This window comes from Streptomyces sp. NPDC043878 (assembly GCF_056435735.1).
Genome location: NZ_JBWKDW010000023.1, coordinates 1 through 88,522, shown reverse-complemented (window position 1 = coordinate 88,522; position 88,522 = coordinate 1). Strand labels below are relative to the sequence as shown.

The window sequence follows — 88,522 nt, the reverse complement described above, 5'->3', positions numbered from 1 at the left end:
CATCCCACAGCACCCCCACCCCCCCCCCCCCCGCCCCCCACCCCCCCCCCCCCCCCCCCCCCCCCCCCCCCCCCGTCGCGCCGTCGTGGCGGCACGCCTCCGAACGCCGCCCCCTTCACGATTCGTACACTCGGGGGTCACCGCATGATCACATCCGGTATGCTCCAGGCGCTTCATTCGTACCACTGAGGGGGGATTTCTCATGCGTATGCGTCACACCCTGGCCGCGGTCGCCGCAGCGGGCACGCTGGCCGTCATAGCCGCCGGTCCCGCGCAGGCCACCGAGTACTCGTCCGCGCTGAAGCTCAAGGGCGTGCAGTACGACGCCCCGGGCAGCGACTCCAACAGGTGCAACGGCGGCAACACCAAGAACGAGTACCTGACCATCAAGAACTACTCCCGCACCAAGACCGTCAACCTCCTGGGCTATGTCGTCAAGGACGCCGCGGGCCACAGTTTCACCTTCGACGCCGGCCACAAGCTCGAGCCCGGTGACTATGTGAAGCTGCGCGGCGGCCGCGGTACCGACTCCGACGCCGGCAACGTCGTCTACCGCCAGAACTGCAACTTCATCTGGAACAACGACAGGGACACCATCTACCTGGTGAAGCCCACCGGTTCCCGGGCCGACGTCCACGCGTACACCAGGAGCGCCGACGACCGCGACGGCAACGGTTACATCAGCTTCCACGGCTGATTCCCGCCCCGCTCCGGTTCCGGCCGGCCGTGCCCCCCCCTCGCGCGACGACGCGGGAGGGGCAGCGCGCCGTCCGGCAGCCTGGGGCGTACGGTCGTCGCGCCTTGTGCAGTGCCTGCGCCCCCATCAACCACCGGGACGACTCGGGAAGCCCGCGCGCCGGCCACCGGGCCGACCTCGGCGCCCTGGACCGCGACCCGTTCGCCGCACAGGCCGAGTCCATCGCCGACACCCGCGTGCACCTCACGCACGTCGAAGGGGTCCGCGCCCACTCAGCGGCCAACGCCTGGGCCGACGAACCCGGTTGGCCACCCTGGCGGGGTCGCCCGCTTGCCCGTCGCGGTGGTGGTCGCCGGACCGGCCGGCGACGGAACGGCCTCGAACCGCTCCCGCCCTGCCGGCCGTCCGGCGCCCGCCTCAGCGCTCGCCGCTCGCGGAAGCCGGGTCCTGGGCGAGGCCGGCGTCCTCCGTGCGGGTCTCCGCGCGGCCGGAGTCACGTGCCGCGGCCACCATCACGGCGAGGCCGGACAGGACGATGCCGGCGCCGACGTACAGCGGAGCGGTATAGCCGAGACCGCTGCCGATGGCGAGGCCGCCGAGCCAGGCACCCACGGCGTTGCCGACGTTGGAGGCCGACACGTTGGCGCTCGCGGCCAGCGGCGCCCCGTGCGCGTGGTCGGTGACCCGGGTGATGAAGCCGGGAACACCGGCGAACCCGAACAGCCCCGTCAGGAAGACGAGGATCACCGACGCGACGGGGCTGGCCGCCAGCAGTCCGAACAGGGTGAGGGTGACGGCGAGACCGGCCAGCGACACGATCAGGGTGAGGTCGCGATCGCGGTCGGCGCCCCGGCCGCCGGCCAGGTTCCCGATCACCAGGCCGCTGCCGTACACCATGAGCAGCCAGGCGACATCGGTGCCGGAGAAGCCGGAGACCCGCGTGAAGGTGTACGCGAGGTAGGTGAACGCGCCGAACATCCCTCCGTAACCGAGCGCGGTGGCGGCGAGGGTCAGCCAGACCTGCCCGGAGCGGAACGCGCGCAGTTGGGCGCGCGGTCCGTCCGCCCGGGCACCTGCCGTACCGGAACTCCCGGGAGGATGGGCCCGGTTGTTTCCGCCTGCCCAGCCCGGTACCAGTACGGCGATGGCGACCGCGGCGAGGACACCGATGCCGGTGATCGCCCAGAAGGTGGCGCGCCAGCCCCACCGTTCGCCGATCAGGGCGCCGAACGGCACACCCAGCACGTTCGCGAGGGTGAGTCCGCCGAACATCACCGCCACCGCTCTCGACGCCCGTTCGGGGGTGACCATGCGTCGTGCGACCAGTGAGCCGATGCCGAAGAACGAGCCGTGGCACAGCGCCGCGACCACGCGTCCGAGCAGCATCACCGGATAGTCCGGCGCGAGGGCGGACAGGAGGTTGCCGACGACGAACAGGGCCACCAGTCCGACGAGGACCGCCTTGCGGGGCAGTCGGGCGGTGGCGGCGGTCACGAGGATCGCGCCGACCGCGACCGTCAGGGCGTACCCGGAGATCAGCCGGCCGGCCGCTGCCTCGGAGACCGCCAGGCTCCGCCCCACCTGCGGAAGCAGACCCGCGATCACGAACTCGGTGAGGCCGATCCCGAAGCTGCCGAGAGCGAGCGCGACAAGCCCGGCGGGCATCCGCCTTACGTGACCGGCCGGTTGGAGGTTCATCGCACCATTGTCGGGGGCGAGGGGGGAGTGCCCGAGCCCGGCCCGGCCGAGTCACCGGCCCGATCACCGCGAACGGACTCGCTTCCCCGTGGGGAGCAGCGAGGTCACCCGGGCTGCGTCCCCAGGTACACGGGCGAACCCGGCTGCGTCAGGTCAACAGCCCGGTGAGTGTGTCCGCGTTCACCATACGGGCGATGCGCCAGAGGCCGAGCCAGCTGTCGGGGAACACCGACTCGTCCACCAGGGCCGCGTGGACTCGCGCGTCCGGGTCGGCGCAGGCGTCCGCGCAGACCACGACCTCGTAACCGACGTCGTAGGCCCAGCGCGCGGTGGACAGCACCGTGCCGGAGGTGGCGACGCCGGACAGGACGATCCGGCGGATGCCGGCCGCCTGCAGGCGCTCGTGCAGATCGGTGGTGGCGAAGGCGCCCAGGGTGCGTTTGCCCAGCACCGGCTCGTCGTCGGCGGGGCCGAGCAGGGGGTGGAACCCCTCTCGCATGGCCTCGTGCGTGATGTGGAAGACGGGTGTGCCCGCCTTGCGGACGGCCGCCAGGGCGTACGCCGCCCGGTCGGCGACACCCGGGTCGTGGCTGTAGTTCTCGACGATGTGGGCGGCGTGGTCGAGCGCCAGGAAGGCGGTCGGGGTCGGGTCGGCTCCGTTGGTCAGGGTCATGGGAACTCGGCTTCCTTCATGAGGGGACCGGCGATGGTCGCGGGCGCGGCGCCTGGGGGACATCCGGGGTTCGGCCGCGAGACAGCCGGCGGCACGGAAACCCGGCCACCAGATGCGGAGAGAGCGCCCCGGTTAAGCTAGCATGAAACGGAGAGAGCGCCCCGTCTACTGTCCGGCTGGAGGAGAACGCATGGGAGACGTGCCGCGGCCGCTGCGAGCCGACGCCCGCCGCAACCGGGACCGACTGCTGGAGGTTGCGCGAACGGCGTTCGCCGCGGAGGGAGTTGCCGTGCCGCTCGATGAGATCGCGCGCCGGGCCGGCGTCGGACCGGGGACTCTGTACCGTCACTTCCCCACCAAGGAGTCACTGCTCGAAGCGGTCGTCCGTGAACGGCTCCGGCGCCTGGTCGAGCACGCCGAGACGTTGCGGCACAGCGAGGACCCGGCCGCGGCCCTGTTCACCGTGCTGGACCAGGTGGTCGGGGACGCGGCCGCGAAGGCCGATCTCGTCGACACCCTCGCGGGCGCCGGGGTCGAACCGCGGACGGCGCTGGCCACGGACGTCACCCGGCTCCACGAGGAGATCGGCCACCTCCTGGTCCGCGCCCAGGCCGACGGTGCCGTCCGCGGCGACATCACCGTCGCCGATCTCATGGCCGTGCTGGGCGGGGTGCTGTACGCCCTGCGCCACCTCGGTTCCGACGCCGCGCGGGAGCCCGTGCTGGCCGTGCTGTACGACGGGCTGCGGGCGACCGGCACCCGCCCGGCGGGCAGGTGACGCCGAGCGCCTGCCGGTGAGGCGAGCACCGGGCCGTCGTGGCATCGGCGCGGCAGCCGACGGGCGCCTGGTCGCCGTACCCCACCGAGAAGTCGGACCTCACCGGGTTGGCTCAGCGGATCGCCGTCAGGCCCGCGCGGGGTAGCGGCCGTCCACGCGGGTCGCCCTCAAGTCCGGTTGGTGTGACGGCCGTCGGGTACTGACCGCCGTCAAGTCCGCGCGCGGGGTAGGGCTGTCCCCACAGATCTCCGTCAAGTCCAGGCCGCGTACCGGCCGTCCACTCGGATCGCCTCGATCCCGCTGACGTACCGGGCCCCGCAGCGGTCCTGCGGCAGGACGAGTTGGGCGCCGGCGCGGTCGAGCGGGGTCTCGTCGAGGGTCACCGCGAGCAGCACGGGGGCGCGGCCGAAGTCCGGGTCGATCTCCGCCCAGGACAGCACCGCGTGGTGGCCGTCCGCTCCGCGTACGGCGATCAGGAAGCGCAGCCGGTCCTTGCGGCGGGCGGGGTCGAAGACGGGCCCCGCCGCCGTGAGGACCTCGTGCAGGAGCGGCCCGGTGAAGCGGTGGTGCTGGACACCGCTGGTGGCACACTCGAAGCTGACCTGGGCCCGGTGCTGCGGCCAGGCGAGCAGGTCGGGCACGGTCAGGCGGGCCGGACGCTCCAGTTCGCCGGTGAGGGCGAGCTCGGCCGCCGTTCCGGGCGCGGTGTCGGCAGCGGCAAGGGACTGACTCACGGGCTACCACCTCCCGCAGGACCGTACCCGGGTTCCCCCACCGTACAAACGCACATGCCATGCCAGTCGGACGATGATCCAGCTCATGCGAAGCAACAGATGACTTTGCCCTCGCATCTGCGGCATTATCATCGGCACATGCACAGCTACCGGACCGGAGACGCCCCGCCGCACCGGGTGTCGGCGCCGACACCGGCCGGTCCCCGGTCGACGGCGGGCGACCGACCGCCGGGCGCGGCTTACCGGGCCACCGGATCCTCCGCGGGCCGGACCGCGCCACCTCCGCCCGGCGGTTGCCGGGACGACGCCGACTGTCGTCGTCGAGAGACCGTAGACGTGTCCGTCAGGACCAGAGGGAGTTCACCCGTGATGACCCGTTCCGCTCGCCGGACCCGCCGGACCCTGCAGGTGACCGGCGTGGGCGCCGCCGCCCTGCTGGCCCTGAGCGCCTGTTCGTCCTCCGACTCGGACTCCTCCAAGGCATCGGACCCCTCCGCGTCGGCCTCCGCCTCCACCAGAATCTCGGGCGAGGTGACCGTGTTCGCCGCGGCCTCGCTGAAGGAGAGCTTCACGACGCTGGGCAAGGACTTCGAGAAGGCGCACCCGGGGACGAAGGTGACCTTCAGCTTCGGCGGCAGCGACGCCCTCGCCGCGAGCATCACCGGAGGCGCACCCGCCGACGTGTTCGCGGCGGCCAGCCCCAAGACGATGGCGATCGTGACGGACAAGGGGGACGCGCAGGGCACCCCCGCCACCTTCGTGCGCAACCAGCTGGAGATCGCCACCCTGCCGGGCAACCCCGACAAGATCGCCTCGCTGAAGGACCTCACCAAGCCGGGCCTGAAGGTCGTGCTGTGCGACAAGACGGTGCCGTGCGGCGCCGCCGCCCAGAAGGCCCTCGACGCGAGCAAGCTGAAGCTCACCCCCGTCTCCTACGAGCAGGACGTCAAGTCCGCCCTGAACAAGGTCGTCCTGAAGGAGGCCGACGCCGCGGTCGTCTACAAGACCGACGTGAAGGCCGCGGGTGACAAGGTGGTGGGCGTGGACTTCCCCGAATCGACCGACGCCGTCAACGACTACCCGATCACCCTCCTCAAGGACTCCCCGAACGCGGCCGCCGCCAAGGCGTTCATCGCGCTGGTGCGGTCCGCCGAGGGGCAGCAGGTCCTGACCGGGGCCGGGTTCCTCAAGCCGTGACCTCCCCGTCCGGCCCCACGTCCCGGGACAGGGCGGGCGCCGCGGACACCCTGACCGGTGGCCCGCGGCGCCGCCGCGTCCGGAGCGGCGCCCCGCTGCCCCTTCTGCTGCCCGCACTGGTCGGGCTGACGTTCCTGGCCCTCCCCCTCGTCGCCCTGCTGATCCGGGCCCCCTGGCGCAGCATGCCCGACCTGCTGACCAGCACCGAGGTCTGGCAGGCGCTCCAGCTGTCCCTCCTGTGCGCGACCGCGGCGACCGCCCTGAGTCTCCTGCTCGGGGTGCCGCTGGCATGGCTGCTGGCACGGGTCGAGTTCCCCGGGCGGGGCGTCGTGCGCGCCCTGGTGACGCTTCCGCTCGTGCTGCCACCGGTGGTCGGTGGTGTCGCCCTGCTGATGGCGCTGGGCCGCAACGGCGTCCTGGGACGGTGGCTGGACTCCTGGTTCGGGATCACCCTGCCGTTCACCACCGCCGGGGTCGTGGTCGCGGAGGCCTTCGTCGCGATGCCGTTCCTGGTGATCAGCGTCGAAGGCACCCTGCGGGCCGCCGACCCGCGCTACGAGGAGGCCGCGACGACACTGGGCGCCTCCCGCTTCACCGCGTTCCGCCGGGTCACCCTGCCGCTCATCGCCCCCGGCATCGCGGCCGGCGCGGTCCTGGCGTGGGCGCGGGCGCTCGGTGAGTTCGGCGCGACGATCACCTTCGCCGGCAACTTCCCCGGCCGTACCCAGACGATGCCCCTCGCCGTCTACCTCGCCCTCCAGAACGACCCGGAGGCGGCGATCGCCCTGAGCCTGGTCCTGCTCGCCGTGTCGATCGCGGTGCTCGCGGGACTGCGCGACCGGTGGATGACCGTCTCATGACCGGCACCGGCAAGACCCTGCGAGCCGGGCGGAACGCCGCCGGCACCCCCGGACCGGCCGGTGCGGGACTCGACGTCCACCTGTTCGTGGAGCGCGGCTCCTTCCGCCTCGACCTGGCGCTGACCGCGGCGCCCGGTGACGTCGTGGCCCTGCTCGGCCCCAACGGCGCCGGCAAGACGACCGCCCTGCGCGCGCTCGCCGGCCTCGTCCCGCTCACCGGCGGCCATCTCCGGCTGGACGGAACGGAGTTGGACCGCACGCCACCGGAGTCCCGCCCGGTCGGCGTCGTCTTCCAGGACTACCTGCTCTTCCCGCACCTGTCCGCGCTCGACAACGTGGCCTTCGGACCCCGCTGCCACGGGGTGGGCAAGGCGGAGGCCCGCGCCCAGGCCGCCGAGTGGCTGGACCGGATGGGCCTCGCCGACCAGGCCAGGGCCAAACCCCGGCGCCTCTCCGGAGGCCAGGCCCAGCGCGTCGCGCTCGCCCGGGCCCTGGCCACCCGTCCCCGGCTGCTGCTCCTCGACGAGCCCCTCGCCGCTCTCGACGCCCGCACGCGGCTCGACGTACGGGCCCAACTCCGCCACCACCTGGCGGACTTCGAGGCGGTCGCCGTACTCGTCACCCACGATCCGCTGGACGCCATGGTCCTGGCCGACCACCTCGTGGTCATCGAGGACGGCCGCATCGTCCAGGAGGGCACGCCGGCCGACATCGCCCGCCACCCGCGCACCGACTACATCGCCCATCTCGTCGGCCTCAACCTGTACCGGGGGCAGGCCCGGGGACACACGGTGCACATCGAGGACGGCCCCGGCATCACGACCACGGAGGACCTCACCGGCCCGGTCTTCGTGGCCTTCCCGCCCAGCGCGGTCACCCTGCACCGGGAGCGGCCCACGGGCTCCAGCGCCCGCAACCTGTGGCGCTGCGAGGTCGCCGGCCTGGACACCCACGGCGACCAGATCCGCGCCGCCCTGACCGGCGAACTGCCCCTGGCGGCCGACCTCACCACGGTGGCCGCCGCCGAACTCGACCTGCGCACCGGAGCGACGGTGTGGGCGACGGTCAAGGCCGCCCAGACCCACGCCTACCCCGCCTGACGGCTTCGCCACGGGCACGCTCCCCGGCCCACCCGGCCGGCGGGTGAGCGGCCGACCGGTGGGGTAAGCGGCCGGCGGGGTGAGCGGCCGGTGGGGCGTGCCACCGCTCGCCCTGCCCCGGCTACGCCGCCGCGGACGCCGCGTCCGGTTGAGCTGAGGCTTGAGGAAGGAGCCCGACCTGGCCATCAGGTCTGCGGGGACGCAGGAGCCCTTCTCGTCGTTGCCGGCGTCCCGGTTCGGGTGGTGCTCCGCGCGCGGATCGGGCCACCATGCCCACGCGGGTGGACCGCGGCGCCTGCGTCACGCGCGACCTCGCCACGGCCGCGCAGAGAGCGCACCCCGCGTCATCTCGGCCCCTCTCCAATGTACCGTCTGGTCCAGCAAACTTGAGTGACGACGTCCCCGGGCGCATATCCCCCGGGCGCCGCTTCAGGCGTCCCGAGCGGACTGGGGGCTGGGTCGGTTCGACACGTCGTCCCGTCACGGGAGAGATGCGATGCCACGACCACCGGGTCATGGGCCGGACTTCGAGGTCCGCCGCCGGAAGATCATCGACACGGCCGCCGAGTTGTTCGCCCGCCAGGGCTACGCGTCGACCTCGGTCAACGACCTGGGCCGTGCGGTGGGGCTCGCCAAGGGAGCGCTGTACTACTACATCGGCTCCAAGGAGAACCTGCTGATCGAGATCCAGGCGCGGGTCATGAGCCCGCTGCTGTCGCGGGCGCGCCAGATCGCCGAGGTCGACGCGGACCCGCTGCTACGGCTGCGGCTGCTGTCCGAGACGCTGCTGACGATCATCTTCCGCCGGCTCGACCACGTCTGGGTCTACGAGCACGACTACCGCAGTCTCACCGGCGACGAGTTGCAGACGCTGCTGAGCCAGCGTTCCGACTTCGAGCACCTGATCACCGGTCTGCTGATCGAGGCCGCCGACCAGGGCAGCTTCCGTCTGGTCGAACCGACCCTGGCCGGCCTGCAGTTCCTCAACCTGCACAACCACACGTACCAGTGGGTGAAGCCGGGTGGCCGGTGGGACCCCGCCTACCTGTCCCGCGAGTACTGCACGACACTGTTCCGCGGGTTCGGCGCCGTCGACGACGACCTGCGCGCCACCGAGGAGCGGGCCGCGGTGTTCAAGCGCGACCGGCCGGAGCTGCCCCTCGACCCCGAGGCCGCGTGGGAGCCTGCCGCCGTGGAGCAATGACCCGAACCCGTGGCGCTCCCTGGCGCACCGTGGGCATCTGGTCCTCCCTGAAATGCGGTCCTCCCTGATCCCGAGATCCCGAGGAGCAGGCGCCTCGGGCTGGCCGCGGTCGGACAGGCGGCCCGAGACACGCGGAGCCGGGGGTGGCGGATCGGCCGCCCCCGGCTCCACAGGTTCGCACGACGGCCGCCGGTTGCCGGCCTGCGGGAGCCTCCCGCTGGACAGATAGTCTGCGCGCAGATAATCTGTACGCAGAAAGTCAGTCGGAGAGCCGGGGAGACATCTGATGTGGACGTACGAGCACAGCACTGAGACCGACGCCGCGCCCGAGGCGATCTGGCGGCTGTGGGCCGATGTCGAGAACTGGGGCAAGTGGAACGCCGACATCGAGTCCATCGAGATCAGCGGACCGTTCACGGCGGGCACCGAGATCGTGATGAACCCGGCCGGACCGGAGCCGGTACGCCTGCGCGTCGCCGAGGCACGACCCGGCGAACTGTTCGTCGACGAGGCGCAGTTCGACGGCCTGGTGCTGCGCACGGTCCACCGGCTCGACGCGGGAGAGCGTCTGCGTACCCGGGTGACGTACCGCATGGAGATCACCGGTGCCGCGGCCGACGGACTCGGCCCCGACATCGGTCCCGCCGTGACCGCCGACTGGCCCGCCACCATGGCCGCCCTCGTCGAACGAGCGCTCGACTGATGTCCCTCGCTCCGGGCGAGAGCCCCGGCTTCCTGCTCTGGCACGCCACCCTGCGCTGGCAGCGCGTCGTCGCCGCCGCGCTCGCGCCGCTCGGCCTCACCCACGTCCAGTTCGTGCTGCTGGCCTGCACCTGGTGGCTCAACGGGCAGGGTGAGCACCCCAACCAGCTGGCCCTCGCCCGGCAGGCGGGCACCGATGTCAAGATGACCTCGCAAGTACTGCGCGCCCTGGAGAACAAGGGCTTGATCGAGCGCGAGGTCGACCCCTCCGACACCCGTGCGAAACGGCTGCGGGTCACCGACGCCGGCGCCGCACTCGCGCCACGCGCGGTCGCCGCCGCCGAGGAGGCCGACGCGCTCTTCTTCCAGCCGGTCGCCGTCGACGCCACGATCGACCTGCTCGGCCGCCTGGCCGGCCGCGAGGACTGAGCACACGGACACTCGACCAGGCCGCGGTGTACGCATCGACTGGGCCAAGACCACGCTGCACGACCGGCATCGACCGCAGTTGGGTACTCGACGCGAAAGGGCCGGCTCCCTGCCGGGAGCCGGCCCTTTCGCGCTGCGCGCCGCCGCGCACCTGCGGAAGTGTCACCCGGACGTCGAAGGACAGCCGGCTCTCAAGGCCGTCCACAGCCATGCGCGTGTGCTCGGGCGGGTCTGCCGGACCCGTCACATTCTCCGCCCGGCGTTCGTCAGAGGAGTGACGACAGCACAACGGATGCGAGAAGGGTGCAGACATGGAAGCTCAGCGGACCGCGGCACGGACCGCCACGGGCTCGCGCATGCCCAACCCGATGAAACTCGTCCCCGAACTCGGGGCGGTGTCCAGGGCGTTGTTCAAGGCGGTCGGCAACGGATCCGTGCCGCAGACCACCATCGACCTCGTGCAGCTGCGCGCCGGGCAGATCGTCGGCAACACCTACCTGACCGTCATGCACACCGGGAGCCTGCGCAGGGCCGGCCAACCCGAGGAGCGGATCTCGGCGGTCGCCTCCTGGCAGGACGCGCCCTGCTTCAACGACGCCGAGCACATCGCGCTGGCCCTGACGGAAGCGGTGCTCCAGCCGTCGGTGCACCACGAACGGGTCCCGGACGAGCTCTACGCCCGCGCGGCCCAGCACTACGACGACACGGCGCTGGCCACCCTGACGATCGCGATCGGCCAGGTCGGCTTCTTCGCGCCGCTCGCGCTCGTCGGCAAACCGCTGCCGGGCGTGAAGCCGTCCGAGCAGTGGACGTGACGACACGGCAACCGGCGCTGCGCGTCGGCATGTTCCGCTCGAACGGCCCGGCCCGGCTCGGCACGGGCCAGGCGTGGCCGAACGGGCCATGCGCGGCCGAACGGGCCATGCGCGGCCGTGATCAGTGGCGCGACGCCTGGAAGTCGTACACCGTGAAATCGGCGACCGGCAGGTAACCGATCCGCAGATAGAGGCCGTTGCTGGTGGCGTTGGACAGGTCCGCGAACAGCACGACCTCTCGCGCGCCCGCGGCCCGGGCCGCCCGGCTCACCTCGGCCGCCACGGCGCCGGCATAGCCGCGCCCACGGAGGTGGGCCGGGGTGTAGACGGGCCCCACCCGGACCTGGCCGGCGGTCTCGGGGGTCACCCCCGCCATGGCGACGGGGGTGCCGTCCGGCGTCTCCCAGAACGTGAAGTGTCTGCCGGCGAGGCGCGCTTCGGTCCAGAGGTCGTCGTCCACAGGCGGCACCTCTCCGACGGCGACGGCGAACTCGCGGTTCCAGAGCGCGAGTTGCTCGCGATCCCGGTCGCCCGCGATGCGGCTGCGGCCGGCCGGGGAGGGCTGCGGCGGGGTGAGTGTGCCGAGACGGTACAGGCGGAGCCGTTCGCGGAGGACCGGTGTCGCTCCGGTGTGCCGCCGCCAGGCCCCGGCGAACGCGGTGGCGGTGTCGTGCTCCGCGCTGACGCCGGGGAGTGGGTCGCCGAGGCCGGCCAGGCGGACGGCGAGGGTGTCGGCCTGCTCAGGGGTGAGGGAGGTGATGTTCAGGCGGTGGGGCGGGGTACGGAAGAAGGTGGCGTGGACCTCGCCCGCCTGTTCCAACCGTCCGAAGACCGGGGCCTCGGTGCTGTAGACGTCCGTTCCGCGGGTGCGCAGGGTCGCGGTCACCGTCAGCGGGACGGTGTGCAGGGCGGGCCGCGCGTGCAGGAATTCCCCGGCTCGGTCGAGGAAGGCGTCGGGGTCTTCGGTGAGGTGCCAGTCGTCCGGGCGCATGCCTCATGATTCCTCACGTCGCCGACAATGTCCCGGGATTTTCCTGCGGGGAGGCGGATGCGCAGGCGGACGGATGGTCCCGGCGGGTCGCCGCGCAGGCGTCTCCCCCGCACGAGCGCACGAGTGCGGCCGACGCCCGTGACCCCCGGGCAGCATGATCGTTACTCCGGGCGCCGAGGCCACCGTACGAGGCCGGTCATCGGTGTCTGGCCGGCCGCGTCCCGGTCCGAGGTGCGCGCGTCGTCGACGGAGAGGAACAGTACGAGTGAGCGGGTGGATCACAGTCGGTCTCGGAGCCGCTGCCGCACTCTGTCCCCTGCCGGGCCACATCGGGACCGCCGTGGTCATCGACACGACCCCCACCACGGCGCACCTGGTGGTGTGCGCGGCCGACACCTGGGTCGAGATCACCACCTTTGCCGGGCAGGCGGCACCGAAGACCCCGGCGCCGACTGCCGCACCCCCGTCGACTCCAGCCGAAGAACAGGCGCCGCGCGCCACCGTCCCCCCGGCGCCCCCCGGCGTCGCGGGCCGGCCCCACCCCGGTCCGCCGGCGGCTCCGCCCTCTCCCGCCGCCGTACGGCGTCCACCCGCGGCCGAGCCACCGGCGGCCGTCGACAACCTCCCCGATGCCCCGGAAGCCACCGACGCCGAGGCTCCGGCGCCGCGTCCCGCACCGCGTGCCGCCGCCTTCCGGTGGGTGCCCCGCTTCCATTACGGCGGTCGCCCGGCACGTCCCGCTCCGGCGGGCATGTCCACCATGACGACCACCGTCGTGATCACCACCCCGGCCGTCCTGGCCGCCGCCGCGCTGCGCCCGGGCTCCCGGCGCCGCGGCAACCGCTGACCCGCCCGCGGGTCACACCACCCGTCGCCCGTCCGTCCGTCCGTCCGCCCTGGAGTCCCGCTGTGCCGGAATGGCTGATCTACACCCTGGCCTGTGCACTGGTCTGCGCATTCGTCATCGCCGCCACCGTGATGCGCCACCGGCGCGTCGCCGACGACGAGGACACCTCTCAGACGCCCGACGTCCTGGAGTACATGGTGATGATGGTCGGTGTCGTCTACGCCATCGTCCTGGGCCTGGCCATCGCCGGCGTCTGGGAGGCACGCGGCGCCGCCGAGGACACCGTCCAGCGTGAGGCGCAGGCTCTGTACGAGATCGACCAGCGTCTCGATGTCTACCCCGCCGCCTTCCACACGCAGGTACGACAGGACATCGACGCCTACGCCCGGCATGCCGTCGCCACCGAGTGGCCGGCCATGGAGGAGGACCGGCGGATCGACGCCACCGGCGGCGGACTGCTGACCCGCATCCGCGGCGACATCGCCCACCGCACACCCGCCGACGAACTGCAGGCGCAGGCGTACCAGCCGCTCCTGGACCAGGTCGCCGCCGCGGACGACGCGCGTCACCAGCGCCTCGACAGCGCCGGCACGACCCTGCCCGGCGTGGTCTGGTTCGGCCTGATCGCCGGCGGCATGGTCACCCTCGGGCTGCTCTACGCCCTGCAGATCCGCCGCTCGGCCCGCGAGCTCGTGCTGGCCACGGCGTTCAGCGCCCTGGTGGTCTTCCTGCTCTTCCTGGTGTGGAGCTTCGACGCCCCGTTCGGCCACTCCGGGGCCGACTCGGCCCAGCCTCTGCGGGAGCTCTACGCGAGCGTCGCGTCCTGACGTCGGACCGGTCCCACCAGGTGCCGGGCCCGGTCGAGGAAGGGCGTGAAGATCTCCTCCACCCGGCCGTCGGGAGGCTCGTGCCACGCATGGTCCGCGCCCGGCACCGTGACCAGCTCGACCTGCGCTCCCGCGTCCTCCAGGCGCGCGGCAAGGTGCCTGCTGTGGGCGCGGTCGGCCATGGAGTCGTCCGTGCCGTGCGCCGGCAGGAAGGACGGGGAACCTGCGCGAACCAGCGCCAAGGGACGTGCTGTACAGGCGAGTTGGCCCGCCCGAGCCGGGGCGCCCGGAGGGCCGGCGGCCCCGCTCCCCGGCGCCGGTCGGTTCAGGCCGTGAGCCAGTCGCGGTAGCGCGTCGTCGCGATGCGGGAGCCGTCGGGTGTGGTCAGGACATCACCCTTGACGACGGCGAACATTCCCGCGGTGTCGTCGGTGACGACCTGACGCCCGTCCTTGCCCGCGGCGACGGTGACGCGCCCCAGCTCGTCGAGGGCGAAGACCTCGGGGCCCCCGATGTTCAGGATGCCGTTGAGCGGCGCGCCCGCGGCGACCTCGGCGACGACCCCCGCGACCTCGGCCGCGGCGATGGGCTGGATCGGGGTGCGCGGCAGCCGGACGGTGTCGCCGTCCGCGGTCCAGGCGAGGATCGCGTCGACGAACTCCATGAACTGCGTGGCCCGCACCACGGAGTACGGCAGGCCGCCGGCCTGGAGCACCTCTTCCTGGAGGAGCTTCGCCCGGTAGTAGTCCAGTTCGGGCACCCCGTCGACGCCGACGATGGACAGGACGGCCACATGCCCGACGCCCGCCGACCGGCTCGCCTTCAGCAGGTTGTCCGTCGACGTCCGGAAGAACTCCGGCGAGGCCGCGTCGAACGTGGGCGAGTTCGTCAGGTTGACGACCGCCTCCGCACCGGCGAGCGCGTCGTCGAGGCCCGCGCCGGTGATGAGGTCCACCCCCGTCGACAGGGACAGCGCCGTCGCCTCGTGTCCCTGCTGGTTCAGGCGGGCGACCACCTGGGATCCGATCAGGCCCGTGCCGCCGACAACCGCGATCTTCATGACCGTTCCTTCCGTCGCGCCCTCGCGCCGGGCCCGGGTGACGCTCTCGGATGGAGCGCACCGCCCTCGATCCCGGATACTTTCTATCCGGGATCATACTCGGATACAAAGTGTCCGAGTCAAGCGTCTGGGTAAGGTGAGCCACGTGAAGATGTCCGGCGGGGTCGAGTGGGCGCTGCACTGCTGTGTCGTACTGACCTCGGTGCGCGAGCCGGTACCGGCCGCCCGTCTGGCCCAACTGCACGAGGTCTCCCCCACCTACCTCGCCAAGCAGCTCCAGGCCCTCTCCCGCGCCGGACTGATCCACTCGGTGCAGGGCAAGTCGGGGGGCTACGCGCTCACCCGCTCCCCCGAACTGATCACGGTCCTGGACGTGGTGGACGCCGTGGACGGACCGGCCCCCGCCTTCGTGTGCACGGAGATACGCCAGCGCGGGCCCATGGCGACCCCGGCCGAGGCGTGCACCACTCCCTGCGCCATCTCGCGCGCCATGGCCTCCGCCGAGACCGCGCGCCGTGACGCACTCAGGGCGGTCTCGGTCGCCGACCTGGCCCGCAGCGTGGAGACCGACAACGGCACGGGCGCACTGGCCGGCATAGGCACCTGGCTGCGCACACCAACCGGCTGACGTACGACGGTGACCCTCCCCCCGGCTGTCCCGCCCCGCCGGCTGCACGCCGGAGGGCGGCGACACGACGACGGAGCCGTCGTCCACCGCTCGTGACCGGCACGTCAGACTGTGCGGATGAACGACTACCGCCCGGTGCACCGGAGCCCCGCCCCCGCGTCGTACGGACGCCTCCAGGTACGGGAAGCCGACCTCGGTCCCGCCGACTGGCTCACCGAACCAGCCTCCGGCAGCGCGGAGTTCGGCACGGTGGCCGCCATCGCCGCGCCGGGATTCGCCGCCTACGCCCGCATCCTGCATCCGGCCTCGCTGGACGAACGACCGGTGCGATGGGACACGGTGGCCGCCGCCCGGGGGCGCGGAACGGCGCCGCACACCCAGTGGCACGAGCTCATCGGGATGGAGCGCTTCTACCAGAACGCGTCCGACTACGGCATGCCCGGCGTCTGGGACGAGCATCCGGCGGAAGGTCCGACTCCGCCCGTCGTCGCCCGGCACCTCGTTCCGCTCCTCACCCGGCACACCCGGACCGCCGAGCAGTGCTGGTTCGGCCTGTGGCACGGTTACGGACGGTGGGACTTCGGCCGGTTCCCCACCTTCCCCACGCCCGGCCGGGACGAGGTCCTGCTCACCGGCCCGCTGTCCGACGTCCTGTCCCCCGTGGACGCCGACGAGTTCACCGAGCTTCCCGACCTGTGGTGGCCGCAGGACCGGGCCTGGTGCCTGGGCGGCGACGTGGACCTCGTCAGCACCTACGTGGGCGGCACGACCGCACTAGTCGACGACCTCCTGGCCGCCCCGGACCTCGAGGCGCACCCCGTCGCGCCCGGCGACCCGGTCAGCTGACACCCGGCGAACCGGGCGACCCGGCCGGCGCCCCGCGTCCGGCACATCCGCCGGGTCGTTCCGGTGACCGAGCCGTCGCTCTCCGGATGCGGCCTCCCGTCGGCGGGCGCACACTGACCGCGTGACCGGAACGCACACGAAACGTGACGAGAGTACGCTCGGTGACGGAGGCGCAGCCTCCCAGACGTTGGCGCTCGCGGCCATGATGTTCGCCGTGTCGATGACGTTCATCGACCAGACGATCGTGTCGATCGCCGCCCCCGACATCGTCTCCGAACTCGGGCTGACCACCTCGGGCATGCAGTGGGTGGTCAACGCCTACCTGCTGTCGCTGGCCGCGTTCTTCGCCCTCGGCGGTCGTGTCGCCGACCTGTGGGGACCGCGCCGGGTCGTCGTGGTCGGCACCCTGGTCTTCGTCGTCTCGTCGGCCCTGTGCGGCTGCGTGCCCAAGGGCGACTACGCGCTGACCTGGCTGATCGTCTTCCGCGCCACGCAGGGGCTGGGCGCCGCGCTGCTCTTCCCGGCGGCGCTCGCCGTGGTCGTGGCCGTGTTCCCCGTGGAGCGGCGGGGACGAGCCCTCGCCCTGTTCTTCGGCCTGACCGGCGCCCTCACCGCCCTGGGACCGGTGCTCGGCGGCTGGCTCACCTCGTGGACCTGGCGGGCGATCTTCTGGGTCAACGTGCCTGTCGCGATCATCGCGCTGATCCTCACCGCGCTCGCCCACATCTCCGACCGCCGGCGCGACGAGTCGCTCGACGTCGTCGGCGCGCTGCTGATCGCCGTCGGCATGGGCACGAGTGTGCTCGGTTTCCAGCAGGCGTCGGCCTGGGGCTGGGACAGCGTGGCGACCTGGGCCTGCATCGTCGGCGGACTCGTCGTCCTCTACGTCTTCTGCCGCTACGAGCTGCGCACCCGCCACCCGCTGATCAACCTGGCGGTCTTCCGCGACCGCGCGTTCACCGTGGACTCGCTGGTGCTCTTCTTCGCCATGCTGGCGTTCGTCCCGCTGTTCTTCTTCGCCTCGGTCTACGCCCAGGTCTCCCTGAGCGCCTCCCCCAACCAGGCCGGCCTCTACCTGCTGTACTTCTTCGTCGGGTTCGCCGTCGCGTCCCAGTGGGGCGGCCGCATCCTCGACAAGCAGGGCGCCCGCCCCGCGCTGAAGATCGGCTGCGTGGTCGGCGCCATCGGGTTCGCGCTCTGGGCCGGCAAGCTCACCGACCTGTCCATGCACGACCAGTGGCCCTACGCCGCACTGGCCGGCGCGGGCATCGGATTCATCCTCGCCCCGGCCTCCACCGACGCCGTGAACCGCTCGATCGACGCCTCCTACGGCGAGGTCACCGGCATCACGCAGACCGTGCGCAACTACGCGGCGAGCATCGGCCTGGCCGTCTTCGGCACGATGCTGACGCACACCATGACCGACAACGTCGAGAACACCCTCCACCAGCGCGGAGTGCCCGCGGAGACCGCGCACGCCGTTTCCCGCGACGTGGCGGAGGCGGTCACCGGCAACGCGGACGCCCGGACCCCCACGGGCAACGGCCCGGCAGCCACGGCGATGCGCGACTCCATGTCCGCGATCCGCATGGACTTCGCCGAGGCCAACCAGTGGGTCTTCTACGGCATGGCCGTGGCCCTGGGTGTCGCCTTCCTCTGCGCCCTGCGCCACCCCGGCGGCCGCGGCCCGGTCGGCGAGGGGAACCCGGCGCGAGCCGCCGAGCACGCGTGAGCGCGGGACCCGGCGGCCCTCACGGTTCTACGCCGGCTCGCCGGGAGTGCCCGTCCAGGGCCAGTACTCGAAGCCGTTGCCGCTGTACCAGTCGAGGCGGGTGCTGCCGCAGGAGCCGCTGTGGAAGTCCAGGAAATCCCAGTTGACCGCCTTGATGGACCTCTTGGGGAAGGTCACGGAGATCTCCGTGGTGACGGCGCCCCGGGCGGGGATCGTTCCCAGCGACAGGTTACCGGAGTTCCACAGCGGCAGTGAGCCGTTGGTCTTCTTGTTCCAGTGCAGGCTCATCGTGTGCCAGTGCGCCGTGCCGACGCGCCACCGCACGGTGGGGGCGGGCCCCCGCTTGTTCAGGAGGTTGCCGATGGCGAAGACGTAGGTGGCCTTGGTCAGTGCCACCCTCTCGGTGTCCCGCACGCGGATGCGGGCGTACAGCGGCACCCCGGGGCGGCGCGCGGTGGGCACCGCCGAACCAGCGGTGTCGGAGGCCGTGACCGCTCCGTCTCGGCAGTCGTAGGCGGCGGTTGACGCGCCCTGTGCGTGAGCGGTCGTGGTGGCGACGGTGCCGGGCAGCGCGCTGAGAACGCCCGCCGTGGCAGCGGCGAACACTCTTCGGCGCAGGGTGGTTCTCAAGAAGTCCCCCTCGTTGTTCTGATCATGTGCGCGGATCCTAGCGAGCCGGCCACCGCCCTGTGTCCCAGCGGTCGCACCTGGTCAAAGCTTTACGTGGCCGCCCCGGCCGGCCGCCGTCGAGCCCCACGCCTACCGCGCCGGGCGGCTTTCCCGGCGCTGCGGTGACCCCCGGTGTGCGGGTCGGTCCGGCCGGCCGGGGCCGGACCGGCCGCTGGTAAAATGGGCGCACGCTTCGACTTCGCCGGGGTCCGTACCAGGGGTACGGACCCCGGCGTGTTCCGGGCGCCGGATCAGGAAGGTTCCCCATGAACACGAAGCCCTCGGCCTCCGGGCACTCACCCACCGGCGAGTCCCGGCCGGCCACAGCGTCACAGGGTGAGCCGGCGACCCCGCAGCCGGCGCAGCCCGGCCTGCCGCCGGTCGAGTCGTTCGACGCGCTCGGGCTGCCGCCGGAGCTGACGCGGACGATGACCGGCCTCGGGGTCACACAACCCTTCCCCATCCAGGCCGCGACCCTGCCCAACGCGCTGGCCGGCCGTGACGTCCTCGGCCGTGCGCGGACCGGGTCCGGCAAGACGCTCGCCTTCGGGCTCGCGCTGCTCGTCCGGACGGCGGGCCGACGCGCGGAGCCGAAGCGGCCGCTCGCGCTGGTCCTGGTGCCGACCCGGGAACTCGCGCAGCAGGTGAGCGACGCGCTGACACCGTACGCGCGGACACTCGACGTACGACTGGCGACCGTGGTCGGCGGCCTGTCGATCAACCGGCAGACGGCGCTGCTGCGGGCCGGAGCCGAGGTGGTGATCGCGACGCCGGGGCGGCTGACCGACCTCGTGTCGCGCCGCGACTGTCACCTGAACCAGGTGCGGATCACGGTGCTGGACGAGGCGGACCAGATGTGCGACCTGGGTTTCCTGCCGCAGGTCTCCGAGCTCCTGGAGCAGGTACGCCCCGACGGGCAGCGGCTTCTGTTCTCGGCCACGCTCGACCACGACGTCGACCGGTTGGTGCGCCGTTACCTGCACGACCCGGTGCTCGCCTCCCTCGACCGGGTGGCCGGTTCGGTCACCACGATGGAACACCACGTGCTGAACATTCACCCCGCCGACAAGTACGCGACCGCGACCGAGATCGCCGCGCGGGACGGCCGGGTGCTGATGTTCCTCGACACGAAGGCCGGCGCCGACCAGTTCACCCGGCACCTGCGGGCCAGCGGCGTCCGGGCCTCCGCCCTGCACAGCGGGAAGTCGCAGCCCCAACGCACGCACACGCTCGCCCAGTTCAAGGACGGCGCGATCACCGTGCTGGTGGCCACCAACGTGGCGGCGCGGGGCATCCACATCGACGCGCTCGACCTCGTCGTGAACGTCGACCCGCCGGCCGACGCCAAGGAGTACCTGCACCGCGCCGGGCGTACGGCGCGTGCCGGCGAGTCCGGGAGGGTCGTCACGCTGGTCACCCCGAACCAACGGCGTGACGTGAACCGGATGATGTTGGAGGCGGGGGTGAGGCCGACGGTCACCCAGGTCCGCTCCGGCGAGGAGAAACTGACCACGATCACCGGGGCGAAGCGACCGCCGGCCGGCGCGAAACCGACCGGCAACGCCCCGTTCCGGGGCATGGGCACCCGTCCGGGCCGTCCCGCGAAGGAGTCCCGCAAGGCCGCCGACGCCCGCAAGGCGGCGGAGGCCCGCGCGGCCGCCCGGGTACGCAAGAGCCGCTGACCGACCGGACACCACCGGGACCGGCGAGCCGCCTCGTTCACGCCGCCGCGGCCTTCCGTACGGCTGCGAGGTGGGGCGGCGGCGCGTGCCGGCGTCCTTGCGCGGCGCGGACGGCGAGGGGTGCGGGCAGGCCCGTGAGCGCGGCGCTCCCGGCGCGCCCGGTCCGCTGTCGCCGAGGCGTCTCCGGGTCCTTACAGTGGGCTCGACACCGAGGAGGCGTGGACATGGACCAAGATCAGATCCTGGCCAGGATCACCGCGATGGTCGAAGCCGAGCGCAGGCTCCGCGGCGCGCTCGCGGCCGGGGAGATCGACAGCGCCACCGAGCACGAGCGGCTCGGTGAACTGGAGCGCGAACTCGACCAGTGCTGGGACCTGTTGCGCCAGCGGCGCGCCAAGTCGGAGTTCGGCGAGGACCCGGGCGAGGCCCGCGTCCGCCCCCAGTCAGAGGTCGAGGGCTACCAGAGCTGATCGCGGTCCGGCCGGCGGCCTACTTCGTGTCGGCGGGCGCGGTGCGGGTCGGCCCGCCCAGGACCCAGAAGAGGACGCCGAGGAGGACGAAGCAGGCGAGCGGGACGGTCTCCGTCCACAGGTACTTCCAGCGCTCGTCGTGCGTCCAGCCGTCCGGCCGGTAGCCGGAGGCGAACCAGTGGTCACCGAGTCCGGGGGCGATCAGCTGCACGCTGGCGAACAGCACCAGCAGGGTGAGCACCACGCTGATCGTGCGAGGGAAGGGCGCCCGGTAGGGGCGGGGCGTCTCCGGGGCCTTGCGGCGCAGTACCGCGAGGGCCGGGAAGATCCCCAGGTAGCTGATGAGGGTCGTGGAGATCGCGAGGCCGAGGACCGCGCCGAAGAGCTTGGCGGCGCCGCCGTCGGTCAGTTCGTGGGCCAGGACCAGGACGAGGGTGGACACCAGTCCGCTGAGGATGTTGACGCGCACCGGCGTGCCGAACCGGCTGGAGATGACGCCGAGGAAGCGGGGCGCCGCGCCGTCGTAGCCGGAGACGGCGAGGGCGCGGTCGGAGCCCATGACCCAGGTGACACCCGAGGACAGCACCGTGAGGATGAACATGATCGCGGCGAGGTCCCCGAGCAGGCTGCCGGCGCCGCTGAGGGTGGCGGTGCCGTCGGCGGCGACGTGGCCGCCGTAGACCGTGAAGACCTGCCGGATCGCGTCGATGAAGCCACCGAGGCCGGTGATGGCGTCGACCGGCAGGACGAGCAGGATGCCGAGGATCGGCAGCGCGTACAGGAGTACGGCGAGGCCCGCGCTGCGGAAGATGGCGAAGGGGACGTCCTTCTGGGCGTCGGTCATCTCGTCGCCGGCGGTGTTGGGCAGCTCGAATCCGACGTAGTTGAACATCAGGACCGGCACCAGGCCGACGAAGCCCGCGTAGGTCGGGGAGAAGTCGCCGAACCCGAATCCGTGTAGGCCGTGCCGGACGCCGTAGACGACGACGGTGACGGTGAACAGGCCGAGGAGCAGGAAGCGGCTCCAGGCGCCGATGGTGGGGATCCACTTGCCGACGTCGAAGGAGAGGATCGCGGCGAGCACGCCCACCCAGACGAACACGAGGGTGAAGGCGTAGAAGGCGGGGGTGCTCAGATCCTTGCCGTCGTTGAAGAAGGTGGTGTACGCCGTGACGGCGGCGACGGAGAGCGTGCCGCCCAGCCACACGGGGTTGGTGATCCAGTACAGGAAGTTGTTCACGGCGCCCGCGAGCCGCCCGAACGCCCGGCTGGTCCAGATGTAGGGACCGCCCTCGTCGGGGAAGGCGGCCCCGAGTTCGGCGGTCAGCAGCGCGGAGGGGACGAAGAACACGACGGCCAGCACGATGAGCCAGGTGAACGCCTCGGCACCGGACGAGGCCACGGTCCCGATGGTGTCCACGCCGACGATGGTGCACAGGAGGAAGAAGAGGATGTCGAAGCGGCCGAAGTGCTTGCGCAGTTTCCGCCGCTCCGCCCGGGCCGCCGCCGGCGTGTCGACCGACGTGGATTCTATGGGGCCAGCGGTCACCGGAAGCTCCAGGGTGTTCGTGCTACGGAAGGATCCGGCCAATGATCCGATGCTGCCGGGACAACCCACAAGCACACATGGACAACTCTTGACCATCCTTTCTCCGCCTGACGGCAACCGGTTCCCCGGATCAGGCTGACGGGGCCCGTGATGTCGGTGCTGACGGCGCGGCCGGTTCGTACACTGCGCGCATGCCGAGGCGGGACGAGGTGCCGGTGAGCGAGGTCGAGGACGGACGACGCCCCGCGGGTCTGTTCGTCGGTCTGTGCACGCTGGATGTCATCCAGCTCGTGGACCACGTGCCGGCTTCCGACGAGAAGGTGACCGCGCACGATCAGGTCGTCGCGGCGGGCGGGCCGGCGGCGAACGCGGCCGCGGCTTTCAGCCACCTCGGGGAGCGGCCAGACTGCTCACCGCGATCGGCGCCCATCCGCTGGGAGTCGAGGTCACGGCCGACCTGAACCGGCTGGGCGTGGTGGTGTCGGATCTCGCCGCCGGCTCGGTCGCGCCCCCCGTCGTGTCGTCCGTCCTGGTGACCGCCGCGAGCGGGGACCGGGCCGTCGCCTCGACCAACGCGTCGGGACACCGCGTCGCCCCGCCCGGCGATCTCGACGCGCTGGTGGCGGCCTGCGACATCGCCGAGTTCGACGGCCACCACATGGAACTCGCCGTGGCCGCCGCGCGCGCCGCCCGCGCGGCGGGCCGCCCGACCGTCCTCGACGCGGGCAGCTGGAAGGACGGCACGCAGCGCCTGCTGCCGTCGATCGACGTGGCCGTCTGCTCGGCCGACTTCCGACCGCCCGGCGCGCGCACGCCGGCGGACACTCTGCGGTTCCTTCGGGAGCACGGGGTGCCGTGGGCGGCGGTCACCCGGGGCGGGCGGCCCCTCGTGTGGGCGGGCCCCGACGGCAGTGGCACCGTGGACGTGCCGTCCGTCCGGGTGGCGGACACCCTGGGCGCGGGGGACGTCCTGCACGGCGCACTGGCCCATCACCTCGCGGTTCAGGGCCGGTTGACCTCGGCGGGCTTCGTGGAGGCCCTGCGCGCGGCGGCCCTGGTGGCCTCGCGCTCCTGCCAGTCGTTCGGCACCCGGGCCTGGATGCTCGGGGACTGACACCGTGCCGAGGGCACCATGCTGCGGGGACGCGCCACTGCCGCGGGAACCCCGGCGGGGAGACACCCCGCGCCGCCGTGAGGCGCGCCGCGACGAAAGCCAATGGGCAATACACAGGATCTCTCCCCGCGCATTGAGCCACCCACCCACACCCTCAGGGTGACGCGGGATGGCTCCGATGAATCACCGAGTCCGCCTGGGGACGACCGTGACGTTGCCCCCGCGCTCGACCCGACCAGACGTGCCGGTCCTCGCCACCGGATCCGCCCTCGGTGGCGCGCTGCTGGCCTCGGGTCTGACCACGCCGACGGCGGCCGACCAGCCCGGGGCCACCGCAGCGCCCACCGGCCCCCGGCCTACTTGGTGAGCGGGGCCAGCTTCGGGTCGTTGGCGTACGCCTCGACCGCGTTCTCCTTGGTCACGATGACCGGCGGCAGGAGGTAGGCCGGGACCACCTTGTTCCCGTTGTTGTACGACTTGCTGTCGTTGATCTGCGGCTTGTCGCCCTTCTGGATGGACTTGACCATGTTGACGGTCTCCGCGACGAGTTTGCGGGTGTCCTTGTTGATGGTCGAGTACTGCTCACCCGCCATGATCGACTTCACCGACTCGACCTCGGAGTCCTGTCCGGTGACGACCGGTACCGGCTTGCCGGCGCCCTTGACCGAGGTGATGACCGCGCGGGCGAGGGTGTCGTTCGGGGACAGCACACCGTCGAGCTTCTTGCCGCCGTTGTACGTCGAGGTCAGCAGCGAGTCCATCCGCTGCTGGGCGATCTCCGCCTTCCACCCCTGGATCGCGGTCTGCTTGATGTTCCTCTGGCCCGATCCGACAACGATGTCACCCTTGTCGATGAGCGGCTTGAGGACGTCCATCGCGCCGTCGAAGAACACCTTCGAGTTGTTGTCGTCCGGGGAGCCGGAGAACATCTCGATCGTCCACGGACCCTTCGGCTTCTTCGCCTTCATGCCGTCGAGCAGGGCCTGCCCCTGCAACTGGCCGACCTTGAAGTTGTCGAAGGCGATGTAGTAGTCGACGTCCGGCGTGTTGGTGATGAGCCGGTCGTAGGCGATGACGGTCGCACCGGCCTGCTTGGCCTGCGCCACCTGGGTCGACAGCTGCGAGGCGTCGGTCGCGCCGATGACGATGACCTTCGCGCCCTTGGTGACCATGGAGGAGATCTGCGCCTGCTGGTCCGCCACGGTCGTCGACGCGCCCGCGTACTGCACGTCGGCCTTGAAGCCGGCCTTCTTCAGGCCGGCGGTGAACAGGTCGCCGGCGAGCACCCAGTTCTCCGAGGTCTTCGCGGGCAGCGCGACGCCCACGAGGGAGTCCTGCGCGAAGCCCTTGGCGTCGCCGCTGTCCGTGGAGCCCTCGCGGTCGTTGGAGCATGCCGTGCCCAGGGTGAGCAGTGCGACGGCGCCGGCCGCGGCGATACCTCTGGTGATGCTTGTGCGCATGGTGGGATGAGCCCTTCTTGCGTTGGTACCGGGTGAGTTGGGCGCCGTGGGATGCGGCGCTGTCGGTGACGGGCCTGCGTTCAGCGTGCGACCGGGGCCTTGTCGGAATCGGAGGCCGGGTTCGGCGGAGGGAGCGGCGTGCTGGCCTCGTCCCGCTGGAACGGGCGCATCAACGCTCCGATGATCGAGAACCGCCCCTGCTTCTTGCTGTAGACGTCGAAGGCGACGGCGAGGAGGAGGACCAGGCCCTTGATGATCTGGACCATGTCCGAGCCGACGCCCTCCAGTTGCAGTCCGTTGTTCAGCAGCGCCATGACGAGACCGCCGACGATGGAGCCGCTGATGGTGCCGAGGCCGCCGGAGACGGCCGCGCCGCCGATGAAGACGGCCGCGATGGCATCGAGCTCCCAGCTCAGACCGTCCTGGGGACCGGAGGCCGCGGACCGGGCCACGAAGATCATCCCGGCCAGCGCGGCGAGGACGGACATGTTCATCATGACGAAGAAGTTGACCTGCTTGAGCTTCACGCCGGACAGTTGGGCGGCACGCGCGTTGCCGCCGACGGCGTAGATGTGCCGCCCGCCGATGGTGTTGCGGGTGTAGTACGAGTAGGCGAGCACCAGGGCGATCAGGATGATGCCGGAGATCGGCAGACTCGTACCGACGCGGCCGCCGGCGAAGCGCAGCGTGGTGAAGACGATGACGGTCAGCATGACGGCGAGCCGTATGCCGGCCACCCACAGCGGCGCGGCGTCGGCGTTCATCTCCCGGCGGGTCTGCCGGGCCTGCCACTCCCGCCACACCACGCCCAGGCAGGCGGCTAGACCCAGCAGCAGTGTCAGGTTGTTGTATCCGGTGTCCGGTCCCACCTCGGGCAGGAATCCGGCGCCGATGTCACGGAAGCCGGTGGGGACGGGCACCGTGTCGGCGTTGCCGATGTACTGGTTGCCGCCACGGAACAGCAGCATGCCGGCCAGGGTGACGATGAAGGCGGGCACTCCCACGTAGGCGACCCAGAAGCCCTGCCAGGCGCCGATCGCCGCGCCGACGAGCAGCCCGAGCAGGATGCCCAGGGGCCACGGGAGCGAGTGCTCCTGCATCGCCTTGGCGACCACGATGCCGGTGAACGCCGCGACGGAGCCGACCGACAGGTCGATGTGCCCGGCGACGATCACCATCAGCATGCCGATGGCCAGGATGAGGATGTAGGAGTACTGGCTGACCACGGCGATGAGGTTGCCGGAGGTCAGGGTGAGACCTCCGGTCCAGACCTGGAACAGCAGCACGATCGCCACGAGCGTGGAGATCATGCCGAACTGGCGGGCGTTGGAGGTCGTACCTCCGAAGAGGTTCTTCTGCAGCTCTGAGATGCGGCTCATGGGGTCGGTGTCTTCTTGAGAGAGGTCATCTGCTTCATCAAAAGTTCCGGGTTCGCGTCACGGCGCGTCACCTCACCGGTGATGGCACCTTCGAAAACGGTGTAGATGCGGTCGCACAGTCCGATGAGTTCGGGCAGTTCGGAGGAGATCACGACGACTCCCTTGCCCTGGCCGACCAGCCGCTGGATGATCCCGTAGATCTCGTACTTGGCGCCCACGTCGATGCCGCGGGTCGGCTCGTCGAGGATCAGCAGGTCGGGGTCGGTGAACATCCACTTGGCGAGGACGACCTTCTGCTGGTTGCCGCCGGAGAGCTTCACGACGCCCTCGTCCACACTGGGCGTCTTGATCCGGAGGCTCTGGCGGTACTCCTCGGCGATCCGGTGCTCGCTGACCGGGTCGACGACGCTGCGCCGGGCGATCTTCTTCAGCTTGGCGGCCACCATCGAGGTCTTGATGTCGTCCAGCAGGTTGAGGCCGATGGACTTGCGGTCCTCGCTGACGTAGGCGAGGCCGTGCCCGATGGCGTCGGCCACCGACTTCAGCTGGATCTCCCTGCCGTCCTTGAAGACCTTGCCGAACAGGTAGGTGCCGTAGGAGCGGCCGAACAGGCTCATCGCGAGTTCGGTGCGCCCGGCGCCCATGAGTCCGGCGAAGCCCACGATCTCCCCGCGCCGGACGGTGAAGGTGGAGCCCTTGCACACGAGCCGTTCGTCGGAAGTGGGGTGCCGCACCGTCCAGTCACGGACCTCGAAGAACACCTCGCCCACGTCCGGTGTGTGGTCGGGGAAGCGGCTGTTGAGTTCGCGGCCGACCATGCCGCGCACGATGCGGTCCTCGTTGACGCCGTCTGCCTTCACGTCGAGGCTCTCGATCGTACGGCCGTCACGCAGGATGGTGATGGTGTCGGCGACCGCCTCGATCTCGTTGAGCTTGTGGGAGATGATGATCGAGGTGATGCCCCGTTCCCGGAAGCCGCGCAGCAGGTCGAGCAGGTGCCGGGAGTCGGCCTCGTTGAGGGCCGCGGTCGGCTCGTCGAGGATGAGCAGTCTGACGTCCTTGGCGAACGCCTTGGCTATCTCCACCAGTTGCTGCTTGCCCACGCCGATGTCCTTGATCAGCGTGTCCGGGTCCTCCCGGAGCCCGACCTGTTCCATCAGTTCGAGCGCCCGGCGCTGGGCCCGTTTCCAGTCGATCGCGCCACGCCTGCGCGGCTCGTTGCCGAGAAAGATGTTCTCGGTGATCGACATCTCGGGCACCAGGGCCAGCTCCTGGTGGATGATGACGATGCCGGCCTGCTCGCTGGCCCGGATGTCGTGGAACCGGACCTCCTCACCCCGGTAGACGATGCCGCCGGCGTAACTCCCGTGCGGGTGCACGCCGCTCAGGACCTTCATGAGGGTGGACTTGCCGGCGCCGTTCTCGCCGCAGATCGCGTGGATCTCCCCCTCCCTCACCACGAGGTTGACATCGGCGAGCGCCCGCACGCCGGGGAAGGTCTTGGTGATCGAACGCATCTCCAGCAGGGTCGGTGCCTGGGTCATGAGCGGAGCCCCACACCGGTGACACCGCGACGGCCACACGGGCCCGCGTGTTCCGGAATGCGACATTTCAAGGACATCAACTTGCCTCCGATGGCACTGCTCTGTGCCTGTGTACGGCCTGCTACGTCTGCGCGACCGGACTTTAAATCCATTTGTTTTACTAAGTCAACGCCCCGCGGAGGTATCGTCTTCGAGCTGGAACAGAGAGGACCACAAGTGCGGCAAGCAGGAACAAACCTCCCCAAGGTCGGCCGATACAACCGAGCGGTGGTCCTCGACCAGATCCAACTCGCCGACGGCATCAGCCGAGTTGAGATCGCCCAGCTGACCGGGCTCACCCCGCAGACGGTCTCCGGCATCGTGCGCCGGCTGCTGGACGAGGGAATCGTGCGCGAGGACGGCGCCAGCCGGGTCGCCAGCGGCGGCAAGCCGCGCACCACTCTGCGTATCAACGCGGACGCGGGCAGTGCGGTGGGGCTCGTGTTCGACCCCGTCGAGCTCACCTGCGCCGTCGTCGACCTGCTGGGGCGGCCCGTGGTCGTCAAGCGGCGGCCCACCCCGCCCGGCATCAACCCCTCCCACGTCGTGGCGGCCATGGCGGAACTGGTCGCCGACGTGCTCGGCGAGGCGAAGGTCTCCCGCGACGACGTACTGGGCCTCGGCCTCGCCACTCCCGGCCCGATCGACCAGAAGCTCGGCATGATCGTCGCTCCCCCGCAGCTCGCCCACTGGACCCGGGTGCCACTGCAAAGCATGCTGAGCGACGCCACCGGTCTGCCCGTCACGCTGGACAACGACGCCACCGCCGCCGCGGTCGGTGAGCGCTGGTCCGGTGTGGGCCGCGGGGTCGCGAACTTCGCCTACTTCTTCTTCGGCACCGGCATCGGCGGCGGCCTGGTCCTCAACCACCAGATGTACAGAGGCGGTTCGTTCAACGCGGGCGAGTTCGGCCACTCCTCCGTCCTGCCCGACGGACCGGAGTGCTACTGCGGCAACCGGGGCTGCCTGGAACGGCTGGTCAACCCCTCCGCGATCGTCGCCGAGGTGCACCGCCGGCTCAGCGACCCGCCGGGCGCCGAGAGCAGTGTGCTGTCGCAAGCGTTCCGCAAGGACCCGGCGTCCGTCGACCATGCCGCGATCCAGCTCGCCGCGGGGGCCGGCGACCCCGTCGCGACCGCCGTCGTCGACGAGGCCGCCGCTCATGTGGCCTCGGTCGCCGTCAGCATCGCCAACTTCATCGACGTGGACCTCATCATTCTCGGCGGCCACGGCATCCAGCACGTGGAGTCGCGGTACGTCGACGTCGTGGCCGCCGCGCTGGCCGCCCGACCCCTGGCCCGCCGCATCCGAGTCGTCAAGGTGGAGGCGTCCCCGCTCGGCACGGACGCCGCCGTCGTGGGCAGTGCGGCGCTGGTGCTGCACGCGACGTACTCGCCGCAGCTGTCGGCGCTGCTGTCGGACTGACCGGGCGGCCTACCGCGCCGGGCACGCGCACACCGCGAGCCGCGTCGGCCGGGTTCAGCGGCGCCGGGCGCCACCGTTGGAGGCGGCACGCATGCGGAGGTGGCTCCGCGAACCCGCCGCTCCTCTCAAGCGGCCGTGGCGCGCAGAGACGACGGCACCGCCCACCACTGGTCCGGGCGGTCCACGACGGCGGCGTCCGGTCCGGTCTCGGCCCACCGGGCGAGACGGAGCAGGTACGCCGCGATGCCCGCCGCACCCTGCATCCACGCCGTGCCCGGGGGCAGCAGCGGCGGGTCCTCGCGGTGTTCGAGGAACCGCCAGCGGGCGCCCTCCCCGTCCGTGACGGCCCGCTCGACCAGCGCGTCGCCCATCCGGCCCGCCGCCCGCTGATAGGTCTCCCCCGCCGCCGTACCCCCGAAGTACTGCGCCGCGTCGAGCAGTACGTCGCCCACGCCCGCCGTGCCGCAGCAGCGGCCGTCGTTGTCCCAGAAGCCGGGGCGCAGGCGTTGCGGAACCCCCGAGGTGAGGATCGAGGTCAGACAGCGGTGCCGCAGCTCGTCCACCGCGTGACCCGCCACCTCCTCCACGCCGGCGTACGCCAGGGCCGCGAACAGATGCGAGGTGCCGGCGGGACCGTGGCACCAGTTGTAGGTCACCGGTTCCACCTCGCGCGTCGACGGAGGAATGGTGTGCGGGACGATGAAGCCGTCGTCTTCCAGTGAGCCCACCGACACCACGTGCCGGGCTCCTGACACCGCCGCCTCGACGAAGTCCTCGCGGTGCAGCTTCGCGCCCGCCAGCGCCAGCGCCGCGGCCACTCCCGCGGTTCCGTGTGAATAGTTCGGCGCCCGCCACCGGATGCTCGCCCCGATACCCCAGTCGAGGCCGGCTTCCGTCCGCTCCGCCGCTCGCAGCAGGGCCTCACCGCCGGTCGTCGCGATCCCCTCCGCGAACTCGCCTCCGGCCCAGGCCGCCGTCATGACCACACCGGCGGTGCCCCCGATGACGTCGTTGAGCGGTGCGTCGGAGCCCGGTTCGAAGTCGAGGGTGGTGGTCCAGCCCCCGGGTCGCGCCAGCTCCGCCAGCCGCCGCAGCGCGACCGACTCCTTGCCGGGGGCGAGCAGCTTCAGCGCCATGGCGTCGCCTGCCAGACCGTCGTAGAGGGACGGTTCGGTCCGGCGGCCCGCCTGGTCCGACAGCCGGCCGACGATGCCCGTCGCGAGACTCCGCTCCCTCGCGTTCAGCTGCCGGTACCGCCCGATCTCCGCGAGCACCGGGGCGAGGCCGGCGATCCCCGCGTACAGCGAATCGCGGTCCTTCGCCGGGGCCGCCTCCGTGCCGTCGGCGAGAACCCTATCCGGCAGCCACGGGCCGTCGTCCTCGCCCACCTCGTTCAGCACCCAGGCCCAGGCGGCCTCGCCGGTCGCCCGATACTTCCCACTCGTCAGCACCCGGTCACGGTACAGGGGTGCCCGGTCCGGGGCGCGGGAACATCAAGGGCCCGCGGTGGCGCAGGGCGCCACTGTGGCTACTGCCGGCGCGCCCAGCGGGTTCTCACAGCAGCGGCGGTCGACTGGCGGAGGTGTACTCGTCCGCGACGATGACGACGCTGTCGCAGCCCGGGCACTCCGCTCCGCCGCAGAGATGGAGGATTCCGTCCGCCCAGCCCGTCCGCACCGTCGCGAACGGCGGTGTCACACATCAGCCGGCCGACGCCGGACAGCCTGTCGACAGGCGCGGGCCGCAGAGGGCGTCTGTTCACGTCTCCCCGGTGCCAGTCCCGGATCGCTGAGCAGCGCCCGTGGTCACCGACGGCGATCGTCACCTCCACCCCGGTTCCGAGAAGACAGTCGTGCGTCCGCGCCCAGTTCACCACGAGGACATTGAAGCGTCCTTCGGTGGTCCGAGGCGACCGTCTCCCGGCGCTGTCCGCCGTGTCGTCCCGCCTCGGTGGCACTCAACTGTCAAGCGCCGGAGCGTTTGTGGCTCGGGCGCCGGTTCCTGTGGTTCCGTTCCGGCTAGCCGACGTTGAAGTCGAGATCCGTGACGTACCAGGCGTCGTCGATCCGGGTGGAATGCACCTTGACGTCGAGCTGTTGGGCCGTCACGCCGGTGGAGTGCGAAAGGAGGATCTTGTCGAGGGTCTGGCCGTCGACAGTGATCCTGTCGGCGGGGACCACCGTTTCGTCGCCTGTCGCCGGGACGTCGGCGACGTCGACCTTCGGGTCGTCCGTGGGCGGCTTGGGCATGAACGACGTACGGAACTGGCCGACGCTCTTCTTCATCTGCCGGACCTCGGGCGCATCGCCGGCACAGGTCGACTCGGTGCCGGCCCGAGCGGGCGACGAGCCCGTGGCCGCCTCCCCCATCAGCAAGCAGGCTTCCTCCGGCTGATTCCTGATCACTGCGGTCACCCACGCGGCGACCGCCCCCTCGGCCGTGGACTGGTCGGCCGCCGTGGCCTGCGACGAGACCGAGGTGCCCTCCGGCTTGCCTTCTGCCTTGCTTCCCGCCTCTGCCGCGGACGAGTTGGCGGCGGCGGGCGTCCTGTCCGCGCCGGAGCTCTCGCTGTCCGAACACCCCGCCAGTCCCATCACCGCCATCGCCACAGCGCCGCCGGCCATCCAGCCCCTGCTCGTCTTCCTGTGACCCACTGACACCGCTCGGGTGGTCCTTCCCTGGACATCCATCGCCGTGCGACACCTCGACGCGCGCCCCTTCGAAGGGCGTCGGGGTACCGCCTCGACGTTGGAGACGCGGCCGACAGCGGAATGGTTCACTCCTGCATCAGCAGCCCCACTCGTATCAGGCTGTCCGTCTCCTGGCGGGGCGTCAGGTGACCTGGGCCGCGATGGTCCGCGCGCAGTCCATGGACGCCGTACGGGTGGTGTCCACCTCCAGGTCGTACACCACGCCGCGGTGGACCGTCTCCGCCTGCGAGACCGCCATTCCCACGGCCCGGTCCCCGCGGCTCTTCTCGCGGCCCGCGGCGACCTCGCTGTCACACCTGACGCCCACCCACAGCACGGCGAGTCCACCGAGAGCCTGGCGCCAGCGCTGCTGGGAAGCCGCGCCACCGAGGAAGACGTCATCGACGACGACCCGGGCGCCCGCTCGGGCCATCGCGGCGATCCCCGCCATCCAAGCCGTCTCCAGCTCCCGGAACACCGATCCGATGTTCACCACGCCGTCCGAGGCGATGTCGATGCCCTCGCTCGCCGTCTCCAGGGACGCGGGCATCGCCTCGATCAGCGAGTCGATCCCGTAGGCGAGCCACGGCTCCTGCAGCACCGCCTGCAGACTCCGGCTGATCCCGGTCTTGCCCGAACTGGACCCACCGTTCAGCACGATCACCTGAGTTGTCACCTGGGCAGGGTAGGGGGTACCCGTCATGGCGCCCCAGTGATTTCCGGCGGGCCCGCCGTGCCGGGCGTCGCCCACCCGGCGGAGCCTGTCGGACACGGCCCAACGCGGGCGCGGCTCGTACCAGCCTGCGCGACACGGCACCTTTCGTGTCATCGGCTCCATGGACTTCACACCCGGCGGCTTCCAGCGCGTCGGCCTGCGGCCCGACTCCGTCGCGGGTGAGACCGGACTGGCCGTCGTCTACGAGTCGGGCCTCCAGATGTTCGCGGGCAGCCCCGAGTCGTACGACGCCCGGCCGCTCGCCCGTGACTTCTTCGACCAGGTCCCCGCCGCGTGGGACGAGACCCGACTGGCCGGCCGGCCCGGCCGGGAAGCCGTCCTCGCCCACCGCGGCGGCGACCGCTGGTTCCTGGGCGGGGTATACGCCGGCGCGGTCCGCACGGCGGCGTTGCCCCTGTCCCTCGGCCGCGGAAAGTGGCTGGTCCAGACGATCCGGGACGGCGCCGACGGGCTCGTCCAGGACCGTCAGGTGCTGCGCGGCGGTGACACGCTCAGAGTCGACGTCATGGACAACGGCGGGTTCGCCGGGATCGCCTGCCCGTGGCACCAGGGCGTCACCACCTGTTACAAGAACTGAGCGCCCTCACGCGCCTCGCCGGCACATGGCCCAGACCTCGTCCAGAAGGGAGGGGTAGTCCTCGCCGTACGTGGACACCGCCGCGAACACCGCGTCCAGCGCCGCCTGGAGCGGGTCGCTCTCCGCGGCGCCGGTCAGCGCGGGCAGCGCCATGTGCGGCTGCGACATCCGCAGGGAGGGGTCCGGCGCGCCCAGGGCGACCCGAAGGGTGTACCTGGGCGCGCCGGCGGGCTGCGATGCCGCCGGTGCGGGCGGGCTCGGCGGTTGCGCGGCGGCGGCCGCCGGACCCACGATCCCGAGCGCGCGGCCGGGCTTGGCCATCGTTTCCTGTTCCTGTCCGCCCGGGGCCGCGGGCTGACGGACGGCGGGCCGCTCCGGTGGGACGGCGCGACCGACGGTCCGGTCCGGGAGACCCGGGTCGGACGCGAGGGTCTGCCACAGCCGGGTCCGGTCGTCGAAGGGCGGCGGCAGCGGACGGCCGTCGGCTAGGGCGCCGAGCCCGGCGGCGATCCAGGCGAGTGCGGTGAGACCGGCCGTCTCGCAGGCACGCCGGGCCGCCAGCAGAGCCACCTGGCGCTGTGTGTCGGGGCCGGCGGCGTCGAGGGCGTGGACCAGGTCCGGGTCGAAGCCGAGCAGACCACGGACGTTGCCGCGGACTTCGCGCAGCGCCCGGCTGGGCAGCTGACCGCCCCACTCCGCCCGCTCGTGGGCGAGCAGCCGTTCCCTATCGGTCTGTTCCTCCGCCAGGCGGGCCAGGCGCTCGGCTTCGGCACGTTCGGCGGGTGTGGGAGCGGGTGGCTGCCGGCGGGCGAAGTCGTGCCAGTAGGCGGCGATCGCCGCGGTCTGGCGGAGGACACCGTCCGGGGCGGGCGGGGCGGGCCAGAACTGCAGCAGATAGCGGTCCAGTTCGGGTTCGTCGTCCAGCCGGGTGTCCTGCCCGTGGGCCCGGTCCATGCCCTGCGCGCAGTAGCGCACCCGGTAGTCGATCTCCTCCAGGCCCAGGTCCCAGCGGGCTTCGCCGGCCCATTGCGTCAGCGTGGTGTGCGCCGAGACAGGGCGGAAGGACACCTCCACGACGTCCTCCCACTCCGCGTCCAACGGCGGTGGCATGTCGTGGACTTCGACGGTGAATCCGACGCTGCCCGTGTGCAGTCCGGTGGACAGCCACAGGGCGCCGGGGATCGCCGCCCCGCACAGTCCGGCGGTCTGCCCCGCGAAGGAGTCCGTGAGGTCGGGGCCGGACGTGTCCGGATCGCTCTCGACGTGGATCTGGCCGTAGTGCACGTGCACTTCACCCTCGACCGGTCTGCGCACGATCATGCTCCCCGTCCCGTCAGCCGTTCCGGCGGCGTCATGGTGGGCGGGATCCGCCGTCTGCCCCGCGGCCGGGTGCAATTCACCGTCAGGCAGGTCGTGGCGGGCTTGTCGGCCGAGTCGAGGAGAACTCGGCCGGGACACCCCTCGGGGCTCATGCGCAGTCGCGTCCAGGATCGGGCCATGCCCGGGAGCCTAGGACGAGCCACTGACAGTGCGGACGGTCCTCGATCGCGCGGCATGTCTTCCACGGGGGTGTCTGGCGACAAGGCGTCCGTCGGCGGCGGGTGTTGGGCGCCAGAGCCGGTCGCGGCCTCGGACGCGAACGCGTCTCCGCCCGGTCGAACCGGCACACCCCCGCCCATGAGGGCTACAGGAGTTGTCCGCGTGCTCCGGACGGCCGCTGCCACCGGCTGAAGCACGCGGACCGAGGGCTACTGGCGAGCTGGTGACGACGCGGCGTCCAGGTCGTCGTGGCGTGCCTGTATGCGTGCGACGACTCGTCGCTGTCCCACGGCGCTCACCCCGTGACCGGTAGGGCCTCCGTCTCCTTCTCCGGTGCGGGTTCCTCGGCCGTGCGGCCGCGCAGGGCGACCAGCACCAGCAGGGCCGAGAACAGGGCGGCGCAACCGCACACCACGAAACCGATCGAGTAGCCGTGGCCGAGCGCGTCCAGTGCGAGGGAACGGGCGGCGCCGGGGGGCGAGTCGACCGGTACCGAGTTCAGGGCCAGCGGGCCGCCCTCCGCGAGCACCTCGTGTGCCGCGCCCTTCGACTCCGCGCCCAGCGAGGACGTCGCGAGGGAGGCGGTCACCTGGGACGCGGCCTGGCTCAGCGCGACCGCGCCGATGACCGCGGGACCGAGCGTGAACCCGAAGTCGCGCAGCAGGTTGGTGGACGCGCTGGCCATGCCCGCGAAGTGCACCGGCACCGCGTTGACGGCGGTCGCGGTGATCGACGACACCGTGAACGCGAAGCCCACGCCGACCAGTCCGAGCGGCACGATCAGCGAGGTCAGCGCCTGGTCGTCGACGGCGAGCGTGGCGGCGAGGAAGTCGCCCGCCGCGATCAGCCCGAGCCCGGTGGTGAGGAGCACGCGCGCGTGCAGTCGGTGCAGCAGGCGCGAGGTCAGCGGGGTGAGGAACGGGGTGATTCCGCTGAGCAGCAGGAACGCGAACGCGGTGCGCAGAGGACTCTGGTGCTGGATCGGGCCGAGCCGGATGCTGGCCGCGTACGCCGTTCCGAGGAAACTGAACATGCCGACGACGGCGACGATCGAGGCGATCGCGAAGGACCTGTTGCGGAACAGGTCCAGCCGCAGCAGGGGCGAGCGGGCCCGGCTCTCGGCCGCGACGAACAGCCCCACGAACACGGCCGCGATCACGAACGCCACGACCACGGAGGCCGACCCCCAACCGTCCGTCGGCCCCTGGATGACGGCGTACAACAGCGCGAACAGGCCGACGCCGATGGTGATCTGACCGCCGATGTCGAGGGAACGCCCCTCCGGCGCGCGGGAGTCGGTGGCGAGCAGCAGACTCACCAGCGCGCTGGCGGCGGCGAGGACGGCGACCACGACGAATGCGGAACGCCACGAGCCGTAGGTCCCCGTGATGCCGCCGAGCAGCGGGGCGAGGAAACCGCCCGCCGACAGGCTGGAGGCCCACACGGCGATGGCGCGGGCCCGCGGGGCGCCGGAGGGGGTACCGGCCGCGATCATGGCGAGGGAGGTCGGGAACAGCGCGGCGGCGCCGAGGCCGGCCAGTGCCTGTCCCACCCACAGCTGGTGGACGCCGGAGCTGCCGGCGGCGACGATCTCGCCCGCGCACAGCAGTCCCGCGCCGCCGACGAGGAGCCGCTTGCGGCCGAAGAGGTCGCCGAGCACGCCGAAGGACAGCTCCAGGACGGCGACCGGCAGGAGGAAGGCGTCCGAGATCCAGGTCAGTTGGGAGCCGACGGGGTGAAGGTGTTCCTGGAACAGCCCGTTGAGGGTGGCCGGCATGGCGAGGCCGATCTGTGCGAGACAGACGGCGAGGCAGCCCGCTATGAGCGTGCCGAGTGGGAGACGGGCGATCGGCGCGTGCGCGTCCGGTGAGTGAGCCGGGGTGGTTTCGGACATGAGCGGTCCCAACGTCGCGGGGAGTGGGGTGAGTTCGAACAGCCGGGTGGAGGCGGACGGATGGCGGTGGACGGGGTGAGCCGGGGGAGGCAGACGGCTGGTTCAGCGCGGGGTGCCGTACGGCTACCGGCCGCGCCCGACCGTCAGTTCGGCGGGTCGGTAGGGGATGTACGCCGACCCGTCGAGGCCGAGCGCGAGGGCTGCCTTCTGCAGGGCCGCGGGTGTGGCGGCGGCGTCCCAGTGGCCGGTGACGACGCGGTGTTCGACGGCGTGTACGGCGGCGACGGTCTCGGCGGTGGTGAAGGCGCAGTGCCCCTGCCGCTCGACGTACGCCTGGCGCAGCAGCGGCCCGTCGCCGGACACGCGCACCCGGTCGGCGAACCGGTTCTCCTGTTCGACCGGCACGAGGTTGTCGGCGACGGTGTGCACGTCCAGCAGGGGTACGGCGAGGCCCTGACCGGCGGAGGAGGTGCGCGCGGCCGTACGGACCGCGGCGGGGTCCGCCGTGATCGCGGCGCCGGCGGTGAGCGTGCGCAGCTCGGCACGCAGGTCCAGCCCGGCCGCCCGGTACAGCGCGCGGACCTGCGGGGCGTGCACGGAGCCGCTGAGGAGTGCGCCGTAGTCGACACCCCGGTTCCATGAGGTGTTGCCGCCGGCGGACTGCTCGACCGCGTACCGGCCGCCCTCGACGAACGACAGGATGCCCTGCGCGAACCACGCGTACTGCTGTTCCTCCTGGCCCTGCCAGTCGTCCGGAGCGGGCCGGTCCTGGCCGGGGGCCCAGGCGGGCAGGTTGAGGAAGGCGGCGGCCAGCGCGACCCGGGCGCGGCCGGCCGGGGTCGCCTGGGCCGCGGCGACGGCGGCGGTCAGGCGTTGCGCGGTGGTGGCCGCGTCGGCGGCGGAACCGAAGCGCACCAGGCCGATGTCCTGTCCCGGCAGGAGCAGGCGGGCGAGGGTGTACTCGGCGTCGAGCTGGTAGTTGTCGAGGTCGGTGGCGCCGGCGACCAGACCGCACAGACCGAGGGCGCCGTCGATGCGCCCGGCGCCGTCGCGGGCCAGCTGGGCGTTGACGAGTCCGCCCATGGACTGGCCGACGGCGAGCGTGCGGGTCGGCTCGCCGATCTTCGCGGTGACGGCGGCGAGGGTGGCGAGCTGGTCGCGTTCGGCGCTGTTCAGGGCCCACATGGAGCCGTTCGGATCGTAGGAGGAGCCGGCCAGGGCGTAGCCCTCGGCGAGGAGCGCGGTGCGGGCGCCGGCCGACGGGGCGTTCTGGGCGACGGTCGGGCCGAAGCCATGGCTGAACAGCAGGAGCGTGCCGTTCCAGTCCGCCGGGACGTCGGCGATCCAGGTGCCGCCGTCGGCGAGGGTGCCGGTCAGCCGCTGGGCGGCGGGCGCGGCGGAGTCGGCGTGCCCGGCCGCGGGTGTGGTCAGCGCGAGGACGACGGCCGCGGCGAGGGTGGCGAGGGCGCGGGACCGGCGGCGCGTGGGGCGGGCCGGGGTCGTGCGGCGGAGGCGGGTGGGCATGGGTCGGGCTCCAGTCTGGGGGGTGGGGAGCGCTGCTGGACCTGGATGCTCAGTGCACTGAACGTCAGGGAATGTAAGGCTGTTTTCTCACCGCCGTCAATGGAGTGCACAACATCAGCTGGTGGCGATGCCCGCCGGTGAGCACGCGAAGATGGGCGGCCGGTCCACAGGGCGGCCGGGCGGCCGGACTACAGGGCGGCCGGAGCCGTCTCGATCACGCGTCGCGCCACATCCCTCGCCGGCGCGTCCAGGCGAGCATGGAGTGCGCGGAACGTCTCCTCCGCCACGCCGGCGGGCCAGTCGCCCGGGAGATGCTGGACCGGCAGGCGCGGATCGCTGCGGATGACGCGGAGCCATTCGGTCGCCAGCCGCAGCCGCAGCGCCAGCGGGTCCTCCCCCCCGGTGTTCCCGCTGTTGTCCACACCGGGCTCACCGCCGGTCTTCCGGTCGGTGACCACACCGGACTCTCCGCCGGTCTTCCCGTCGGTGACCACGCCGGGCTCACCGCCCGTGCGGCCGCCCGCTGCCAGTGGTCGCCAGCGGGCGTCGAACTCCCGGTAGCGTTCGGCCAGTTCGGCGAGGTCCCAGGTGTCGTGGATCATCTCCGCGATGTCCATCCCGGTGTCCGCCCGCGCACGGAACACCTTGACGTGCGCGGCCAGCCCCAGTTCGGCGACGATCCCGGAGACGTCGACGTCACCCGGGGCCACCCACAGGCCGCTGAACAGGGGGCCGAATCCGGCCCAGGTCAGTTGGGAGCGCAGGTCGTGCCGCTGCCGCTGCCAGGATTCGGGCAGGGAGAAGCCGAGCAGGGACCAGGTGCCGTCCCAGTCGCGATTGACCGCGCCGGTCTTCCACATGCGCCGTTCGCCGTCCCGCAGGATCGCCTCGGAGCGCTCGGTGAGCCCGAAGTACATACGCCGGCCCTCCCGTTGGCGCCGCAACAGGCCGCGGTTGACCATGCGGGTGAGCGTCGAGCGGGTCGCCTGCTCACCGACCCCCGCACGCGAGAAGACCTCGATGACACTGCCCGAGTAGACGCAGACACCCCGGCCCAGCACCTGGTCTCCGAGGAAGGTGAGCATCAACGACTGCGGGCGCGGGGCGGTGTCAGTGGGCACGGGCTTACGGTACGACGCGGAAGCCCGCGGCGGGACGGCCGCCCGGGTCGCTCACGCCCACCCGGCGGGGGCTGCGGCGACGGCACGGAAGGGTCTCTCCGGCCTCCGAATGGTGCGGGACGGACTGACGCGGACCGTGAACCCCTTGATCAGACTCATCCGGCGCCGCGTTTCGGCGGCGTGACCTTCCCGGCCGGATCCCGGACCAGGGACATCAGTCACGGCGAGATGATCCGCGCGGGCTACGACCAGACACTGACCATCCCGGCACGCGGTCTCCCCTCCGGTACCTGTACCAGCGCCTCGGCCCCGGCGCGAGCGGTGACTCCGACAGTCCGCCCTGGCGTCTCGGCCTGCTCACCCAGACCGGCTCGACCTGCTGACCGCCGGGCCCGCCCCGGGCCGGGGCAGGCCCGGCTCACGCCTGCGGGCGGGTTCCGTCGATCGCGACGCGCCGTCCGTGACGGGCGTGGGGGTAGTAGTCCCAGACCGCGTGGTGCTGGACGCAGCGGTTGTCCCAGAACACCAGCGTCTCCGGCTGCCAGCGGACCCGGCAGTGCAGCAGCGGGGTGCGGGCGATGTGCTCGTACAGCATGGTGAGCAGCGCCGCGCTCTCGGACGCGGACAGCTGCGGGATGTGCGAGGTGTAGGGGCCGTTGACGAAGAGGAGTTCACGACCGGTTTCGGGGTGGCGGGCCACGACCGGGTGTTCGCTGCGCGGCACGTCGTACTCGGCCGGCGGCAGCTGGCCCTGCGCCAGCCAGGGACGGGCTCCGTCGTGGACGGCGGTCAGCCCCCGCAGGAACGTCTTGAGCGCGGGCGAGAGCATGTCGAAGGCGAGGTGCATGTTGGCGAACAGGGTGTCGCCACCGCTGCCGACCTCCGGGACACGGGTGAGGTGCAGCATCGAGCCCAGCGAGGGCTCGGCGTCTGCGGTGCCGTCTGCGTGCCAGCCGTTGCCGGCGACCTCACGGGAGTTCTTGTCGGCGCTGATCTCCAGGATGTACGGGTCGGCGTCCTCGGCGGGCAGCGCCACCGGGTGCAGCGGCCCGAAGAGACCGGCGAACCGCTTGTGGTCGTCGGGGGTGAGGTGCTGGTCGCGGAAGACGAGCACGTGATGGGTGAGGAACGCCTGCTTGATCTCCTTCTCCTGCTGGGGGGACAGCTCCCGCGACAGGTCGAGCCCGGCGATCTCGGCGCCGAGCAGCGGGGTCAGGGGGTCGACGGTGAAGCTGTCGTAGGTCTCGGCGGGGCGGGTGGTGATGCGCTCGACGGCGTCCAGTGCGAACTGCTCCATCATGTTCTCCTGTTCGGGGGAGGTGATCGTTCGGGGGCGCGATCGTTCGGGGGGACGATCGTTCAGGGGGCGGCGAGGGTGCGGCCGCCGCCCGTGAGCACGGGGGTACGGAGGTGCGGGGGTACGGCACCTCGGTCACGGCAGGGAGGTCACGGCCCCGGTCACAGGCCGCGGGCCGGCAGGTCGGCGGGCCGCGACGGCGGGCGGACGGTACGGGACGCGATGTCATCGGGCCGATGGTGGGAGCCGTTCGCCGCGGTGGACGGCGGCGCCCCCGCGTTGATCAGCTCGGCGATGCGCTCGGCGTGTCGGCCGGTGACGATCTCGTAGTGCGTGGCGTCGACGTGGTGGACGGTCGAGGCGTCGGGCAGGAGTGCGCGCCACTCCCCCGCCGCGTGCCGCTGCGGGGGCGGCGCCGGCAGGTCGGTCACCGGCCGGTCGGCCAGCCACACGGTGGTGGACGTCCGGAGCAGCCGGGGCGGGGTGTGCGCGGCCATCGCGGCCAGGTTCGTCCGGCAGCAGCGGGCGAGGCGCTCGGCGTAGACCTCTGCCGGGTCGGCGAACTCGGTGAGTGCGGCGTCCTCACGGGAATCGCGGGCGGCGGAGAGTGGCGTGACCCCGCCCCGCCGCTCGGCGCCGTCGGCGTCGCCGGAGCTGAGGGTGTCGTTGCCGCGCAGTTCGTGGGCGAAGACCGTCCGGATGTCGTGGTCGTCGTAGCTGTTCAGGAGTCCGCCGGCGCCGGGAGCGGGCGGGTCGAGGAGGTACAGCGCCTCGGCGGCCCGGCCGGCCGCTTCCGCCTCGGCGGCCATGGACAGCGCGATCCAGGCGCCGAACGACCAGCCGGCGAACCGGAACCGCGTGCCGGGTCCGGGGAAGCGGGCTCGCACGGCGGCGAGGTACCGGGCGGCCCGGTCTCCGACCGACCGGGCCGGCAGTCCGGGGTCGCGCAGGGCGGGGTCGGGGATCAGGCAGACCGTGGTCCGGGGGTCGAGCGCCGACACCAGCGGCCGGTACGCCTGGATGTCGCCACCGACCGGATGGACGAGGCACAGCACGTCGTGGCCCCCGCCCGGCTGCCACACCTCGACACTCACCGTGCCGCCGCCACCGTGCCCGCCGTCCGCCTGGGGGCGTACGGAGTGAGCGAGGTGGGCGAGAATCTCGTTGAGGCTCACGCGGTGGCCGAGGCGGGAGAGGTCGATGTCGACGCCGTGGCGGCGCTTCACCTCCGACAGGAGGTCCAGCAGGGTGAGGGAGTCGGCGCCGAGGTCGTACAGGGAGGCGTCCGGGTCGAGGGTGTCGACGCCCAGCAACCGCCGTACGATGTCCGTCACTTCCTCAGGATTCTCCCTCCCGTCGCCGGCGGCGGCCTCGCCCGACGCGGCTACGACCGCGGAACCGGCCGCTGGGGAAGCGGATGCGGCCGGTGAGGCAGGCTCGTAGAAGAAGCGGGCCTCTTCGGGCAGGGTGGTGGACACCAGCAGGTGCGGGAGCTGGAGTTCGACGGCGTCCGCGAACACCTCCAGGGCTTCGGCGGTCGAGAGTCCCACCCGCAGGTGCGCCTGGTGGCGGGGGTCGGCACGAAGGGAGTCGCGGGCCATTCCGGTGTCGCGCCACACGTCCCAGCCGATCCCCAGTCGTACCGTGCCCGAGGGGTCGTCGGGCCCGTGCTGGGCGAACGCGTCCAGGACGCCGGCCGCGGCCGCGTAGTCGAACTGGCCGACCCCGCCGAACAGGGACGACAGCGACGAGCAGTAGGCGGCATAGCGGGGACGGTGTTCGGCGATCAGCCGCTCGGTCAGGAGGGCGGCGCGCAGTTTGGCCTGCGTGGCGTGGAGCAGCAGCTCGCCGTCCCGGCGGGCGAGCAGTCCCCCGGCCGCGGTGCCCACGGCGTGGACCACACCGTCCAGCCGCCCGAGGTGCGGTGCCAGCCGGTCCCGTACGGCGTCGAGGGCGTCCTCGGCCAGGTCGGCCTGGACGACGGTGATGCGGGCGGACCAGCGCTCCAGGGCTGACGGCAGTGCCGGACGGCGGGCGAGCAGGACGACACGGCCGTCGGTGCGCTCCAGGAGCCAGGCCGCCAGGGAGGTCCCGATGCCTCCGGTGCCGCCGAGGACCAGGTGGGTGCCGGTCGCGCCGGTGAGCGTGGGGGGAGCCTGCGGGTGCGGGCGGGGCACCGGACGGACGGCGGGGCGCCACCAGTAGCCCTGACGCAGGGCGAGGCGCGGCCGCCGTTCGGCGCCCTCACTCATGTCGTCGAGGACGTGGGGCAACAGGTGTGCCCAGTCGGCCGGTTCAGGGGTGGGCAGGTCGAGCCAGCGCGTGTCGAGGGCGAGTTCCTGGCGGGGTACCTCCACCGCGCCGGCGAGCAGGCCCAGTTCAGGTCGGCGTACCCGCCCGGTCACCGGTTGGGCGCCGTGGGAGAGCCACCACACGCGCGGCCTGCGCTCCTCCGGGAGGTCGGCCAGTGCCCCGCACAGTGCGGCCGGGGTGTCCAGGCACGCCCGGCGGGCCTGTTCGAGGGACGGTTCGCCGACCCTGCCGGTGACGGCGAGAGGCAGGGCGTGCAGCCACTCCCACCCGTCCTCGACGCCGTCCTGCACGGCTTGCAGGAGCCGCGTCAGCGAGGCGGGATCGGCGGGGTCGACCTCGTAGCGGTCCGGCGCGAGCCGGGCGTAGGCGGGGCCCGCGGTGACGTGCACGACACGGGCGTACCGCTGGGCGAGCCGACTCCACCTGGCCGGTGGGACGGCGGCGTCGGAGACGACGACCACCAGGCGCGTGGACCGGGCTCCGGTGGCGGGGACGGCCCGGCGGGTGCGCGCCCACTCCGTCTGGTGCAGCCACCGTTCGACGGGCGCCCTGGACGGCGGGGTCTCCCGCCGGGCGGGGGCGATCGCGTCCCCGGGTCCGGTCGTGGCGGCCCTGCCGCTCGCGACCGGGGCGCGGGGGAAGTCGTGGTCGGTGAGGTCGAAGGCGGGCGGGGGGAAGTCCCAGGGAGCCGGTGCGGGGGCCGGGGACGGGTCCACGGTGTCTCCCGCCTCCCAGGGACGCGCCGGCTCCTGCCCGGAGAGCGGGCCCTGTGCGTGCCGGCCGGGGCCCGGCGGGGGCACCGGGGTGCCGCTCAGCCTTCGCAGCCAGGCCACCGCGCTGTCGGCGTCGGGGCAGAGCGCCGCCGCCCGGTGGCGCAGCGCGGGCCGGCCCGCCCGGAGGTGGCGCAGGACCTGGGCGTACGTCTCCGGTCGGGCCGCGAGATGGTCGGCGACGCGCCCGGCGTCCGCGCGCAGGGCGGTCTCGCTGGCGCTCGACAGGACCAGCCAGGGTTGGTCCACGGTGACCGGCGCGGGGTCGGTGCCCCCGGGGTGTTCCAGGACGAGGTGGGCGTTGGTACCGCCGATTCCGAAGCTGCTGACCGCGGCGACGCGGGGCCGGTCGGCGGGCCACGGCTGTGCGGTGACCGGGATGTGGAAGGGGCTCAGGTCGTCGCCGATCTCCGGGTTGACGCGGCGGAAGTCGACGTTCGGCGGGATCACCCCGTGGTGGACCGCCAGCGTGGCGCGAACGAGCCCGACGACGCCCGCCGCGGCGCCCAGGTGTCCGATCTGGCTCTTGACGGAGGACAGGGCGCAGGAAGCGGAGCCGGTCCGGCCGAACGCCTGGCGCAGGGCGCCGACTTCGACGGGGTCGCCGAGGCGGGTGCCGGTGCCGTGCGCCTCGACGTAGGCGATGTCGGCGGCGTCGCGGCCGCTGCGCCGCAGGGCGGTGCGGATGACCTCCCGCTGTCCGGCGACGGAGGGTGCGCTGTAACCGAGCTTGTCGGCGCCGTCGTTGTTCAGGGCCGAGCCGGTGATGACCGCGTAGACGGTGTCGCCGTCGAGCCGGGCCCGCCGCAGGGACTTGAGGACGACGACGCCGACTCCGCTCGCGCCGACCGTGCCGGCCGCGTCGTCGCTGAAGGGCCTGCAGTGGCCGTCCGGGGAGAAGATGTGCTGCGGGCGGTACGCGTATCCGTCGGTGAGTTGCGTGTCGACGAGGACTCCCCCGGCGAGCATGACGTCGGCGTCGCCCTGCCGCAGCAGTCCGGCCGCGACATGCACACCCACCAGGGAGCTGGAGCAGGCCGCCTGCACGGTGAACGCCGGTCCGGTCAGGCCCAGATGGTAGGCGGTCCTGGTGGCGAGGAAGTCCTTCTCGTGATGCAGCGCCATCCGGAAACCGTCAGGCAGGTCGGCGGGATCGGCCTCGCGCAGCATCGACCGGTAGTAGGTGTTCTCGCCGCAGCCGGCGATCAGGCCGACGCGGTGGGCGGCCGGGTCGGCGATGCCCGCGTGGGCCAGCGCCTCGACACAGCTCATCAGCAGGTGCCGCTGCTGGGGGTCCATCAGCCGCGCCTCCTGGCGGCTGATGCCGAAGCGGTCCGGGTCGAAGGCGAGCAGGCCGTCCATCTGGCTGCGGGCCCCGACGAGTCCGTCCGCAGCGGGAAAGTGCTCGATGCCCCGTGCGCCCGTTTCCACCAGGTGCCAGAAGGCGGCCAGGTCGCGGGCTCCGGGCACCCGTACGGCCATGCCGACGACGGCGACGGCGTCATCCGGCGTGTCCTCCCGCTCGCCGGGGTCCCCGGTGTCGGCGGGCGCCGGGTCCGGTCCGTCGAGGAAGCGGGTGAGCCGGCGGACGGTGACGTGCTCGAACAGGTCGGCCACCGTGAAGGCGAGACCGAGTTCGGCGCGGCAGCGCAGGTGGAAACGCATCAGGTCGAGGCTGCTCGCCCCGGCGTCGAAGAAGCGCTGGTCGGGCGCCACGGGGTGGCCGGTGACCGTCTCGAACAGGTCGCACAGACGGGCCTCCCGCTCCGATGCGGCGCGGGATGACGCCGCGGCCGTGGCCCGCAGTTCGCGCCCGCTCGGGGCGGCGCGGCGGTCGAGCTTGCCGCTGGGGGTGCGCGGCAGGGCGTCCGCCCGGCGGTAGCCGCGGATCCGTACGTGCGGCGGCAGCAGTTCGGCGAGGTGCCGGTCGAGTTCCCCGGGGTCCGGGTCGTCGCCGCGGATCTGCAGGACGGCCACCAGTCCGTCGCCGTCCTGCACCACCACGGCGGCCATGATCCGCGGGTGCCGCAGCAGGGCTGCCTCTACCTGCCCCAACTCCAAACGGTGTCCGCTGAGTTTGATCTGCCCGTCACCACGGCCGTCGTAGTGGAGCAGGCCGTCGGCGTCGAAGTGGGCGTGGTCGCCGCTGCGGTAGAAGGTGCCGAGGCCGGGCAGGTCGGTGAACCGCTCGCGGTTGAGGTCCGGTTGGCCGGGATAGCAGGGGGCGGCCATGGGACCGCCGATGAGGAGGTCTCCGGTGGCACCCGGCGGGAGGGGGGCACCGCCGGCGTCGACCACCCGCAGCACGGCGTTGGCGACCGGCCGGCCGATGGCGGGACGCACCGGCCACAGCGCGGGATCGCCCTCCAGGCACAGGCTGCTGACGACGTGGGTCTCGGTCGGCCCGTAGTGGTTGAACAGCCGGGCCGCCGGCAGGCCGGAGAACCAGCGGCGGACGGCGTCCGTGCAGACCAGCTGCTCCCCCGCGGTGATCACCTCGCGCAGCCGGGAGGGGAACACCCCGAGGTGGACGCCGTGTTCGGCGAGCAGTTGCAGGGCGACGTACGGCAAAAAGAGCCGTTCGGCGCCGGTGGACTCCAGCTGGTGCAGCAGTGCGGGCAGGTCCTGACGCCACTCGGGACGCACCAGGTGCAGATGGCCGCCCGTGCACAGCGTCGTGAAGATCTCCTGGAAGGACACGTCGAAGGAGAGCATCGAGAACTGCTGGGTGGTCGCGGCGCCGCCCAGTCCGCCTGCCTCGCTCTGCCAGTGCACCAGGTTGCACAGGGTGCGGTCGGGGACGTCGACACCCTTGGGTGTGCCCGTGGAGCCGGAGGTGAACAGCGTGTACAGCGGGCGCAGACCGTCGTGCCGGGCCGGTGCCGGCTGTGGGGCGGGGGGTGGCGCCTCGGACAGGTCGACCGTGTGCCGGGGCAGTGCGGGCGGGGCGATCGCGTCGACGTCGTGGTCCCCGCCCGGTGCCACCAGGACGCAGAGGGGGTCGACCTGGCGCAGGATCCGGCGCAGGAGGTCCGCCGGGTAGGCGGGGTCGAGGGGGACGACGGTGATGTTCAGGCGGGCGGCCGCGAGCAGCGCCACGATGTGCTCGGGTGAGGGGGTCAGATACAGGGCGACGCGGGCCGGCGTCGCGGGGTCGGCCGGCAGCGGGTGCCGGGTCCGCAGTCGCTCGGCCAAGCCAGCTGCCTGCGCGTCGAGTTGGGCATAGGAGAAGGTGCGGTCTCCCCCGGTGACGGCGGGAGCGTCCGGCGTACGGCGGACCTGGCGGTCGAAGCCTTCGGCGACCGTCGTGAACGCGGCCGTCAGCTCGGGTCCGCGTCCGTGGTCCGGCAGGCCGTCCCGGTACGGGCCGACAAGGTCCGCCAGGGTCCCTGTGCCCGCCCCGTCGGTGAGCAGGTCCACACCGCGCCGGAACAACTCGGCCGCCGCCGTGACGCGTTCGGCGTCGATCCGGTCCTCGGCGTACTCCCACAGGCAGTCGGATCCGCCGTCACCGTCGACGACGGACAGGGTGAGCGCGCACTTGGCCTCCGCCGGTTCAGGCCACAGCGGGCGGACCCGGCAGCCGGGCAGCGTCAGCAGGTCGAACTCGGTGTTCTCCAGGACGAACATCGCGTCGAAGGGCGGGCCGTCCACGCCGAAGGGGTGATCGGCCAGCACGTCGGACAGGGCCACGTCCTGGAGGGTGAGGATTTCGCCGACCGCCGCGCTCTGGCGCAGCAGTTGGGCGCGCAGCCCCTCCTCCGGGACCAGGTCCGCCGGCAGCAGCACCGTGTTGGCGAACATACCGACGCTGTCCTCGATCTCCGCCACGGGGCGGCCGGCGACCGGCGCGGCGATGAGCGGGCGGGTCGCACCGGTCACTCCGTACAGGCTCCAGGAGAACACCGCGAGCAGCAGCTGGAAGCGGGTGAGCCCCAGCTCGGCGCCCAGACGGTCCAGACGCAGGCGCTGGGCCGCGTCGAGCACGGTGACGCGCAGCCGCCCCCGGCCACGTTCCGCCCCGGTCGGCGAGGGGAACAGCCTGTCAGGTGTGTCGAGTTGTGCGTAGTGGCGTCGGAGTGCGGCGCGCTGGTCACGGTAGGCCGGACTGCTGTGCCACTGCTGCTGCCACAGGGCGTAGTCGGCCGGGGAGACGGCCGGATCCGTTGGGATGGCGGCGGGATCGGTCGGAGTGACGGCGGGATCGGTCGGAGTGGCGGCGGGATCGGTCGGGGTAGATGCCGAAGCAATTGCGGTGATGACCACACCCGTTGGGGTTGCGGTCGCACCCGTTGGGGTCGCAGTCGCATGCGTTTGGGTCGCAGTCGCATGCGTTTGGGTCACACCCGTTGGGGTCGCGGTCGCACCGGCGTCGTCCCTCGCGAACCCGGCGTCGTCGGCCGTCCGGGCGTAGGTGGTGGACAGCTCGCGGAGGAGGACGTTCAGCGACCAGCCGTCGACGGCGATGTGGTGCAGGTGCAGCAGGAGGACCCGACCGGGGCCGGCGTCGAGCAGCCCCGCCCGCAGCATGCGTCCCCCGGCGAGGTCGAAGGCCGGGGCGAAGAAGCGGGCGGCGGCCCCCCGCCAGTCCTCCCCGTCGCGGACGTCGGCCGGCTCCCAGGGGTCGTAGGGCTCCGCGATCGTCTGGAGCAGCCCGTCGGCGGTGGCGTGGAGGCCGGTGCGCAGCGCCGGATGCCGTCGCACGAGCCGGTCGAGTGCCGCGCGCAACGCGTCCCCGTCCACGGCGCCGTCCAGCCGGAACGCGAGCGGCACGTCGTAGGCGCGGCTGTGCGGGTCGCGTCGGTGCAGCAGCCACAGGCGCTGCTGCTCGGAGGTGGCCGGAGCGCTGCGCCGTCCGGTAGGGGCGGGCGGCGGCGGCGGATACAGCGGCTCGACCCGGCCGGTGGCGGCCGTGACGGCGTCGGCGAGGGTGGCGAAGTCGGCGCTCAGGACCAGGGACTGGGGAACGTCGGCCTGGAAGGTGCGGCGGATCTCGAAGCGCAGGCGCAGCGCCTTGAGGGAGTCGCCGCCGTTGGGTATCCATCGGTCGTCGGGCCGCAGGTCGCGGACGTCGAGGATGCCTTCGGCGAGCCGCAGCAACCGCCGCTGGGAATCGCTCACTTCGGCGCTCCCACCGGTCGGGGTGCGGCGCCACGGCTGCGTGGGCGAGTTCAGCAGGGCGGACTCGTCGACCTTGCCGTTGGCGTTGCGGGGCAGCGCGTCCAGGAGGTGGGTGCGGTGCGGCCGCATGTACGGCGGGAGGGTCGCGGTGAGGTGCCGGTCGTACTCCTCCAGGGTCAGGGCCGAGCCCAGGACCAGGTAGGCGAGGAGTTCGTGGGCGCCGTCGGCGTCGCGGCGGGTGCAGACGTGGGCCTGTCGTACGGCGGGGTGGGCGGCCAGCTGGCGTTCCGCCTCCCCGGGTTCGATCCGGAATCCGCGCACCTTGACCTGCCGGTCGACGCGGCCGACGAAGGTGAGGAGACCGTCCGGGTCACTGCGGACGAGGTCACCGGTGCGGTACCAGCGCTCGCGGCCCCCGTCGTGCCAGGGCAGCCGGACGAAACGGCGCTCCGTCTCCTCGGGCAGGTTGCGGTACCCGGCCGCGAGTCCCGCGCCGCACAGGTGGAGTTCGGCGACCTCGCCCGCCTCGGCTGCCCGGGAGCCCTCGGCGACCAGCAGGGCACCGGTGCCGGGCAGCGGTCGGCCCAGGGGCACGACGTCGGCGTCGAAGTCGCGCGGCACCGGGTGGCACAGCGCGAACGTCGTGGACTCGGTCGGGCCGTAGGCGTTGACGAGCCGGGTCGCGCTCCGGGGATTGTCGCGGTACCAGCCGCGTATGCGGGCGGCGTTGAGCTGCTCGCCGCCCACGAGGACCTGGCCGACGGAGTCGAAGCAGTCGGGCGCCTTGTCCACGACGGCGTTGAAGAGCGCGGCCGTGACGAACAGAGTGTCGATGCGGGCACGGTGCAGGGTGTCGGCCAGCAGACGCGGGTCCTGGGTCTGCTCGTCGCTGAGCACGACACAGGTGCCGCCGGTCAGCAACGGCACCCAGGTCTCGTAACTCAGGGCGTCGAAAGCGGGGTTGGACAGGCTCGCGCAGCGCGCGCCCGCCTCCGGGCGGAGCGGCCCCGGACTCGCAAGGCGCAGGATGCCGGCGTCCCCGACCTCGACCCCCTTGGGCATGCCGGTGGTACCGGAGGTGTAGAAGAGGAAGGCGGCGGGTGCGTCGACGAGCGAGCCCGGCTCGTCGGCCGGGTCGTCCGGCGCTGAGTGCGGGCTGCTGGCCGGGTCGTCCGGCGCCGGGTGCGGGCTGCCGGCCGGGGCGGAGAGCAGGTCCGCCGCGCTCACCCGGGTGACCGCGGCGGTGTCGGGGCTGCCGGCCGGGTCGTCGTGGACGAGGGCCACGGCGGCGGAGTCGTCGAGGATGTGGCGGCGGCGTCCGGCCGGGCTCTGCGCGTCCAGCGGCACCACGGTCGCCCCGGCGCGGCGGATGCCGAGCATGACGCACACGAGCTGCCACGACCGCGGCAGGCGGACCGCGACGGCCTGGCCTGCGAGCACTCCGCGCGCCCGCAGACCGTGGGCGACGACCTCGCTCAGGCGGTCCAGTTCGGCGTAGTCCAGGACGTGTTCGCCGTCCACGACGGCGGGCGCGGCCGGGCTGCGGAGCGCCTGGGCGAGCACGGCGTCGGCCAGTGTGCGGGGCCGGGCAGGACCGGCGGTGTTCCCTGTCATCGCGCCCGCCCTCCCACGACGGTCGAAGCCGCGGTAAGCACGGCGAGTTCACTCTCGATCTGCCGGGCCACGCGCGGCACCCCCGCGCTCTCCAGCACCTCCCAGTGGTCGCAGTCCAGTGGCTCGACCCGGAAGTGGCCCCGGGCGCGGCGCCGCCAGAAGTCGCGCACCTCGGGCAGGAGGGACGGATCGGCGTCGCCGCCGACGGCCTGGACCAGGGTCAGCCGGGCCGAGGAGGGCGCCGGAAGGTGCTCGCGGGCGGTCATCCGGTTGTGGTTGTAGATCCGGTGGTACTGGTCGATCTGCTCGTCGTCGATGCCCGGGTACATGCCGTTGAACTTCACGAGCTTGTCCCTGAACTCGGCCAGGTCCACCGGGGCGACGGCCGCCCGGGCGGCCGGGTCGTCGGTGGCCTGGGTGTCGAGGAGGACGACACTGACGTCCTCGCGGCCCGCCCACGCCAGGCGGCGGCCCATCTCGTGCGCGACGAGCCCGCCGTACGACAGACCGGTCAGGACGAGCGGACCGGCACCGAGCGGTTCGACGAGCCGGAGATAGTGCTCCGCCATCGCCTCGACGGTGGGCAGGAAGTCCTCGCCGGGGTTCACGCCCGGCGACTGGACGCCGTACAGTCCGACGCTCTCCGGCAGCGCCTTGGCCAGGGCGAGGTAGCAGAACGCCGTACCGCCCGCCGGGTGGACGCACACCACGTGCCCGGCGCCTTCGCCCTGCCGGAACGCGATCAGCTGGCTCGGTGGGGGTCCCGACCTGCCCTGCCGGATCAGGCCGCCGAGGTCCTCGATGGTCGGGTGCAGCATGATGTCGCGGACCGGGAGCGTGGCCCCCAGGGCTTCGCGTACGGCGTGGGCCATCTTGATGGCCGACAGGCTGGTGCCGCCGACGTCGAAGAAGCTGTCGCGGACGCCGATGTCGGCGTGCAGCAGGATCGACCGCCATATCCCGTACAGCGTCAGCTCGATGTGGTCGCGGGGGCTGGCGGTGTTCACCTGGGTGGGCGCCGTCTCGTCCGCGTGGCGCAGCAGGGCTTCCCGGTCGAGTTTCCCGCTCCGGCTCAGCGGCAGGGAGGGCAGGTCCACGACGAGCGCCGGGATCATGTAGTCCGGCAGGCGCTCGGCCAGCACGGCGCGCCACTCGCGCGGGGAACGGCCGGGGGTGTCGCCTCGGCCCACGCCTGCCACCAGGCGCAGCCCGCCCGGAGCGTCCCGGTCGGCCAGGACGGCGGCCTCGCGGACTCCGGGGACGTCCAGCAGGGCGGCCTCGATCTCGGCCGGTTCGATGCGGAAACCCCGCAGTTTCACCTGGTCGTCGGCCCGTCCCAGGTAGACGGCGTTTCCGTCGGGCAGACGCCGGGCCAGGTCCCCGGTGCGGTAAAGGCGCTCGCCGGGGACGAAGGGGTCGGGCAGGAAGCGTTCGTCGGTGAGGTCGGGACGGTGGAGGTAGCCCGCGGCGAGGCTCGCCCCGCCGAGGTAGACCTCGCCGGCGACGCCGACGGGTACGGGCTGCATCCGCTCGTCCAGCAGGTACATGCGGGTGCCCGCGAGCGGCCGTCCGATGGGGCAGGGCCGGTCCAGCGGCTGCGGGTCGTAGTAGGCGGTGCTGTAGAGGGTCGCCTCCGTCGGGCCGTATCCGAAGCAGACCCGCAGCCCGGGAAGGTACTGCCCCATCCGGTACAGGGCGCTCTCCGGCAGGGACTCCACACCGGTCAGCAGGTGACGCAAAGCGAGGCCCACCAGCCGTTTCTCCGGGTCCTCGTCGATCCAGCGGACGTAGGCCGGGGGCAGGAACGCCTGGACGACGCGGTGTTCCCGCATCCAGCGCATCAGTGCCTCCGGGTCCGTACGCAACTCGTCCGGAACCAGGTGCAGTTCGGCGCCGGTCGTCAGTGGCAGGAGCAGCTCGTGCACGGAGGCGTCGAACCCGATGCTGGACCACGCGGACGTGGCCTCCCCCGGGGTCCGGCCCATGCAGGTCAGCCAGTTGTCGAACAGGTTGATGACACTGCCGTGGGTGACGGCGACCCCCTTGGGCCGTCCGGTCGAGCCGGAGGTGTAGATCACGTAGGCCAGATCACCGCGCTCCGGGTCCACTTGGGGCGCTGTGTCGGTGCCGGCCTCGGCTTCGACCTCAGTGAGGGGAAGCCATACGGCGGGGTGGTCGTCGGCGTCGGGGTCGGGACGGTCCGGTCGGTCGGTCTGGCCAGCGGGGTCGGGGGCGGCGGCGCTCCGGGGGCGGTCGGCACGATCAGCGGGATCGGGGACGGCGGCGCTCCGGGGGCGGTCGGGACGGCCGGTCAGGACGAGGGCGGGGAGGGCGTCCGCCACCATGGCGTCGAGTCGACGTCGGGGCTGGGCGGGGTCGAGTGGCAGGTAGGCCGCGCCCGACTTGAGTACGCCGAGCACACCCACGACGAGGTCCGTCACCCGCCCGGCGTGCAGTCCCACCACCTCTCCGCGGCCCACCCCGCGGGCGCGCAGGGCCTGGGCCAGCCGGTTGGCACGCCGGTCCAGGGCGGCGTAGTCCAACCGCTCGTCCCCGCACACCAACGCGGTCTGGGTGGCGCGGAGTCGGACCTGCTCGTCGAAGCGTGCGAGAAGTCCGGGCGTACGGGCGGAAGCGGAGGGGCCGTGTCCTTCAGAGGCGCCCGCCTCGGGCGGCGGGGTGGCGTCTCCCCCGGTTCCTGCCGTGGCGTCTCCCTCGGCCAGTAACCGCAGGCGCTCCTCGGCGTCCACGAGTTCCAGCGCGCCGATCTCCGTGTCGGGCCGCTCGGCCATGTCAGCCAGCAGATGGCGCAGATGCCGTACGAAGCGTCGCGCGGTGTCCTCGTCGAAGAGGGCGCGCGCGTAGTCGAGGTGGCCGACGACCTGCCCGTCCGACTCGGTCAGCACCAGCGCCAGGTCGAACTTCGCCGGAGCGTAGGGGATGTCGAGGGGTTCGACGTCGATGCCCGGCATGTCGGTGAGGTTCCGCCGCTCGGGCTGCCAGGCGCACATCGTCTGGAACAGCGGGGTGTGGGCCACGCTGCGCGGCGGGTTGACCAGTTCCACGACGCGTTCGAAGGGCAGGTCCTGGTGGTCCAGGGCGGCGCGGAGCACCGCGCGCACCCGCTCCAGGGCCGTGGCCGCCGTAGGGGTGCCGGACAGATCGACGCGCAACGGCAGTGAGTTGACGAAGAACCCGATGGTCCCGGCCGCGTCGCGGTGCCGGCGGTTCGCCGTGGGGGTGCCCACGACCAGGTCGGTGCTTCCGCTCAGCCGTGACATCAGTACGGTCCAGCCGGTCAGCACGGCGACGAACAGGGTGCCGCCGTGGCGGCGGGCGAGAGCGCGCAGCGCGGCGGTGAGCTCGGCGTCGAGGGTGAACTCGACCCGCGCGCCGCGCAGATCCTGTTCGGCGGGGCGCGGACGGTCCGCGGGGAGCACGGACAGCGGCGGTGCGTCGTGCAGCTGCTCCTGCCAGTACGCGGCCTGCTCGGCGAGTTCGCCGCCGAGGACACGCTCGCGCTGGGCTCGGGCGTGCTCGGCGTAGTCCAGGGCGAGCGGCGGCAGCGGGTCGACGCCGTCGCTCAGCAACGCGGTGTAGAGGCGACCGAGTTCACGCATCAGCACGTTCATGGACTGGCCGTCGAAGATCGTGTGGTGCATCGTCATCAGCAGCACATGGTGATCGTCGGCGAGTGTGACGAGCCGGCCTCGGCAGAGGGGACCCCGCGCGAGATCGAACGCGTCCGCCGCTTCCGCCAGACGCAGGGCGTCGAGCCGGATGGTCGCGTCGGGCAGTCCGCTCAAGTCTTCGGTGCGCAGGGGGAATCCGCTGCCCGGTGGGTCGACGTGCTGGAAGACCTCGCCGTCGACGGCGAGGAGGCGGGTGCGCAGAGCCCCGTGGCGGGCGACCAGGGTGTCGAGTGCCCGGCCGAGCAGCTCGCTGTCGAGCGGGCCGCGCAGGGTGAAGGCCAGCGGTTCGTTGTACGCCTCGTTCGCACCCGGCAACTGGGAGAGGAACCAGAGCCGTTGTTGGGCGAAGGACGCCGGCACGAGCCCGGGGCCGTCGGCGTGGGCTCCGGCGTCGGGGTGGCCGGGTGCCGCCGAGGGCTGGTGAGCTGACGGACCATGCGGATCGTGGGGCGTGTCTTGCACCGACAAAGCTGGCTCTTCCCGTCTGCAGGGGTACTGGTTGCGAGAGTCACGGACGCTGTGGGGTCGGCACGCGCGGAGCCGGGTCGCGAAGGCGGACCGCGTGGGCCGGCCCGCACGGGAGGTCGGCGGGAAACCCCGGTCGGAGGTTCCTGCGCGGAGCGGTGTCAGGAGGCGCGGTCGGGCGGGCAGTCGGGTGCGCGGTGGAGAACGGGACCGGTGGCCGGACGGTGCGCCGGCCGTGGAGAGGGCAGCGCGCGGGAACCGGTACGTCTCACACGTCCCCGTGAGGACGTGACAACGTTGCCGCCGCGTAACGGACCTCTGCCGAGGCCACCGCCATCCGCCATACCCGGTACCAGCTTTCCTGTTCACGGCACCACACGGGCGTGGTCGCACCATTCGGCTCCGTCGCCGATTTCGGCCACCTGAACGCACCGAGATAATTGATCAGGGAACGGAAGCCTGTCAATGGGCTCCATTTCGGTAACCTCCAGATTCCCGAAGCGTCACTTTTGGGATCGAGTTACCGATTGGGTGGTACTGCACCAAATAAGGACGGAGGATCGGTGGGGCCACAGACGGTGCCCACCAGCAGAACAGCCGCCACGAGGTTCACTTGGGCGAACACACCGGTGGAGATATTGGACGCACCATGACCGGAGTTTCAACGGAACCGGAAGCTCACGCGATGCAGTGGCAAATATCCAAGGATACTCCCGACAACCACTCCCCCACTGACAGCGATCACCCCCGAAACGCCACAGTTTGACTCGCGAGAAACACGGGCAGACATAGCGGTTGACCCAATCCGGGGCACCCTGGCACCGAACAGCGCCAGAGAAATGCAAAACAGCCGACGGAATGAAAGTTTAAATTCCTGCCCTCCTCTCGCGTGAATCAAAATTTTCCCTGTCCCGACGCCGGTCGAGCGGCCTCGGAACGTCGGCTGTGGGCGTCCTGCTCATGGGCCGTCGAGGACCGACGGGACGGACGGGACGGACGGATCCAAGTTACGTCGGCCGGTAGGCACAGATCCGACCACGTCGGCCGGTGACGCAGCACGCCCGAGGTGCGTGAGCGTGGACGGCTCGTCCCCCTGTCGGCCGAACTCTGCGACGCGGGCGGGCAGGCTCGCGTCCTCGGGGCGCCTCGCGACGGCCACCGCTTCACGCGACGCCCGCAGCGGCGACCTGGGCCGTCAGTGGGTGGGCTCGGACGAGGAGACCGCCGCCCGGGCCGCCCGCTCGACCAGCGCGACGCCGTCCTGCATGGAGGTGCTGCCGTCGGAGAGCACGGCGACGAGGTAGTGGTGTCCGCCGGCCGTGATCCGGCCGACACTGTTGATGTCCCACAGCCCGGTCGTGCTGCGCTGGAGCCAGCCGTTCTTCAGGGCCGAGCCGGATTCGGAGGCCGCCGAGACACCCCAGGTCTGGTCGGCGGCTATGTGGTTCATCAGCGTCCGGACGTAGTCCCGCGACGTCGCGCTCAGTCCGGTCGGTGTGGGCCGGCCGGTGTCGAACACCGCGCGCAGCAGGCGGATCTGGTCGGTCACGGTGGTCTTGGTGAGCCCCCACTTGGCGCCGGTCCCTCCCGTGGTCGAGGTCAGTCCGAGCCGCTTGTTCGTGGCCTGCAGTCCGGGCGCCATGCCGATGCGCCGCCACAGCGCGTTCGCCGCCGCGTTGTCGCTGTGCTGGATCATCGCCTCGGCCTCGGCCCGCTCCCGCCCGGAGAGCGGGCGCCCGGCGTCCTGCGCCTGGAGCAGGGTCGCGGCGAGGATGTCGACCTTGATGATGCTGGCGGTGTCGTACGGGACGTCGTCGCCGTAGACCCGCGGCGTGCCGCCCGGGGTGTCCAGGTCGAGCACCGCGGCCGTCACCCGTGCCTTGCCCTGCGGCTGGGCCCACGGGACGCCGGCCGGGGCCGTGCTGGTGCGCGACGATCCGGTGGCCGCGACGGCGGGGGCGGCGGCGCCGATCCCCAGGAGCGTGGCCACCGAGCCGGCGAGCAGTGCCGAGCGGACCCCGGTGCGCCTGCCACCCGGAACACGGGTCCGGTGGCTCCGCGGGGACGGCTGGGACGGCTGGGACGGCTGGGACGACAGGCGGTACGGCATGAGGGGCCTCGGGGGTTCGTGTACGACGGTCGGCGGGTCCGCGGCTGCGGCCCGCACGCGGTGGCGCACGGCCGGCGCACCCCGCGACAGAGCGCGCGACGAAGCGGACTCTGCGAACGGACGAAGCGGACTCTGCGAACGTAGACAAGGAGAACGCTCCACGACGTGACCAATGCCACGAAAGGCCGTGCTCAGCGGTGTTTGTGAGGATCGCCACGGCCCCGGCCGGGGGCCCGTCCGATGACCTTGATCTCGGGTGGAGTCCCGCGCGTTGATACCTTTGCCCAGGTCAAGCATGGCGCGCAGGTCACGCCTGACTCCGCGGCCGGGACGCCGGCCCGGGACGGTGACGGAGCGGCGGAGGGGCCCCGGCGGGCCCGGGACATGGGACGGGTGGGGCGGTGTCGGTCGCTGAGCTGGTCGAGGAGGTCAAGCCGCGGCTGCGCGGTTGGCTGCACGCGGCGATGGCGCCCCTGGTGTGTGTCGCCGGCGTCGTCCTGACCGCGCTGGCTCCGGCGGGCAGGGCGAGAGTCGCCGCCGTGGTGTACACGGCGTGCGGTCTGCTGCTCTTCGCGACCAGCGGCCTCTTCCACCGCGGTAGCTGGTCGCCCCGCGTGTACGAGGTGCTGCGGCGCGCGGACCATTCGAACGTGTACCTGCTGATCGCAGGCACCTACACGCCGATCGTCGTGCTGGGCCTGACGGGAACGGCCCGCACCCTCCTGCTGTGGGAGATCTGGATCGGCGCCGGCGTGGGCATCCTGTTCCGCTGCCTGTGGCCGTACGCGCCGCGAGCCCTCTACACGGCGCTGTACATCGTGCTGGGCTGGTCCCTCGTCCCCGCGTTCGGTCCGCTGATCCAGCACGCGGGGGTGACGGTGTTCGTGCTGACCCTGTCCGGCGGCGTCCTCTACACGGCCGGCGGAGTCGTCTACGGACTGCGCCGGCCGAACCCCTCACCGGCCTGGTTCGGCTTCCACGAGGTCTTCCACGCGCTCACCGTCGCCGCGTGGGTCTGCCAGTACGTGGCGATCAGCCTGCTCACCTACCGGCCGAGGTAGCCGCCGGGCAGCCGGTTCACGACAGCGGCTTACGACAGCGGCTTACGACAGCGGCTCACGACAGCGGCTCGCGGCCGGCCACGTCGCCGCCCGGATCGTCGGCGAGCATCACCGAGGCGGTCGTACGTTTGCCGACCGGTTCGCGGTGCACCTCGAAGCTCTGGCACACCGCCATCACGATCTCCAGGCCGTGCTGGCCCACCCGGCCGGGGTCGGCTGCGCGGGCCACGGGCAGCACCGGGGCACTGTCCCAGACCGTGATCAGGACGCTGCCCCCGGCCAGCTCCAGGTCGAGGAGACTGGGCCCCGGCGCGTACTTGCACGCGTTCGTCACCAGCTCACTGACCACGAGCCGTACGACGCCCAGTGCCCGGTCCGACACCGGCAGCCCCTGTTCGGCCTGGACACGTGTCAGGAACGCGGCGGCGAGATCACGGGCCCGGGCGACGTCGGGCGGTCTGCCCTCGTACGCCTCCGACGCGCGCATCAGCTGCTCTTCCAGCTGATCCGCTCTCCGGACAGCCTCGTCCATGGACACCGCCCTCTTCCTGAGCGTCTGCTGCTGGGCCACACCGACCCGCCAACCGAGGTGACAGCAGAGATCACCGACAACGACCACGGTAACGGGCGAGTGATCCCTCCACTGCCCCGAGGGGGCGGATGACAAGCCTGAGGTGACCGGACGGCTCGGCGATCCCGGCAGCTCCGGGGTAGGGGCGGGTTCGTGGTCCGGTCCCGGCAGCTCCGGGGACGGGCAGATCCATGACCCGATCCCGGCGAATCCGGGGTACGGGCAGATCCATGGTCAGGCCCCGGTCGGGCCGGTGGCCTGGAGGGTTGGCGCCGGGCGGGTCGGCGTGCGGAGGGCGGAGCAGCCGCCGTCCACGCCCGCCGAGGAGGCGTGACCGTCTCGACAGGAGGGCCGGGGGCGGCGCCCGTTCCTCCATACGGCGCCCCCGCGGGCGCTATGGTCCCACCATGCCCCTCGCCGCTGTCATCTTCGACTTCTTCGGGACGCTCACGCCCAGCACACCGGCAAGCGTCTGGGACGACCACGCGGCTCGGAGCGCGGCCCCCCTCGGGATTCCCGCCGGGACATGGCGTACGGCCCTGGACGCGTCGTTTCTCGTACGTCGCCGGGGCACGCATCACGGCTCTCACGGCATGGTCGTACCTCCGTGGTGTGAGGGCCCGCGTGCATCGGCCCGGCTCGCGGGTGACCGCCCACCGTCGAGCCTCACCCGCGAAGGCGGGCGCGAACAACGGAGGAATCACGTCAGATTGAGTCCTCCGTCGAGCATGATGACCTCGCCGGTCAGGTAGCCGCTGGCGATCACCGACGCCACCAGGTCGGCCACGTCGGCGGGCTGGGCCGGACGGCGCATGGGTGCGCGGTCGCGCCACAGCTCGTGCGCCTGCGCCCAGTCCTTCGTCATCGGTGTGTCGACCAGCCCGGGCGCCACCGCGTTGACCCGGACCTCCGGTCCCAGCGCGGCGGCGAGCAGCCGGGTCACGTGATTCAGCGCCGCTTTGCTCGCCGCGTACGGCACCGAGGATCCCTTGGGACGTACCCCGGCGTGGCTGGTGACGTTCACGATGCTGCCGCCCGCCGGGGCACGGCGCAGCGCCGGCAGCGCCGCCGTGCACAGCACCCACGGCGCGATCAGGTTGACCTCCAGGAGCTGGCGCCAGTCCGCGGGGGTCGCGGCGGCCAGGTCGTCGTGCGGGATCGGCCGGCTGATGCCCGCGTTGTTCACCAGCACGTCGAGCCGTCCGTACCGGTCGAGCGACGCCTCGACCAGACCCCGGGTCTCCTCCTCCACCGCGAGATCCGCCCGCAGGTAGGCGCCGCCGAGTTCGGCCGCCAGTGCCTGCCCGGCCTCCGTGCTGCGCCGCGAGTGCACCACCACCCGCATCCCGTCCGCCGCCAGCCGCCGCGCGACGGCTTCTCCGATGCCCGAAGTGGAGCCGCTGACCAGGGCGACGGGCCGATCCGCCTGTTCCGTCCTCATGCCCGCGGATCCTGCCACGCCTTCCGGGCGGGGGGTCGGCCCGGGGCGGGCGAGGGCCGTGAGCGAGACTTGGACGAATGACAGTGATCACGACCGAACGTCTCCGGCTGCGCCCGCTCACCGCTTCCGACGCGGACACGGACTGGTGGGTGCGCCTGCACGCCGACGACGACGTCAACCAGTTCGTCGGCGCCTACACCCGCGAGCGGGCCGTGGGGCGCCTGCGTGACATCGCACAGCAGTGGGACCAGCGCGGTCACGGCCTGTGTGCCGTCGAACTGAAGGCCACGGGAGAGGCGATCGGCCGGTGCGGACTGCACTGGTGGGAGCAGTTCGGCGAGACGGAGATCGGCTGGACGTTCGCCCGCGCCCACTGGGGCCGGAGGTACGCCACGGAGGCGGCCCGCGCTGTCCTCGCGTGGGGCTTCGGCACCCTGGAACTCCCGTTGATCACCGCCATGATCAATCCGGGCAACAGCGCCTCGATCGCTGTCGCCGGCCGTCTCGGGTTCACCCCCCTCCGCGAGGACGAGGTCCTCGGCCTCCCCTGCACGGTCTACGGCCTGACCCGGGACGACCACGCCTCCGCCTGAACGCCCGCGCCCCGGGCGCCCCCGGCATCCCGACGGCCGGTGTGTCGTGCCGTCGGGATACCGGAGGCGCCCGGGGTCCGCGACGGCTCCCCGACGAAGACGGCCGGGGCCCGGCGGTGTGCCGGGCCCCGGCCGTGGAGCCGGGCCGCCGCTCATGGCCGGGCTCCGTCCCGGTGGCCGTTGTCACGAGGCAGCCGGGCCGGCGTCCTGCGTGCCGGACAAATCGGCGAGGAACTCGTGGCAGCGGGCCGCTCGTTCGGAATCCTGATCCATGACGGTACGGAAGAACTCGGCGATTTCCTTCTTGTTCGCGTTCTCCGCGTCCCGTACGTACTGGCCGTAGTCATGCCCGGCCTTCAGGGAGTGGTACTGGACGGAGACGAGGTCGTACACGACGTCGCTGAATCCGGTTTCACCTGTTGCCATGGGATGGTCCTCCTGAGAGACGAGGAGCAGGGACGACGATCGGGTCTCACCTTCCCGGCGGCTGAAGCTGCCCCGGACGGCCCGGTGTCCGTCACCGCCGGGCGCGGCGCGTCAGCGGCTCCCAGCCGGGTGTGAGGCCGTACCGCTTCAGCCTCGCCCGGAGCCGTAGCGCATCGACTCGGACCGGTCGGCGTGCGGTACCCTCGCCATCGCGCCGGCGGCCAGGGCCATCAGCAGCGCGATCGCGCCGACGATGATGTTGTTGACGATCGTCCGGGTCGTGCTGACGTCACCTGCCACCACCCAGGGCGCGACGATGGTCCACGCTCCCAGGGCCGCGGCGGCCCAGGCCATGCTGTGGGTGCGTTCGTAGGCGCGGCCGAAGCCGCCACTCATCAGCAGGGCGTAGGCGATACCGACGATCAGGTTGTTGACCGTGAGCGTCGACAGGTTGTTGAAGCCGGCGATCCACGGTGAGGCCGCCAGGTAGAGGCCGGTCAGGAAGGCCATGGCCTCGATGGCCTGGGCCCGGGGCGTGGTCGCCGCGCGTTCGGCCGACTCGTGCCGCATGGCGAGGATGTCGGGATGGGTTTCCATCGACGAACGGGGAGAAGTCGTCACTTCGATCACCTCGGGATCGCTGAGCGGTTTCACTGAACGTTCTCGCTGAACGTTCCAGCTGAAGGCGCGAGTACCCAGACAGGACCGCCGAATCATCCCCTTACCCGAGCTTTACGGACATTTCCGGCGGCGCGGGTCCGGGAAGATCAGGAGGGGGTCCTCCGTCGAGTCCTCCGCGCCGGACGAGCTGGCCGGCGATCACGTCGCGCCGGATCTCGTTGGTACCCTCGCCGACGATCATCAGCGCCCGTCCCGGAAGCGGCGCTCCACGTCGAACTCGGTGGAGTAGCCGTGACCCCCTTGGACGCGGACGCGGCACCGTGCGAGGGGCGGTCGGGGCCGGGACCGACACGCGGCCGAATCGGCGCCGGGGAGCGCGCAGTTGACCGGTCGGCCACCTCACACAAGGCCACGCACCCACCCAAGCACCGGCCGGATATGGACAAACCTCCAGGTAAGAGCGGTGTTGCCGGGGCGTAAACGCACACGTGGTGGTTCGGCGGTGGGGGGCGGCGGCTCGTGTGGGGGTGACCGGCTTTCGGACATCGATCACCGCAGTGGTGACAACCCGGCGTGCCGCCTGGAACGATCACCGCGTACCCGAGCCGCACTCTCATGCCAACCCGTCGCCCGCGGCCCCAACAGGGGCTGTGGGCAACCCTGTTCGCGTCGGTCGCCCGCGTGGCGTCCGGCGAGAGGAGATGCACTCGTGTTGAACCCTCCCCAGCGGGGCCGAGCGTCCCGCCCGCGTCCGCACCCCACCACCCGTCACAGACGCTCGGCACTGACCGCGGCCGCCGTCGTCGCCGCGCTCCTGGCCCTGCCCGCCCCGGCGCACGCCGCCCCCGCTCCGACCGGTGCCCCGGTCGCCGGGGACACCCCCGCCCCTCACCGCATCGAGGCCGTCCCGCGATCCGGCGCGCGGACCGTCCCGCTGACCGGGCCGCAGCGGCGGCGACTGCTCTCGCGGGCCGCCGAAGACAGCGCGGGAACCGCGCACGATCTCGGGCTCGGCAACCGGGAGAAGCTGGTGGCGACCGACGTCGTCAAGGACGCCGACGGCACGCTGCACACCCGCTACAGCCGCACCTACGCCGGGCTTCCCGTGATCGGCGGTGATCTCGTCGTGCGGGAGCGGGCCGGTGAGCGCACCGTCGCGGGATCCTCCCCCGCGACGCTGTCCATGACCACCACCAAGGCCACCCTTTCGGCGGCGGAGGCCGGGAAGTCGGCGCTCGCCGCCGCCAGGCAGCACAGCTCACCCGAGGAGGCGCGCGCCGTCACCTCCTCGCGCCGGGTCGTCTGGGCCGCCGACGGAGCCGCACGACCGGCCTGGGACAACGTTGTCACCGGCACCGGCGAGGACGGCACACCCAGCCGGCGGCACGTCGTCACGGACGCCGACACCGGCGCGCGACTGGCCTCCTACGACGACATACAGGCCGGGGAGGGGCACAGCCAGTACAGCGGGACGGTGCCTCTCACCTCCGTACGCGCCGGCGCGCTCTACGAGTTGACGGACCCTCAGCGTGGCGGCCACCGCACCTACGACGTCAGCGGCGGCATACGGACCCTGCTCACCGACCCCGACGACACCTGGGGCGACGGCACACCGGCCGACCGGCAGACGGCGGCCGTCGACGCGGCCTACGGCGCGCAGCGGACCTGGGACTTCTACCACGACCGCTTCGGCCGCGACGGGATAGCCGACGACGGGGTCGGCGCGACGTCCCGCGTGCACTACGGCAGCGGATACGCCAACGCGTTCTGGGACGATCTCTGCTTCTGCATGACCTACGGCGACGGTCTCGACGGCAGACGACCGCTGACCGAACTCGACATCGCCGCCCACGAGATGACGCACGGTGTCACCTCCGCCACCGCGGGCCTCATCTACACGGGAGAGTCCGGTGGTCTGAACGAGGCCACCAGCGACATCATGGGCACCGCCGTGGAGTTCTTCGCCGACAACCCCACGGACACGCCCGACTACCGGATCGGTGAGCTCGCCGACGTCCGCGGCACCGGAAAGCCTCTGCGCTACCTGGACCAGCCGTCCAAGGACGCCTCGGCGAAGGGCACTTCGCAGGACTACTGGACGACCGGCACGAAGAAGCTCGACCCGCACTTCAGTTCCGGCGCCGCCAACCACTTCTTCTACCTGCTCGCCGAGGGCAGCGGCAGCAGGACCATCAACGGCGTCGGCTACGACAGCCCCACCTACGACGGCCTGCCCGTAGCCGGACTGGGCCTGCACAACGCCACCAACCTCTGGTACCGGGCCCTGACCCGCTACATGACCAGCACCACCGACTACGCCGGCGCGCGGACCGCCACCCTCCAGGCCGCGGCCGATCTGTTCGGCACCACCAGCGACGCCTACGAAGCGGTCGGCGACGCCTGGGCCGCCGTCAACGTCGGCCCCCGCTACGTGAGTCACATCGCGGCCGACGCACCCTCCGCGCGGGCGGCGGCCGTCGGCCAGCCCGTCGACCGGCGTATCACCGCCACCTCGACGCGGCCCGGCGCGCTGGCGTACTCCGCGAGCGGCCTGCCCGAGGGGCTCGCCATCGACGCGGTGAGCGGCCGTATCTCGGGCACCCCGACGCGGGCCGGTGATTCCGCCGTCACCGTGCGCGTCACCAACTCCGCGGCCGAGACCCGCAGTCTGCCCTTCACCTGGAGCGTACTGGCGTCCGGCGGCGACCACTTCGTCAATCCCGACCGCTACGACATCCCCAACTGGCGCACCATCGAGTCCCCCCTGACCGTCAGCGGCCGCTCCGGCAACGCGCCCGCCGACCTGAAGGTGAGCGTCGACCTCGTCCACGACTTCATCGGCGGGCAGGTCATCGAACTCGTCGCCGAGGACGGAACCACTCTGCTGGTCAAGGACTTCGTCTGGGACACCGGTGGCGAACTGCACACCACGTTCACCGTCGACGCCTCGGCGCTGCCGGCCGACGGCACCTGGAAACTGCGCGTCACCGACAACACGCCCGGCATCTTCACCGTCGACCCCGGCTATCTCGACCGCTGGAGCCTGACCTTCTGATCCGAGCCGCCACGCAGGTTCGCTCGACTCAGCGCCTCCTGCCGGCGCGCCGTACGTCGGCCGGTGCCGTCACGCGGCACGGCCCGGCCGCCACCCCGTGGGATGGCGGGCCGGGCCGTGCCGTACCACCGGCTGAACGGTGGCGGGCGGGTTCGTGTCAGCCGCCGCTCTTGCGCCGGAACGTCCGCTGGCCGGTCGCCGGGCCGTGCGCGCCACGGATCTTCGACGCGTCGCTGTTCGCGCCGAGGGCCGCGGCGTCAGCCTGCTGACCGCGCTTGCGCGCGAGGCTCTCGCGGAACTTGCGCTTCAGGTCGTACTGACCGTCCTCGTCGGGGGCCAGCCCCGTGTCAGGGGCCTCCGCGGACTCGGCACTGTCCTCGGGCAGGTCCGCGGGACTGTCCTGCGGGGCGGACTCGGCAGCCATGGTGATCTCCTGAGGTCGGGCACTGGGAACCACAGCTTGTCATGCCGGGCGCCGCGCCGGGGATACGCCCTCGGGCGCACGACGCGCGACCCTCGCCGTCACCCCGCCCTCACCCCTGCCATTTCCCTCACTTCCGCCGTGCCGGAGGGGGGATTCCCGCCGTGCCGGGGGTGGCTCGCGGTGCTGAAGGTGGCGCCGGCTGTGCCGGAGGTGGCGCTCGCCGGAGGTGAGGCCTTCCGTACCTCAACCGCCTCGGTACCCCTCGGCGCGTTGACCGCCCCGACGGCCGGGCCACCCTCCCGCCGGCGGTGGCGAGTGGCCGATGTCCGGCGTCCGGCGTCCGGCGTCCGGCGTCCGGCGGGCATGCGCACGCTCTTGCGAGGTGATCACCCGTTGGTGAGTTCGTCCGACCCGGCGGCCGGTGCGCCGTGATGCTCGCAGGGACGGTGCGTGACCGGTGCCGCCGTAGCGACGGGTGGAATGGAGAGGTATGACGCGGGACACGGGGCGCGCGGAGGGCATCGACGAGCGGGCTGTACTGGTGGTGGCGGGACTCGCCGATCTGGCGGTGAGCACCCTCGGGTCGGCCGTGGGAACCCTGCGGGGCCTGCTGCGCCGTACGGACGCCGCCGACCTGGCCGCGGAGGCGGAGCGGGACCTGCGGGCACGCGGACGGCTGGTGCTCGACCGGTACGCGACCGTGCCGCCCGCCCACCTGGAGGTCCTCGCCCAGCACGTCCTGTCACGGCAGGCCCGCGACGGTGCCTGACCACTACGAGCCGGCCGCCTTCAAGGCCCGCATCGACGGCGTACTGAGCCGGTTCGTGGCACACGAGACAGACCAGTTGATCGCGATCGATCCGGAACTGGCGCCGGTCGCGGCGCAGTTGGAGGCGGCGGTCACCGACGGCAAGCGGTTGCGGGCGGCGTTCTGCTACTGGGGCTGGCGTGCCGCCGGTCAGCCGGACAGTGACGCCCTGCTGCGGGCGGCGGCCTCCATGGAACTGGTGCACGCCGCCGCCGTGGTGCACGACGACCTCATCGACGACAGCCCCCTCCGGCACGGCCGCGCCACCGCGCACGTCGCCCTGCGCCCGGCGGTACGCGGGCGTCCGGCCGCCACGGCCGCCGCCAGGTCACTGGCCATGCTGGTGGGGGACCTGCTGATGGCGCTCGCCGGGCAGCTGTTCGCGTCCAGCGGCCTGCCCGCCGCCTTTCTCGCCCGGGCGCGGTCCCTGTGGTCGGCGCTCGCCCGCGAGCTGATCGCCGGTGAATGCCTGGAGATCCTGCGCACCGGCGCGCCGCCGGACACCTCCGCCTCCCTGCAGGTGATCCGGTACAAGACCGCCAAGTACACCGTCGAGCAGCCCCTGTTGATCGGCGGTGTGCTGGCCGGCGCGGGCGAACGGATGCGGTCGGGACTGTCGGCGTACGGGCTCCCGCTGGGCGAGGCCTTCCAGCTCCGCGACGACCTGCTCGGTCTGTTCGGTGATCCCTCCCGCACCGGCAAGGGCGGCCTGGACGATCTGCGCACCCAGCGGCCCACCGCCCTGCTGGCCGAGACCTGGCGCCTGGCCCGTGAACCCGAACGGGAACGGCTGCGCCTCCTGCTCGGCCGGCGCGACCTGGACACCGAGGGCCTGGAGACGGTGCGCGACATGATGCGCCGCCTCAAGGCGCCCGACCGGATCGAGCAGATGATCACACTCCGGGTCGAGGAGGCCACCCAGGTCCTGCACAGCCTCCATCTGCCCCGGCACGCCACGGACGCCCTCACCGTCCTCGCGCGCTCCGCGACGGACCGGCATTACTGAAGCCGGCCGACAGCGGCGGTAGCCCCCGAGTCGACGCCCCCTGTTCTCGCAGACCCCAGCGCCCGCCCCCGCCATGAGCCAAGGAAGCCGTGATGACCTCGACCTACACCGAGACCGCCATGAACGCTCTGCGGCAGTCCGGCGACGAACTCGCCGACACGGTCGTGCACACCCTCTTCGAGCGCGGCGAGGTGGGGAAGTTCAACACGCTCATGCGTTACGTCTCCACCGCGGGCGCTCCCCTGCCGGACGGCCTGCCCGACGTCGCCCGCGCGTACCTCGCCGAGACCGCCGCGCCGCCGGCCTGGGTGGACTGGGCGGAGATGGAGAAGGCCCGGCTCTTCTTCATCGACAACAACGTGCACATCTCGACGGCGCTGTCCTTCGCGTCGATGCCCGCCTGCTATCTCGTCCCGCACGTGGCGAAGCTGCTGTCGGCGACGCACGCGCTGGCCTACCCCTCCAGGCGGATGGCCGAGACCGGGCAGTTCACCGTGTACCTCATGCAGCCCGACGCGTTCGAGGCCGGCAGCCGGTTCGTTCCCGCCGTGCAGAAGGTACGGCTGCTGCACGCCGCCGTCCGCCACCACCTGAAGCGGGAGAACCGCTGGGACGTCGAGACACTCGGCACGCCGATCTCCCAGGAGGACATGATCGGCGGGCAGATGTTCTTCTCCCTGCTGGTCCTGGACTCCCTGCACCGGCTCGGCGTCCACATGAGCGAGGAAGGAGCCGAGGCGTACTTCTACGCCTGGCGGGTGGTCGGAGCCATGCTCGGCGTCGACGTGGAGCGGATGCCCGCGGACCTCGGCCAGGCCCGCCGGTTTCTCGACCTCTACATGATCCGGCACATGGGGCCGTCCCCGGAGGGCGCCCACCTCACCCGCCAGCTCATCGACCTGTACGAGGAAGTCGTCCCCGGCACCTTCTTCGACCCGGTGGTCTCCGCGCTGATCCGCTACCTGATCGGCGACACCTGCGCCGACTGGCTCCAGGTCCCGCGCACCGCCTGGGACACCGTCACCAAGGCCGCTCCCACCCTCCTGGGCATCCTGGAGACGCTGGAGGACCGCTCGCCGCTCGGCGCCTGGGCCCTGGACCACCTCGGCCACCTCACCACGGTCCTGGAACTCTCCGCGCTGACCCGGGGCCGCGTCATGCACTACGCGATCCCCGAGCATCTGAAGCCGGACTACGGCATCTCCTCGACGCCGCCGCCGGCCCGCCGCTGGAGCCCGCCCGCTCCCCAGGTCGGCTGAGCGCGGGCGGCCGCCGGCGTCGGGTCTCCGTGACGCGCGGGCGGGCGATGACGAAGCCGCACGTCAGGTCTCCGTGACGCGCGGGCGGGCGATGTGGCACGCCGAGCGGCCGACCGTGCACGAGCGCCTTCCGGGTGGTCCGCGAGCCGTCACGGCGGAGGCAAACACGAAGGCCGGGAGAGCCGGTGGCTGAGCACCACCCCGCCTCCGGCGGCGAAGAGCACGCGGCCCGCCGGGTCCCGCGCGGGCCCGATCTCCGTGAGGGCCCCGCGTACCGCTCCCGTGGTCGCCGTATCCGCCGCCGCTTCCGTCTCCGGCGTCCCGCACGCGCCGGTCAGCCAGGGAAGCGGCCGGTGGAACGCAGTTGCCAGCGCCGCTCCGCATAGGCGAGGTCGTCGCGCCACAGCCGCCCCGCCGCCGCCTTCATCAGGGGGCGCAGCAGCGGGGCCGCCGCGCGGGCCACGACGAAGCCCCGGCGGTCGGAGCTCGCCACGACCGCCTCGACCACCGCGGTGCGGGGCCTGCCCCGGTCGTCCGGGCCGAGTGGGGTGGCATGCGTCTCCACGACCGAGCCCTGCCCCTCCCCGTCCGTGATGTGCATGACGACGGTGCGCGGCTCGGGAGCGGTGAACACCGCCCGGACCGGCACCACGAGCCGTCCGGCGAGCTTGAACGACACGTCCACGGCGAACCGGTCGCCGTCCGCCTCGGACGTACCCGCCGACGCGGAACCGCCTGCCGCCGTCGAGGGGGCGGAGCCCTTGACGTCCGGCGCCGACACCACCGTCAGGTCGACGAACGAGTAGGGGTGGAACCACGCGCCGTGCCAGGGGTCCAGACGGTTGGCGACGACGTCCTCCGGCTCGCAGGTGCCGACCGTGGTGTAGACCGCCGAGACGGCGCCGGGCAGCGCGGGCCGGACCGGGACGACCGGTTCCGCGGTCGGCGCCTCCCCGCCGGCCACGTCGAGCCGCACCCACAGCAGTACGCCGTCGTCGTGCGCCGGCAGTGGCTCCCAGGCCGCGAACGGCGCGCCGTTCAGGGCGAGTCCGTGCCAGTGGCACACGAGCGTGCCGCAGCGCACGGGACTGTCCCGCAGCGGCGCACCGAGGTGCGGGCAGACGCCGGGGCCGGCGACGAGCCGCCCGTCGGCGTCGCGCCACATCACGATCTCCTGACCGGCGACCGTCCGCGCCAGCGGCCGGTCCGCGCGCAGGTCACGCGTGGCACCGACGACGTACCAGTTGCCCGAGGGCCGGGTCTGGGCCCGTTTGAGGGCCTCCGCGATCAGGGCGGGCTTCGCGTCCCGCCAGGTGGGCCGCTGGTTCTCCCACGCTACGGGACGGCTGCGCAGCGAGAGCGGATAGCGCCGTCGGCGGGGCGGACGTTCGGATCTCATGCGGCCTCCTCCGGTACCGGCCGGCACGACGCGCCGGGCGCCGGCGCTGCCGTCTCACCCGTGCGAGGGGCGATGACGCGTCCCTGGCCGGGGCGTGCGCGGAGCCGGGCCGCCAGGACGCGGGCCAGTCCGTCCAGTGCGACGGCGGCGCGCCTGCGCAGGGGGACGGCCGCGCGGCGGTGGACCACCGCGTACCCGTCCTGGGCGACGGCATCCAGGATTCCGCCGTACAGCACGAAGGCGGTGCGGATGCACGGGCGCGACACCGGGTCGAGCATCGCGAGCCCCGGCGCCGCCTCCCGGTAGACCTGCCGGGTGAGATCCTCCATGGCGCGCAGCGCCTGGGTGATGCGGGGGTCGCGGCGGCCGGTGGACCGGCTCCAGTACAGGAGTTCCCGGTGGACACCGTGCGCCCGCAGCAGGTCGGCGGGCAGGTAGACGCGTCCGCGGTCGAGGTCCTCCCCCACGTCCCGCAGGAAGTTGGTCAGCTGGAAGGCCACGCCCAGGGCGGCCGCGTGCGGTGCGGCCTCCTCGCGCGGGGTGACCGTCCCGAGGACCGGCAGCATCTGCAGTCCGATGACGGCGGCGGAGCCGTGCATGTAGGTGCGCAGGTCGTCGTAGGTCGGGTAGTCGGTGACGTCCAGGTCGCTGCGCATGGACGCCATGAAGTCGGTGAAGTGCCGGTGGTCGATGTCGTAGCGTCGGGCGGTGTCGGCGAGCGCGAGGACCACCGGCTCACTGCTGTGCCCGGTGCGCAGACCGTCCTCCAGACTGCGCCTGAGTTCGGTCAGTGCCGTTCTGCGGTGGTCGGGAGTGGTGGCCGCGTCGAGGGAGTCGACGATGTCGTCGGCCCAGCGGGCGAAGCCGTAGAGGGCGTGCACGGCCGGCCGGCGCTCGACGGGCAGCAGCCGGGTGGCGAGGAAGTACGTCTTGCCGTGCCGGGCGTTGAGTTCGCGGCAGCGCGTGTACGCCTCCCGCAGCCGCGGGTGGGTGATGGCCGCCGCGTCGAGTTCACGGTCGCTCATGAGGCGGTCCCTTCCGGCGCGGCGCTACGCGAGCGGGTGCGGGTGCGGGTGCGGCCAGGCCTGCGCGTCGTGCCTCCGGTGACGCGGGCGGCGGCCAGCTTGCCGGACAGCAGCACCGGCGGCACACCGACGCCCGGGGTGGTGCCGCACCCTGCGAGTACGGCGTTGACCGTGCCGGCGACCAGGTTGCGGGGGCGGAAGGGGCCGGTCTGGGCGAAGGTGTGGGCCGCGGAGAACGGCGTGCCCGCGGCGTGCCCCTGGGCCTGCCAGTCGGCGGGGGTGACCAGGCACTCCTCCTCGATGGCCGATCCGATGCCGTCCAGTCCGCGGCGTTCGAGTTCCCTCAGCAGGCTGTCGCGGTAGCGCGGCGCCAGGTCGGCCCACTCCGCGGCACCGGGCCCGATGTCGGTGTTGGGACACGGCGCGAGGACGTAGTGCAGGTGATGGCCGGGGGGCGCGAGGCCCGGGTCGGTGGCCGTGGGGCGGGTGATGAGCAGCGAGGGGTCGCTCATGAGACGTCCGGTGCGGGTGAGCTCGTCGAAGGTGCTCCGCCAGGCCGCGCCGAAGGAGATGGTGTGATGGGCGAGTTCCGGCCAGGTGCGGTCGGTGCCGGCGTGCAGGATCACGGCGGACGGCGAGTGCCTGATCCGCAGGGGGCGGCGGGGCGTCCGGCCGAGCAGCCGGTAGGTGACGGGCAGGTCGGGGGTGAGGACGACGGCGTCGCAGGGGATGCGCCCGTCGGCGGTGACGACGGCGGTGACCCGCTCCCCGGAGCGTTCGAGACGGGTGACCTCCTGCCCGAACCGCAGGTCGGCGCCCGCTGCGGAGGCGGCCTCCGCCATGGCGCGGGGCAGTGCGTGCATCCCGCCGCGCGGGAAGTGGACGCCCGCAACGGTGTCCATGTACGCGATGACGGCGTACGCCGCGAGGGCGCGGGCCGGCGGGACGCCCGCATACAGGGCCTGGAAGGAGAAGACGCGGCGGAGGCGTTCGTCGTGGATGAAGCGGCCGATGCCCGGGTCCAGCCGGCCGAAGCCGCCGAGGGCGGCCAGCCGCGCCAGGTCGGGTGTGAGCAGCTGCAGGGGCGAGTCGAAGTTCGTGTCGATGAACCGGTGCAGCTGGGCCTGGTAGAGCTGCTCCAGCCAGCGGCGCAGCCGCCGGTAGCCGGCCGCGTCCCGGGCTCCGGCGAACCGGGCGACCTCCGCCTCCATCGCCTCGGCGTCGGTGTGCACGTCGAGGGAGCTGCCGTCGGCGAAGCGGGCCCGGTAGGCGGGGTGCAGCGGGATCAGGTCGACACGGTCGTGCAGGCTGTCGCCGACCGCGGCGAACGCCTCGTCGGCGATGTCCGGCATGGTCAGCACGGTCGGGCCGGTGTCGATGCGATAGCCGCCGCGCTGGAGCAGGCCGGCCCGGCCGCCCGCGGTCTCGTCGCGTTCGACGACCGTCACCCGGCGTCCGGCGCCGAGCAGGTGCAGGGTGGCGGCGAGGCCCGCGAGACCGGCGCCGACCACCACGACGTGGTCGGTGCGGCCGGGAAGCGTACGGCTCATCGGGGGGCTCCTTCGGCTGTGGCGGCGAGGAGCAGCGACGCGGGCGTGCCTTCCTCGGTCCCCGCCGGGACCGGGGGGCCGTCGGCTTCGGGTGACGCCCCACCCGCCGCCCGCAGCAGCTGCGCCAGACGCAGCCGGCCGCGGCCCGGGAGAGCGGCACCGTCGAGGTGGCGCATTCCCTGAGCGACCAGCCGGCCGATCTTCTCCTCGACCAGGTCCCGCGCTCCGGTGCCGACGAGGACCTCCCGCACCTCGTCCAGCTCCCCGTCGGACAGGTCGGCGCGGCCCAGCGAGTCACGCAGTACGCCGGCGGCCCGGCGGTCGCGCGCCGACTCGGCACGGGCCTGCGCCACGGCCGCCAGGTAGGTCGGCTTGCCCGCCCTGATGTCACTGCCCGCCGGCTTGCCGGTGCGCGCCGGGTCGCCGAACACGTCGAGCAGGTCGTCGCGCAGCTGGAAGGCCATGCCGACGCAGCGGCCGGCCGAGCACAGTGCCCGGGTCGTGTCGGCGTCGGCCTCGGCGAGGGCGGCACCGAGCGCCAGCGGCCGCTCCACCGAGTACAGCGCGCTCTTCAGACAGGCGGCACGGATCGCGCGGGCCACCGACCGGGAGGAGGTGGCCTGGCCGTGCAGGTCCAGGTACTGGCCGGCCACCATCTCCGTCCGCATGGCGCTCCACAGGTCACGCACCCGGGAGCGGACACCCGGCGCCAGGACGGTGTCCGCGACGATGTCGTCGGCCCAGGCGAGCGCGAGGTCGCCGGCCAGGATGGCGACGGCCTCACCGAACCGGGCGCCCTGCGCGGGCGGGACGCGGTCGGCGTACTGGGCGGCGACGTCGGCGTGCAGGGCGGGACCGCCGCGGCGGCGCGCCGAACGGTCCATCACGTCGTCGTGGACCAGCGCGCAGGTCTGGATGACTTCGAGGGCGGAGCCGATACTCAGGGCGGCCTCCGCCTCGGCCGTACCGCCTCCGCAGGCGCGCAGCGCCCACCAGGTGAACTGCGACCGGGTGCGTTTACCGCCGTCCAGAGTGAAGCGCGCGACGCGCGTGGCCACGTCATGGCCGAAGGACGGGTCCAGAGCGGTGGCGCTCCTGACGCGCTCCTCCATCAGTCGTTCGAGGACGCGGCCCACGGCTGCGGGGACGTCCTGGTCGATGACGTGCGGGCCGGACGTCTCCGGTGAGTCCGGGTGCGGCTCGGCGCCCTGTTCCGGACCGGGGGCGCAGGGCCGGCCCACCTGGCCGGTGTCGGCGGGACGTCGGCTTCCGGGCCCCGCGAAGGCCGGAGGGCACGCACGGTGCGCCGCACTGGGCGGCCCGGCCGCACGGGGGTCCTTCGCCTTGCTGGGCCGCATCCCGGTTCCTCTCGTCGTGACAGCTGACATCCGAATAGGCATTCCGCGCGGCGGGCGCACACGGATGCGCGAGTGACGAAACAGAGGGCGAGTCCTCCCGCCGCCGTCCGCGTCACCGCCACGCCACCGGCGGCGGCGCGGCTTCGGGACATCTGTGCCACGCCCGCCGCGCCTCGGAACGGCATCTCTGTCAGGACACCCCGCACGCCTCAGCGGCCCACGCGGCGCGTGGGGCACGACGACAGGTGCCCCGATCCCCTGCCGTGGGCGGGGTTCTGACGGTTCGCCGGGCCTCGGCTCCCGCGGGTGTCGAGTCGGCGTGGCCTGCATCCGCAGGGGTCCGCGGGACGGAATGCTTGCGGCAGGGCGAGCCGGTGGAGCGTGCGGCAAGCAGGTGCGGGACGGATGTGTGGGCGGCAGACGTGTGGGGCGGCAGATGTGTGCGGGACGGACGTGTCGGGCAGACATGTGCGTCGCACGCACGTGGGTGGCCCACATAGCGGTGCGGGTCCGGGTCGCGTGCACGCCGAGACGTGGACGACGGACATGTGGGTGCACGCCATGTGGGTGCACCACGTGAGCGTGCCCGGCGGGTGCGGACACACCGTGTGCCTGCACGACATGTGCCGACACGACACGGGGACGCACACGCATCCGCGGGAGCGCCGCGTACGCGCACCCCACAGGCTCGCCGCAACAGGCGCGCCGGACACAGGACGTATGAGGAGGCAGGGGTCGTGCTGGAGGCGGACGTCGCCATCGTGGGCGCGGGAGCCGCGGGGTTGTCCCTCGCGCACCGGCTGGCCCGGCACGCGCCCGCGGCCCGCCCGGTCTCCGTGGTACTGGTGAACGCGCCCCCCGGCGCGCTGCGGCCCCCACGGCGCACATGGTGCTTCTGGGAACCCGGCGCCGGCCCCTACGACGCGGCGCTCACCGCGTCCTGGCAGCGGCTGCGGGTGCACGCGCCCGGCGGGCAGCCGATCGAGCGCGGTATCGCGCCGTTGCGCTACAAGATGCTCCGCTCGGACGATTTCGAGAACCTGGTCGCCCGTGACCTGGCGTCCAGCCCGCTCGTGCGCGGCGTGGAGGCGGCGGTCGAGACGGTGGAGGACGTGACCGGCGGCGTCCGACTGCGCGCCCGCACCGCGGACGGGCGAGCGGTGGACATCGGCGCGCGCTGGGTGTTCGACTCCCGCCCGCTGGGCAGCCTGCCCGCCGCCCGCACGACACTGTTGCAGCACTTCCACGGCTGGTTCGTCCGCTGCCGCCGCCCGGCTTTCGACCCGGACGTGGTGGGCCTCATGGACTTCCGCACCCCGCAGCCGGCGCACGGTCTGTCGTTCGGCTACGTCCTGCCCGTGAGCCGGCGGGAGGCCCTGGTGGAGTACACCGAGTTCTCCCCCGCGGTGCTGGCCCCGCACGAGTACCGGGCGGCGCTGCGACACTACACGCAGGACATCCTGCGCCTGTCCGACACGGAGATCGTGTCGACGGAGACCGGCGTGATCCCGATGACCGACGCGCCGTTCGCCCGGCAGACCGGCGCGTCGGTCTTCCGGATCGGTACGGCGGGCGGCGCGACCCGTCCCGCCACCGGCTACACGTTCGCCGCGGTGCAGCGTCAGACACGTGCCGTCGCCGAGGCGCTCGGCGCCGGTCGGCACCCGCTGCCCCCACCGGCCCATTCGGCGCGTTCCCGGGCCATGGACGCCGTGTTGCTGCGCGCCCTGGACAGCGGACGGGTCGACGGCGCCACCTTCTTCACCCGGCTGTTCACGCACGTCCCGAGCGCGCGGCTGCTGCGCTTCCTCGACGGCCGTACCCGCCTGCTCGAAGACCTGGGCATCGGGCTGCGTACGCCCGTTCTACCGATGCTCCGCTCGGCCGCCGAACTGCCGTTCCTCCCCCGCCGGCCCTTCCCCGGGCCCTGACCGCACGGCGCCGGCCGCCGCACCCCGCACCCTCCGACCCGCTCCCCCGCACCCCGCACCCCATCCCCGCACCCCGCTCCACTTCGACGAGGAGACCGCATGACCCTGCTGCGCGACGAGGCACTGGCCACCGCGTTCGACCGGGCCGCCCGCAGCTACGACACCCTGGTGGCGGCCAACCCGGGCTACCACTCCCACCTGCGCCGCTCCGCCCGCCGGCTGGGCCTGCCGCGGCACGGCGACGGGCTGCGGGTGCTCGACCTGGGCTGCGGCACGGGCGCGTCGACCGCCGCCCTCTCCACCGTGCTGCCCGGCGCCGGGATCACCGCGGTCGACGCGTCCGCCGGCATGCTGGAGCGGGCCGCCGCCAAACGCTGGCCGGACCACGTGACCTTCGTGCACGCGCCGGCGGAGGGCTTGGCCGAGGCAGGGGTGGACGGCCCCTTCGACGCGGTGTTCGCCGCGTACCTCTTCCGCAACACGGCCGAGCCGGACGCCGTGCTGAAGACCGTGCACGACCTGTTGGCGCCCCAGGGCAGGCTGGCCGTCCACGAGTACGCCCTCAGCGGGCGGACCCGGCACCGAAGGGTGTGGACGGCGGTGTGCGGCGGGATCGTCCTGCCCGTGGCCTCCGCGCTGGGGGACGGGGAGCTGTACCGCCATCTGTGGCGCAGCGTCGTCGAGTTCGACACGGCGGACGTCTTCGCCGACCGGTTGCGACGGTCCGGATTCGACCGCGTGCGGGTCCTGCCGCTGCCCGGCTGGCAGACCGGCATCACCCACACGTTCGTGGCGGCTCGCTCCGACGGCCTGGCGGGGGCCGGCCGATGAGCGCCGCCCGCCGAACCCCGGCCCCCCGGCGCGGCAGGGACCGGCACGCCCGGGTGTTGCCCGCGGCCGCCGGTGCCCCGCGCGTCGAGGCGGCGCGGTCCGCGACGACCGCCGTGGTGGGCGGCGGGATCGCCGGGCTCGCCGCCGCGACGGCCCTGGCCGAGCGGGGTGTCCGCGTCACCCTCTACGAACGGGAGTCCACCCTCGGCGGGCGCCTGGCGGGCTGGCCGACCGAGCTCGGCGACGGCACCGAGGTGACGATGAGCCGTGGCTTCCACGCCTTCTTCCGCCAGTACTACAACCTGCGCGGCCTGCTCCGCCGTACCGACCCGGGCCTCGACCGTCTCACCCGGCTGCCCGACTACCCGCTGCGTCACAGCAGCGGCCTCCAGGACAGTTTCCGGCGTGTCCCGCGCACACCGCCGTGGAGCGCTCTCGGCTTCGTCGCGCTGAGCCCCACCTTCGGCCTGCGGGACCTGGCGGCGATGGACCCGCTCGCGGCGCTGCCCCTGCTCGACGTCCGGGTTCCGCAGGTGTACGAGCGGCTGGACGACGTGAGTGCCCACGACTTCCTGCGTGCCATCCGCTTCCCCGCGGCCGCCCGGCACCTGGCGTTCGACGTGTTCTCCCGCAGTTTCTTCGCCGATCCCCGTGAACTGTCGGCGGCGGAGATGGCGTTGATGTTCCACATCTACTTCCTGGGGTCGTCCGAAGGGCTGCTCTTCGACGTCCCCGACGAGCCCTTCCCCACCGCCCTGTGGGAACCCCTCTCCGCCTACCTGCGGGGACACGGCGTCGAGGTCCGCACGTCGACGGCCGTCGAGGGCGTCACACCCGTGCCCGGGGGCGGCTTCGCCGTCGCCGCCGACGGCGGGGAGCAGCGCTACGACACCGTGGTCCTCGCCCTGGACACGGGCGGCCTGCGCTCGGTGGTCGCCCACTCGCCGCGGCTGGCGGACAGCCGATGGCGCGAGCGGGTGGAGCGGTTGCGCAGCGCCCCGCCGTTCCTCGTCTCCCGCCTGTGGCTGGACAGGTCGGTGGCCGCCGAGCGCCCCGGCTTCCTGGGCACCAGCGGATACGGGTCGCTGGACAACGTCAGCGTCCTGGAACGCTGGGAGAAGGAGGCGGCGCGCTGGGCGGGCCGCACCGGCGGGTCGGTGGTGGAACTGCACGCCTACGCCGTGCCGGAGAGTGCCGACCGGGACGTCGAACAGAGGCGTCTCGTCGAGCAGTTGCACGAGGTGTACCCGGAGACACGCACGGCGAGGGTCGTCGACGTACGGCACGAGTGGCGCGCGGACTGTCCGATGTTCCCGGTGGGCGGATACGCCGACCGGCCGGCGGTACGCACTCCCGACCCCGGCCTGGTCGTCGCCGGGGACCTGGTGCGCACCGGTCTTCCGGTGGCCCTGATGGAGCGGGCCGCGACGAGCGGCTTCCTGGCCGCCAACGCCCTGCTGGAGCGCTGGGGCGTGCGCGGCCAGACCCTGTGGACGGTCCCCGACCGCGGACGCGGAGCCGCCCTCAGGGCACTGGCCAGGTGGGCGCGCGACTGACCGCCCGGACCGCCACGGGGCGTGAGGGCGCGGCGGGGTGCCGTCCGTCCCGCGACGGGCGGCACCTCGCCTTGGCACCGCTCCACCTCAGGGCAGCGGGGTGCCGCCTGTCGCGTTGAAGATCTCCGCGGTGACGTAGCTCGCCTCCGGGGAGGCCAGGAACACGTAGGCCGGGGCCAGTTCGGCGGGCTGCGCCGGCCGGCCCCAGGCCGTCTGCTTGCCGAACTCCGAGGTGTCGGGCATCGTCGCGGGGATCAGCGGCGTCCACACCGGGCCCGGCGCGACCGCGTTCACGCGGACACCGCGCTCCGCGACCATCTGTGCCAGCCCCTGGGTGAAGGTGACGATCGCGCCCTTGGTCATCGCGTAGTCCAGCAGGTGCGGGCTGGGCTTGTATGCCTGCACCGACGTGGAGTTGATCACGCTGCCGCCCTCCGGGATGTGCGGGAGCGCGAACTTCGTGAGCCAGAACATCCCGTACAGGTTGGTGCGCAGGACCCGGTCGAACTGCTCGGTGGAGATGGCCTCGATGCCGTCGGGCTGCGACATCTGGTACGCGGCGTTGTTGACCAGGACGTCGATGCGGCCGAACTCCGCGACCGCCCGATCGATCAGGCCGCGGCAGTTGGCCTCCTCGCGGATGTCGCAGGAGACGGCGACCGCCTTGCGGCCCGCGTCCTCGACCAGCCGGCACGTCTCGCGCGCGTCGTCCTGTTCCTCTCCGAGGTGGGTGAACAGCACGTCGGCGCCCTCACGGGCGAAGGCGAGGGCGACGGCCCGGCCGATGCCGGAGTCCCCGCCCGTGATGACCGTCTTACGGCCCTCCAGCCGGCCGGAGCCCCGGTAGGACTCCTCGCCGTGGTCCGGCGGCGGGTCCATGGGCCCGGTCCAGCCGGGGTGGGGCTGGTCCTGCGACGCGAAGTCCGGGCTTGGCTGCCGTGCAGCCGGGTTCTGTGCGGATTCGGTCTCGTCCGCCACAACGGCCTCCTGTTTCTCGGTCGGTCGGACGGGCACCGGGTTCCCGGATCGGGCCGACCGAAAAGCCCCCCTTCCGGCGGAAACGCCGGGACACCGTTCGAGACGGCGGTGTCGCACCCGCACGGCCCGGGCCGGCCCCGTCGGCGCGACCACACCGACACGGCGCCGGTCCGGGCGCCAGGTGGCCACCAGGGCTGCGGCGAGGAGGAGTTCGGCGATGTCACCGCCGTAGTACATGATCTGCGCGCCGCCGCGGACCTCGTCGACGGGTGCGTGGATGTCGACTCACGCCGGCCCGTCCTCGGTGTCGGCCGTGCGCCGGGTTCCCCGGGGCGAACGGCGGAAACGGCGCCGGGTCAGCCGGCCGCGCGATCCTCGCCGGGTCTGCTCACCACCGTGAGCAGGTCGTCGCGTCCGGAGACGGCGTCCAGGGCGAGCGTCCGGTAGCCGGCCTGTTCGAAGAGCACGGTGATGCGGTCCCTGTCCTCGCTGAGGACCGTGCCGTCGCCCCACTGCTCGTGCCGCACCTCGCTCCCCACGGGATAGGCGTCCGCCGCCGGGTGGGCGGGCCGCTCCTCGTGCTCTCTGGCGGCGCGTGCCTCGTCGCAGGTGTCGCAGTTGCCGCACGGCTCCTCGTAGTCCTCGCCGAAGTAGCCGAGCAGGAACCGCCGTCGGCAGCCGGTCGTCTCGGCGTAGGCCCGGGCCATCTCGACCCGGGTCCGGTCGGTACGGCGATGCGCCTGCGCGGCCTCCTCGGCCTGCTCGGCCGCCTGGCCGGCGGACACTCCGGGGGCGGGCCGCACCTCTCCCCGCTCCCCCGTGGCGACGGCACCGGCCTCCTCCAGCAGGTTCACCGCCGCGGTGACCCGGTTCCTGGACAGTCCCGTGTCCTGGCGCAGCAGGTCCAGGTCGGCGGGGTCCCCGGCGTGGTCGTGGACGGCGCCGGCCACGTTCGCCAGGGCGTCGCGGCCCGGGGAGCGGGCGGCGAAGAAGGTCTGCATGCCGGTGTCCTCGGACCGGTGGTGCAGGGCGGCCAGGGCCGGGCTGCCGTCCCTTCCGGAGCGGCCGACCTCCTGGTAGTAGGCGTCCAGGGAACCCGGCAGCGACGCGTGCAGGACGAACCGTACGTCCTCCTTGTCGATGCCCATGCCGAACGCCGAGGTGGCCACCACGACGTCGGTCTCCCCGGACAGGAAAGCGTCGTGGACACGGCTGCGTTCGGAGGCGCGCAGTCCCGCGTGGTAGGCCTCCGCGGCCAGTCCCAGGGCGGCCAGTTCACCCGCGTAGTACTCGCTGTCCTTGCGGGTCGCGGCGTAGACGATGCCCGGCTTGGGCTCGCTCGCGGCCCGCTCGATGACGGCCCTGCGCCGGTCGTCGTCGTCCAGGAAGCGGCGGACCTCCAGCCTGATGTTGGGCCGGTCGAAGCCGGTGACCATCAGGCGGGCCCGGCGCATGCCGAGCCGCTCGGTGATCTCCTTGCGGACGGGGGCGGCGGCGGTGGCGGTCAGCGCCAGCACCGGTGGTCCGCCCAGACGGCGTACGGCCTGTTCGAGGCGCAGGTAGTCGGGGCGGAAGTCGTGGCCCCAGGAGGACACGCACTGCGCCTCGTCCACCACGAACAGCGCGGGCCGCATCGCGGCCAGCCGCTCCACCACCTCGTCCTTGGCCAGCTGCTCCGGCGACAGGTACAGCAGCCGGGCCTCCCCCCGGCGCACCGCGTCCCAGGCCTCCTCCGTACCCGCCGCGCCGAGGTCGGAGTTGACGGCTACCGCGCCTGGGCCGTCGGCACCGTCCGGGAGGCCGGCTATCTGGTCCCGCTGGAGGGCCAGCAGCGGTGACACGACCACGACCGGCCCCGGCAGCATCAGGGCGGGAACCTGGTAGACGGCGGACTTGCCGGACCCGGTCGGCATCACGACGAGGGCGTCCTCACCCTCCAACACCCATTGCATTGCTGTGAGTTGTTCGGGCAGGAGGGCGTCCCAGCCGAACACGTCGGCCGCGATGTCCCGCAGGCGCGTGGCCCGTTCCCGCGCGCTCCGCGGCTCCTCCGGTCCCGGTCCGGGTCCCATGGCAGGCTCCCTCTGTTCGCTGGTCGGTGCGGACGCCTGGGAGCGCGCCCGCGGAGGCCGATGGGTACCCAGAGTTCCGGGCCCGTATCAGCCGGCCGCCCGGCCGGTGTCGCCCCTCCTCGCCCACTGGCCGCCGGGCGAGGAAGACGAACTCCCGGCCGGGGCGGTCCGGGGCGTCGCGCACGTCGTCCACCAGGTACCCCTGTGCCGACAGGTCGGCCTCGATCTCCCGCCGCTCACGGAAACGCAGCGTCGAATCGGAGGTCAGCACCTCCCCGTCCGACGCGAAGACGTAGGTCCACCGGAACGTCACCAGCGGCGTCCTCGCGTCGATCACCTCGACCCAGCTCTCGACCGCGCCGACGCCCGGGATCTCGCGCACGCGGTACGACGTCTCACGGTTCCACTCCTCCCAGGCCCTGCGCGCCGGGTCGCGGGACTCGAAGACCAGCAGCCCTCCCGGCCGCAGCGCCCGGTAGGCGCCCCGGAGAGTGTCGCGCCACGCCTGCGGCCCGATGATCTCCTGGGCGACGTTCGCCGTCATGGTGACCAGGTCGGCCCGCAGCGGCCCAAGGCCGGTCGCGTCGCCGTGGATCCAGCGGACCCGTTCGCTGCCCGGCTTGCCGCGCGCCACGTCCAGGGACGCCCCGGCGGGATCGACCGCGACGACGTCGAGGCCCCGCTCGGCCAGGAGCAGCGCGAACACCCCGGTCCCGCAGCCGATGTCGAGGACCCGCCGTGCTCCGCACCCCTCCGCGATCCGGACGTACGCGTCGAGATCAACGCGGTCGGGGTCGAGCGGGTCGTGGATCGCGGCGAGCCGTGGATGCGTGAAGCCCTCGTCAGCCATGCCGCCGACCGTACGCGGAGCCGACCTCGCGCCTCCACCGGTTCGGCTGCCCGCCCGTCGAAGGGACCACGGTCACAGTTCCCGGGTGGGCCAGTCCAGCGGGCGCCGATGACCGCGGTCTGGAGCAGGTAGCGGCGGGCCGGGTCGGGCCGATCGGCGCCGGCGAGTCTGTGGAGGCGTTCCAGGCGGTGGGTCAGGGCGCGCACGCTGAGGGGCGGTATCCCTTTCGTCGGCTGCCGCTCGGGAGAGCGGGACGGTCCATGCCCCGCTCGTGTTCACGTGGTGCTCGGGCGGGCGGCCACGACCGTGCCCGCGACCCGGGCCAGGTCACCGTCGGGTCGTTTCCCACGACCGTGGCCCGGGATGCGGGTGTGTGCGGAAAGGCTGCCCAGCCCGTCCGTGCGCCACCCGGCATCGACAGGTCCGTCACCCCGCAGTTCGTACGGCCGGACAGTGCCGGATCCGGGAATGGCGCCCGGGCCGCACGCCCTGCCGGCGGGCGGGACCGGCGCGGGACGGACCGGCGCGCGACGGTCCGTCGCGCGAGCGCGGGCCGGGCTCGTCAGCCGGCTGCCGGCCGGGCGTGCTGGAGGAGGTGGTCGGCGAGCATCTCCAGGACGGCCTTGCTGTGCTCGCTGTTGCGGTCGACGAGCCAGGTCATGTTGAGCCCGTCGATGAGCGACTGCACGTACCGCGCGAGCACCGGCACGGGTTCGGTCCACTCGATTCCGGCGTTGTCGGCGGCCAGTTCGAGCAGGGAGGCGAAGGCGGCGAGGAAGATCTCGTACTGCCGCTCGGCGACGCTCTCCAGACCCGGGGTGCGCAGCGCGTACTGGGTGAGCTCGTAACTCATCTGGTGTTCGCCGGGGTTGGCCTCGAAGCCCTTCCAGAAGGCGTGCAGGCTGTCGAGGACACTGTCGCGGATGTCCTTGTGCGGTGCGAACAACCCGCGGACCTCGGCGACGTAGCGCTCGGTGAGGGTCTCGGTGACGAGTTCGAGCATCTGCGCACGGGAGGTGAAGCAGTAGTGGAAGGCCCCCAGGGTCATGCCGGCCTCGCTGACGATCGCCCGGGTGGTGGCCTTGGCCACGCCGTCCCGTGCCATGACCCGGATCGCCGCTTCGAGGAGCTCGGCCCTCCGGTCGCTCGCCGCCATGCGGGGCACGCGTACTCCTCTCGCTTCACCTGCGGGTTCTTCGGCGCCCGCAAGGATAGCCAACCACGCGGCCGCCGACCGGAGCGCGACCGGCCGGAGCCGGTGACGGTCATGCGGAGAAGGCCGGCAGAGCAGGGTGGATATCGCTCGCGCCAGAAGTAAGTCAAGCGACCTGGACACTTGACTTACTTCCGGGCGGTGGGCGACCGTAGCCAGGACCGACACCTGGCACGAGCACCGCAGGAGGCACGTGTGCGCCCGAAGGCCACTGTTGTTCCGGACGGGACGGACGGATCGGACGAGGGGGAAGCTCCCGCGTCACCGCGCCGGCCCGCGTCACCGCGCCCGCCCGCGCCGACGGGCCGGCCCGCGCCGACGCGGCGAGCGGGCCTCCCTCGTTCCTCCCGGCTGGAGGGCGGACGATGACCGCCCGGACCACTTCCACCGCTGACGTCACCGCTGTCGCTGCCACCCCGGACCGGTTCGACCGGCTCCGGGCCGCGACCGCCGCGCTCGAACCCCCCTTCGGTGTCATCGACCTGGACGCCTTCGACGCCAACGCCGCCGACCTGGAGCGTCGCGCCGCCGGCAAGCCGATCCGGCTGGCGAGCAAGTCGCTGCGCTCGCGCGCTGCCATCCGACGGGTCCTCCAACGCCCCGGATTCCAGGGCATCCTCGGCTTCACGCTCCCCGAAGCACTGTGGCTGGCCGAGGAGTTCGACGACATCGTCGTCGGCTATCCCACCGCCGACCGCACCGCGCTGCGCGCCCTGGCCGCTGACGAACGTCTCGCCTCCCGCGTCACGCTGATGGTGGACTGCGTCGAACACCTCGACCTGATCGACGCCGCGACCGGACCGCGTGCGACCCGCATCCGTGTCTGCCTCGAACTGGACGCCGCCCTGCGCCTGGCCGGCGGCCGCCTCCACCTCGGTCCGCGCAGATCCCCGGTCCACACGCCCGCTGAGGCGGCCGCCTTCGCCCGCGAGGTCGCGGCGCGCCCCGGCTTCGAACTCGCCGGGATCATGGGCTACGAGGGTCAGATCGCGGGCCTCGGCGACAACCAGCCCGGTTCCCGGCTCAAGCGGGCCGTCCTGCGGGCGATGCAGCACTCCTCCGCCGGGGAACTCGGCGAACGGCGGGCTGCCGCGGTCGCCGCCGTCCGGGCCGTGACCCCCCTGAGGTTCGTCAACGGCGGCGGCACCGGCAGCCTGGAGACGACCACACGGGAGGACGCCGTCACCGAACTCGCCGCGGGCTCCGGCCTGTACGGCCCCGGCCTGTTCGACTTCTACCGGGCCTTCCGGCCCGCACCGGCGGCGTTCTTCGTGCTGCCCGTCGTCCGCCGCCCCTCCGCCCGCATCGCCACTCTCCTGGGCGGCGGTTGGGTGGCCTCAGGGCCTCCCGGCAGGGACCGCATGCCCACGCCGGCCTGGCCGCCCGGGCTGCGTGTCACCGCGACCGAGTCCTTCGGCGAGGTCCAGACCCCCCTGGTGGGCGGCCCCGCGCCCACCCTGCGTATCGGCGACCGGGTCTGGCTGCGGCACGCGAAGGCCGGCGAACTGTGCGAACGAGTAGGCGAGTTGCACCTGGTCAGCGGCGGCGAGGTGATCGAGACGGCGCCCACGTATCGCGGCGAGGGCCGCCACTTCCTGTGAGCCTGTCTCCCCTGGCCGCGCACCTCGCGGCAGACCGGATTCTCAGACCGGATCCGTAGGGAGCGACGCCGATATCCGGTCGAGCCGGCGGCCTATGCCGGTGAGCCAGGCGTCCAGGTCGACGAGCACCGGCTGTGCCACCCCCGGCTCCGGCATCGTGCCCGCCCCCGGTCCACCGCCCGGTGCCGACAGCAGCGCCGCGGCCGATGGCGGTGCGGGTGCCCGTGGCCGGAAGGGGGTGCCCGGACCGTCCGCGTGACCTTCCCCGGCCGATGCGGGAGGGCCGGGCACGGTGAGGTCGAAGCGCAGGAGGCGATGGGTGCCGAGGAGTGTCTGGTGGGCGACGACGAGGACCGCGTGCCAGTCGGCGGGCGCGTCCGGCCGGTCCGCGGACGGTTCGTTGCGGTACTGCGCGTACGCGGCCTCGGCCAGCCGCAGCCGGTGCAGCAGCGGCAGTGTCGGCAGGCTCGCGCATGCGGACGAGGGGTCCGTCAGCAGGTCGGTGGTGGGCGGGATGAGGGCTCCGCACGCCCGCAGCAGGTCCGCCATCGTGCGGCGGACCTCCCGCCGGCCCCCGGCCGGCCAGGCCAGCAGTCCGCACAGCAGACCGATGACGCTGCCGGTGACGACGTCCAGCAGCCGTACTTCGGACAGGCGCCAGTTCACGGGCGTGACCTGGGCGAACACGAGGGCGACCAGGAAGGTGAACAGGGCCTGGGCGCAGGTGATGCCCCAGCGCGGACCCAGGACGAACGTCACGAGCATCGCCGGTACGAGCAGGGCCGCGTAGACGTCCGTGTGCCGGCCCACGGTGAGCAGCAGGACGCCGGCCGCCGCGGCGCCGACCAGGTTTCCGCTCACCGCCTGCCGGATCGCGCTCCAGGTCGCGCCCACGGTGGTGCGTCCCAGGGTGAGTACCGCGAGCAGCACCCAGAAGCCGTGCGCGAGATCGAGTGTTCCGGCCACGAGCCGGGCCGCCGCGAGGCCCAGCGCCACCCGCACGGCGTTCTGGAACCACACCGAGCGACGGGTGAGGTTGGCGCTCGCACGGCGTGCCCAGAGCCGGCCGGCCGGCAGATCCGCGTACCAGAAGACGTCGCCCGCCGCCGGGGGCGCCGTCCGTCCGCGTTCCGCGATGCCCAGGGCGGTGACGGCGACCCAGGTGGCCGCCGCGACCTCCAGCACCATGGCCTGTCTCCGCAGCACGCCGACGTCCGGCCGTCGAGGTGCCGCGGCCTGCCGTACGCGCTCCGCCTGCGTCTGTCTGATCGCCACCTCCAGCGCGACCACCGACGGGGTGCTCGCGCCGGTCCGCAGGGCCGCCCCGGCCGATGCGCACACCTGCGCGACCCGGGCGAGCAGGGCGGCGCAGGAAGCGTCCGCGACCGGGGTCGCTCCGCGGCGCGCCGCCAGTTCGGTGAAGCCCTCCAACAGCCGGCGGCTCGCGGCACCGGCCTGGCTCAGCGCCCGGTCCGTACGTCCCGGGCCGGTGGGGCGGTAGCCAGGCGGCACGTACGAGAACCGCAGGCGTTCGCCCCGCTCACGGAGGTCGTCGGCGGGAACGTGCCCGTCGGCGGCCGCCGACGCGGCGGTGTCCAGAGCGTCGGCCAGCCGCCGGCGGTAGGTCGGCGCGGGCACACCGGGAAAGAGGAGGAAGTTGCAGGCGGCCAGCGCGAGGACGCCCACCGTCGCCCCCGCGAGCCGGACCGACAGCGTCTGCGGGGCGTACGGCGGGAAGCACGCCAGGATGTAGAACAGCTGGAGCCCCGGTGCCGCCCCCGCGCTGCGGGGACCGCCGACGGGGGCGAAGCCGAGCACGAACCCGACGACCGCCATGCCGGCCACCGCCGCCCAGGTGCTCGCCGCGAGCGCGGTGCCGAGGGCGACCAGCAGCGCGCCGAAGGGCAGCGCGCACAGCATCACGCGCGCCCGCTGCCGGCCGGCTCCGGCGACGGAGGACAGGGGCCCGAGCGCGATCGGGGCGAACAGCGCGTACAGCGCCGCCACCGGTTCGCCGAAGCCGTAGAGGAAAAGGTAGAAGCCCGTGGCGGCGGCGACCGTGGTCTGCACCGCCGGACGCAGGAACCTCGTCCAAGCCACCTCGCGGACCATCTCCGCCTCCGGCCGCATCACTGTCACTGCCGTGTCGCGGCATCCCCACCGACGGTGAACCGGCGTCCTCGTGCCCTGCCTGCCCTCGACCATTGTCGGACCGGGGCGAAGGAAGTGCATGTCACAGGGGCGAACCCGGGATGCGCGGGGGCTTGCCGCGCATCCCGCGGTCTGGTTGGGTAACGCGCGCCGGACGCGAGGGGCGCGCAGGCGGGAGGGGGCAGGCGGCGTGCATTCCACGGTGCGGCAGGACGTACGGGAGCCGTTGCCCGACGGGCTCGGCACAGCGATACGGGCGACCGCCGGTGAGATAGCCGCGCTGGTTCGGGGCGTGTCCGACACCGCGGTCGCGGTACCGGGCTCGGAGTGGACGGTCGGCGAGGCCGCCGCCCATCTGGCCCTGGCCAACGAGCTGATGGCCGACCTCGCGCGGGGCCTGGAACGCCCCTACGGGGACGGCACGCCGCAGAGTCTGGCCGCGGCCAACGCGCAGTCCCTCGCCGTGTTCGGGGAGCGCGGGGCCGAACCCCTGGCGGCGAAGATCACGGAGCAGGCCGACGTGTTTCTCGACGCGGTGGACCGGCACGCGGCGAGCGACCCGGCCACAGCCTGGCGGCCACTCGTCACACCGCTGGGCGGCATGGACCGGGCCGTCCTCGCGTCCTACCTGCTCACCCACATGCTGGGCCACGGCTACGACCTCGCCCGCGCCGTGAAGCGCCCCCACATGATCGACCCCGACCGCGTCGGGCTGTGCATGCCGTTCATGCTGTCGGTGATGCCGTTCGTCACCGACCCGGCCGCCACCACCGGCCTGACGGCCCGCTACACCATCCGCCTCCGGGGCGGCGGCACGGCCTTCGGCGTCACCCTCACCGACGGCGCGGTCGAGGTGACTCCGGCGCCGCCCGACCGGTCGGACTGCACCATCCTGATCGACCCCGTCGCCTTCCTCCTCATAGCGCTGGGCCGCCGCGACCCGTGGCGGGCCATCGCCCAGGGCCAGGTGCTCGCCTGGGGGCGCAAACCGTGGCTCGCGCCCCGCTTCCCGACCCTGTTCGCCGCCCCGTGACCCTCACCGGAGGCAGGCCGCAGGCCAACGGCTTTCGGTAAACATCACGACCGGCTCAGCGCCGCCACCATTCGTCGAACGGGGTCACCGGCACGGTCCGCTTGTGCCGGGTCGCGAGATAACCCGACTCCACCTTCGCCGCCAGGTCGGACGTGACGTCGGCGCCTTCCAGGTAATCGTCGATCTGCGTGTACGTCAGGCCGAGGGCCTCTTCGTCGGGCAGTGCGGGCCGGTCGTCCTCCAGGTCGGCCGTCGGCACCTTCTCCCAGACGCTCGGAGGGGCGCCCAACTCCTGGAGCAGGGCTGCCCCCTGACGCTTCGTCAGTCCGGTGAGCGGGGTGAGGTCCACTCCACCGTCACCGTACTTGGTGAAGAAGCCGGTGACCGCCTCGGCCGCGTGGTCGGTTCCCACGACGAGCAGGCCCAGCTGTCCGGCGATCGCGTACTGGATCACCATGCGTTCGCGGGCCTTGATGTTGCCGCGCACGAAGTCCCGCAGTCCGGGTCCTTCGCCCAGCAGGTCGCCCAGGCCGCCTGCCGCCTCGGCGGCGACGGCGTCCGCGCCCGGCTTGACGTTCACCGCGACGGACCGGTCGGGCCGGATGAAGCCGAGCGCGATCTGCGCGTCCTCCTCGTCGGCCTGCACACCGTAGGGCAGCCGGACCGCGACGAAGGTCGCGTCATGGCCCTCGGCCCGCAACTCCTCGGCGGCGAGCTGGCACAGCCTGCCGGTCAGCGTGCTGTCCTGGCCGCCGCTGATCCCGAGGACGTAGCCCTTGGCCGGAGTCGACCGCAGGTAGTCCTTGAGGAAGTCGACCCGGTGCCGGATCTCGACCTTGGGCACGATGGTCGGCTTGACGCCGAGTTCGGCAAGAATCTGCTCGCGTAGCTTCGCCATGCACGTACTGTACTGGGCCGCGCCGGACCAGCCGGAAGACGGTTCGGGCAGCGCTCGCGCGCCCCAGAGCCAGGGCACTTCTTCGGTGAAGGGTCTCCGGACACGGCCGGGGGGGGGGGGGGGGGGGGGGGGGGGGGGGGGGGGGGGGGGGGGGGGGGGGGGGGGGGGGGGGGGGGGGGGGGGGGGGGGGGGGGGGGGG

At 72.7% G+C, this 88,522-nt stretch carries 64 protein-coding genes and 6 pseudogenes; 31 read left to right on the top strand and 39 right to left on the bottom strand.

Translation table 11 applies throughout. The features are described 5' to 3' along the window. Nucleotides 1-202: 202 nt before the first annotated feature. Nucleotides 203-697, top strand: coding sequence for a lamin tail domain-containing protein (locus tag AC07AZ_RS28330; RefSeq protein WP_478852580.1), 495 nt, complete (start codon nt 203-205; stop codon nt 695-697). 417 nt (nt 698-1,114) lie between these two features. Here AC07AZ_RS28330 and AC07AZ_RS28325 read toward each other — a convergent pair whose 3' ends face one another. Together AC07AZ_RS28325 and AC07AZ_RS28320 are read right to left on the bottom strand one after the other, a co-directional pair. After that, a complete protein-coding gene (locus AC07AZ_RS28325; RefSeq protein ID WP_478852705.1) occupies nt 1,115-2,362 on the bottom strand; it encodes an MFS transporter in 1,248 nt (415 codons plus the stop codon). 181 nt (nt 2,363-2,543) lie between these two features. Beyond that, nucleotides 2,544-3,068, bottom strand: a complete 525-nt coding sequence (locus AC07AZ_RS28320; RefSeq protein ID WP_478852578.1) for a cysteine hydrolase family protein — start codon at nt 3,066-3,068, stop codon at nt 2,544-2,546. Between the two features lie 190 nt (nt 3,069-3,258). Here AC07AZ_RS28320 and AC07AZ_RS28315 point away from each other — a divergent pair, with 190 nt between their 5' ends. Beyond that, a complete protein-coding gene (locus AC07AZ_RS28315) occupies nt 3,259-3,846 on the top strand; it encodes a TetR/AcrR family transcriptional regulator (protein ID WP_478852576.1) in 588 nt (195 codons plus the stop codon). Nucleotides 3,847-4,097: 251 nt separating this feature from the next. Here the strand turns inward: AC07AZ_RS28315 and AC07AZ_RS28310 are convergent, their stop codons facing one another. Continuing rightward, on the bottom strand, nt 4,098-4,580 hold the full coding sequence (locus AC07AZ_RS28310; protein ID WP_478852574.1) for a molybdopterin-dependent oxidoreductase: 483 nt from the start codon (nt 4,578-4,580) through the stop codon (nt 4,098-4,100). Nucleotides 4,581-4,949: 369 nt separating this feature from the next. Between AC07AZ_RS28310 and modA the strand changes: the two genes are divergently transcribed. The 7 genes from modA (at nt 4,950) to AC07AZ_RS28275 (ending at nt 10,887) form a co-directional block, all read left to right on the top strand. Then, complete coding sequence (modA, locus tag AC07AZ_RS28305) at nt 4,950-5,777, top strand: molybdate ABC transporter substrate-binding protein (RefSeq protein ID WP_478852572.1); 828 nt, start codon at nt 4,950-4,952, stop codon at nt 5,775-5,777. Continuing rightward, complete coding sequence (gene modB / locus AC07AZ_RS28300; protein ID WP_478852570.1) at nt 5,774-6,637, top strand: molybdate ABC transporter permease subunit; 864 nt, start codon at nt 5,774-5,776, stop codon at nt 6,635-6,637. Before modA ends, modB begins: the two co-directional genes overlap by 4 nt. Beyond that, nucleotides 6,634-7,737 (top strand): ABC transporter ATP-binding protein, encoded by a 1,104-nt coding sequence (locus AC07AZ_RS28295; protein ID WP_478852568.1) that lies wholly within the window; start codon nt 6,634-6,636, stop codon nt 7,735-7,737. The genes modB and AC07AZ_RS28295 overlap by 4 nt, the downstream gene beginning before the upstream one ends. A gap of 496 nt (nt 7,738-8,233) precedes the next feature. Next, nucleotides 8,234-8,941, top strand: a complete 708-nt coding sequence (locus AC07AZ_RS28290) for a TetR/AcrR family transcriptional regulator (RefSeq protein WP_478852566.1) — start codon at nt 8,234-8,236, stop codon at nt 8,939-8,941. Between the two features lie 286 nt (nt 8,942-9,227). After that, nucleotides 9,228-9,644, top strand: coding sequence for an SRPBCC family protein (locus AC07AZ_RS28285; protein WP_478852564.1), 417 nt, complete (start codon nt 9,228-9,230; stop codon nt 9,642-9,644). Continuing rightward, nucleotides 9,644-10,072 carry a MarR family winged helix-turn-helix transcriptional regulator gene (locus AC07AZ_RS28280; RefSeq protein WP_478852562.1) on the top strand — a complete coding sequence of 143 codons (429 nt, stop codon included), beginning with the start codon at nt 9,644-9,646 and terminating at the stop codon, nt 10,070-10,072. Before AC07AZ_RS28285 ends, AC07AZ_RS28280 begins: the two co-directional genes overlap by 1 nt. A 311-nt stretch (nt 10,073-10,383) precedes the next feature. After that, on the top strand, nt 10,384-10,887 hold the full coding sequence (locus AC07AZ_RS28275) for a carboxymuconolactone decarboxylase family protein (protein WP_478852560.1): 504 nt from the start codon (nt 10,384-10,386) through the stop codon (nt 10,885-10,887). Nucleotides 10,888-11,008: 121 nt separating this feature from the next. Here AC07AZ_RS28275 and AC07AZ_RS28270 read toward each other — a convergent pair whose 3' ends face one another. Continuing rightward, nucleotides 11,009-11,878 (bottom strand): GNAT family N-acetyltransferase, encoded by an 870-nt coding sequence (locus AC07AZ_RS28270; protein ID WP_478852558.1) that lies wholly within the window; start codon nt 11,876-11,878, stop codon nt 11,009-11,011. A 340-nt stretch (nt 11,879-12,218) separates the two neighbouring features. Here AC07AZ_RS28270 and AC07AZ_RS28265 point away from each other — a divergent pair, with 340 nt between their 5' ends. Further along, on the top strand, nt 12,219-12,725 hold the full coding sequence (locus AC07AZ_RS28265) for a hypothetical protein (protein WP_478852556.1): 507 nt from the start codon (nt 12,219-12,221) through the stop codon (nt 12,723-12,725). 62 nt (nt 12,726-12,787) lie between these two features. Next, a complete protein-coding gene (locus AC07AZ_RS28260; RefSeq protein ID WP_478852554.1) occupies nt 12,788-13,552 on the top strand; it encodes a bestrophin-like domain in 765 nt (254 codons plus the stop codon). Here the strand turns inward: AC07AZ_RS28260 and AC07AZ_RS28255 are convergent. Further along, the gene (locus AC07AZ_RS28255; protein WP_478852552.1) at nt 13,531-13,794 is read right to left on the bottom strand and encodes an alpha/beta hydrolase family protein; all 264 of its coding nucleotides are present in this window, start codon (nt 13,792-13,794) and stop codon (nt 13,531-13,533) included. The genes AC07AZ_RS28260 and AC07AZ_RS28255 overlap by 22 nt on opposite strands. Before the next feature lie 83 nt (nt 13,795-13,877). Continuing rightward, complete coding sequence (locus AC07AZ_RS28250) at nt 13,878-14,612, bottom strand: SDR family oxidoreductase (protein ID WP_478852550.1); 735 nt, start codon at nt 14,610-14,612, stop codon at nt 13,878-13,880. Between the two features lie 151 nt (nt 14,613-14,763). Between AC07AZ_RS28250 and AC07AZ_RS28245 the strand changes: the two genes are divergently transcribed. The 3 genes from AC07AZ_RS28245 to AC07AZ_RS28235 all read left to right on the top strand — a co-directional run bounded on the left by AC07AZ_RS28245 (nt 14,764) and on the right by AC07AZ_RS28235 (nt 17,818). Further along, nucleotides 14,764-15,240 (top strand): RrF2 family transcriptional regulator, encoded by a 477-nt coding sequence (locus AC07AZ_RS28245; protein ID WP_478852703.1) that lies wholly within the window; start codon nt 14,764-14,766, stop codon nt 15,238-15,240. A gap of 117 nt (nt 15,241-15,357) precedes the next feature. Further along, the gene (locus tag AC07AZ_RS28240; protein ID WP_478852548.1) at nt 15,358-16,086 is read left to right on the top strand and encodes a hypothetical protein; all 729 of its coding nucleotides are present in this window, start codon (nt 15,358-15,360) and stop codon (nt 16,084-16,086) included. 202 nt (nt 16,087-16,288) lie between these two features. Next, the gene (locus AC07AZ_RS28235; protein WP_478852701.1) at nt 16,289-17,818 is read left to right on the top strand and encodes an MFS transporter; all 1,530 of its coding nucleotides are present in this window, start codon (nt 16,289-16,291) and stop codon (nt 17,816-17,818) included. Nucleotides 17,819-17,845: 27 nt separating this feature from the next. Here the strand turns inward: AC07AZ_RS28235 and AC07AZ_RS28230 are convergent, their stop codons facing one another. After that, on the bottom strand, nt 17,846-18,448 hold the full coding sequence (locus tag AC07AZ_RS28230; RefSeq protein WP_478852546.1) for a hypothetical protein: 603 nt from the start codon (nt 18,446-18,448) through the stop codon (nt 17,846-17,848). Nucleotides 18,449-18,753: 305 nt separating this feature from the next. Here AC07AZ_RS28230 and AC07AZ_RS28225 point away from each other — a divergent pair, with 305 nt between their 5' ends. Then, nucleotides 18,754-20,169, top strand: a complete 1,416-nt coding sequence (locus AC07AZ_RS28225) for a DEAD/DEAH box helicase (RefSeq protein WP_478852544.1) — start codon at nt 18,754-18,756, stop codon at nt 20,167-20,169. A 224-nt stretch (nt 20,170-20,393) separates the two neighbouring features. After that, on the top strand, nt 20,394-20,639 hold the full coding sequence (locus tag AC07AZ_RS28220; protein WP_478852542.1) for a DUF2630 family protein: 246 nt from the start codon (nt 20,394-20,396) through the stop codon (nt 20,637-20,639). A gap of 19 nt (nt 20,640-20,658) precedes the next feature. Here the strand turns inward: AC07AZ_RS28220 and AC07AZ_RS28215 are convergent, their stop codons facing one another. After that, the gene (locus AC07AZ_RS28215; protein WP_478852540.1) at nt 20,659-22,188 is read right to left on the bottom strand and encodes an APC family permease; all 1,530 of its coding nucleotides are present in this window, start codon (nt 22,186-22,188) and stop codon (nt 20,659-20,661) included. A 191-nt stretch (nt 22,189-22,379) separates the two neighbouring features. Here AC07AZ_RS28215 and AC07AZ_RS28210 point away from each other — a divergent pair. Further along, nucleotides 22,380-23,302 (top strand): annotated as a pseudogene (locus tag AC07AZ_RS28210) (PfkB family carbohydrate kinase). Between the two features lie 356 nt (nt 23,303-23,658). On the opposite strand, the gene AC07AZ_RS28205 reads toward AC07AZ_RS28210, so the two are convergent. The 3 genes from AC07AZ_RS28205 to mmsA form a co-directional block, all read right to left on the bottom strand. Then, the gene (locus AC07AZ_RS28205) at nt 23,659-24,762 is read right to left on the bottom strand and encodes a substrate-binding domain-containing protein (protein ID WP_478852538.1); all 1,104 of its coding nucleotides are present in this window, start codon (nt 24,760-24,762) and stop codon (nt 23,659-23,661) included. Between the two features lie 80 nt (nt 24,763-24,842). Continuing rightward, nucleotides 24,843-26,141 (bottom strand): multiple monosaccharide ABC transporter permease, encoded by a 1,299-nt coding sequence (gene mmsB / locus AC07AZ_RS28200; RefSeq protein ID WP_478852536.1) that lies wholly within the window; start codon nt 26,139-26,141, stop codon nt 24,843-24,845. Further along, on the bottom strand, nt 26,138-27,685 hold the full coding sequence (mmsA, locus tag AC07AZ_RS28195) for a multiple monosaccharide ABC transporter ATP-binding protein (protein ID WP_478852534.1): 1,548 nt from the start codon (nt 27,683-27,685) through the stop codon (nt 26,138-26,140). Before mmsA ends, mmsB begins: the two co-directional genes overlap by 4 nt. Before the next feature lie 267 nt (nt 27,686-27,952). On the opposite strand from mmsA, the gene AC07AZ_RS28190 reads away from it, so the two are divergent. Then, complete coding sequence (locus AC07AZ_RS28190) at nt 27,953-29,149, top strand: ROK family transcriptional regulator (RefSeq protein WP_478852532.1); 1,197 nt, start codon at nt 27,953-27,955, stop codon at nt 29,147-29,149. A gap of 125 nt (nt 29,150-29,274) precedes the next feature. On the opposite strand, the gene AC07AZ_RS28185 is transcribed toward AC07AZ_RS28190, so the two are convergent. From AC07AZ_RS28185 to cpt, 3 genes are all read right to left on the bottom strand, one after another. Then, on the bottom strand, nt 29,275-30,600 hold the full coding sequence (locus AC07AZ_RS28185) for a lanthionine synthetase LanC family protein (protein WP_478852530.1): 1,326 nt from the start codon (nt 30,598-30,600) through the stop codon (nt 29,275-29,277). A 567-nt stretch (nt 30,601-31,167) separates the two neighbouring features. Beyond that, nucleotides 31,168-31,758: a hypothetical protein gene (locus AC07AZ_RS28180; protein WP_478852528.1), complete on the bottom strand. Its 591-nt coding sequence runs from the start codon at nt 31,756-31,758 to the stop codon at nt 31,168-31,170. Between the two features lie 223 nt (nt 31,759-31,981). Next, nucleotides 31,982-32,515, bottom strand: a complete 534-nt coding sequence (gene cpt / locus AC07AZ_RS28175; RefSeq protein WP_478852523.1) for a chloramphenicol phosphotransferase CPT — start codon at nt 32,513-32,515, stop codon at nt 31,982-31,984. 139 nt (nt 32,516-32,654) lie between these two features. On the opposite strand from cpt, the pseudogene AC07AZ_RS28170 reads away from it, so the two are divergent. Further along, nucleotides 32,655-33,152: pseudogene (locus AC07AZ_RS28170) on the top strand (glycoside hydrolase family 97 C-terminal domain-containing protein); the annotation flags it as partial. A gap of 6 nt (nt 33,153-33,158) precedes the next feature. Here AC07AZ_RS28170 and AC07AZ_RS28165 read toward each other — a convergent pair. From AC07AZ_RS28165 to AC07AZ_RS28150, 4 genes are all read right to left on the bottom strand, one after another. Further along, nucleotides 33,159-34,472: a hypothetical protein gene (locus AC07AZ_RS28165; RefSeq protein WP_478852521.1), complete on the bottom strand. Its 1,314-nt coding sequence runs from the start codon at nt 34,470-34,472 to the stop codon at nt 33,159-33,161. Between the two features lie 514 nt (nt 34,473-34,986). Further along, a complete protein-coding gene (locus AC07AZ_RS28160) occupies nt 34,987-36,585 on the bottom strand; it encodes an MFS transporter (RefSeq protein ID WP_478852519.1) in 1,599 nt (532 codons plus the stop codon). 123 nt (nt 36,586-36,708) lie between these two features. Beyond that, nucleotides 36,709-38,109, bottom strand: a complete 1,401-nt coding sequence (locus AC07AZ_RS28155; RefSeq protein WP_478852517.1) for an alpha/beta fold hydrolase — start codon at nt 38,107-38,109, stop codon at nt 36,709-36,711. Nucleotides 38,110-38,297: 188 nt separating this feature from the next. After that, on the bottom strand, nt 38,298-39,194 hold the full coding sequence (locus AC07AZ_RS28150) for a PaaX family transcriptional regulator (protein ID WP_478852515.1): 897 nt from the start codon (nt 39,192-39,194) through the stop codon (nt 38,298-38,300). Between the two features lie 201 nt (nt 39,195-39,395). Here AC07AZ_RS28150 and AC07AZ_RS28145 point away from each other — a divergent pair. Then, a pseudogene (locus AC07AZ_RS28145) lies at nt 39,396-39,613 on the top strand (non-reducing end alpha-L-arabinofuranosidase family hydrolase); the annotation flags it as partial. 35 nt (nt 39,614-39,648) lie between these two features. Here AC07AZ_RS28145 and AC07AZ_RS28140 read toward each other — a convergent pair. The 4 genes from AC07AZ_RS28140 to AC07AZ_RS28125 all read right to left on the bottom strand — a co-directional run bounded on the left by AC07AZ_RS28140 (nt 39,649) and on the right by AC07AZ_RS28125 (nt 56,612). Then, the gene (locus tag AC07AZ_RS28140) at nt 39,649-40,527 is read right to left on the bottom strand and encodes a TauD/TfdA dioxygenase family protein (protein WP_478852513.1); all 879 of its coding nucleotides are present in this window, start codon (nt 40,525-40,527) and stop codon (nt 39,649-39,651) included. A gap of 161 nt (nt 40,528-40,688) precedes the next feature. After that, nucleotides 40,689-50,345, bottom strand: coding sequence for an amino acid adenylation domain-containing protein (locus tag AC07AZ_RS28135; protein ID WP_478852511.1), 9,657 nt, complete (start codon nt 50,343-50,345; stop codon nt 40,689-40,691). Then, nucleotides 50,342-54,505, bottom strand: coding sequence for a non-ribosomal peptide synthetase (locus tag AC07AZ_RS28130; protein ID WP_478852509.1), 4,164 nt, complete (start codon nt 54,503-54,505; stop codon nt 50,342-50,344). Before AC07AZ_RS28130 ends, AC07AZ_RS28135 begins: the two co-directional genes overlap by 4 nt. A gap of 1,192 nt (nt 54,506-55,697) precedes the next feature. Then, complete coding sequence (locus tag AC07AZ_RS28125; protein ID WP_478852507.1) at nt 55,698-56,612, bottom strand: serine hydrolase; 915 nt, start codon at nt 56,610-56,612, stop codon at nt 55,698-55,700. A 401-nt stretch (nt 56,613-57,013) separates the two neighbouring features. Between AC07AZ_RS28125 and trhA the strand changes: the two genes are divergently transcribed. Further along, entirely contained in the window at nt 57,014-57,673 is a 660-nt protein-coding gene (gene trhA / locus AC07AZ_RS28120) for a PAQR family membrane homeostasis protein TrhA (protein WP_478852505.1), read from the top strand. 55 nt (nt 57,674-57,728) lie between these two features. Here the strand turns inward: trhA and AC07AZ_RS28115 are convergent, their stop codons facing one another. Together AC07AZ_RS28115 and AC07AZ_RS28110 are read right to left on the bottom strand one after the other, a co-directional pair. Next, entirely contained in the window at nt 57,729-58,205 is a 477-nt protein-coding gene (locus AC07AZ_RS28115; protein WP_478852503.1) for an ATP-binding protein, read from the bottom strand. Between the two features lie 739 nt (nt 58,206-58,944). After that, nucleotides 58,945-59,685: an SDR family NAD(P)-dependent oxidoreductase gene (locus tag AC07AZ_RS28110; RefSeq protein WP_478852501.1), complete on the bottom strand. Its 741-nt coding sequence runs from the start codon at nt 59,683-59,685 to the stop codon at nt 58,945-58,947. A gap of 77 nt (nt 59,686-59,762) precedes the next feature. Between AC07AZ_RS28110 and AC07AZ_RS28105 the strand changes: the two genes are divergently transcribed. Continuing rightward, the gene (locus AC07AZ_RS28105; RefSeq protein ID WP_478852499.1) at nt 59,763-60,278 is read left to right on the top strand and encodes a GNAT family N-acetyltransferase; all 516 of its coding nucleotides are present in this window, start codon (nt 59,763-59,765) and stop codon (nt 60,276-60,278) included. 183 nt (nt 60,279-60,461) lie between these two features. Here the strand turns inward: AC07AZ_RS28105 and AC07AZ_RS28100 are convergent, their stop codons facing one another. The 3 genes and pseudogenes from AC07AZ_RS28100 to AC07AZ_RS28090 all read right to left on the bottom strand — a co-directional run. Further along, nucleotides 60,462-60,704: an acyl carrier protein gene (locus AC07AZ_RS28100; RefSeq protein WP_478852497.1), complete on the bottom strand. Its 243-nt coding sequence runs from the start codon at nt 60,702-60,704 to the stop codon at nt 60,462-60,464. A 147-nt stretch (nt 60,705-60,851) separates the two neighbouring features. After that, nucleotides 60,852-61,301: an SPW repeat protein gene (locus tag AC07AZ_RS28095; RefSeq protein WP_478852699.1), complete on the bottom strand. Its 450-nt coding sequence runs from the start codon at nt 61,299-61,301 to the stop codon at nt 60,852-60,854. Nucleotides 61,302-61,488: 187 nt separating this feature from the next. Beyond that, a pseudogene (locus tag AC07AZ_RS28090) lies at nt 61,489-61,637 on the bottom strand (acyl-CoA dehydrogenase family protein); the annotation flags it as partial. 397 nt (nt 61,638-62,034) lie between these two features. Here AC07AZ_RS28090 and AC07AZ_RS28085 point away from each other — a divergent pair. Beyond that, the gene (locus AC07AZ_RS28085; RefSeq protein WP_478852495.1) at nt 62,035-64,380 is read left to right on the top strand and encodes a M4 family metallopeptidase; all 2,346 of its coding nucleotides are present in this window, start codon (nt 62,035-62,037) and stop codon (nt 64,378-64,380) included. Between the two features lie 157 nt (nt 64,381-64,537). On the opposite strand, the gene AC07AZ_RS28080 is transcribed toward AC07AZ_RS28085, so the two are convergent. Then, nucleotides 64,538-64,804, bottom strand: coding sequence for a DUF5302 domain-containing protein (locus AC07AZ_RS28080; RefSeq protein WP_478852493.1), 267 nt, complete (start codon nt 64,802-64,804; stop codon nt 64,538-64,540). A gap of 490 nt (nt 64,805-65,294) precedes the next feature. Between AC07AZ_RS28080 and AC07AZ_RS28075 the strand changes: the two genes are divergently transcribed. The 3 genes from AC07AZ_RS28075 (at nt 65,295) to AC07AZ_RS28065 (ending at nt 67,877) form a co-directional block, all read left to right on the top strand. Beyond that, nucleotides 65,295-65,573 carry a polyprenyl synthetase gene (locus tag AC07AZ_RS28075; protein ID WP_478852491.1) on the top strand — a complete coding sequence of 93 codons (279 nt, stop codon included), beginning with the start codon at nt 65,295-65,297 and terminating at the stop codon, nt 65,571-65,573. Next, the gene (locus AC07AZ_RS28070) at nt 65,566-66,618 is read left to right on the top strand and encodes a polyprenyl synthetase family protein (protein ID WP_478852489.1); all 1,053 of its coding nucleotides are present in this window, start codon (nt 65,566-65,568) and stop codon (nt 66,616-66,618) included. The genes AC07AZ_RS28075 and AC07AZ_RS28070 overlap by 8 nt, the downstream gene beginning before the upstream one ends. A 92-nt stretch (nt 66,619-66,710) precedes the next feature. Beyond that, on the top strand, nt 66,711-67,877 hold the full coding sequence (locus AC07AZ_RS28065) for an oxygenase MpaB family protein (RefSeq protein ID WP_478852487.1): 1,167 nt from the start codon (nt 66,711-66,713) through the stop codon (nt 67,875-67,877). A gap of 334 nt (nt 67,878-68,211) precedes the next feature. On the opposite strand, the gene AC07AZ_RS28060 is transcribed toward AC07AZ_RS28065, so the two are convergent. Genes AC07AZ_RS28060 through AC07AZ_RS28045 form a run of 4 tightly spaced genes read right to left on the bottom strand, consistent with a single transcriptional unit; the run spans nt 68,212 to nt 73,209 of the window. Continuing rightward, nucleotides 68,212-69,276 (bottom strand): DUF5914 domain-containing protein, encoded by a 1,065-nt coding sequence (locus AC07AZ_RS28060; RefSeq protein WP_478852485.1) that lies wholly within the window; start codon nt 69,274-69,276, stop codon nt 68,212-68,214. Further along, entirely contained in the window at nt 69,273-70,301 is a 1,029-nt protein-coding gene (locus AC07AZ_RS28055) for a phytoene/squalene synthase family protein (protein ID WP_478852483.1), read from the bottom strand. The genes AC07AZ_RS28060 and AC07AZ_RS28055 overlap by 4 nt, the downstream gene beginning before the upstream one ends. After that, nucleotides 70,298-71,851, bottom strand: a complete 1,554-nt coding sequence (locus AC07AZ_RS28050; protein WP_478852481.1) for a phytoene desaturase — start codon at nt 71,849-71,851, stop codon at nt 70,298-70,300. Before AC07AZ_RS28050 ends, AC07AZ_RS28055 begins: the two co-directional genes overlap by 4 nt. Continuing rightward, on the bottom strand, nt 71,848-73,209 hold the full coding sequence (locus tag AC07AZ_RS28045; RefSeq protein ID WP_478852479.1) for a polyprenyl synthetase family protein: 1,362 nt from the start codon (nt 73,207-73,209) through the stop codon (nt 71,848-71,850). The genes AC07AZ_RS28050 and AC07AZ_RS28045 overlap by 4 nt, the downstream gene beginning before the upstream one ends. Nucleotides 73,210-73,946: 737 nt before the next feature. On the opposite strand from AC07AZ_RS28045, the gene AC07AZ_RS28040 reads away from it, so the two are divergent. The 3 genes from AC07AZ_RS28040 (at nt 73,947) to AC07AZ_RS28030 (ending at nt 77,527) form a co-directional block, all read left to right on the top strand. Then, nucleotides 73,947-75,140 carry a lycopene cyclase family protein gene (locus AC07AZ_RS28040; RefSeq protein ID WP_478852477.1) on the top strand — a complete coding sequence of 398 codons (1,194 nt, stop codon included), beginning with the start codon at nt 73,947-73,949 and terminating at the stop codon, nt 75,138-75,140. A gap of 99 nt (nt 75,141-75,239) precedes the next feature. Then, complete coding sequence (locus AC07AZ_RS28035; RefSeq protein WP_478852475.1) at nt 75,240-75,971, top strand: methyltransferase domain-containing protein; 732 nt, start codon at nt 75,240-75,242, stop codon at nt 75,969-75,971. Continuing rightward, nucleotides 75,968-77,527, top strand: a complete 1,560-nt coding sequence (locus tag AC07AZ_RS28030) for an FAD-dependent oxidoreductase (RefSeq protein ID WP_478852473.1) — start codon at nt 75,968-75,970, stop codon at nt 77,525-77,527. The genes AC07AZ_RS28035 and AC07AZ_RS28030 overlap by 4 nt, the downstream gene beginning before the upstream one ends. 87 nt (nt 77,528-77,614) lie before the next feature. On the opposite strand, the gene AC07AZ_RS28025 is transcribed toward AC07AZ_RS28030, so the two are convergent. The 5 genes and pseudogenes from AC07AZ_RS28025 to AC07AZ_RS28005 form a co-directional block, all read right to left on the bottom strand. Further along, a complete protein-coding gene (locus tag AC07AZ_RS28025) occupies nt 77,615-78,505 on the bottom strand; it encodes an SDR family oxidoreductase (protein ID WP_478852471.1) in 891 nt (296 codons plus the stop codon). Between the two features lie 356 nt (nt 78,506-78,861). Beyond that, nucleotides 78,862-80,577 carry a RecQ family ATP-dependent DNA helicase gene (locus AC07AZ_RS28020; RefSeq protein WP_478852469.1) on the bottom strand — a complete coding sequence of 572 codons (1,716 nt, stop codon included), beginning with the start codon at nt 80,575-80,577 and terminating at the stop codon, nt 78,862-78,864. Nucleotides 80,578-80,704: 127 nt separating this feature from the next. Beyond that, nucleotides 80,705-81,427, bottom strand: a pseudogene (locus tag AC07AZ_RS28015) (class I SAM-dependent methyltransferase); the annotation flags it as partial. A gap of 77 nt (nt 81,428-81,504) precedes the next feature. Beyond that, nucleotides 81,505-81,639, bottom strand: a pseudogene (locus AC07AZ_RS28010) (PucR family transcriptional regulator); the annotation flags it as partial. A gap of 350 nt (nt 81,640-81,989) precedes the next feature. Then, nucleotides 81,990-82,583 (bottom strand): TetR/AcrR family transcriptional regulator, encoded by a 594-nt coding sequence (locus tag AC07AZ_RS28005; protein ID WP_478852697.1) that lies wholly within the window; start codon nt 82,581-82,583, stop codon nt 81,990-81,992. 422 nt (nt 82,584-83,005) lie between these two features. On the opposite strand from AC07AZ_RS28005, the gene AC07AZ_RS28000 reads away from it, so the two are divergent. Beyond that, a complete protein-coding gene (locus tag AC07AZ_RS28000) occupies nt 83,006-84,241 on the top strand; it encodes an amino acid deaminase/aldolase (RefSeq protein ID WP_478852467.1) in 1,236 nt (411 codons plus the stop codon). Nucleotides 84,242-84,283: 42 nt separating this feature from the next. On the opposite strand, the gene AC07AZ_RS27995 is transcribed toward AC07AZ_RS28000, so the two are convergent. Next, nucleotides 84,284-86,341 carry an FUSC family protein gene (locus AC07AZ_RS27995; RefSeq protein WP_478852465.1) on the bottom strand — a complete coding sequence of 686 codons (2,058 nt, stop codon included), beginning with the start codon at nt 86,339-86,341 and terminating at the stop codon, nt 84,284-84,286. A 241-nt stretch (nt 86,342-86,582) separates the two neighbouring features. Here AC07AZ_RS27995 and AC07AZ_RS27990 point away from each other — a divergent pair, with 241 nt between their 5' ends. After that, entirely contained in the window at nt 86,583-87,425 is an 843-nt protein-coding gene (locus tag AC07AZ_RS27990; protein WP_478852463.1) for a maleylpyruvate isomerase family mycothiol-dependent enzyme, read from the top strand. A gap of 55 nt (nt 87,426-87,480) precedes the next feature. Here AC07AZ_RS27990 and nadE read toward each other — a convergent pair whose 3' ends face one another. Next, nucleotides 87,481-88,323, bottom strand: coding sequence for an ammonia-dependent NAD(+) synthetase (gene nadE, locus AC07AZ_RS27985; RefSeq protein WP_478852461.1), 843 nt, complete (start codon nt 88,321-88,323; stop codon nt 87,481-87,483). Nucleotides 88,324-88,522 lie beyond the last annotated feature (199 nt).

What these genes read in the sequence shown, in the direction of transcription:
- AC07AZ_RS28330 (WP_478852580.1), top strand. Translation starts at nt 203, where the DNA reads ATGCGTATGCGTCACACCCTGGCCGCGGTCGCCGCAGCGGGCACGCTG.
- AC07AZ_RS28325 (WP_478852705.1), bottom strand. Translation starts at nt 2,362, where the DNA reads ATGCCCGCCGGGCTTGTCGCGCTCGCTCTCGGCAGCTTCGGGATCGGC.
- AC07AZ_RS28320 (WP_478852578.1), bottom strand. Translation starts at nt 3,068, where the DNA reads ATGACCCTGACCAACGGAGCCGACCCGACCCCGACCGCCTTCCTGGCG.
- AC07AZ_RS28315 (WP_478852576.1), top strand. Translation starts at nt 3,259, where the DNA reads ATGGGAGACGTGCCGCGGCCGCTGCGAGCCGACGCCCGCCGCAACCGG.
- modA (WP_478852572.1), top strand. Translation starts at nt 4,950, where the DNA reads ATGACCCGTTCCGCTCGCCGGACCCGCCGGACCCTGCAGGTGACCGGC.
- AC07AZ_RS28295 (WP_478852568.1), top strand. Translation starts at nt 6,634, where the DNA reads ATGACCGGCACCGGCAAGACCCTGCGAGCCGGGCGGAACGCCGCCGGC.
- AC07AZ_RS28290 (WP_478852566.1), top strand. Translation starts at nt 8,234, where the DNA reads ATGCCACGACCACCGGGTCATGGGCCGGACTTCGAGGTCCGCCGCCGG.
- AC07AZ_RS28285 (WP_478852564.1), top strand. Translation starts at nt 9,228, where the DNA reads ATGTGGACGTACGAGCACAGCACTGAGACCGACGCCGCGCCCGAGGCG.
- AC07AZ_RS28280 (WP_478852562.1), top strand. Translation starts at nt 9,644, where the DNA reads ATGTCCCTCGCTCCGGGCGAGAGCCCCGGCTTCCTGCTCTGGCACGCC.
- AC07AZ_RS28275 (WP_478852560.1), top strand. Translation starts at nt 10,384, where the DNA reads ATGGAAGCTCAGCGGACCGCGGCACGGACCGCCACGGGCTCGCGCATG.
- AC07AZ_RS28270 (WP_478852558.1), bottom strand. Translation starts at nt 11,878, where the DNA reads ATGCGCCCGGACGACTGGCACCTCACCGAAGACCCCGACGCCTTCCTC.
- AC07AZ_RS28250 (WP_478852550.1), bottom strand. Translation starts at nt 14,612, where the DNA reads ATGAAGATCGCGGTTGTCGGCGGCACGGGCCTGATCGGATCCCAGGTG.
- AC07AZ_RS28245 (WP_478852703.1), top strand. Translation starts at nt 14,764, where the DNA reads ATGTCCGGCGGGGTCGAGTGGGCGCTGCACTGCTGTGTCGTACTGACC.
- AC07AZ_RS28240 (WP_478852548.1), top strand. Translation starts at nt 15,358, where the DNA reads ATGAACGACTACCGCCCGGTGCACCGGAGCCCCGCCCCCGCGTCGTAC.
- AC07AZ_RS28235 (WP_478852701.1), top strand. Translation starts at nt 16,289, where the DNA reads ATGATGTTCGCCGTGTCGATGACGTTCATCGACCAGACGATCGTGTCG.
- AC07AZ_RS28225 (WP_478852544.1), top strand. Translation starts at nt 18,754, where the DNA reads ATGAACACGAAGCCCTCGGCCTCCGGGCACTCACCCACCGGCGAGTCC.
- AC07AZ_RS28220 (WP_478852542.1), top strand. Translation starts at nt 20,394, where the DNA reads ATGGACCAAGATCAGATCCTGGCCAGGATCACCGCGATGGTCGAAGCC.
- AC07AZ_RS28205 (WP_478852538.1), bottom strand. Translation starts at nt 24,762, where the DNA reads ATGCGCACAAGCATCACCAGAGGTATCGCCGCGGCCGGCGCCGTCGCA.
- mmsB (WP_478852536.1), bottom strand. Translation starts at nt 26,141, where the DNA reads ATGAGCCGCATCTCAGAGCTGCAGAAGAACCTCTTCGGAGGTACGACC.
- mmsA (WP_478852534.1), bottom strand. Translation starts at nt 27,685, where the DNA reads ATGACCCAGGCACCGACCCTGCTGGAGATGCGTTCGATCACCAAGACC.
- AC07AZ_RS28165 (WP_478852521.1), bottom strand. Translation starts at nt 34,472, where the DNA reads ATGATCGTGCGCAGACCGGTCGAGGGTGAAGTGCACGTGCACTACGGC.
- AC07AZ_RS28160 (WP_478852519.1), bottom strand. Translation starts at nt 36,585, where the DNA reads ATGTCCGAAACCACCCCGGCTCACTCACCGGACGCGCACGCGCCGATC.
- AC07AZ_RS28155 (WP_478852517.1), bottom strand. Translation starts at nt 38,109, where the DNA reads ATGCCCACCCGCCTCCGCCGCACGACCCCGGCCCGCCCCACGCGCCGC.
- AC07AZ_RS28150 (WP_478852515.1), bottom strand. Translation starts at nt 39,194, where the DNA reads ATGCTCACCTTCCTCGGAGACCAGGTGCTGGGCCGGGGTGTCTGCGTC.
- AC07AZ_RS28140 (WP_478852513.1), bottom strand. Translation starts at nt 40,527, where the DNA reads ATGGAGCAGTTCGCACTGGACGCCGTCGAGCGCATCACCACCCGCCCC.
- AC07AZ_RS28135 (WP_478852511.1), bottom strand. Translation starts at nt 50,345, where the DNA reads ATGACAGGGAACACCGCCGGTCCTGCCCGGCCCCGCACACTGGCCGAC.
- AC07AZ_RS28125 (WP_478852507.1), bottom strand. Translation starts at nt 56,612, where the DNA reads ATGCCGTACCGCCTGTCGTCCCAGCCGTCCCAGCCGTCCCAGCCGTCC.
- AC07AZ_RS28115 (WP_478852503.1), bottom strand. Translation starts at nt 58,205, where the DNA reads ATGGACGAGGCTGTCCGGAGAGCGGATCAGCTGGAAGAGCAGCTGATG.
- AC07AZ_RS28110 (WP_478852501.1), bottom strand. Translation starts at nt 59,685, where the DNA reads ATGAGGACGGAACAGGCGGATCGGCCCGTCGCCCTGGTCAGCGGCTCC.
- AC07AZ_RS28105 (WP_478852499.1), top strand. Translation starts at nt 59,763, where the DNA reads ATGACAGTGATCACGACCGAACGTCTCCGGCTGCGCCCGCTCACCGCT.
- AC07AZ_RS28100 (WP_478852497.1), bottom strand. Translation starts at nt 60,704, where the DNA reads ATGGCAACAGGTGAAACCGGATTCAGCGACGTCGTGTACGACCTCGTC.
- AC07AZ_RS28095 (WP_478852699.1), bottom strand. Translation starts at nt 61,301, where the DNA reads ATGGAAACCCATCCCGACATCCTCGCCATGCGGCACGAGTCGGCCGAA.
- AC07AZ_RS28080 (WP_478852493.1), bottom strand. Translation starts at nt 64,804, where the DNA reads ATGGCTGCCGAGTCCGCCCCGCAGGACAGTCCCGCGGACCTGCCCGAG.
- AC07AZ_RS28075 (WP_478852491.1), top strand. Translation starts at nt 65,295, where the DNA reads ATGACGCGGGACACGGGGCGCGCGGAGGGCATCGACGAGCGGGCTGTA.
- AC07AZ_RS28065 (WP_478852487.1), top strand. Translation starts at nt 66,711, where the DNA reads ATGACCTCGACCTACACCGAGACCGCCATGAACGCTCTGCGGCAGTCC.
- AC07AZ_RS28060 (WP_478852485.1), bottom strand. Translation starts at nt 69,276, where the DNA reads ATGAGATCCGAACGTCCGCCCCGCCGACGGCGCTATCCGCTCTCGCTG.
- AC07AZ_RS28055 (WP_478852483.1), bottom strand. Translation starts at nt 70,301, where the DNA reads ATGAGCGACCGTGAACTCGACGCGGCGGCCATCACCCACCCGCGGCTG.
- AC07AZ_RS28050 (WP_478852481.1), bottom strand. Translation starts at nt 71,851, where the DNA reads ATGAGCCGTACGCTTCCCGGCCGCACCGACCACGTCGTGGTGGTCGGC.
- AC07AZ_RS28045 (WP_478852479.1), bottom strand. Translation starts at nt 73,209, where the DNA reads ATGCGGCCCAGCAAGGCGAAGGACCCCCGTGCGGCCGGGCCGCCCAGT.
- AC07AZ_RS28035 (WP_478852475.1), top strand. Translation starts at nt 75,240, where the DNA reads ATGACCCTGCTGCGCGACGAGGCACTGGCCACCGCGTTCGACCGGGCC.
- AC07AZ_RS28030 (WP_478852473.1), top strand. Translation starts at nt 75,968, where the DNA reads ATGAGCGCCGCCCGCCGAACCCCGGCCCCCCGGCGCGGCAGGGACCGG.
- AC07AZ_RS28020 (WP_478852469.1), bottom strand. Translation starts at nt 80,577, where the DNA reads ATGGGACCCGGACCGGGACCGGAGGAGCCGCGGAGCGCGCGGGAACGG.
- AC07AZ_RS28005 (WP_478852697.1), bottom strand. Translation starts at nt 82,583, where the DNA reads ATGGCGGCGAGCGACCGGAGGGCCGAGCTCCTCGAAGCGGCGATCCGG.
- AC07AZ_RS28000 (WP_478852467.1), top strand. Translation starts at nt 83,006, where the DNA reads ATGACCGCCCGGACCACTTCCACCGCTGACGTCACCGCTGTCGCTGCC.
- nadE (WP_478852461.1), bottom strand. Translation starts at nt 88,323, where the DNA reads ATGGCGAAGCTACGCGAGCAGATTCTTGCCGAACTCGGCGTCAAGCCG.